The 111,712-nt window shown below is 53.0% G+C and carries 97 protein-coding genes, 2 pseudogenes and 2 riboswitches (1 of these 101 only partly in view); of the genes and pseudogenes, 49 read left to right on the plus strand and 50 right to left on the minus strand.

Going from position 1 to position 111,712, the window contains the following annotated elements; translation table 11 throughout:
• A protein-coding gene (locus F0Q32_RS06345; protein WP_149462407.1) for a mandelate racemase family protein crosses the window boundary here: on the minus strand, positions 1-102 show its 5' end (the start). 1,053 nt of this gene lie to the left of the window's left edge; only the first 102 of its 1,155 coding nucleotides appear in the window; it begins with the start codon at positions 100-102; the stop codon falls past the left edge of the window.
• 284 nt (positions 103-386) lie between these two features.
• Complete coding sequence (gene fbaB / locus F0Q32_RS06350; RefSeq protein WP_149462408.1) at positions 387-1,439, minus strand: class I fructose-bisphosphate aldolase; 1,053 nt, start codon at positions 1,437-1,439, stop codon at positions 387-389.
• Positions 1,440-1,686: 247 nt separating this feature from the next.
• Here fbaB and F0Q32_RS06355 point away from each other — a divergent pair, with 247 nt between their 5' ends.
• Genes F0Q32_RS06355 through F0Q32_RS06365 form a run of 3 tightly spaced genes read left to right on the plus strand, consistent with a single transcriptional unit; the run spans position 1,687 to position 4,924 of the window.
• Positions 1,687-2,970, plus strand: coding sequence for a nucleoside permease (locus F0Q32_RS06355; RefSeq protein ID WP_149462409.1), 1,284 nt, complete (start codon positions 1,687-1,689; stop codon positions 2,968-2,970).
• Complete coding sequence (locus tag F0Q32_RS06360) at positions 2,967-3,971, plus strand: ADP-ribosylglycohydrolase family protein (RefSeq protein WP_149462410.1); 1,005 nt, start codon at positions 2,967-2,969, stop codon at positions 3,969-3,971. Before F0Q32_RS06355 ends, F0Q32_RS06360 begins: the two co-directional genes overlap by 4 nt.
• Positions 3,968-4,924 carry a PfkB family carbohydrate kinase gene (locus F0Q32_RS06365; RefSeq protein WP_149462411.1) on the plus strand — a complete coding sequence of 319 codons (957 nt, stop codon included), beginning with the start codon at positions 3,968-3,970 and terminating at the stop codon, positions 4,922-4,924. Before F0Q32_RS06360 ends, F0Q32_RS06365 begins: the two co-directional genes overlap by 4 nt.
• Here F0Q32_RS06365 and F0Q32_RS06370 read toward each other — a convergent pair.
• Both F0Q32_RS06370 and F0Q32_RS06375 read right to left on the minus strand, forming a co-directional pair.
• Positions 4,898-5,644, minus strand: a complete 747-nt coding sequence (locus F0Q32_RS06370; RefSeq protein ID WP_149462412.1) for a GntR family transcriptional regulator — start codon at positions 5,642-5,644, stop codon at positions 4,898-4,900. The genes F0Q32_RS06365 and F0Q32_RS06370 overlap by 27 nt on opposite strands.
• 79 nt (positions 5,645-5,723) lie before the next feature.
• Positions 5,724-6,641 carry a LysR family transcriptional regulator gene (locus tag F0Q32_RS06375; protein WP_149462413.1) on the minus strand — a complete coding sequence of 306 codons (918 nt, stop codon included), beginning with the start codon at positions 6,639-6,641 and terminating at the stop codon, positions 5,724-5,726.
• Between the two features lie 138 nt (positions 6,642-6,779).
• On the opposite strand from F0Q32_RS06375, the gene F0Q32_RS06380 reads away from it, so the two are divergent.
• Together F0Q32_RS06380 and F0Q32_RS06385 are read left to right on the plus strand one after the other, a co-directional pair.
• On the plus strand, positions 6,780-8,564 hold the full coding sequence (locus tag F0Q32_RS06380; protein ID WP_149462414.1) for an adenine deaminase: 1,785 nt from the start codon (positions 6,780-6,782) through the stop codon (positions 8,562-8,564).
• On the plus strand, positions 8,565-9,908 hold the full coding sequence (locus F0Q32_RS06385) for an NCS2 family permease (RefSeq protein WP_149462415.1): 1,344 nt from the start codon (positions 8,565-8,567) through the stop codon (positions 9,906-9,908).
• A 191-nt stretch (positions 9,909-10,099) separates the two neighbouring features.
• On the opposite strand, the gene thiD is transcribed toward F0Q32_RS06385, so the two are convergent.
• Complete coding sequence (gene thiD / locus F0Q32_RS06390; RefSeq protein ID WP_149462416.1) at positions 10,100-10,900, minus strand: bifunctional hydroxymethylpyrimidine kinase/phosphomethylpyrimidine kinase; 801 nt, start codon at positions 10,898-10,900, stop codon at positions 10,100-10,102.
• The gene (gene thiM / locus F0Q32_RS06395) at positions 10,897-11,682 is read right to left on the minus strand and encodes a hydroxyethylthiazole kinase (protein ID WP_149462417.1); all 786 of its coding nucleotides are present in this window, start codon (positions 11,680-11,682) and stop codon (positions 10,897-10,899) included. The genes thiD and thiM overlap by 4 nt, the downstream gene beginning before the upstream one ends.
• Positions 11,683-11,716: 34 nt before the next feature.
• A riboswitch (TPP riboswitch) is annotated at positions 11,717-11,814 on the minus strand.
• A 96-nt stretch (positions 11,815-11,910) separates the two neighbouring features.
• Positions 11,911-11,978, plus strand: a riboswitch (Fluoride riboswitch).
• A 77-nt stretch (positions 11,979-12,055) separates the two neighbouring features.
• Here thiM and F0Q32_RS06400 point away from each other — a divergent pair.
• The gene (locus F0Q32_RS06400; RefSeq protein WP_149462418.1) at positions 12,056-12,478 is read left to right on the plus strand and encodes a universal stress protein; all 423 of its coding nucleotides are present in this window, start codon (positions 12,056-12,058) and stop codon (positions 12,476-12,478) included.
• A 15-nt stretch (positions 12,479-12,493) separates the two neighbouring features.
• Positions 12,494-12,868, plus strand: coding sequence for a fluoride efflux transporter CrcB (crcB, locus tag F0Q32_RS06405; RefSeq protein ID WP_149462419.1), 375 nt, complete (start codon positions 12,494-12,496; stop codon positions 12,866-12,868).
• Here the strand turns inward: crcB and F0Q32_RS06410 are convergent.
• Positions 12,865-13,773 carry a LysR family transcriptional regulator gene (locus F0Q32_RS06410; RefSeq protein WP_149462420.1) on the minus strand — a complete coding sequence of 303 codons (909 nt, stop codon included), beginning with the start codon at positions 13,771-13,773 and terminating at the stop codon, positions 12,865-12,867. The genes crcB and F0Q32_RS06410 overlap by 4 nt on opposite strands.
• Positions 13,774-13,877: 104 nt before the next feature.
• On the opposite strand from F0Q32_RS06410, the gene F0Q32_RS06415 reads away from it, so the two are divergent.
• Together F0Q32_RS06415 and F0Q32_RS06420 are read left to right on the plus strand one after the other, a co-directional pair.
• Positions 13,878-14,885 carry a zinc-binding alcohol dehydrogenase family protein gene (locus F0Q32_RS06415; RefSeq protein WP_149462421.1) on the plus strand — a complete coding sequence of 336 codons (1,008 nt, stop codon included), beginning with the start codon at positions 13,878-13,880 and terminating at the stop codon, positions 14,883-14,885.
• Positions 14,886-15,015: 130 nt separating this feature from the next.
• Positions 15,016-15,330: an RcnB family protein gene (locus F0Q32_RS06420; protein ID WP_149462422.1), complete on the plus strand. Its 315-nt coding sequence runs from the start codon at positions 15,016-15,018 to the stop codon at positions 15,328-15,330.
• 42 nt (positions 15,331-15,372) lie between these two features.
• Here the strand turns inward: F0Q32_RS06420 and apbC are convergent, their stop codons facing one another.
• Positions 15,373-16,482, minus strand: a complete 1,110-nt coding sequence (gene apbC / locus F0Q32_RS06425) for an iron-sulfur cluster carrier protein ApbC (RefSeq protein WP_149462423.1) — start codon at positions 16,480-16,482, stop codon at positions 15,373-15,375.
• A gap of 135 nt (positions 16,483-16,617) precedes the next feature.
• On the opposite strand from apbC, the gene metG reads away from it, so the two are divergent.
• Positions 16,618-18,651 (plus strand): methionine--tRNA ligase, encoded by a 2,034-nt coding sequence (gene metG / locus F0Q32_RS06430; protein ID WP_149462424.1) that lies wholly within the window; start codon positions 16,618-16,620, stop codon positions 18,649-18,651.
• A 262-nt stretch (positions 18,652-18,913) separates the two neighbouring features.
• Positions 18,914-19,426 carry a YehR family lipoprotein gene (locus tag F0Q32_RS06435; protein ID WP_188016839.1) on the plus strand — a complete coding sequence of 171 codons (513 nt, stop codon included), beginning with the start codon at positions 18,914-18,916 and terminating at the stop codon, positions 19,424-19,426.
• Positions 19,427-19,511: 85 nt separating this feature from the next.
• Here F0Q32_RS06435 and F0Q32_RS06440 read toward each other — a convergent pair whose 3' ends face one another.
• From F0Q32_RS06440 to F0Q32_RS06450, 3 genes are read right to left on the minus strand one after another with little or no spacing between them, the layout of a single operon-like run.
• The gene (locus F0Q32_RS06440; protein WP_149462426.1) at positions 19,512-19,982 is read right to left on the minus strand and encodes a DUF1456 family protein; all 471 of its coding nucleotides are present in this window, start codon (positions 19,980-19,982) and stop codon (positions 19,512-19,514) included.
• A 45-nt stretch (positions 19,983-20,027) separates the two neighbouring features.
• Positions 20,028-20,747, minus strand: a complete 720-nt coding sequence (gene btsR / locus F0Q32_RS06445; RefSeq protein ID WP_149462427.1) for a two-component system response regulator BtsR — start codon at positions 20,745-20,747, stop codon at positions 20,028-20,030.
• A complete protein-coding gene (locus F0Q32_RS06450) occupies positions 20,744-22,429 on the minus strand; it encodes a sensor histidine kinase (protein ID WP_149462428.1) in 1,686 nt (561 codons plus the stop codon). Before F0Q32_RS06450 ends, btsR begins: the two co-directional genes overlap by 4 nt.
• 210 nt (positions 22,430-22,639) lie before the next feature.
• On the opposite strand from F0Q32_RS06450, the gene F0Q32_RS06455 reads away from it, so the two are divergent.
• Both F0Q32_RS06455 and F0Q32_RS06460 read left to right on the plus strand, forming a co-directional pair.
• Entirely contained in the window at positions 22,640-23,371 is a 732-nt protein-coding gene (locus F0Q32_RS06455) for a MerR family transcriptional regulator (protein WP_149462429.1), read from the plus strand.
• A 59-nt stretch (positions 23,372-23,430) separates the two neighbouring features.
• Complete coding sequence (locus F0Q32_RS06460) at positions 23,431-23,544, plus strand: protein YohO (RefSeq protein ID WP_015963773.1); 114 nt, start codon at positions 23,431-23,433, stop codon at positions 23,542-23,544.
• Here F0Q32_RS06460 and F0Q32_RS06465 read toward each other — a convergent pair.
• The 3 genes from F0Q32_RS06465 to F0Q32_RS06475 are packed head-to-tail and all read right to left on the minus strand — an operon-like array spanning position 23,519 to position 26,340.
• Positions 23,519-24,256, minus strand: a complete 738-nt coding sequence (locus F0Q32_RS06465; protein WP_149462430.1) for an ABC transporter permease — start codon at positions 24,254-24,256, stop codon at positions 23,519-23,521. The genes F0Q32_RS06460 and F0Q32_RS06465 overlap by 26 nt on opposite strands.
• Complete coding sequence (locus tag F0Q32_RS06470) at positions 24,240-25,187, minus strand: ABC transporter ATP-binding protein (protein ID WP_149462431.1); 948 nt, start codon at positions 25,185-25,187, stop codon at positions 24,240-24,242. The genes F0Q32_RS06465 and F0Q32_RS06470 overlap by 17 nt, the downstream gene beginning before the upstream one ends.
• Complete coding sequence (locus F0Q32_RS06475) at positions 25,180-26,340, minus strand: ABC transporter permease (protein WP_149462432.1); 1,161 nt, start codon at positions 26,338-26,340, stop codon at positions 25,180-25,182. Before F0Q32_RS06475 ends, F0Q32_RS06470 begins: the two co-directional genes overlap by 8 nt.
• A 531-nt stretch (positions 26,341-26,871) precedes the next feature.
• On the opposite strand from F0Q32_RS06475, the gene F0Q32_RS06480 reads away from it, so the two are divergent.
• From F0Q32_RS06480 to F0Q32_RS06505, 6 genes are all read left to right on the plus strand, one after another.
• Positions 26,872-27,702: a winged helix-turn-helix domain-containing protein gene (locus F0Q32_RS06480; RefSeq protein WP_149462433.1), complete on the plus strand. Its 831-nt coding sequence runs from the start codon at positions 26,872-26,874 to the stop codon at positions 27,700-27,702.
• A 388-nt stretch (positions 27,703-28,090) separates the two neighbouring features.
• Positions 28,091-28,627 carry a fimbrial protein gene (locus F0Q32_RS06485; protein WP_149462434.1) on the plus strand — a complete coding sequence of 179 codons (537 nt, stop codon included), beginning with the start codon at positions 28,091-28,093 and terminating at the stop codon, positions 28,625-28,627.
• Positions 28,628-28,681: 54 nt separating this feature from the next.
• The gene (locus tag F0Q32_RS06490) at positions 28,682-29,440 is read left to right on the plus strand and encodes a fimbria/pilus periplasmic chaperone (RefSeq protein WP_149462435.1); all 759 of its coding nucleotides are present in this window, start codon (positions 28,682-28,684) and stop codon (positions 29,438-29,440) included.
• On the plus strand, positions 29,424-31,979 hold the full coding sequence (locus F0Q32_RS06495) for a fimbrial outer membrane usher protein (protein WP_149462436.1): 2,556 nt from the start codon (positions 29,424-29,426) through the stop codon (positions 31,977-31,979). The genes F0Q32_RS06490 and F0Q32_RS06495 overlap by 17 nt, the downstream gene beginning before the upstream one ends.
• Before the next feature lie 4 nt (positions 31,980-31,983).
• Entirely contained in the window at positions 31,984-33,309 is a 1,326-nt protein-coding gene (gene stbD / locus F0Q32_RS06500; protein ID WP_149462437.1) for a fimbrial usher protein StbD, read from the plus strand.
• Positions 33,275-33,994, plus strand: coding sequence for a fimbrial assembly chaperone (locus F0Q32_RS06505; protein WP_149462438.1), 720 nt, complete (start codon positions 33,275-33,277; stop codon positions 33,992-33,994). Before stbD ends, F0Q32_RS06505 begins: the two co-directional genes overlap by 35 nt.
• A gap of 34 nt (positions 33,995-34,028) precedes the next feature.
• On the opposite strand, the gene F0Q32_RS06510 is transcribed toward F0Q32_RS06505, so the two are convergent.
• From F0Q32_RS06510 to F0Q32_RS06520, 3 genes are all read right to left on the minus strand, one after another.
• The gene (locus F0Q32_RS06510; protein ID WP_149462439.1) at positions 34,029-34,946 is read right to left on the minus strand and encodes an ABC transporter substrate-binding protein; all 918 of its coding nucleotides are present in this window, start codon (positions 34,944-34,946) and stop codon (positions 34,029-34,031) included.
• 1,034 nt (positions 34,947-35,980) lie between these two features.
• Positions 35,981-36,325: a hypothetical protein gene (locus F0Q32_RS06515; RefSeq protein ID WP_097340018.1), complete on the minus strand. Its 345-nt coding sequence runs from the start codon at positions 36,323-36,325 to the stop codon at positions 35,981-35,983.
• 137 nt (positions 36,326-36,462) lie between these two features.
• Complete coding sequence (locus tag F0Q32_RS06520; protein ID WP_054622808.1) at positions 36,463-36,654, minus strand: toxin-antitoxin system HicB family antitoxin; 192 nt, start codon at positions 36,652-36,654, stop codon at positions 36,463-36,465.
• Positions 36,655-36,792: 138 nt separating this feature from the next.
• Between F0Q32_RS06520 and F0Q32_RS06525 the strand changes: the two genes are divergently transcribed.
• The 6 genes from F0Q32_RS06525 (at position 36,793) to F0Q32_RS06550 (ending at position 42,189) form a co-directional block, all read left to right on the plus strand.
• The gene (locus F0Q32_RS06525) at positions 36,793-37,536 is read left to right on the plus strand and encodes a hypothetical protein (RefSeq protein WP_255475161.1); all 744 of its coding nucleotides are present in this window, start codon (positions 36,793-36,795) and stop codon (positions 37,534-37,536) included.
• Positions 37,533-37,823 carry a hypothetical protein gene (locus tag F0Q32_RS06530; RefSeq protein ID WP_054622810.1) on the plus strand — a complete coding sequence of 97 codons (291 nt, stop codon included), beginning with the start codon at positions 37,533-37,535 and terminating at the stop codon, positions 37,821-37,823. The genes F0Q32_RS06525 and F0Q32_RS06530 overlap by 4 nt, the downstream gene beginning before the upstream one ends.
• Before the next feature lie 239 nt (positions 37,824-38,062).
• Positions 38,063-38,413 carry a Mor transcription activator family protein gene (locus F0Q32_RS06535; protein ID WP_149462440.1) on the plus strand — a complete coding sequence of 117 codons (351 nt, stop codon included), beginning with the start codon at positions 38,063-38,065 and terminating at the stop codon, positions 38,411-38,413.
• A 48-nt stretch (positions 38,414-38,461) separates the two neighbouring features.
• Entirely contained in the window at positions 38,462-39,076 is a 615-nt protein-coding gene (locus F0Q32_RS06540) for a hypothetical protein (protein ID WP_149462441.1), read from the plus strand.
• 1 nt (position 39,077) lies between these two features.
• Complete coding sequence (locus F0Q32_RS06545; protein WP_149462442.1) at positions 39,078-39,671, plus strand: hypothetical protein; 594 nt, start codon at positions 39,078-39,080, stop codon at positions 39,669-39,671.
• Positions 39,672-39,702: 31 nt separating this feature from the next.
• Positions 39,703-42,189: a phage tail tape measure protein gene (locus F0Q32_RS06550; protein ID WP_149462443.1), complete on the plus strand. Its 2,487-nt coding sequence runs from the start codon at positions 39,703-39,705 to the stop codon at positions 42,187-42,189.
• Positions 42,190-42,277: 88 nt separating this feature from the next.
• Here the strand turns inward: F0Q32_RS06550 and F0Q32_RS06555 are convergent, their stop codons facing one another.
• From F0Q32_RS06555 to bglX, 6 genes are all read right to left on the minus strand, one after another.
• Positions 42,278-43,687 (minus strand): hypothetical protein, encoded by a 1,410-nt coding sequence (locus F0Q32_RS06555; protein ID WP_149462444.1) that lies wholly within the window; start codon positions 43,685-43,687, stop codon positions 42,278-42,280.
• Positions 43,688-43,711: 24 nt separating this feature from the next.
• Positions 43,712-44,908 carry a DKNYY domain-containing protein gene (locus F0Q32_RS06560; RefSeq protein ID WP_149462445.1) on the minus strand — a complete coding sequence of 399 codons (1,197 nt, stop codon included), beginning with the start codon at positions 44,906-44,908 and terminating at the stop codon, positions 43,712-43,714.
• A 232-nt stretch (positions 44,909-45,140) separates the two neighbouring features.
• Complete coding sequence (locus F0Q32_RS06565; RefSeq protein WP_149462446.1) at positions 45,141-46,376, minus strand: MFS transporter; 1,236 nt, start codon at positions 46,374-46,376, stop codon at positions 45,141-45,143.
• A 53-nt stretch (positions 46,377-46,429) separates the two neighbouring features.
• Positions 46,430-47,989: an MFS transporter gene (locus F0Q32_RS06570; protein ID WP_149462447.1), complete on the minus strand. Its 1,560-nt coding sequence runs from the start codon at positions 47,987-47,989 to the stop codon at positions 46,430-46,432.
• Between the two features lie 66 nt (positions 47,990-48,055).
• Positions 48,056-49,393 carry a glycoside hydrolase family 28 protein gene (locus tag F0Q32_RS06575; protein ID WP_149462501.1) on the minus strand — a complete coding sequence of 446 codons (1,338 nt, stop codon included), beginning with the start codon at positions 49,391-49,393 and terminating at the stop codon, positions 48,056-48,058.
• Positions 49,394-49,828: 435 nt separating this feature from the next.
• On the minus strand, positions 49,829-52,126 hold the full coding sequence (bglX, locus tag F0Q32_RS06580; protein WP_149462448.1) for a beta-glucosidase BglX: 2,298 nt from the start codon (positions 52,124-52,126) through the stop codon (positions 49,829-49,831).
• Positions 52,127-52,322: 196 nt separating this feature from the next.
• On the opposite strand from bglX, the gene dld reads away from it, so the two are divergent.
• Positions 52,323-54,086, plus strand: coding sequence for a D-lactate dehydrogenase (gene dld / locus F0Q32_RS06585; RefSeq protein ID WP_149462449.1), 1,764 nt, complete (start codon positions 52,323-52,325; stop codon positions 54,084-54,086).
• Between the two features lie 98 nt (positions 54,087-54,184).
• Complete coding sequence (locus F0Q32_RS06590; protein ID WP_149462450.1) at positions 54,185-54,733, plus strand: GNAT family N-acetyltransferase; 549 nt, start codon at positions 54,185-54,187, stop codon at positions 54,731-54,733.
• Positions 54,734-54,860: 127 nt separating this feature from the next.
• Here the strand turns inward: F0Q32_RS06590 and pbpG are convergent, their stop codons facing one another.
• Together pbpG and F0Q32_RS06600 are read right to left on the minus strand one after the other, a co-directional pair.
• The gene (pbpG, locus tag F0Q32_RS06595; protein WP_149462451.1) at positions 54,861-55,805 is read right to left on the minus strand and encodes a D-alanyl-D-alanine endopeptidase; all 945 of its coding nucleotides are present in this window, start codon (positions 55,803-55,805) and stop codon (positions 54,861-54,863) included.
• Positions 55,806-55,984: 179 nt separating this feature from the next.
• Positions 55,985-56,572 carry a Yip1 family protein gene (locus F0Q32_RS06600; protein WP_149462452.1) on the minus strand — a complete coding sequence of 196 codons (588 nt, stop codon included), beginning with the start codon at positions 56,570-56,572 and terminating at the stop codon, positions 55,985-55,987.
• A gap of 151 nt (positions 56,573-56,723) precedes the next feature.
• Between F0Q32_RS06600 and F0Q32_RS06605 the strand changes: the two genes are divergently transcribed.
• The gene (locus tag F0Q32_RS06605) at positions 56,724-57,287 is read left to right on the plus strand and encodes a DedA family protein (protein WP_149462453.1); all 564 of its coding nucleotides are present in this window, start codon (positions 56,724-56,726) and stop codon (positions 57,285-57,287) included.
• Here the strand turns inward: F0Q32_RS06605 and mdtQ are convergent.
• Positions 57,282-58,721 (minus strand): multidrug resistance outer membrane protein MdtQ, encoded by a 1,440-nt coding sequence (gene mdtQ / locus F0Q32_RS06610; RefSeq protein ID WP_149462454.1) that lies wholly within the window; start codon positions 58,719-58,721, stop codon positions 57,282-57,284. The two genes, F0Q32_RS06605 and mdtQ, sit on opposite strands and share 6 nt — an antisense overlap.
• Positions 58,722-58,980: 259 nt before the next feature.
• On the opposite strand from mdtQ, the gene F0Q32_RS06615 reads away from it, so the two are divergent.
• Positions 58,981-59,712, plus strand: a complete 732-nt coding sequence (locus F0Q32_RS06615; protein WP_149462455.1) for a bifunctional 2-polyprenyl-6-hydroxyphenol methylase/3-demethylubiquinol 3-O-methyltransferase UbiG — start codon at positions 58,981-58,983, stop codon at positions 59,710-59,712.
• Here F0Q32_RS06615 and dusC read toward each other — a convergent pair.
• From dusC to F0Q32_RS06645, 6 genes are all read right to left on the minus strand, one after another.
• Positions 59,709-60,644, minus strand: a complete 936-nt coding sequence (gene dusC / locus F0Q32_RS06620) for a tRNA dihydrouridine(16) synthase DusC (RefSeq protein ID WP_149462456.1) — start codon at positions 60,642-60,644, stop codon at positions 59,709-59,711. The genes F0Q32_RS06615 and dusC overlap by 4 nt on opposite strands.
• Positions 60,645-60,706: 62 nt before the next feature.
• Positions 60,707-61,900 (minus strand): 3-hydroxybenzoate 6-monooxygenase, encoded by a 1,194-nt coding sequence (locus tag F0Q32_RS06625; protein WP_149462457.1) that lies wholly within the window; start codon positions 61,898-61,900, stop codon positions 60,707-60,709.
• A gap of 14 nt (positions 61,901-61,914) precedes the next feature.
• The gene (gene maiA / locus F0Q32_RS06630) at positions 61,915-62,559 is read right to left on the minus strand and encodes a maleylacetoacetate isomerase (RefSeq protein ID WP_149462458.1); all 645 of its coding nucleotides are present in this window, start codon (positions 62,557-62,559) and stop codon (positions 61,915-61,917) included.
• 8 nt (positions 62,560-62,567) lie between these two features.
• Positions 62,568-63,269: a fumarylacetoacetate hydrolase family protein gene (locus tag F0Q32_RS06635; RefSeq protein ID WP_149462459.1), complete on the minus strand. Its 702-nt coding sequence runs from the start codon at positions 63,267-63,269 to the stop codon at positions 62,568-62,570.
• Between the two features lie 14 nt (positions 63,270-63,283).
• Complete coding sequence (gene gtdA, locus F0Q32_RS06640; RefSeq protein WP_149462460.1) at positions 63,284-64,321, minus strand: gentisate 1,2-dioxygenase; 1,038 nt, start codon at positions 64,319-64,321, stop codon at positions 63,284-63,286.
• An 11-nt stretch (positions 64,322-64,332) separates the two neighbouring features.
• A complete protein-coding gene (locus F0Q32_RS06645) occupies positions 64,333-65,691 on the minus strand; it encodes an aromatic acid/H+ symport family MFS transporter (protein WP_149462461.1) in 1,359 nt (452 codons plus the stop codon).
• A gap of 125 nt (positions 65,692-65,816) precedes the next feature.
• On the opposite strand from F0Q32_RS06645, the gene F0Q32_RS06650 reads away from it, so the two are divergent.
• From F0Q32_RS06650 to F0Q32_RS06695, 10 genes are all read left to right on the plus strand, one after another.
• Complete coding sequence (locus F0Q32_RS06650) at positions 65,817-66,740, plus strand: LysR substrate-binding domain-containing protein (RefSeq protein WP_149462462.1); 924 nt, start codon at positions 65,817-65,819, stop codon at positions 66,738-66,740.
• A 105-nt stretch (positions 66,741-66,845) separates the two neighbouring features.
• Entirely contained in the window at positions 66,846-67,244 is a 399-nt protein-coding gene (locus tag F0Q32_RS06655) for a CidA/LrgA family protein (RefSeq protein WP_149462463.1), read from the plus strand.
• The gene (locus F0Q32_RS06660) at positions 67,241-67,936 is read left to right on the plus strand and encodes a CidB/LrgB family autolysis modulator (RefSeq protein WP_149462464.1); all 696 of its coding nucleotides are present in this window, start codon (positions 67,241-67,243) and stop codon (positions 67,934-67,936) included. The genes F0Q32_RS06655 and F0Q32_RS06660 overlap by 4 nt, the downstream gene beginning before the upstream one ends.
• Positions 67,937-68,062: 126 nt before the next feature.
• A complete protein-coding gene (gene cdd / locus F0Q32_RS06665; RefSeq protein ID WP_149462465.1) occupies positions 68,063-68,947 on the plus strand; it encodes a cytidine deaminase in 885 nt (294 codons plus the stop codon).
• 122 nt (positions 68,948-69,069) lie between these two features.
• Positions 69,070-69,780, plus strand: coding sequence for an outer membrane permeability protein SanA (gene sanA, locus F0Q32_RS06670; protein WP_015963741.1), 711 nt, complete (start codon positions 69,070-69,072; stop codon positions 69,778-69,780).
• 121 nt (positions 69,781-69,901) lie between these two features.
• The gene (locus tag F0Q32_RS26130; protein ID WP_188016840.1) at positions 69,902-70,114 is read left to right on the plus strand and encodes a hypothetical protein; all 213 of its coding nucleotides are present in this window, start codon (positions 69,902-69,904) and stop codon (positions 70,112-70,114) included.
• A gap of 24 nt (positions 70,115-70,138) precedes the next feature.
• Positions 70,139-70,597: a helix-turn-helix transcriptional regulator gene (locus tag F0Q32_RS06680; RefSeq protein ID WP_149462466.1), complete on the plus strand. Its 459-nt coding sequence runs from the start codon at positions 70,139-70,141 to the stop codon at positions 70,595-70,597.
• 229 nt (positions 70,598-70,826) lie between these two features.
• A complete protein-coding gene (locus tag F0Q32_RS06685) occupies positions 70,827-72,068 on the plus strand; it encodes an NAD(P)-dependent oxidoreductase (protein WP_149462467.1) in 1,242 nt (413 codons plus the stop codon).
• Complete coding sequence (gene preA / locus F0Q32_RS06690; RefSeq protein WP_149462468.1) at positions 72,062-73,297, plus strand: NAD-dependent dihydropyrimidine dehydrogenase subunit PreA; 1,236 nt, start codon at positions 72,062-72,064, stop codon at positions 73,295-73,297. Before F0Q32_RS06685 ends, preA begins: the two co-directional genes overlap by 7 nt.
• Positions 73,298-73,343: 46 nt before the next feature.
• On the plus strand, positions 73,344-73,811 hold the full coding sequence (locus tag F0Q32_RS06695; RefSeq protein WP_149462469.1) for a DUF1097 domain-containing protein: 468 nt from the start codon (positions 73,344-73,346) through the stop codon (positions 73,809-73,811).
• Between the two features lie 192 nt (positions 73,812-74,003).
• On the opposite strand, the gene mglC is transcribed toward F0Q32_RS06695, so the two are convergent.
• The 7 genes from mglC to F0Q32_RS06730 form a co-directional block, all read right to left on the minus strand.
• Positions 74,004-75,014: a galactose/methyl galactoside ABC transporter permease MglC gene (mglC, locus tag F0Q32_RS06700; protein ID WP_149462470.1), complete on the minus strand. Its 1,011-nt coding sequence runs from the start codon at positions 75,012-75,014 to the stop codon at positions 74,004-74,006.
• Between the two features lie 15 nt (positions 75,015-75,029).
• Positions 75,030-76,550 (minus strand): galactose/methyl galactoside ABC transporter ATP-binding protein MglA, encoded by a 1,521-nt coding sequence (gene mglA, locus F0Q32_RS06705; RefSeq protein ID WP_149462471.1) that lies wholly within the window; start codon positions 76,548-76,550, stop codon positions 75,030-75,032.
• Between the two features lie 102 nt (positions 76,551-76,652).
• Positions 76,653-77,651, minus strand: a complete 999-nt coding sequence (mglB, locus tag F0Q32_RS06710) for a galactose/glucose ABC transporter substrate-binding protein MglB (protein WP_149462472.1) — start codon at positions 77,649-77,651, stop codon at positions 76,653-76,655.
• A gap of 293 nt (positions 77,652-77,944) precedes the next feature.
• Positions 77,945-78,967 carry an HTH-type transcriptional regulator GalS gene (galS, locus tag F0Q32_RS06715; RefSeq protein ID WP_149462502.1) on the minus strand — a complete coding sequence of 341 codons (1,023 nt, stop codon included), beginning with the start codon at positions 78,965-78,967 and terminating at the stop codon, positions 77,945-77,947.
• 155 nt (positions 78,968-79,122) lie between these two features.
• Complete coding sequence (gene yeiB, locus F0Q32_RS06720) at positions 79,123-80,280, minus strand: DUF418 domain-containing protein YeiB (protein WP_149462473.1); 1,158 nt, start codon at positions 80,278-80,280, stop codon at positions 79,123-79,125.
• Between the two features lie 14 nt (positions 80,281-80,294).
• On the minus strand, positions 80,295-80,963 hold the full coding sequence (gene folE / locus F0Q32_RS06725) for a GTP cyclohydrolase I FolE (protein WP_041686408.1): 669 nt from the start codon (positions 80,961-80,963) through the stop codon (positions 80,295-80,297).
• Between the two features lie 114 nt (positions 80,964-81,077).
• A complete protein-coding gene (locus F0Q32_RS06730) occupies positions 81,078-82,214 on the minus strand; it encodes a YbfB/YjiJ family MFS transporter (protein ID WP_149462474.1) in 1,137 nt (378 codons plus the stop codon).
• Positions 82,215-82,352: 138 nt separating this feature from the next.
• On the opposite strand from F0Q32_RS06730, the gene fghA reads away from it, so the two are divergent.
• Complete coding sequence (gene fghA / locus F0Q32_RS06735) at positions 82,353-83,189, plus strand: S-formylglutathione hydrolase (RefSeq protein ID WP_149462475.1); 837 nt, start codon at positions 82,353-82,355, stop codon at positions 83,187-83,189.
• A 129-nt stretch (positions 83,190-83,318) separates the two neighbouring features.
• On the opposite strand, the gene cirA is transcribed toward fghA, so the two are convergent.
• From cirA to yieE, 3 genes are all read right to left on the minus strand, one after another.
• On the minus strand, positions 83,319-85,289 hold the full coding sequence (gene cirA / locus F0Q32_RS06740) for a catecholate siderophore receptor CirA (RefSeq protein WP_149462476.1): 1,971 nt from the start codon (positions 85,287-85,289) through the stop codon (positions 83,319-83,321).
• 338 nt (positions 85,290-85,627) lie between these two features.
• Positions 85,628-87,097, minus strand: a complete 1,470-nt coding sequence (locus F0Q32_RS06745) for an amino acid permease (RefSeq protein WP_149462477.1) — start codon at positions 87,095-87,097, stop codon at positions 85,628-85,630.
• A 164-nt stretch (positions 87,098-87,261) separates the two neighbouring features.
• On the minus strand, positions 87,262-88,131 hold the full coding sequence (gene yieE / locus F0Q32_RS06750; protein ID WP_149462478.1) for a DNA-binding transcriptional regulator YeiE: 870 nt from the start codon (positions 88,129-88,131) through the stop codon (positions 87,262-87,264).
• 118 nt (positions 88,132-88,249) lie between these two features.
• On the opposite strand from yieE, the gene F0Q32_RS06755 reads away from it, so the two are divergent.
• Positions 88,250-89,299 carry a YeiH family protein gene (locus F0Q32_RS06755; RefSeq protein WP_149462479.1) on the plus strand — a complete coding sequence of 350 codons (1,050 nt, stop codon included), beginning with the start codon at positions 88,250-88,252 and terminating at the stop codon, positions 89,297-89,299.
• Positions 89,300-89,379: 80 nt separating this feature from the next.
• On the plus strand, positions 89,380-90,237 hold the full coding sequence (nfo, locus tag F0Q32_RS06760) for a deoxyribonuclease IV (protein WP_149462480.1): 858 nt from the start codon (positions 89,380-89,382) through the stop codon (positions 90,235-90,237).
• A gap of 46 nt (positions 90,238-90,283) precedes the next feature.
• Here the strand turns inward: nfo and fruA are convergent, their stop codons facing one another.
• From fruA to fruB, 3 genes are read right to left on the minus strand one after another with little or no spacing between them, the layout of a single operon-like run.
• Entirely contained in the window at positions 90,284-91,969 is a 1,686-nt protein-coding gene (fruA, locus tag F0Q32_RS06765; RefSeq protein ID WP_149462481.1) for a PTS fructose transporter subunit IIBC, read from the minus strand.
• A gap of 16 nt (positions 91,970-91,985) precedes the next feature.
• Positions 91,986-92,924, minus strand: coding sequence for a 1-phosphofructokinase (gene fruK, locus F0Q32_RS06770; RefSeq protein WP_108473649.1), 939 nt, complete (start codon positions 92,922-92,924; stop codon positions 91,986-91,988).
• Positions 92,925-94,055: a fused PTS fructose transporter subunit IIA/HPr protein gene (fruB, locus tag F0Q32_RS06775; RefSeq protein WP_149462482.1), complete on the minus strand. Its 1,131-nt coding sequence runs from the start codon at positions 94,053-94,055 to the stop codon at positions 92,925-92,927.
• Positions 94,056-94,426: 371 nt separating this feature from the next.
• Here fruB and setB point away from each other — a divergent pair, with 371 nt between their 5' ends.
• On the plus strand, positions 94,427-95,608 hold the full coding sequence (gene setB / locus F0Q32_RS06780) for a sugar efflux transporter SetB (protein WP_149462483.1): 1,182 nt from the start codon (positions 94,427-94,429) through the stop codon (positions 95,606-95,608).
• Here setB and F0Q32_RS06785 read toward each other — a convergent pair.
• The 4 genes and pseudogenes from F0Q32_RS06785 to F0Q32_RS06800 form a co-directional block, all read right to left on the minus strand.
• Positions 95,605-96,930, minus strand: coding sequence for an HlyD family type I secretion periplasmic adaptor subunit (locus tag F0Q32_RS06785; RefSeq protein ID WP_149462484.1), 1,326 nt, complete (start codon positions 96,928-96,930; stop codon positions 95,605-95,607). The two genes, setB and F0Q32_RS06785, sit on opposite strands and share 4 nt — an antisense overlap.
• 2 nt (positions 96,931-96,932) lie before the next feature.
• Positions 96,933-98,664 (minus strand): annotated as a pseudogene (locus tag F0Q32_RS06790) (type I secretion system permease/ATPase).
• Positions 98,665-98,713: 49 nt separating this feature from the next.
• Entirely contained in the window at positions 98,714-103,984 is a 5,271-nt protein-coding gene (locus F0Q32_RS06795) for a peroxidase family protein (RefSeq protein WP_149462485.1), read from the minus strand.
• A gap of 572 nt (positions 103,985-104,556) precedes the next feature.
• A pseudogene (locus F0Q32_RS06800) lies at positions 104,557-104,736 on the minus strand (hypothetical protein); the annotation flags it as partial.
• A 95-nt stretch (positions 104,737-104,831) separates the two neighbouring features.
• Here F0Q32_RS06800 and F0Q32_RS06805 point away from each other — a divergent pair.
• The 4 genes from F0Q32_RS06805 to F0Q32_RS06820 all read left to right on the plus strand — a co-directional run bounded on the left by F0Q32_RS06805 (position 104,832) and on the right by F0Q32_RS06820 (position 108,715).
• Positions 104,832-106,751 (plus strand): recombinase family protein, encoded by a 1,920-nt coding sequence (locus tag F0Q32_RS06805; protein ID WP_149462487.1) that lies wholly within the window; start codon positions 104,832-104,834, stop codon positions 106,749-106,751.
• Between the two features lie 261 nt (positions 106,752-107,012).
• Entirely contained in the window at positions 107,013-107,777 is a 765-nt protein-coding gene (locus tag F0Q32_RS06810; protein WP_149462488.1) for a lysozyme inhibitor LprI family protein, read from the plus strand.
• A complete protein-coding gene (locus tag F0Q32_RS06815; RefSeq protein WP_149462489.1) occupies positions 107,767-108,135 on the plus strand; it encodes a hypothetical protein in 369 nt (122 codons plus the stop codon). The genes F0Q32_RS06810 and F0Q32_RS06815 overlap by 11 nt, the downstream gene beginning before the upstream one ends.
• Positions 108,119-108,715, plus strand: coding sequence for a hypothetical protein (locus F0Q32_RS06820; RefSeq protein ID WP_149462490.1), 597 nt, complete (start codon positions 108,119-108,121; stop codon positions 108,713-108,715). Before F0Q32_RS06815 ends, F0Q32_RS06820 begins: the two co-directional genes overlap by 17 nt.
• Positions 108,716-108,854: 139 nt before the next feature.
• Here the strand turns inward: F0Q32_RS06820 and F0Q32_RS06825 are convergent, their stop codons facing one another.
• Complete coding sequence (locus tag F0Q32_RS06825) at positions 108,855-109,499, minus strand: hypothetical protein (protein ID WP_149462491.1); 645 nt, start codon at positions 109,497-109,499, stop codon at positions 108,855-108,857.
• Between the two features lie 450 nt (positions 109,500-109,949).
• Here F0Q32_RS06825 and F0Q32_RS06830 point away from each other — a divergent pair, with 450 nt between their 5' ends.
• Together F0Q32_RS06830 and F0Q32_RS06835 are read left to right on the plus strand one after the other, a co-directional pair.
• Positions 109,950-110,561 (plus strand): recombinase family protein, encoded by a 612-nt coding sequence (locus tag F0Q32_RS06830; RefSeq protein ID WP_149462492.1) that lies wholly within the window; start codon positions 109,950-109,952, stop codon positions 110,559-110,561.
• Between the two features lie 282 nt (positions 110,562-110,843).
• Positions 110,844-111,641, plus strand: a complete 798-nt coding sequence (locus F0Q32_RS06835; protein ID WP_149462493.1) for a (S)-acetoin forming diacetyl reductase — start codon at positions 110,844-110,846, stop codon at positions 111,639-111,641.
• Positions 111,642-111,712: the final 71 nt, after the last annotated feature.

The raw sequence follows: 111,712 nt of genomic DNA on the forward strand, positions 1-111,712 counted from the left end.
TTTTGCCAGGCTTTCCGCACCCGGGTGCGAATGGCCTGCGCTGTCGGAAACTCGACGTGTAGGGTATTGAAAAACAGTGACGTTTACAGATTCAATTTTCATTATGTGTCCTTAGTACAACAAAATAGTGGGCATTGCGGATGCCACAACCCTGTGACTTACACTTCCCGGCAAGCCGGTTTTAAGTAATTGAAAAAGCGTTTCACTGGATAATCTAAGCACAAAATATGAGGCCTGCCTCGGACAAATCCCGCTAACGATTGACTGTTTTTTGGGCATAAGCACGAGAGGACGTGACTGTTTTCACAAAAGGAGGAGGAAATGTGAGGGGGATCGTTACGAGAAAAGATAAACCCGGCGAGGCCAAACCTCACCGGGAAAGGTCATTATGCGATGGTGACTTTACCATCCAGATAGACATCCTGAACCGCGTTAATCAACTGCACGCCATCGGCCATTGATTTCTTGAATGCTTTACGCCCCAGGATCAGGCCCATTCCGCCCGCGCGTTTATTGATAACCGCCGTACGCACCGCGTCGGAAAGGTCGGTTTCACCGCCCGCCGCGCCGCCGGAGTTAATCAACCCGGCACGGCCCATATAGCAGTTCGCCAGTTGGTAGCGCACCAGGTCAATCGGGTTCTCGCTGGTGAGTTTGCTGTAGACGCGCTCGTCCGTATAGCCAAAGTTCACCGCCTTATAGCCGCCGTTATTCTCGGCCATTTTCTGCTTCACAATATCCGCGCCGATGGTCGCAGCCAGATGATTGGCCTGACCGGTCAGGTCTGCGGAAACGTGATAATCCACGCCATCTTTCTTGAACGCCGGGTTACGCAGATAGGCCCACAGAACGGTAACCATACCCAATTCGTGCGCGCGTTCAAAGGCCGCGGAAATCTCTTCAATCTGGCGACGAGACTCTTCGGAGCCGAAATAGATGGTGGCGCCTACGGCAACGGCACCCAGATTGAATGCCTGCTCGACGCTGGCATACAGCGTCTGATCAAAGGTGTTCGGGTAGCTCAGGGTTTCGTTGTGATTCAGCTTAACGAGGAAAGGAATGCGGTGCGCGTAACGACGTGAGACGGAAGCCAGCACGCCATAGGTTGACGCCACGCAGTTACAGCCCGCTTCAATCGCCAGCTCAACGATATTTTTCGGATCAAAATAGAGCGGGTTAGCGGCAAACGACGCCCCCGCAGAGTGCTCCACGCCCTGGTCAACGGGCAAAATCGATAAGTAGCCGGTTCCGGCCAGACGTCCGGTATTATAAAGCGTCTGCATGTTTCGCAGTACGGCTGGCGGACGGTTGTTATCCATCATCACCCGGTCAACGTAATCGTGACCCGGCAGGTAGAGTTGATCGGCTGGAATAGTCATACAACGATGCTGTAAAAGGCTGTCGGCGTCTTTGCCAAGCAATTGCGTAATATCAGTCATAGCGATGCTCCCGTAATGCCAACGTCGTGTCGGCGTGAATTTCCTGCCCGGAATTTTTGGGCAGCAATAAGTCTGGTCGTGGATACGGGAATTTTCCATTCTCTCGCCACTTTTAAGCGCAATCTGCTGGCACGATTCATGGACGGCAAAGTGTTACACCGGTCAAAGTTTCACCTTAAAGGTATTTAAAAGGTATTACATGGTGGTATTGTCTCTACGTACCTTACCTGTCATGAAGGATTTAAAGATGAAAACTACAGTAAAGCTGTCGTTCATGATGTTCATTGAGTGGTTTATCTGGGGCGCGTGGTTTGTTCCCCTGTGGCTATGGCTGAATAAGAGCGGATTCACGGCAGGCGAAATTGGCTGGTCTTACGCCTGTACGGCCATTGCGGCGATCCTCTCGCCGATTCTGGTCGGCTCGCTGACGGACCGTTTTTTCTCGGCACAGAAAGTTCTCGCGGTACTGATGTTTGTTGGCGCGGTGTTGATGTATTTTGCCGCACAGCAAACCACGTTTGCCGGGTTTTTCCCGCTGTTGCTCGCCTACTCGCTCACCTATATGCCGACCATTGCGCTCACCAACAGCATTGCCTTTGCCAACGTGCCGGACGTCGAGCGCGACTTCCCACGCATTCGCGTCATGGGAACCATTGGCTGGATAGCCTCCGGCCTGGTGTGCGGTTTTCTGCCGCAAATGATGGGCTATAACGATATTTCACCGACCAACGTTCCGCTATTGATCACCGCGGGGAGCTCGCTGCTGCTGGGGATTTTCGCCTTCATGCTGCCGGATACCCCACCGAAAAGTACAGGAAAACTGGACCTCAAAGTGATGCTGGGTCTGGATGCGCTGATCCTGCTGCGCGATAAAAACTTCCTCGTCTTTTTCTTCTGTTCATTCCTGTTCGCGATGCCGCTGGCGTTCTACTACATCTTCGCCAACGGGTATCTCACCGAAGTGGGTATGCAAAATGCGACCGGCTGGATGACGCTGGGACAGTTCTCTGAAATCTTCTTTATGCTGGCGTTGCCATTCTTCACCAAACGCTTTGGCATTAAAAAGGTATTATTGCTTGGTCTTATCACCGCAGCAATTCGCTATGGTTTCTTCGTCTACGGCGGTGCAGAGCAATACTTCACTTACGCCCTGCTGTTCCTCGGTATTTTGCTCCACGGCGTAAGTTACGATTTCTATTACGTGACGGCCTACATCTATGTGGATAAAAAAGCGCCGGTACACATGCGAACTGCCGCGCAAGGCCTTATCACTCTCTGCTGCCAGGGCTTCGGTAGCCTGCTCGGCTACCGTCTGGGCGGCGTGATGATGGAAAAAATGTTTGCTTATAAAGAGCCGGTGAATGGGTTGACCTTCAACTGGGCGGGCATGTGGGGCTTCGGCGCCATCATGATCGCCGTTATCGCCGTGCTGTTTATGATTTTCTTTCGCGAGTCGGACAAAGAGATCACCGCCATTAAGGTGCAAAACGACCCACGCGACACTGCACTGACACAAGGGGAAGTGAAATGAAAACAGAACGTATTCTTGGCGCGCTGTACGGCCAGGCATTGGGCGATGCGATGGGAATGCCTTCAGAGCTTTGGCCTCGCTCACGCGTGAAGGCGCATTTTGGCTGGATTGACCGTTTCCTGCCGGGACCCGCCGAGAACAATGCGGCCTGCTACTTTAACCGCGCGGAATTCACGGATGATACGTCGATGGCGCTGTGCCTCGCCGATGCCATTCTTGAGCGTCAGGGGAAGATCGACCCGGATCTTATTGGCCGTAATATTCTGGCCTGGGCGGAGGGCTTCGACGCGTTCAATAAAAACGTGCTGGGCCCAACCTCCAAAATTGCGCTTAACGCGATTCGTGAGGGTAAGCCTGTTAGCGAACTGGAAAACAACGGCGTCACCAACGGCGCGGCAATGCGCGTTTCGCCGCTGGGTTGCTTACTGCCCACGGGCAATCTCGATGAGTTTATTGATGATGTGGCGCTTGCTTCCAGCCCAACGCATAAGTCCGATCTTGCGGTCGCCGGTGCGGTGGTGGTGGCCTGGGCCGTCTCACGCGCCATCGACGGCGATAGCTGGCAGACCATTGTCGATTCGCTGCCTTCAGTGGCTCGCCACGCGCAAGAAAAACGCGTGACCACCTTTAGCGCCTCCCTCGCCGCGCGTCTGGAACTGGCCTTAAATATTGTCCGCACGGCTAAGGGTACGGAATCCGCCAGCGAGCAGCTTTACCAGGTGGTCGGCGCGGGAACCAGCACGATTGAATCCGTTCCGTGCGCCATCGCAATGGTTGAACTGGCACAGGGCTGCCCTAACCGTTGTGCCATTTTATGCGCCAACCTCGGGGGTGATACGGATACGATCGGGGCGATGGCAACCGCGATTTGCGGCGCACTGGGCGGCATTTCCGCTATTGACCCATCACTAAAACAGCAACTTGATGACGTCAACCAACTCGACTTTAACCGCTATGCAACCGCGCTGGCACAGTATCGCGAGCAACGGGAGGCATTATGAAATTTGCGTCACGTTTAGCCACCTTAGGCAACCAACGGCCGATCACGGTTGTCGGCGCGGCGGTGATCGACGTGATTGCCGATGCTTATGCCCTTCCCTGGCGCGGCTGCGATATCGAGCTGCATCAGCAAGGGGTCAATATTGGCGGTTGCGCGCTGAATATTGCGGTGGCGCTGAAACGTCTGGGAATGCAGGCAAATAATGCGTTGCCCGTCGGCCAGGGTGTCTGGGCTGAGATCATCCGCAATAGTCTGGCCCGCGAGGGGCTTGTCAGTTGCATTGACGGTGTTCAGGGCGATAACGGCTGGTGTCTGGCGCTGGTTGAGCCAGATGGCGAGCGCACGTTTATGTCGTTCAGCGGCGTTGAAAATCAGTGGACTCACAACTGGCTGGCGCAGTTGTCAGTCGCTCCACAAAGCCTGGTGTCGCTTTCAGGTTATCAGCTTGCGTCACCTTGCGGGGAGTTGCTTGTCAACTGGCTTGAAAGTCTGCGAGACGTCACGCCATTTATCGATTTTGGCCCACGCATTGCCGATATCCCGGATGCACTGATGGCTCGCACTATGGCCTGCAAGCCGGTTATTTCGCTTAATCGCCAGGAAGCCGAAATCGCCGCCACACGCTTTAATTTACCGACGGAAACCCGGCAGCTCGGTAACGCTTGGCTTGCGACGTTTGGCACGCCGCTTATCGTGCGACATGATAAAGAGGGAGCATGGTACTTCAGCCAGGAGGAACAGGGGCTGGCAGCACCGTTTCCTGTGACGGTTGTTGACACCATCGGCGCGGGCGACAGCCACGCGGGCGGCACGCTGGCGGGTCTTGCTTCTGGCTGGACGCTCGGCGAATCCGTGTTGCTCGGAAACGCGGTAGCGTCCTGGGTGGTGGGTCACCGGGGCGGCGATTGCAGCCCAACGCGCGAAGAACTACTCCTCGCACACAAAAACATATAAATCACTGCGGCAGTGGCTGATGCTGTACTCAATCGGCTGCTGCTGCTGGTCAAGCGCAACCTGTTTGATAACCAACACCGGGATTTTTTCATCCATTTTGATATGCGACTGAAATTCGGCATCCGGCATCCGCGCGCTGACTCTTGAGCGTGTGCGCTGTGGAAAGATATGCTGACTGCGAAAATAGTCGTACAGAGAAACGCCTATCTCATCCACATCATGAATCAACTGGGCGGGAACCCAGGATTCTTCAATAGATACGGCCTCTTCATCCACATACCGAATACGTTTGAGCAAAAAAACGTCACTTTCCGGCGCAACGGCCAGCTGTGAAGCCACCTCTTCCGGGCAAGGAACTATACGCTTATTCACCCACAGGGTATCCGGCTTTTTCCCCCGCAGCACAACCTGTTGCGAAAATCCGCGCGCTTCCTTCAGGGAATACTCAAAAATATTATTAATTTGCGTGCCATAACCCCGCGCGCGCGTGACCACGCCTTCATCTTCCAGCGTTTGCATCGCTTTGCGCACCGTTATACGCGACACGCCCGTTAACTGGCTCAGGTCACGTTCGCCAGGCAGAATATTGCCATGTTCGAGTATTCCGCTGCGTACGGCATTTTTCACTGTTTCAGCGAACTTCAGATACAGCGGCGTGTTATCTGCCGCAGCAATACGCTCAGTAATTTGCGCAATCAGACGTGTATGTGCTTGTTCCATTTATTTTTCCCTGCAATGGGCCCCGAGCCAGTATAGGTGGCGCTACGCCGGAAGACTACTCCCGACGAGGAAATGGTGTTCATTCATTCCGCACAGCTTGCTGTAATAGTATAAAGGCCTGTTCGACCTGCGGCGGCAACGGTGCTGCGTTGCGCAACAACGCGACGGTGCGCGTGAGTTCCGGCTGCTGAAGCTGCAACACTTTTAGCTGTGGATCGCAGAGATGCGCGGTATAAAGCTGCGGCAAAATGGCCGCCGCCAGCCGGGAGCGCACCAGGCCGTACAGGGTTTCAATGTAATCAACGTGATAGCGAATATGTAGCTTGAGACGCTGACTCTCGTCCAGCGCCCCTACCAGCCGCTGAATATTGCCTTTGGAAAAGACGGCCACATCGCGGCCAGCAAGCTGCTGCCACGGAAGATGTGCCGATTGAGCAAGGGGATCGTCGGTATGCAATACAGCGACAAAAGGGTCCTCCAGCACCGGGAAAACCTGTAATGCCGGAGAGACAGAACTGTCCAGCGCGCCAATGCCGAAATCCAGTTGCCCGTTCACTATCTGCGTTGCTAACGCATCGTTAGTGAGATCGTGAAACTCCACCTTCAGCCGGGGAAAAGCTTGCGCCAGCCGTTCAGCCACGGAGGGGAACAACAGCGAACTGACCGACGGCACAAGGCCAATACGCAAAGTGCCGTCGCCCCCGGATTCGACAATTTGCCGCATATCGCTGAACGCCTGCTGGGCGACGTAGAGCACCCGCTCGGCATGAGGAAGAATGGCAACGCCCAACTCCGTCAGCGTCACGGCGGCGGCGGTCCGGTTCACCAGCTTACCGCCCAGCACCGTTTCAATCTGCCGCAGCGCGCTACTCAATGCCGGCTGACTTATCGCGAGCTTACTGGCGGTGTCAGTGAAGTGACGCAACTGAGCCAGGGTAACAAAATACTGAAGCTGCTTTAAAGAGAGTGCGGGAAGCCGTTGCCAGGGTTCAGTCATGATAGGTTTCGCATTGTTCGTTTGTTGCAGAATAACCTTTTCTTATCAGGTGATAAATTTTTTCAGCGAGGCAAACGTTTGCCATCATCTTCCACACTTCGTAAAGTAGCGCCCATATTGAATGACCGGACGATATTTATGTGTACTACTGCCTCCCCTCGCCGCCGGGCGATAGACGCCGCAAAAGGCGACGCGCCTTTCGATCTCCTGCTTACCGATACCCGCATTGTGGATATGGTCACCGGCGAAATTCGCGAAGCGGATGTGGGTATCGTCGGTGACATGATTGCCAGCGTGCATCCGAGCGGTAGCCGAAGCGACGCCGCCGAGACGCACTCGCTGGCAGGCGCTTACCTCTCACCGGGTTTTATCGACACCCATGTACACCTGGAAAGTTCACATCTTCTTCCCGCTCGTTATGCGGAAATCGTGCTGGCGCAGGGCACTACGGCAGTCTTCTGGGACCCTCATGAGCTGGCAAACGTACTGGGCGTGGAAGGCGTGCGTTTTGCCATTGATGCCAGCCGCAATCTTCCTTTGCAGGTGATGATCGCCGCACCGTCCAGCGTCCCTTCCACACCGGGGCTGGAGATGTCAGGTGCCGATTTCGCCGGCGCGGAGATGGAAACCATGCTCAACTGGCCGGAAGTGCGTGGTGTCGCGGAAGTGATGGATATGCATGGCGTGCTGAATGGCAGCACGCGGATGCAGGAGATCCTTAGCTGTGGCTTACAGAGCGGAAAGCTAATTGAAGGCCATGCACGCGGGTTGAACGGGGCCGGGTTACAGGCTTACCTCGCAGCGGGCGTGACGTCGGATCATGAACTCACCTCCGCCGACGATGCGCTGGAAAAACTGCGCGCCGGTCTCACGCTGGAAATCCGGGGTTCGCATCCTTATCTGCTGCCGGATATCGTGGCGGCGCTGAAGACGCTCCCGCATCTCTCCTCGCAGATTACGCTCTGCACCGATGATGTGCCCCCGGATATGCTGCTGGAAAAAGGCGGTATCGTGGCGCTGCTGAATCTGTTGATTGAGCACGGTTTACCCGCCGTCGATGCGCTGCGTTTCGCGACGTTCAACGGTGCTTTGCGGCTTAAGCGCGATGATTTAGGGTTGATTGCCGCTGGTCGCCGTGCGGATTTGGTGGTGCTGGATTCCCTGCAAACGATTCGACCACGCCAGGTCTACGTCGGCGGGAAACTGCTTGCCCGCGATGGTGCAATGATTGAGCCGCTGTCGGCGGCGAGTCACCCCGCATTGCCAGATACCATGCATCTTGCGCCGCTCAGCGCGGACGATTTTGTCCTGCGCATCGCCGACGTTGAACATGGCGACGCGCGGCTGAAACATATTCGCGGCGCGCGTTTTACCGAATGGGGTGAAGTTGATGTGCAAATCCGCGAGGGCCACGTTGTGCTCCCAACCGGGTTCAGCCTGATTTGGGTTCAGCATCGCCATGGACGTCACGAGGCAAAACCGCAAATCGCCCTGCTGGAAGGCTGGGGCGAACTTCAGGGGGCTATCGCCACCAGCTACTCTCACGATTCACATAATCTGGTGGTACTGGGACGCTGCCCGCAAGAAATGGCGCTGGCAGCCAATACCCTGATTGCCAGCGGCGGCGGGATGGCACTGGTGCAGCATGGCGAGTTAGTTGCCCACGTGGCGATGCCGATTGCCGGGATGCTCTCCGATCTACCGGCCCCTGACCTGGCGGCCGCATTCCGAGACCTGCGCGAGCGTAGCGGTGACATTGCCGACTGGCAGCCGCCGTATCGGGTATTTAAGGCCATTGAGGGCACCTGCCTGGCCTGTAACGCCGGGCCACATCTGACGGATTTGGGGCTCACCGATGGCGCAACGCGTCAGATTGTTGACCCCGTTATTCACTCTTCGCATCAGGAAAGGAGCGCCGACTAAATGGCCGACCACTCAATCAATACGCCTGCCTCTGAGAGCTGGCTGGAACGTTGTTTTGCCCTACGCGCTCGCGGAAGCTCTGCACGTACCGAATGTCTGGCGGGTATCACGGGGTTTCTTGCCGCCGCTTATCTGCTGGTGGTGATCCCCGGACTGCTGGCTGCGGGCGGGATGGACAAAGGCGCGGCGACCACTGGCACCATTTTGGTGTTTGTTGTCGGCACGCTGCTGATGGCGTTTTATGCCAATCTGCCGTTTATAGTTGGCCCGGGGATTGGCGGCTCGGTCTTAGTCGGAGTATCGCTGGCCGGGAACGCCGGAATTGGCTGGCCGATTGGGCTGGGAATTGCCTGCTGGTCCGGCGTGCTGTTCTTCCTGCTCACCCGTTTTGGCCTGCGTGAAGTGGTTACCCGCTCGGTGCCGCAATCCATCAAACTGGGGTTGACGGCGTCTATCGGTATTTTTGTTGCCCTGCTCGGTTTTCGTAATGCCGGGTTGGTACTGGCAAGCGCCAAAAACAACGCGTTGATGCTGGGCGATTTTCTTTCGCCGGGTGCGCTGGTGGCGCTGTGCGGGCTGTTTCTGGCGATTGCCCTGCAGGCACGTCGTATTCCTGGTGCTATCCTGTGGGCGATTCTGTGTGCGACGCTGGTGGGTATCCCGGCGGGCGTCACGCACCTGCCATCCAGCTTTATCGCCCTGCCCCATTCATTAACACCGGTGTTTGCGCAGGTGGATATCATTGGCGCGCTGAATATTGCTTTCCTGCCTTATCTGTTTGTCTTCTTCGCCTCGGAGTTTTTCTCAACCATGGGCACCACGCTTGCCGTCGGCGGTGAAGCGGGACTGCTGGATGAAGAAGGCAACATGCCGCACATCAACCGCCCGTTTATAGTTGACTCCATCGCTGCCGCGCTGGGCCCCTGGGTCGGCATTCCGGCCGCGACGGCGCTGATTGAGTCCTCAGCCTCGGCGGAAGCAGGCGGTAAAACCGGCATGACTGCGCTTGCCGCCGCCATCATGTTCTTGCTGATGCTGCTGTTCACCCCCGTTGCGCTGATGATCCCCAAAGAAGCCACTGCCCCGGCGTTGATCCTGATTGGCCTGAATATGTTTAGCGGCCTGCGCAAGGTGGATTTGGCGAATTTCACTGACGGCTTACCGGTACTGATGATGGTGATGATTACGCTTATCGCCAACAGCTTCGGGACAGGTATCGCGGGTGGATTGCTGTTCTATGTGATGATTAAAACCATTGCCGGGAAGTGGCGTGAAATCCCTCTCGGCTTGTGGATTCTGGCGATACCGCTGGTGTATTACTTTGCCACGCTGGTGCGCCATTAATCAGGCATTCATCAAGCGCGTTTTGGTGGTGTCGTGCGGGTATTTGCCTGATGCGGCGCAAACGCCTTATCCGGCCTACAAAACATTGCAAATTCAATGCATTGTGCACACTCTGTAGGCCTGATAAGCATAGCGCCATCAGGCAATTTTGCATTTGCTATCCGTCCAAATGCGGGCTTTTCAATGTGCTATTACCACCAGGCGTGAAAATGGTGCACCGGGCCAATACCACTACCAACTTCCAGCGTATCGGCCTGGGCCAGCGCGGCTGAAAGCCAGGTTTTCGCTTCCTGCACCGTGTCGCCCCAGTTGCTATGGCGTGGGCGCAGTGCCGCCAGCGCGGCTGATAATGTACAACCGGTACCGTGGGTGTTTTTGGTCATGACGCGCGGCGCGGTAAAACGCAGCTCGCCGTCGCGGGTGAACAGCCAGTCGGGGCTTTCCGCATCATCCAGGTGACCGCCCTTCATAAGCACTGCGCCACACCCCATCGCCAGCAGCGCGCGACCCTGTTCCAGCATTTCACGCTCATTACGCGCATGCGGCGCATCCAGCAGTGCCGCCGCTTCCGGCAGATTCGGCGTAATTAACGAGACCTGTGGCAGCAGACGTTGACGCAGGGTTTCAACCGCCGCGGGCGATAACAGCGCATCGCCGCTTTTGGCCAGCATGACCGTATCCAGCACCACATTTTCCACCCGATGGCGCTGTAATCGCTCCGCCACGGCTTCAACGATATCAGTTTCTGCCAGCATACCGATTTTGGTGGTATCGATGCGCACATCGTTAAACACGGAATCCAGCTGTGCGGCGACAAAATCCGGTTCAATACGATAGACGGACTGCACACCATGGGTGTTTTGCGCCACCAGCGCGGTGATCACCGAACAGCCATATGCACCCAATGCTGAGAAGGTTTTCAGATCAGCCTGAATCCCTGCCCCACCACTTGGATCGGTACCCGCGATCGTTAATGCGTTAATCCGTTTCATGCCAGTGCCTCCCCATTCAGTGCATACAGTGCATCAAGAAATGCCGGGACAAAACTGCCCGGTCCGTTATCGACCGCCGCACGACTACCGGCCAGTTTCATCAAGGCGCAGGCAGAGGCAACGTTATCCAGCCTGTCGCCCGGTAGCGCACAGCTTGCCGCGACGACCGCAGACAATGCACAGCCCGTCCCCACTACGCGGGTCATCAACGGGTTGCCGCCCGTTATCGCGATAACGCGTTGTCCATCGGTGATGTAATCCACTTCGCCCGTCACCGCCACAACGGTATTGATCTGACGCGCCAGAGCCTGCGCCGCCGGTAGCGCAGCAGCGGCGGTATCGGTGGTATCCACGCCGCGCCCGCCCGCGCTCATTCCTGCCAGCGCCATAATTTCGGAGGCATTCCCCCGAATGGCGGCAGGTTTTAAGGTCAACAGATCGTGGCAAAATTCCGTGCGCAGCGTTAACGCACCCACGGCGACAGGGTCGAGAGTCCAGGGTTTACCCGCCGCGTTCGCACTCAGCGCAGCGGCTTTCATCGCCTGCGCGCGCGGCTGCGTTAACGTGCCAACGTTTATCAATAACGCATCAGCAATGGCAGAGAATTGCGCAGCTTCCTGCGCATCAATCACCATCGCGGGGGATGCGCCGAGCGCAAGCAGTACGTTGGCGGTGAAGGTCTGCACGACGTCGTTTGTCATACAGTGAACAAGGGGGGCGTGATGACGAAAAAGATGTAACGAATGCGCGATTTGCGCAGGGCTAAGCGGCTCAGCTTGCATGGTTTGCTCCTGCCAGAACGTCCAGAAGCAATGACCTGACGGTCTCTGACTTCCCTACGCTGGCATTATCCAGATCAGGTGGTACGGGTTTTTCTCAGCCTTCACTGTGGAAGGGCACCCCGAGTCATTAATACAACAAATTCGTGTATCGCAGCAGGTTACGGCAAGTGCCGGGCGGAAGCAAGCCGCACAAACTATTTGCATTCCCCCCATCATCGGTCCAAAATTATTCACAAAGGTGATGGCGTTCCACCTTTCCCAACCGCCCTGCTGGGGCTGATGACGCCTGGTATACCCTCTTAACATGGAGGTATGTCAGGCTGTCTTTCGTTCGAAGACCCGCGCATACCTCGCAACCTGACGAGGTTTTTTTATGCCTGTTTACAACCATGCTCTGGTGCTGATCAACAGCAGTCTTGATGGCATTCCCCTGCTTGATCACGCCGCAAAAATGGCGCAGGAGAACGCGATGACGATAACCATCGCGCACATCAGCACCGATTATCGCGCCCTCAATTATGTCTCCGACAGCCTGATGGATGATGTGGTTTCGCAGGAAGTCATTCAGGCCAAAGCCCTGTTGAGCGAGCTGGCGGAATCCGTTTCGCTACCGGTACAAACGCTGGAACTGGTCACGACCCGTCGCTTTGAGGATGTCGAATCCTGTATCCGCGATCGCCGTATCGATCTGGTCATCGCCGGGCATCACAATCGCCTGCTGGGCGTGCTCGCCTCCCACTCCCTTGAGTACATCAACCATCTGACGGTGGATGTGCTGATCAAACATTTAGCATAAGGATTTACGCGCGTGATGTATCGTTCATTACTGGCCGTTATTATTGGTGGCTCTACCGGGTGTGTCATTCGTTGGTGGCTGTCGATGAAGCTCAACAGCCTTTTCCCCAGCCTGCCGCCGGGAACATTGGTGGTTAATCTGGTCGGTGGTTTCATTATTGGCGCGGCGCTGGCGTTCTTTTTGCGCCAGCCGCAACTGGACCCGGCATGGAAGTTACTGATCACTACCGGTCTTTGCGGTGGGATGACGACCTTTTCCACCTTTTCGGCGGAGATCGTCACCCTTTTGCAAAACGGCAACTATCTGTGGGCGATGATTTCGGTGATGACTCACGTGGTGGGATCGCTCCTGATGACCGCTGCCGGATTCTTTTTGATGACGTTGGTTTAGCCCCTGCGCTGCACCAGCGCTTCACAGCGTTCCTTCACCGCCTCATACAACAACCGCACCGCAGGCGAGAGCTGCTTGCGATGCGGGCAAATCATATTCAGCGGCACACCGTCGCCCTCGTAGTCCGGCAGCAGCAATTTCAGTCGCCCCTGAAAGACATCTTCACTGACGTCGAGCCAGGACTTATTGGCAATACCTTCCCCGGCAATTGCCAGTCGGCGAATCACTTCTGCATCATCGCTGATAATTGTGCCGTTTACCTGCACCTCGTGAGTTTCTCCCCCGGCGGTAAGCGTCCAGCGATCAAACAAACGACCTCGCAGCACATACGTCAGCGCATCACACTTTTCTAAATCAGCGGGCGTTGCCGGTTCGCCATTTTTGGCGATCCACTCTGGCGATGCGACCAACACGCGTCGATTATCCGGTGCGATGGGCAGCGCAACGTACGACGCATCCTCATTGGTGCCGTAGCGAAATGCGACATCAACCGGATCTTTAAACACATCCGTCACCTGGTCCGAGAAAAGAATGCGCAGCTTAAGCGCCGGATGACGCAGGCGAAACTGGCGGAAAATACCGAGTAGCAGGTTTCTCCCGAGGTCCGAAGGCACCGCAATTTGCAACGTACCGCGAATTTCATCATCCGGCGTTTGAATCTGCTGGAGCCCGGCCTGCATTGTTTCCAGCATTTGGGTGGCGTAAGGCAGCCAGGTTTCACCCTCTGGCGTCAAGCGCAGGCTACGGGTTGAGCGGGCAAACAGGCGAATATTGAGCGCCGTCTCAAGACGTTTAATGGCGGAACTCACCTGGGCAGGTGGCAGACCCGCCTCGCGCGCCGCGTCGCTGAAACTGCTCAATGCCGCCGCACGCACGAACAGGGTTAAATCTTCCAACCTGAGCATTTTCACTCCTCAACGATAAGTCCTGTCGCCGTGAATGGATTTTTCCGGCAAATATCATTGGATAGTATCATTCTTACTGTTTACCCAACATCACAGAGGTGGTTATGAAGGCAATTGCGATTACTCAGGCGGCTGGCGCGCACGGCAACATTGATGCATTAGAAGAAATTACCCTGCCCGTCCCGGTGGCGGCAGGCCATGATTTGCTGGTAGAAGTGAAAGCCATCTCCGTTAACCCGGTCGATACCAAAGTGCGTGCCGGGTTTAGCGGCGACACGCCGCGTGTGCTGGGCTGGGATGCTGTCGGTGTGGTGAAATCCGTTGGTGAAGCCGTCACTCTGTTTAAAACTGGCGACGAAGTCTGGTATGCGGGGGCGTTAACTCGTCCCGGCAGTAACAGCGAATTCCAGCTGGTCGATGAGCGAATTGTCGCGCTCAAGCCACGTTCGCTGGATAACATTTCTGCTGCCGCCCTGCCGTTGACCTCCATCACTGCGTGGGAACTGTTGTTCGACCGTTTAGGCATTCAGGAAAACGGAAATGAAGGCGACGTACTGCTGATTGTCGGTGCTGCGGGCGGTGTCGGTTCCATCCTGACCCAACTGGCGCGCAAGCTTACTAAAATGACGGTGATCGGCACCGCATCGCGCCCTGAAACGCAGAAATGGGTAGCGGACGCCGGGGCTCATTACGTTATCGACCACAGCAAACCGATCGCCGAAGAACTGATCCGCCTCGGTATCCCCGCAGTGACGCATGTCGCCAGCCTGACGCACACGGATAAGCACTATTTACAGTTGATTGAAGCGCTCGCCCCACAGGGGAAACTGGCTCTAATTGACGATCCTGAAACCCTGGATGCGCGTCCGTTAAAAACCAAAAGCATCTCGCTGCACTGGGAATTTATGTATACCCGTTCGATGTTTGAAACGCCGGATATGATTGCCCAGCATCAGTTACTGACCCGCGTGGCCTCGCTGATTGATGACGGCGTAATCAAAACCACGCTGGGCGAGAAGTTAGGTGCGATTAGCGCCGAGAATATTCGTCAGGCACATCGCCAGCTTGAGACCGGTAAAACGATGGGTAAACTGGTACTGGAAGGCTTTTAAGGCCGAGCTGTTACATTTTTTACGAAAAAACTCATTCTGTGATACAAAAGAACGTCGATCTGCCTGTCAATTTTAAGAGAAAAAGGCAGACTCTACACCCTTGAGCATTCTGGTTATCGTTGGAGAAAGAATGGGTAAATATAAATTATGGCTTCTGGCTGGCCTGATGGCCGCCGGAACCGCCTTCGCCGCTCCAGGTACGGGCATTCAGAAGTATGAACTGAAAGAGTTTGTCGCGGATTTCACCCACTTTAACATCGGGGACGCCGTTCCGGAGATGTACCGTACTGACCAGTACAACATCAAACAGTGGCAGCAGCGTAACCTGCCCGCGCCAGACGCGGGAACGCACTGGACCTACATGGGCGGTAACTACGTGCTGATTTCTGACACGGACGGGAAAATCAGTAAAGTTTACGACGGCGAAATCTTCTATCACCGTTAATGAAAGGGGCGCATAACCCGCCAGGGTTATGCGCCTGATCGCTTATACCGCGCGGAAGGCAATTTCGCCGGGGATCACTTCACCCTGCCAGTAAAGTTGGGCAGCAGTTAAATCCGCCAGTCGACGATAAATCAGGGTAAATTCGCTATCCGGACGATTCACCACCGTTGGTGTGCCTTTATCCAGATCTTCACGCAGGCTGATGTGCAGCGGCATCTGACCCAGCAACTGGGTATGGTATTTCTCCGCCAGTTTCTCTGCGCCGCCGGTACCGAAGATAGGTTCGTGGTGACCACACTGGCTGCAAATATGCATGCTCATGTTTTCAACGATGCCCAGCACCGGCACTTCTACTTTCTCAAACATCACGATGCCTTTTTTGGCGTCAATCAGCGCGATGTCCTGCGGCGTAGTGACCACTACCGCGCCGGTGACCGGAATGTTCTGTGCCAGCGTCAGCTGAATGTCACCGGTACCCGGCGGCATATCCAGCACCAGATAATCGAGATCCGGCCATAAGGTTTCCTGCAACATCTGCATCAGCGCCTTGCTGGCCATGGGGCCACGCCAGACCATCGCGTTATCATCGGTGACCAGATAACCAATAGAGTTCGTTGCCAGACCGTGAGCCATTATCGGCGCCATATGGGTGCCGTCTGGTGAAGTCGGACGCTGATTTTCCGCGCCGAGCATGGTCGGAATTGACGGGCCGTAGATGTCAGCATCGAGAATACCGACTTTCGCCCCTTCGGCTGCCAGCGCCAGCGCCAGGTTAACGGCTGTAGACGATTTCCCGACTCCGCCTTTACCAGAACTGACGGCAATGATGTTTTTCACACCATTCACGCCCGGCTGGTTTTTAACGCGCTTCAGCGTGGCGATATTGTGGGTCAGTTTCCAGTCAATGGCATTCGCACCGGTAATACGAAGCAGGTCAGCACTGCATTGCTCTTTCAGTTCTTCAAACGCGCTGTTCCAGACAAACGGCATTTGCAGCTCAATGTGCACGGTGCCATCCAGCAGCGCCACATGATGTAACGCCTTCAGCGTGGTGAGATTATGCTTCAATGTTGGGTGCTGAAAATTAGCCAGCGTCCCGGCAACCATCGCGCGCAGGCGCTCGGGGGATGTGGCCTGGGATTGAGAACTCATCCCGACTCCTTTGTTCTTGTGAGTAAAACTTCGTTGAACAAGTTTACCTGAAAGACCGCGGTTTGTGCTTACTTAATAATGCCCCTTTTGGTAATATCGAAAACCCTTTTCACTACATAAGAAGTAATGTTCATTATGACTCAAGTCGCGAAGAAAATTCTGGTAACGTGCGCTCTGCCGTACGCCAACGGCTCAATCCACCTCGGCCACATGCTGGAGCATATCCAGGCTGATGTCTGGGTCCGTTACCAGCGAATGCGCGGCCACCAGGTAAACTTCATCTGCGCGGACGATGCACATGGCACGCCGATCATGCTGAAAGCTCAGCAGCTCGGGATTACCCCGGAGCAGATGATTGCCGAAATGAGTCAGGAACATCAGACCGATTTTGCTGGCTTCAACATTAGCTACGACAACTACCACTCGACGCACAGCGACGAAAACCGCGAGCTGTCGGAGCTTATCTATGGTCGCCTGAAAGAGAACGGTTTTATCAAAAACCGCACCATCTCTCAGCTTTACGATCCGGAAAAAGGCATGTTCCTGCCGGACCGTTTTGTGAAAGGCACCTGCCCGAAATGTAAATCACCGGACCAGTACGGCGATAACTGCGAAGTGTGCGGCGCGACCTACAGCCCAACCGAGCTTATCGAGCCGAAATCGGTGGTTTCCGGTACGACGCCGGTGATGCGTGAATCGGAACACTTCTTCTTTGATCTGCCTTCCTTCAGCGAGATGCTGCAGGCATGGACCCGCAGCGGCGCGTTGCAGGAGCAAGTGGCGAACAAAATGCAGGAGTGGTTTGAATCCGGCCTGCAACAGTGGGATATCTCACGTGATGCGCCATACTTCGGCTTCGAAATTCCGAACGCGCCGGGCAAATATTTCTACGTCTGGCTGGATGCGCCAATCGGCTACATGGGTTCTTTCAAAAACCTGTGTGATAAACGCGGTGACACCACAAGCTTTGATGACTACTGGAAGAAAGACTCCGATGCCGAACTGTATCACTTCATCGGTAAAGATATCGTCTACTTCCACAGCCTGTTCTGGCCTGCCATGCTGGAAGGCAGTAACTTCCGTAAACCCACTAACCTGTTCGTGCACGGTTATGTAACGGTGAACGGTGCGAAGATGTCAAAATCGCGCGGCACCTTCATTAAAGCCAGCACCTGGCTGAACCACTTTGATGCCGATAGCCTGCGCTACTATTACACCGCCAAGCTCTCTTCACGCATCGATGATATTGACCTCAACCTGGAAGACTTCATCCAGCGCGTGAACGCCGATATCGTCAACAAGGTGGTTAACCTGGCATCGCGTAACGCCGGCTTTATCAACAAGCGTTTCGATGGCGTGCTGTCTGCTGAACTGGCCGATCCTGAACTGTATAAAACCTTCACCGACGCGGCTGCCGCGATTGGCGAAGCCTGGGATAGCCGCGAGTTTGGTAAAGCGATTCGTGAAATCATGGCACTGGCTGACGTGGCAAACCGCTACGTTGACGAACAGGCACCGTGGGTGGTCGCGAAACAGGAAGGCCGCGATGCCGATCTTCAGGCTATTTGTACCATGGGGCTGAACATGTTCCGTGTACTGATGACCTGGCTGAAACCGGTACTGCCTTCACTGACCGAACGTGCTGAAGCGTTCCTCAACACCACGCTGGAATGGGATGCCATCGCCCAGCCGCTGCTGTCGCACAAGGTGAACACCTTCAAAGCGCTCTACAACCGCATCGAAACCAAACAGGTTGAAGCGCTGGTTGAAGCGTCGAAAGAAGAAGTGAAAGCCGCTGCGGCACCGGTCACCGGCCCGCTGGCGGACGATCCGATTCAGGAAACCATCACCTTTGACGATTTCGCCAAAGTGGATATGCGCGTGGCGCTGATTGAAAACGCCGAGTTCGTTGACGGCTCTGACAAACTGCTGCGCCTGACGCTGGATCTCGGCGGCGAGAAACGCAATGTCTTCTCCGGCATTCGTTCCGCATACCCGGAACCTGAAGCCCTCATTGGCCGCCTGACGGTAATGGTCGCTAACCTGGCACCGCGTAAAATGCGCTTCGGCATCTCTGAAGGAATGGTGATGGCTGCAGGCCCTGGCGGGAAAGATATCTTCCTGTTAAGCCCGGACAACGGTGCAAAACCGGGTCAGCAGGTAAAATAACCTTTCGTATAAAGCGCGGTTTGTTCTTGCCGGATGCGGCGTAAACGCCTTATCCGGCCTACAAAAGGTTGCAAATTCAATATATTGCATAAACCTTGTAGGCCTGATAAGCACAGCGCATCAGGCAATGACGCGTTTATCAATCGTCTCAGCGCTGCTCCGGCAGCGCTTTTTTTTATGAATTCTGAAAAAATGCCATACTGCTATGCTTTTTTCTTTTAGCCTATATGATAATAATTTGCATTTGCTAAAAGGAACTCTCATGCGCAAACTCCGCCCTACTCTTACACTTATCACCCTCTGCCTTGCGGGTAGCCTGTTTGGCTGCGACAACAAAGACACACCCAAAGAGCCGCAGACCTATGTGCAGAGCATTGCCGCCAGTAACACGCCGGAGGAAAAAGCCACGTTTTTTAATGCCGCAAATGGCGTTGAGGTGAAAGTGACCTATTACTACAAAGGGGATGTCGTCCTTCGCCAGGACGTTCACAACAAAATGACTTACGCCAGCGCAGGCGTGAGCAATAAAGAAGAAGCACAGCGGCGATTTGAACAGATCAGTAACGCGTACAAAAACGCGGCAGGTGTCACGGAGACCATTGATTACCAGGACGATTATGTTACAGAGAACATCGTCGTTGATTACACCAAAGCGAATATCGGCGAGCTGTGTAAGCTCCCGGGTACATCAATGACCGATTGCAATGCGCAGTATCTGTCAATGCTGTTGTCCGAGAAGATGGTGTTAAAACAGGGGTTTAAGAAGCAGGAGTAGGCAGGAAACGGTATCCACAATTTTATCGATTATTCGACTCAAAACATGAGTCGAATAATCGCCGTAATCACCTCAGCAAGCGTAATCAGCTTTTCGCCGCGTGCTCACGTACTGCCAGACCGCGCAGGAAATAGCGCAGGAACTGGTCGCCACATTCGCGGAAGTTTTTATGATCCGGCGCGCGCATCATGGCGGTGATTTCCGGCATCGAGACGCGGAATTTCTGCTCGGTCAGAATAGCGAGGATATCATCCGTTTTCAGGGAAAACGCAATACGCAGCTTTTTGAGCATGATGTTGTTGTTTACCCGACGTTCAACCGCCAGTGCGGGCGCAGATTCATCGCGACCGCGTTTTTCGTAAATCAGCCCGTTCAGGAAGCAGGACAGCATAATATCCGGGCAGCGTACAAACCCCTCTTCATCTTCTTTGCGCAACCAGGGTGCCAGCTGCTCGGCGGTGACCACGGTGTCGCCCAGCGCAAAAATACGCAGCAGATCTTGATTGTTCATTTTCAGGATGTAGCGCACGCTACGTAAAATATCGTTACTGACCATAGTGCCTTCGGTAATGAAAAATGCGGTCGGTTAGTTTAACACGATTTACAGTCCCAACGCCTCTTTCAGGCTTTTTAAGTAGCGTCGGCTGACCGGTACGGTTTGCCCGTTGCGCAGCAACAGTTCGGCCTGGCCATTGTCCTCCAGGCGAATCTCCTGCAGATGCGCCATGTTAACAAGATACTGTCGATGGCAGCGCAGTAACGGCGTGCGTTGCTCAAGCGTTCTTAACGTCAGCTCGGTGAACCCTTCTTTCCCTTCGTGATTGGTGACGTAAACACCGCTCATTCGGCTGCTGACAAACGCCACATCATCCATTTGCAACAGCCAGATACGGCTATGCCCGGAGCAGGGAATAAACTTCAACGCTTCCTGATTCTCGGTGAGCGCGGAGACATCCTGCACATTACGTTCCTGCCGCAAACGCGCGAGGGTTTTCTCCAGACGTTTCTCTTCGATCGGTTTAAGCAGGTAATCAAACGCATGCTCTTCAAAAGCCTTGACCGCGTACTCGTCAAACGCGGTCAGAAAAACGATGTATGGACGATGTTCCGGGTCGAGCATACCGACCATCTCCAGCCCGCTGATGCGCGGCATCTGGATATCAAGGAACAGTACGTCGGGATGAAGCTTATGCACCGCGCCAATCGCTTCCACGGCGTTACCGCACTCGCCGACAATCTCGACATCCGGCTGCGCCTGCAACAGCACCCGCAGATTCTCCCGCGCCAACGGTTCATCATCGACAATCAGCACTTTAATCATGCGTTCTCCTCCAGTGGCAGCCTTAGGGTGATACGGGTGAAAATATCGGGTTCGCAGGTTACGTTGATCCCGCAGTCATCACCAAAACGCGTGCGCAGGCGCTTATCCACCAGGCTCATGCCCAGCCCACTGGCCTGCGCATCCGGTTGATACAGCCCGGCGTTATCTTCAATCGCCAGCAAGAGGTGTTGCCCGTCACGGCTGGCGTTGATACGAATTTCACCCATGCTCAACAACTGCGATGTGCCGTGCTTGATAGCATTCTCAACAATCGGTTGCAGCGTGAAGGCCGGAAGCCGGACATGCGCCAGCTCTTCGGGGACATGCAGTTGAACCTGTAAATTTTCCTGGAAACGCGCTTTCTCAATTTGCAGATAGGCATTCACATGCTCAATTTCATCGGCCAGCGTCACAATCTCCGACGGGCGTTTAAGGTTCTTACGGAAAAAGGTCGAGAGATATTGCACCAGCTGGCTTGCCTGTTCGCTGTCGCGGCGAATCACTGCTTTCAGGGTGTTAAGCGCGTTAAACAGGAAGTGCGGGTTCACCTGCGCATGCAGCAGTTTAATTTCCGACTGGGTGAGCAGCGCTTTTTGCCGCTCATACTGCCCTGCCAGAATTTGCGCCGACAGCAGTTGGGCGATCCCCTCGCCCAGGGTGCGGTTGATCGAGCTGAACAGGCGATTTTTGGCTTCATACAGTTTAATGGTGCCAATAATACGCTGGTTTTCGCCGCGCAGTGGGATCACCAGCGTTGAGCCGAGCTTACACTGTGGGTGAATCGAGCAGCGATACGGCACTTCGTTACCGTCGGCATACACCACCTCGCCGGTTTCAATCGCTTTTTGGGTATAACTGGAAGAGATAGGCTTACCGGGAAGATGGTGATCCTCCCCTATCCCGGTAAAGGCCAACAGGCGCTCACGATCGGTAATTGCCACCGCGCCAATATCCAGTTCCTGGATCAACACTTGCGCCACCTTCATGCTGTTCTCTTCGTTAAACCCCTGACGCAAAATCCCTTCCGTCGATGCCGCCACTTTCAGCGCTGTGGCGGAAAATGCCGAGGTGTATTTTTCAAACATCGCACGCTTGTCGAGCAGAATACGCATAAACAGCGCTGCCCCGACGGTGTTGGTCACCATCATCGGCGCGGCAATGCTTTGCACGAGATGAAAGGCGTCCTGGAACGGACGCGCAATCAGTAAAATGATCAGCATCTGCACCAGTTCGGCGAAGAAGGTGATCGCCCCGGCGGTCCACGGGCTAAAGACTTTATCTGGTCGGCCTCGCTTCACCAGCATGCTGTGTACCAGCCCGCCCAGAAGGCCTTCTACGATGGTAGAAATCATACAGCTCAGCGCTGTCATGCCGCCCATGGAGTAGCGATGCAACCCTCCGGTTAGCCCCACTAATCCCCCTACCACCGGCCCGCCAAGCAGGCCGCCCATCACGGCGCCAATGGCGCGTGTGTTAGCGATAGAGTCTTCAATATGCAGGCCAAAATAGGTACCGAGGATGCAGAAAATTGAGAAGGTCACGTAGCACAGCAGTTTATGCGGCAGGCGCACGGTCACCTGCATGAGCGGGATGAACAGGCGCGTTTTGCTCATCAGCCACGCTATGACCAGAAACACACACATCTGCTGAAGCAGCAGCAACACCAGATCAAATTCGTACATACCCGAAAACCACAAGACCCATGAAGCTGCGTAACATACACCGAGTGAACATAACTTTCTTTGAAGCTATGCAAAAAAAGCTGAAATAGCGGCCAGAATCACATTTTTAATCTATCCGTCGGTTAAGTAATGGCTAAAAAACCATCACCACAGGGCAAGGAGGAAAACCCGACCTACAGTTAAAAGGATATATTCATCCAGGGAGTTATCATGGCGTGGTATACGATTGGCGAGGTGGCGCAGCTGTGTGACATCAACCCGGTGACGCTCCGCGCGTGGCAGCGTCGCTATGATCTGCTTAAGCCCCAGCGTACCGACGGCGGGCACCGTTTGTTCACCGAGTCCGATATTGAACGCATCCGCGAAATTAAACGCTGGGTGGATACGGGCGTGCAGGTCAGTAAAGTCAAAAAGCTGTTGATTGATGGCAGTAAGGAGCAGCAACAGGACTGGCGGGAGCGCCAGGAGGAAGTGCTGCGCTATCTGCAAAGCGGACGCATCGATCGGTTACGCCAGTGGCTGAAAGAGAGCACGCGTCACTATCCGGCACGCACGCTGGTGAATCAACTCATCACCCCATTGCGCCAGCGTCTGGCCGGTTCGCAATCGACGTTCTGCGCCATGCTGGGTATTCTCGATGGCGTGCTGATCAATACTATTGCGCTCATACTGGCCGCATCGCGTAAAAAACCAGGGCAGGATGCATTGGTGGTCGGCTGGAACGTTAACGATATTACGCCATTATGGCTTGAGGGGTGGGTCGCCTGCGAACAGGGTTGGCGGGTTGACGTGCTGGCGCATTCTCTGCCGCAGCTGCAACCGGGCCTTTTTCCGGAACAGACGCTGCTGGTGTGGTGCGGCGCCGTTTCCGCGCCGCAGCAGACCTTGCAGATTCAGCGCTGGCAGGAACAGGGCTACGCGATTCGTTTATGTACAAATTAATGGTTCATTAACAAGCATGCTTCGCAGTATAATCCTTTAATTAACATAAGGAGCACACTATGAAGCCAGCTAAACTTGCCGTCGTGGCGCTATTTCTGTTCATGGCCGTCAGCGGAATTGGCGGCGTGATGCTCGCCGGCTACTCATTTATTGTTCGCGGCGGTATCGGCTAAGCCTGCGGCTCAGACGTTCAAACGCGCGGTCAACGATGACTGCCGCCAGCGCCACCAGTACCGCACCCTGCAATACATAGGCGGTGTTAAAACCGCTTAGCCCAATGATAATCGGCGTACCCAACGTGTTAGCGCCGACGGTCGAGGCGATTGTTGCCGTGCCGATGTTAATAATGACCGACGTGCGAATACCCGCCAGCATCACCGGCGCGGCCAACGGGAGTTCAACTTTCAGCAGCCGCTGAATACTGCTCATCCCCATCCCTTGCGCTACGCTGCTTACCCCGGTGGGAACGGATGCCAGCCCGGCAAGCGTGCCCTGAAGAATCGGTAAAACCCCGTAGAGAATTAATGCGATAATCGCTGGCTGCTGGCCAAAACCCATCACTGGAACGGCAATCGCCAGTACCGCAACGGGCGGGAATGTTTGCCCCATTGCGGCAATGGTCTCGACCAGCGGGCGAAACTCTTTGCCCGCGTCACGCGTCACCGCAATGCCTGCGCCGGTGCCCAACACAATCGCTACCAGGCTTGAGACGCCCACCAGCCAGAAGTGCGCCAACGTCAACGAGGCGAAGCTTTCCTGCTGATAGAGGGGGCGTGACTGTTCCGGGAATAGCGCATGAAAAAAGGGCTCGCTGTGCGGCAAACCGAGTAAGAGCGCAAGGAAAAACAGCACCAGCCAGAGCAAAGGGTCACGCAGAAATCTCACCGTCGCCCTCCTCGCGCAGCAGATCTGCGAAGTGCAGCGCACCGCAAATCTCATCGTTTTCATCCATCACAGGAAGCACCAGACGCCGCTGTGCCACAAACTGTGATAACGCTTCTCGCAGCGACATGGATATCCGCAAAGCTTCACCCGGCACCCGTTCGCCGCGACGCTGATAATCCCCGACCTGACGCAGCGAAAGCAGACGTACGCCCAGCTCGCTTTGGCCAAAGAAGGTTCGTACAAACGCATTGGCTGGCTGCGTGAGCATCTCCAGCGGCGTACCCTGCTGTACGACTTCGCCGTTATCCATCAAAATCAGATGGTCCGCCAGGCGCAGGGCTTCATCGATATCGTGGGTCACCAGTACAATCGTGCGCCCCAGTAACTGGTGGATGCGACGCATCTCCTGCTGGAGAGCGCCACGCGTCACCGGGTCCAGCGCGCCGAAGGGTTCATCCATCAGCAACACTTCCGGATCTGCCGCCAGCGCGCGTGCTACGCCGACGCGTTGCTGCTGCCCCCCGGAAAGCTGATGTGGATAGCGATCGCGTAGCCCGGATTCAAGCCCCAGCAACGCCATCAGCTCATCAATACGCGCCTGAGTACGCGCTTTCGGCCACTTCAACAGCTGCGGCACAGTGGCGATGTTCTGCGCCACCGTCCAGTGAGGAAACAGGCCGATAGACTGGATGGCATAGCCCATTCGCCGCCGCAGCGCCAGCAGCGGCTGCTGGCGAATATCTTCACCGGCGAAACGGATGGTGCCGCTATCGTGGGCTTCCAGGCGATTAATCATCTTCAGGGTGGTCGATTTCCCGGAGCCGGACGTACCAATCAGCACGGTGAAGGCGCCCTCTTTGACATGCAGAGTGAGATCTTTTACCGCTGCCCGGTCGCCAAAATATTTACTGACCTGCTGAAACTCAATCACCCTGCTCTCCTTTCACTAACGCGATGCACAAACTAAACAGCGCATCGGTAATAACCGCTAATGCCACCACCGGGATAACGCCCAGTAACACGAGATCCAGCGCACTACTGAGCAGCCCCTGAAAGACCAGCGCGCCGAAACCGCCCGCGCCGATCAACGCTGCCACCACCGCCATGCCGACCGTTTGCACCGCGACCACCCGCAGGCTGCGTAATAAAACCGGCAATGCCAGTGGAAACTGCACCTGCCAGAAACGCTGCCCACGCCCCATGCCCATTGCCCGAGCGCTTTCCAGCACATCCTCTGGCACCTGCTGCATACCCGCTACCACGCCGCGAACCAGCGGCAGCAGCGCGTAGAGCACCAGTGCAATTAATGCAGGCGTCAGCCCGGTTCCCGCAACGCCAAGACGCGCAAGCCACGGAAACTGTTGCGCGAGACCGGCCAGCGGCGCAATAAGCAGACCAAACAGGGCCACAGAGGGAATGGTTTGAATGATATTCAGGATGGCAAAGACTTTGGTCTGGCGCGCCGGGTGACGCCAGCACCACAGCCCTAAAGGAATGCCAATCAGCAGGCCGGGCAGCAGTGTGCCGAATAACAGTACCAGATGCTGCGAAAACGCATTATTAAATACATCCTGGCGATTGGCATACTCTTTTAACAAAGAGAGGTGGTCAAGCTGCCCCATCCACAGTAGCACTATCGGCAGTAGCCAAATCTGTATTTGCAGAATCCAGCGCCAGAGCGTGCTGAGTGTTAACCGGCGTAATGTGTCACTACAAATAAGTAACGTCAGCAACATCCAAAGCCAGAGCCCGCTTCCGGGTGAAGTTCGCGCAAGGGAACTTCCCGTTGACGCAAGAGAGCTTGCCGCTTCTCCAGCGGCCCATACCAGCAGAGTGAATAGCGCCTGCCCCAACACAAAGCTTGAGATAACTGCCCCTCGCCCAGGGATAAAACTCAGGACAAACAGCAGCAGGGGGAAAGCAAACAACCATAGTGGTCGAAACCCGTCAGTCTGCCACAGCGCAAGGGATTCCCCTGAAACAAGACGGTTAGGTGCGTAGTTAACGAAAGGTAGCAGAACAGCCACTGTTATCAGCACAACAAGCAGAAACTGAACGCGGTTGTGGCAAAAAGGTGATGTCATTGAAGAGGTCATATCCTTTTGTGGGTGCCAGGCAACGCCTTTTTGGGCAGCAGTCGCTCCCAATGATACAGATGTTCTCCCTTTGACTTCAAACTTGCCTCCCGATACTCCGCGTATGATGAGTTTTCAGTTTATACGCATTACCAGATTTAGCCTGGTCATTTTGTTTAATCTCTCCAGGGCGTAGTAGAAAAAATATGGCAAATCCACCTGACCCTGCGGTTTAATAATTTACAAAACTAAAAAATTAAACTCTTAATATTTATAGAAAAATCTTATTTACATAACCAATACCATTAAGTTTTCTTTTTTTTCCACACAAAAATGTTAATTTTTTCATGCAAACAGTAAATTTCGCCAACAAATGTTGCAGATATGATATTTTTGTCTATCTAACGAACTTACCGAAACTTAAGATACCAACCAGACACTTTACAATTTAAAATAAACAGCCAGACTTTTCACTGTTTTACTACCAGAAGGAGATGATTCTTCTTTGCATTAAGAGAAAACCTTTAATGAGTTCTGATTATGAGATTTTTATTTAACAAACAAGTTATCTTTGATGCAGATTCTGGAACATTATTTCTTGCAGAGACTCCCGAAGACGCGGTCCAAATATCTAATCCAACTAAGCGATTATTACTATTACTCACATGCCATCAAGGGGAAGTAATTAACCGCGAGATAATATTTAAAAAAGTCTGGGATGACTTTGGGATGGTTTCCAGTAATAACAACCTTAATCATTGCATCAGTAAACTACGTCGAATACTCCGTAACCTTGGTCTGGAAGATGAGGTCATCACGACTGTGCCTAAGATGGGCTTTATGTTCCATCAACAGGTCATGGTTGAACTGCTTCCCGAACCTGAGAAGAATACTCCCATTGAAATTTTCAATGATATTTCAATGAGTAAAAACAATGGCTCTCCGGCAGTACCGCCTGTCGCGGCAAAAACGCCCCTCTCGCCGGGGAAAATCCAAATCCTGTCCATCATTACGCTTTTCTGCGCAATACTTGCGCTTTGTATAACGCTCGCTGTCTGGTATCAGCATCGTCCGGAAGACCGTCGGGAAATTTACATCGGCGAAGCGGGAAACTGTGATGTTATGGTCTCCGTCCCTTTGCCGAATAACACCAATACAGAGAGTTTAAAAAAGGGCATTCTGAGTTATGCACAATCGTTAAACCCGCAATGTCGTAGCGACCAGTATGTATTGGTCATTAAGAGTAATACTTTCCGAGTATACAGTAACGATCTTTCCCGCCTGTATATGATGTTGTGCGGCTCGCTTCGTGAGAATAAAGCGGAAGTATGCTGGAGTCTGAACGAACCAAAACCTTCGCCCAGCCATTAATTTCCCCTAAGGGCAGTACACCTGGCTGCCCTTTTTTGTCTCAGATCAAATTCTCCACTTTTAAATCGAGAGTAGAAAGGCGATCTCTCCCCAAACAGGTCGTTATCACTGCCGATTTTACCTAAGTCACCTTTACTAACCAACAACATGACGCCTGACATTTTCAGCGTAAAAAACCATGCGCACGTACAAATACGCATTATTAACAGAATATTAATCTTAATACTTACCTGTTAATAGTTAATGATTACACAGCATAGGAAATATCTTAACCTTTGCGTACATGTTACTGCTGGTTTGCAACACCTCGTTTACCCGCGTTTAAAGCTACCCGCAGAAGCCATGGAACAAGCAATCAGGTCTACTCAGGATTAACAGGAAACGCATCATGTTGAAAAAATGTTACTTAGCTATGCTGTCAGGCTCTCTGCTGGTATCCGCCAACGCAATGGCTCTTTCAGATAACACCATCACTTTCCAGGGCGAAGTTACGGACGAAACCTGTTCCGTGGCCATTAACGGTAACCAGGCGACGCCCGTTGTCCTGCTGCCCACAGTGAGCAGCAGCGATCTGGCCGCGAGCGGTGATACCGCAGGCCCGGTGACCTTTGATATTGGCCTTACCGGTTGCACCGGCGACACCACAAACGCCACCAAAATTTCCACCGTGTTCGTCGGAAATCAGGTGACCACTAACGGTAATCTGGGCAATACCGGCACCGCCGCCAATGTTGAAGTCCAAATTCTGGACACCAAAGGCACCGAAATTAACCTGACCAACGGATTCACTGGCACCGGAGACCTCACGCTAGCGGCGGGTGAGAAAGAGGCGTCTGCAACCTATACCGCGCAGTACTACGCAAGCGGTAAAGCGACCGCAGGTACCGTTGAATCGACCATGCAATACGCCGTCTCTTATCAATAACTTTCTTTTCAGGGCGCAGCCCGTGCTGTGCCTTTTTTTTGACGGAAGGAATCCATGACTTCAATGCGCGTCTTTCATCGCAATTTGCTGTGGCTATTAGCCATTAGCGTGATCGGTATTGCTACTGCACACGCCAGCGTCACCATGTTAGGTAGTCGCATTATTTACAATGCGAAGGCTTCCTCCGTAGACGTTCAACTGAAAAACAATGACACCTACCCCTACGTTGTACAGACGTGGTTTGATGAAGGTAATGTCGATGCTAACCCGCAGAATAGCCATGCGGTTCCCTTTTTATCGACGCCTCCGGTTTTCCGCATTCAGGCGAAAGCAGGACAAATTGTGCGCATTGTCTACAACGGCGCGAAACCCCTGCCGAAGGACAGAGAATCCGTTTTCTGGTTCAACTTCTTACAGGTTCCTCCGAGTAACGTTGCGGGCGATCAAAAGCAAAACAAAATGCTGATCATGCTACGTACCCGGGTGAAGCTGTTTTATCGCCCGGAAGGTCTCTCCGCGCCGGGAGATATCACCAAAAGCCTGCAAGTTTCGGCCGTACGCGATGGTCATAAAGGCGTAGGAATTCAGGTAAAAAATACATCATCCTGGTTTGCATCACTCTCCAATATGACCGTCGAAGCAGGCGGCAGCAAAATTCCGGTTAACGTGGATATGGTTTCGCCCTTCTCCAGTGAAACCTTTTGGCTGAACGGTAAAAGCGCACCGTTGCCGGGTCGGGGCAACGTCATCCTTACGGCGATTAATGATCAGGGCGCCAGGATCAGTGAGCACTACGATGTCACGTACCCCTGATTTTCCCTTAAAGCGGCTTACCTCGCTGATTGCCTTGATTGTTGCAGGAGCAGCACAAGCTGATGATTACTATTTTGATCCGGCCCTGTTTCAGGGGTCGGCATACGGTCAAAATATCGGCCAGTTTAACCAGCAGCATATTTCCCCAGGGAACTACCTGGCAGATGTTTATGTGAACAACACGCTGGTGAAAACAGGGGTCAAAGTGACCTTTGAAGATAAAGGTACCGACAGTGCACCGGAACCCTGTCTGACGGCTTCATTGATGAAAAGCGCACAGCTTAAGACCGTGTCGGAAGACGACGAGCCCACAACCTGCAAACCCTTTACCGTCTGGGTGCCAGACGGTAGCTGGCAGTTCGAGTCGTCCACTCTACGGTTACAGCTCGCCATTCCCATGACCGAACTGGTGCGCAATCCGCGCGGCTATATCTCGCCAGAAGAGTGGGATAGTGGCGCAACAGCGATATTTTTACGCCACAACACCAGCTATACGGTTAATGAAAATACCGACAGTCACTACCGCTATCAATATTTGTGGAGCGGGGTTAACGCGGGTACCAACCTGGGCCTGTGGCAATTACGCCATCAGGGCAATTTGCGCTATGTCGATAATAACCAAACCGGCAGCGCTTATCGCTATAACAGCGTGCGTACCTGGGTTCAACGCCCGATTGAGCAGCTTGAAAGCATCATGACACTTGGCGATAGCTATACCGACAGCAGCCTCTTCGGCAGTCTGTCATTTAATGGTATCAAGATTGCCACCGACGAAAGAATGTGGCCACAGGGCAAACGTGGCTATGCGCCAGAAGTACGGGGAGTTGCAGGGAGCAGCGCGCGAGTCATCGTCAGCCAGTTGGGCAAAACTATCTATGAAACAAACGTTCCGCCTGGTGCGTTTGTCATTAACGATCTCTATAACACCCGAAACCAGGGGGATCTGCAGGTTGAAGTCGTTGAAGCCAACGGTAAAACATCGACCTTCACGGTGCCCTACTCTGCCGTGCCCGACTCGGTCCGCCCCGGAAACTGGCACTATTCCCTCTCGATGGGACGCGTGCGTCAGTATTACAGCGTTAATAACAACTTTCTTGAAGGCACGCTGCAACACGGCATCAATAACAACTTTACGCTCAACGCCGGGGCGCGTATCGCTAAAGAGTATCAGGCATGGCTGGCTGGTGGCGTGTGGGCAACCGACCTCGGCGCATTTGGCATGAACGCTACGTGGTCAAATGCGCAGGTTGAAAATGGCGACCGTCAGCAAGGCTGGCGTAGCGAGTTGAGCTACAGTAAAACGTTTTCGTCCGGCACGAATCTGGTGCTGGCGGCATACCGCTATTCCACCAGCGGGTTTCGCGATCTCCAGGATGTGCTGGGCGTTCGCCGGGAAAACAAAAGTGGTGAAGATTACTACTCAGATACGTTGCATCAGCGCAACCGACTGTCAGCGACAGTAAGCCAGCCCTTATGGGGTTTTGGCACGCTGAACATGAGCGCCAGCACAGCGGATTATTACAATAATCAGTCGCGCATTACGCAGTTGCAGCTTGGCTACAGTAATCAATGGCAGCGTATCAGCTACGGCTTCAACGTTGCGCGCCAGCGCACATCATGGGACTACGGGCGTTTTTATAGCAGCGTAAACGATCCCGACGATGACAGCAGCCGTCAAAAGTATACCGAAACCACCGTCTCGATGACTGTTTCCATCCCGCTCGATTGGGGGCAAAGCCGTTCGTCTGTCGCCATGAACTATAACCAGACGCGCCAAAGCCGCTCTTCCACCGTCTCGATGACCGGCTCCGCAGGAGAAGGGGGTGATTTCTCCTGGTCCATGTATGGCGGATATGAGCGCTATCGCGATGGCAGCACCGACAGTTCCGCAACGTTCGGTGCCGGTGTTCAGGAAAATACCCGCATCGGTGCGCTGCGGGCCAATTATGACCAGGGAAATAACTACCGTCAGACCGGGCTGGGTGCCTCGGGTACGATCGTTCTGCATCCTGGCGGCGTGACACTCGGGCCGTACACCAGCGATACTTTTGCGCTTATCCATGCGGATGGCGCGCAGGGTGCCCGCGTACAGAACGGCCAGGGCGCAGTGGTCGACAGCTTCGGCTACGCCATTCTGCCTTCACTGGCACCGTATCGTGTTAATAACGTGAGCCTCGATACACAGCAAATGACTGCGGATGCCGAGCTTACCGGCGGTAGCCAGCGCGTAGTGCCCTATTCCGGTGCTATCGCGCGGGTGAATTTCAATACTCTGAAAGGAAAAGCGGTGTTGATAAACCTCAATACAGGCAACGGCGTTCTGCCGCCGATGGGGGCCGACGTACTTGATGGCGAAGGCACATTGATAGGCATGGTAGGCCAGGGCGGGCAAATTTACGCACGAATTCCGGTGGCTTCGGGTTCGCTGCTGGTGCGTTGGGGCGAGAATGCTCATCAGCGGTGCCACGTGACATATCAACTTCCCCCCGATGACGACAAGCAAATCATTACCTTAAATCAACGCTGCGAGAAGGAATAACATCATGCGCGCCTGGCTTCAAATTCTGAGCATCCTCGTTGGTATTCTCTTCAGTTCGTCGCTTTGGGCCACCTGCTACCGTGTGACCACTGCGAGTTCGCTTTCCGCAGCCGCCAAAAGTGCTGGCTATACGGCCGCTGACTGGATAGGGGCGTGCGATACCTGTAGCGGCAACGTGGGCCTTCCGGCAGTCATTAGCCTGAATAGCGGCACCAACTTTCAGCCTTCTGGCACACTGCTGGGTAGCGGTGTGGGGAGTTTCCTGACCGCCGCCACCAATAAGCCCTATACCGCCAATCAGATTCTGTTCCGCTGCGCCGTTGCGGATGCCGACAGTCTGTATGAGTTTTATGCTACCAACGGCGACTCAACTTATGCGGGGGCCTATACCACCTCTGAAGTGAGCGGCGCTTACTATGACTTCGTGAAGAACGTTGCTGTTCGCATGACCAACCTGACTACCGGTGAGTATTACAGCCGATACTGGAAATCGCGCAAATTTACCGCCAGCGACTGGTACAACGACGGAACCTATATATACATCCCGGCCAGCGCGTTCAGTAACGTGCTTTATGAGATGTTTAAAATCACCTCAACCACCTACGGTTACGAAGGCTCAAAGCGCTACGTCGATACGTATACCCAACCACGGGGTTATATCGCCTTTAAAGGGCCAGGCATCTCCCCTGCACTGGCCGACGGCGCGGATAGTCTCTCCAACTATTCAGGATGGTATACCGGTTGGCCGGGCGCATGGGGCAGCTACGGCAGCGTCACCTATATTCGCGGGGCGATTTGCCAGGTCAGTGATTATCCCGCGCGCGTGCCGTTACCGACGATAAGCGTCGCCGAGTTGCAGGCCGGAAACGTCAGTCAGGCGCCGTTCAGCGTTAGCCTGCAGTGTGAATCCGGCGCGATATCAAGTACCAGCGCCTCAACTGCCAGCGCCGCCAACGTAGCCATGGGCTTTCTGGTCAATCAGCCCGCCGCGGTGGCTGCCGCGCGAACGCTGAAGCTGGTGACCTCCGGCGGTGGCCTGACATGGCTACTGGATACGCAGTACGGCAGTAAAGGGGTCGCTTCAGGCGTGGGTATTAAGATTTATAACAGCAACGGCGCGCCGCTGAATCTGTTGCCGGATCAATCCAGTATGGGCACAGGAAATACGCGGGGCTGGTATGCCTATAAAGATCTGACCACGCTGGTTTCCTCGGACACCGTGACAACTTATACGGGCGATTTCACTGCCTCTCTTGAAGCCATTAGCGGTCAAACAGTGACCGCAGGAACAGTCAATGCGCAATTACAGGTGGTGGTCAGTTTTCAGTAAGGTGGCGTTAATGCTGGTATTTTCGGCTCAGGTGAGCGCCGCAGTTAACGTTGATCGCACACGGCTCGTATTTGGCGCTGGCGATGTCGCCCGCTCGTTGAACCTGTCTAATGATGGGGCGATACCGATGGTGATTCAGGTATGGGCGGACGATGGCAATCCTGCCAGCACGCCGGATGTGAACCCTACGCCGGTGGTGATCATTCCTCCGGTCTTTAAGATGCTCCCGGGCGAGCTTCGGTCTTTAAAACTGATGCTCGCCTCTCGCCAGGGACTGGCTGAGGACAGGGAAACACTTTTCTGGCTCAACATATACCAGATTGCCCCCGATAACGTGGCAAGCGGCCGCGAAGGGCAAAAAGTGATTTTGCCGCTACGATTGCGCATGAAGATATTCGTTCGCCCGGCGGGCTTGCAGCCGCCAGAGGAAAAAGATGAACGCGGGCTGCGCTTTAGCGTGAGCCCAGAGACGTTGCGGGTGGCGAACCCTTCCCCCTGGTTTATGAGCTTATCGCTTCATCTTCCAGGCCAGCAGAAACCGACCAGTATGATGATTGCGCCTCACGGCGAAGAACAGATAAGCCGGCCTGCTTCCCTCCATTCAGGAAGTCGTCTGGTTTATGATGTGATTACCGATGACGGCAACTATCGCCGCTATCAGGCAAACCTTACCACAGGCGGGTAAACGTTCAGGGCGTCATCACAGACGCCCTGGAATGTTATTTCACCAGCCCCTTCTCTTTCAGGTAGTCCGCCGCCACTTTTTTAGCATCGACGCCTTCTACCGCAATGCGGGCATTAAGCTGCTGAAGGGTTTTCTCATCCAGGCTGTCGAATACCGGTTTCAACCAGTTTTCCAGCTGCGGATATTCCTTCAGCACCGCTTCGCGCACCACCGGTGCTGGCGCATAAATCGGCTGCACACCTTTCGGATCGCTCAGGGTAACTAATCCCAGCGCAGCGACCGGGCCATCGGTGCCGTAGGCCATCGCCGCATTCACGCCGGAGGTTTGTTGGGCCGCGGCTTTAATCGTTACCGCCGTATCGCCGCCCGCCAGTGACAACAACTGTGGCTGGTTAAGTTTAAACGCGTAGGCTTTCTCAAAGGCCGGAAGCGCATCCGGGCGCTCGATAAACTCAGCGGACGCCGCAAGCTTAAAGCTTCCGCCCGTTTTCAGATAGCGGCTGAGGTCATCCAGTGAGGTGAGTTTGTTTTTATCCGCGAGATCCTGACGCACGGCAATGGTCCAGGTATTGTTGGCAGGCGCAGGCGTCAGCCAGATAAGATGATTTTTCTCAGCGTCGAGCTTTTTGACTTTCTCGTAGCCCTGCCCGGCATTTTTCCATGCCGCATCGTTTTCATCTTTAAAGAAGAAGGCGCCATTGCCGGTATATTCCGGGTAGATATCCAGCTCGCCGGAAGTGATCGCGCCGCGCACAACCGGCGTGGTGCCAAGCTGCACTTTGTTGACCGTTTTAACGTCGTGGCTTTCCAGCACCTGCAAAATGATGTTACCGAGCAGCGCCCCTTCGGTATCAATTTTCGAGCCGACTTTTACCGGAGACGCCGCCTGAAGCGGCAGGCTCACGGCTGCCAGAAATGCCAGTGAACCTGCCCAGAGCTTGACGTGAGACATGATACTTTCCTCATTCTTTTACTGTTGTTTTCAGAGAATTAAGGAAAAAGCATAGTTGATAAAAATCATCTTTACCGAAAGATTCAGAAACGGCTACTTGATTAGACGTGAGATAAATACAGGGTATCTGTGAGATAATTATGGGACGTTAGGGGAACACGAGGGATTTCATGGGAGGGTTTTCTGTAAAAACGTTTCAATATTTGGAACTCGCGCCGAACCGAAAAAAAGTTAGCCGGGCGAGTCTCAAATAATCAGAAATGTTAAAGGCCACCGGGGGTGAGCCGGTGGCCTTACTTACGTTTCCTGACTGCTTACGGTAAGCAGGCCAGAATCAGCTCAATAAAGGCGACAATTGCCTTAAGAGCGATGACAGCGATTTGAAGAAATCCCTTCATCCGTTTGCTCCACTACAGGAGCGCGGCATCACCATTAAAGCCCTTCCACTGCCTGGTTAACGGTGTTGCATTGTTAGTGGATGCGTGACGCGCTCTGGTTGAGGCACTGGAGCGGCACCACCCGTAATCCAGCCAGGGCTTGAACACGTTTCACATGCCTGCGTTATGTCAGAACGGGACACCCACTAACGCTGTGATTATAAAGGCATCAGCAGTGTATTCAAAGGACTGGAGTAAATAACGGACAAAAAAAAGCCCGACTGGTGAGGTCAGGCTTTTTTCTTTGGGTGCTTAAGGTGATGAATCTCTGTTCAAGGTAATGAGCCTCAACCAGAGCGCGTCACGCATCCACTAACAGGGATAAGTGTACTAACTTGGAACAGATGATGCAAACTTCATTAGCTTATTTAAGCCTCAGTAAGCATCTGAAAGCCTCATACCATCCAGTGAAGCGGATTTTAGTTCCGTGCTTCTCAAAGGCGCAGACGTCTGCGCCTTTGGGGATGATTCCCAGCGCTGGGACATTTGTGATTCGATACCATCAATCAAATGCGGTATTGGCAAATCTGCCAACGTTGGCAGATCTAGAGCCACAGAACCGCTCAGCGCTGAGCGGTATACAATCCATTGATTTAATTACTTTCTCAGATAATTTTCCCAATCAGGGAAAATGGTGGTCACATCAAGCTTTTTCTTTTCGTATCTTGGCCCTCTTTTCTCTAGAATTTCATTTAATTCTTTCGGCATAATTATTTCTAAAATGGCATTTTGTATGTGCTGGCTAAGGTTCTTAGATGGGAGTTTTTCTGCGTTATCTTGCACATATTTACGAATCTGAGACTTAGCTTGGTCATACTGCTCTTTAGGTTTTGAGTGCAGTTTGGGTCTTTGTTCAACCAACCATGCACCAAGATAGTCGAAGAGCAAGTCATCTATCGATATGGTTGTTTTTTTGCCATTAAGGGTAACATGTATACGCATAAACTAGCCTCAAAGTGATAACATTTTATCATGTGCCGATGTGCTGTGAATGATAAATATTTATCGCTATGATGTCGAATACAAGTGATAAATATTTATCAAAAATACATTAACTTATTGTTTTTTAGTAACTAAATTTAAGCCTTTGGGTCAATTCCGTTGCGCTTAAGCTCTGCTCTCCCAAGCTCTTTGAGCCAATTCCCTAAGCTAACACCTTCTTTTTTTGCTTGTGATTCAAACTGTTCTTTCAGTTCTGGTGAAATCCTGACATTGAACATCGGGGCTTTACCTGCCCCTTTAGGGCTTTTATCTCGCAAGATAGTTGACATGTATAGACCTATAGCTTAGTGTTTGCTTATTAGGTCTATACCTTAACACAGGGAAAGGTCTAGAGAAACGGCCATAACAAATGTTGCGAGCACTTGCTATGGCCTAACCAGTAAACCGTTATGCGTAGGATAACAGTCATGGCTAATGATAAGTCTAACGATTCATTTGGAACAAACCAAGAAAGTGTTTTATCTGCGGTGGTCAGTGGCGTGATTCACAGTTCTCACGCTAAAACGACATCGGAGGCCGAAGGTTTGGTTTCTTTGGGAAAGAAAATATTTGCCTGTAAAGAGGAACTGCAACATGGTGAGTTTACGAACTTTCTTCACAGATGGCGCATAAACTTGCCCGATGCACGTAAAGCGATGCGTATCGCTCATGTGTTCGGCGGTGACACACCACGAGCCGCAATCGCCAAAACAGATATCGGCAAAACGAAGTTAAACCTGCTTGCCCGGCTGGATGAAGTGACACTGGATCTCCTTGCCAGTGGTGGGGCATATAACGACCACACGCTTGATGATATTCTTCGCATGAGCGCCAGAGAGTTGCAGCGCGTAATTCAATCTGGTGAGGATATTATTTGCGAAAGAACGCTAACCAATAAAGAGGATATCCCATCTTTGCCTGTTGAGGACGAGTTAGATAAAAAGGCAGGAATAAAACAATCAGGCCAAATCGAAGGAAATAAAAAGCAATATTGCCGCGAGTTACTCAAAGTGGCATTGCGTTATTCAGACGAAACCGAACTTAACGCAATAACAAAATTTATTGAACATATGATTGCCTGTGCTCTGGCTGATAAATACAACCCCGGACTGAATGCTGCCAGTTATGAAGTTTATAATAAATTCGCTATTAGCCGGAGGGCTGCACAATGAAACAGGCTGAAACTCAAAATACTTTCCGTGCGATGCCGTCATTTTCGCAAGGTGCCTCTGATGATATTATGTTTTTAAAGACTGATGCTAATCAGGAGTTAATTTACGACTCTGCCACCTACAGACTTGATGCAGTTCGTAAGCTACTTGATTTTGCGTCAACATTAGGTACGGATAAATCATGTGCATCCTCTGATGTTTCTATGGTTACGGATGCTGCTGGCATACTGGTTACTGATGCAATGGCGCTACTTGATGGATTGAGGAAAGACAGACGGCCTCAATAATCTGGCGTAATCCCGCAAAGCCCCTCCTCTGAGGGGCTTCTTCATATCTAAAGTACATTAAAAAACATCCCCGCCCACACCCGATATTATTAACTGACTTTAACAAGGTGCTGTAACGCTTTCTAAGCCGTCAGGCTGGTTTGCTGCGGTCAAGGTTAGCCTTTACCGCCAGTCGCACGCTGTAAAGCTTTATAAAGCCTTTCCTGAGTGAATTACTGACATTGCAACGGGTGATAATCATGACGAACAAAAGAAAAATGCGTCAGTCTGCCGAAGTGCTTAGTGATATGGCAACGCACATTGCCTGCCGTCTTACCATGTACGGCGTCGATAAGGGCCAGTCTGAATCTATTGCTGTAGACATCATGGCTTACCTGTCAGATGTGTATGGCGGGCTTAATATGTATTTCCCAAAAGGAACAAAAGACCTCAATGAAGAAAAGTATGATCTGGTTTTCGCAGACTTTAATGAAGGTATTCCCATCGCTGAAATTGCGAAAAAATACGGATATTCCCTGCAATGGATTTACAACATTATCGCCCAAAAACGCCGTGAATACAGAAACAGCCTGAAATACAGTGCCGCCTGACACTGGGCGACACAACACTGTTTACACATCACAACTGAGTACAGGTAAATGACAAATCTCAACGTAGGCAACTGGAAAACTATCGAGATATTCCGGGCGGGAACGCATACCGCGATGGCGGGACAGGAAATCAGCTTTTCCGACGAGGATATTGACAACATGGCAGCGGCCTATAACGGTTATCATCGCACGGGTTACGGTGCGCCTCTGTGTCTGGGGCATCCGGCCAGTAACAGCCCTGCTTATGGTGAAACCACTGGGCTGATAAGTAAAAACGGCAGGCTATTCGCGCTGGTCAAGCCCGATGATACCTTGCTGGGGCTGGTTCGCTCAGGACGTTACAGGAAAGTGTCAGCGTCATTCTATAAACCCGGCGAGACCAGCAACCCGGCAGGAACCGGAGCCTGGTATCTCCGTCATATCGGTTTTCTCGGCTCACAGCCGCCAGCTATTAAGGGACTGGAGCAGGTGGAGTTTATGGAAAGCTGTTATCCGGTCTGTTTTGGTCACAATGAATCACACGTTTATTTTTCAGAGTTCGACGGCATAGCCGACAGCCAGAGGGCAGCGCAGCACCTTTTAATAAAGGATGTGAGCGAAGCCTGCAACGTCTCCTATTCCGAAGCGCTCACCCTCACCACACCTTTTATCTGGAGTTATTAAAATGAAACCTGTTATTTCCCTCATTGAAGCACTGAACGCCGTTAAAAATAACCTTGCCTCCCTGAATGAGCGGAAAGAAAAGCTCTCTCGTCGCATTGGTGATATTAATGGCGAAATAACCGCATTACAGGATATGCCGTTATCACTTAATGATTACTGTTCCTTTATTCCTGAATATATTGAGCGATTCGGGCAGGAAGAATACCGGTCATTCAAGCATGCTCTTTGCAACGGTTCCGGCAGTGAAGGAAACGCCGAACGCTGGGGTAATCTTGAGAGTGAGAACGGCGATATTTCCGGCCTGTTCCGTCTGGTGGGGCTGGGTGGAAACATCTCCCCGGCTGATACCGGGATGGCGGTTATGCGCAAGCTCTGCTTTTTCTTCCCGGATGTGGTCGCCAACCGACTGACCGAAGCACTTGAGAAGGATAAAAGCGTGGCATGGGGTAATGACAAACTTCCCTCACTGGCAGAGCGCCGTAAGACCGTGGCGGCACTGGTCAGCGAACGCACCGGGCTTGAAAGTGAACTGGCAGCCGTCAGCGAAGAAATTGCCGGGATTACCGGAATCAGCGGCCTGTCCCTGACTGAATGACGCCCACCGAACCACTCAACCGGAGTGAACCATGAACAATAATTTTTCTGTTGGTGTGATGATTGGCGGTATTGTCGGGAGTAGCTTCCGTTCCGCCGTCAGCGGCACACGGCGGGCGCTGGATTCTCTCGGCGACACGTCACGCCGACTGGCGGAGCAGCAAAGCAGCCTGTCACGCGCCATGCAGCGTTACGGTCAGGTGGGTTCTGGCGTGGCTTCGCGCCTGAACAATGACCTGCAACGGGTCGGCAGAACGCTGGAACAACTAAACCGCCAGCAGTCCCGCCTGTCGGCAGCGTCTGCCACAACCGATGCCCTGAGAGCCAACCGGATGGCGCTTTATGGTCAGGGGGTTGAGACGTGGGCGCAGGCCAAAGCCGCTTACAGCCTCGTTTCCCCGGCGATTCAGCAGTCAGCCTCGTTCGACGACAAGATGATTGATATGTCAATCACGGCGAAATATGACGATAAAACCCGCGCCAGTCTGGGGCAGCAAATCCGTGACTGGTCGCTCAAGTACAACCAGTACCAGAGCGACTTACAGGAGGCTGTCGGCTCTCTTATCAGTGACAATATCGACAGCGTGTCCGAAATTGGCAGCTTCATGCCCAATATAGCCCGTGCCGCCACTGCCACCCGTACCACAGGGACGGAATGGGCGAAGGTTGCCGCCGTCTGGAAAAACTCAATGGATGGTAGCGCTAAGGAGTTTGCCAAAGTACAGAACATCATGGCCTTTGCAGGCGACCAGGGGTCTTTTGAAATACCTGACCAGGTGAAATGGATGCCATCTCTTGCCCCGATGATGCGCGGTATTGCCGAAGGTAAAGAGGCGATGGCGGAAATCGGAGCGAGTTTACAGATTGCCCGAATTGGTGCCGGGTCATCTGACGAGGCTGGTAACAACTTCCGTAACTTCCTCACCAAGATTTTTGCCCGCGACACGCAGAAACAGTTTGCCGATATCGGGATTGACCTTCAGGGGTCACTGATGGCTTATAAATCTGCTGGCGTCTCGCCCATTGAGGGCATGATAAGCGTCATGGGCAGGTATCTGGAGGCCAAAAGCCCGGAAGCGCTGGCAGGCTTCAAGAAAGCAATGAAAATCAAGGACGATAACTCCCGCGACCTTGCGTTACAGGAACTGGCAAAGAATTTCGGTCTGGGTGAGATGTTCGCTGATATGCAGGTCATGGCGTTTGTCCGTCCGATGCTCGCCAACATGGACAAATACCGCGAAATCAGGGCTGGCGCACTTAAGGCGGCAGATAAAGACCTGCTGGCCTCCTCCTACACGGAGCGACTGAAATCGCCGCTGGAGGCGACCAAAGCACTGATGGTCAGCACCCGCGAACTGTCCATTACCCTTGGCAGTCAACTGTCTCCCTCGTTCGTGTCAATGACGCAGCAACTGATTCCGCTGATTCATTCCACCGGGCAATGGATAGCGCAACATCCCGGCATTGTTCAGGGTGTGGCAAAAACCGTGGGCGTACTGCTGGGGCTGAAAATCGCCACTGTCGGGCTGAAACTCGGCCTGAATCTGCTGGTATCACCGTTCGCCGGGTTGTGGAAAAACGCCGTACTGCTGCGCACTAACTGGCTGTTGCTCAAAACCGCCCTGAGCGACGGCGGCAAGCTGCGCTGGCTGGCTACCGGATTCAGTACCGTGGCGAAGGGAGCCGGAATGCTGGGTAAAGCGCTGGCGGGAGGTCTGTTCAGGGGTGTAATGGTCGTCGCAAAAGCGTTTCTCTGGTTTGGTCGGGCGCTGTTAATGAACCCCATAGGCATTGCGATAACCATCATCGCCGGGGGCGCGTACCTGATTTACCGCAACTGGGGCGCGATAAGCCGATGGTTCTCGCAGCGATGGGAGGAAGTGAAAACTGCCTTTAATGGCGGCGTTCTCGGCGTGAGTAAGCTAATCCTGAACTGGTCGCCACTGGGGCTGTTCTACAAGGCGTTTGCGGGGGTCATGAAGTGGTTTAACATCGACCTTCCCGGCCAGTTTACAGAGTTTGGCGGTCATCTGATTGATGGACTGGTGAACGGTATCAAAAACAAGTGGGAGTCACTCAAAAGTACCGTCACCGAAATGGGTGACAGCGTCGGCGGCTGGTTCAAGGAAAAGCTGGGGATTCACTCCCCAAGTCGTGTATTTATGGGCTTCGGGTCGAATATCTCACAGGGTGCCGCTATCGGTCTCCAGAGGACTATCCCACTTGCAGCACTCGCAGGGCAGCGACTGGCAGAGGAAATGATACCGGAGGTTCCCCGCCTTCCTCCACCGGAGATTATGAGAGCAGGGTATTCGGGACAAGGAGCGGGAATTACAGCCAGAGGCACTAGAGGGGGAACATCTGGCGGCGGGATTAACGTAGTTAACCATATCTACATTGATGGCAAGAACAAGGCACCAGCGCCGGATGTGGCTAATGCGCTTAAGCTGTCCATTCCTGAACTGGAAAGAGCACTGGAAACTCTCCTTGCCCGTAAGCGCCGGGTTGCTTATGACTGATAATCTGTAATTCCTTTGCCGTATATGAAAAGCCGCACCGGGTCATTTATCTCACGGATTGCGGCTTTTTTATCGCGCGGTGGATCAGCTACTCACTGCTCAAGCCTTCCCCGTCAAGCTCACTGACCGGCGTAAAGTGATTATTCAGCCAATCATAATTACCTTCGACGGTGACTAAATCATGATTACCTTTACTGAGGTAGGCCGCATCCAGGTCACGCGTTTCCATACGCGCCATCTCTCCCATAGAGTCGGAGATAAAATAGAGATAGCGATCATCACGGGCGAAAGTATCGGAAGGTGTTCCGTCGGTTTTTTTCAGCCAGACCAGTGCGCCCACGGTATCAAAAGTCTGCACATCATCGAGTCCGACGAAATAGAGACGTTGGCCATATTGATTTAACCCCCTTTCCAGCTGCAGCTCGGGGTCGATAATTTTGGTCACAACCAGGGTTTTATCCAGCGGAGAGCGATACGTAAATTGATAGAGTGAATCCTTGTATTGCGCCGCGTTATCGTTCAGGCGTGTAAAATGCTCAGGGTCCACGCCCTCTAACGTTTCAATACGGCAGTCGTCGCCGCTGGTTGACGCGTCGCGCGTTATCCAGGTCACTTTATCTTTCTGTATATCAAAGGTATCGAGGCAATTTTTGCCGAAGGCATAACGATGGGTGCCGTTTTTATCGCGATAGATAAGCAGCGTACCCGGCATCCAGCGCACGATAGCGAAAGAATCAGGGTCGGTCGGCAGCGCTTTACCGTTAAGAAAAACCTGCGTTGGGGTGCGGAAAAGCGTATCCCACGGGCCGGGGTTATATCGCGTATCGCAGGTGGTACGGGGCCGTATCGGCCCGTTTTGCTCCCAGCTTTTTACGCCCAGGATGACGTAACCCTTGGCTGAGCTTATCCAGCGGCCTCGATAGTACAGATTATGACTATCTTTCAGCACATCGGCGTCATCCTGAGCCTCAGGGATCCCGCCAACGGACTGAAGTGAAGCAAAGTCCACCTGTTTCTCACCATGATTATCATCCGTGCGCTCACCATCAAAATAGAGGCTATCTTTGTCTGCGGCAAAGCGACCATAGGCACGAAACGTGGCAGCATCCACCTTCGGCGCATCCGGCGGGTTTTGCACAATTTTACCCGCCCATAAAATATGCTGCCCATCAGTTAGCCAGTCAAAACGCCAACCGCCATGCTTCAGCTCACGCGAATAGACCGAGGCCATAATAAAATCGTTATTAATCTTTTTAGGTGAATCAAATCTATGAATAATTACATCAGGTACCCGCCGCAACTGACTGAATGTTACCTGCGGTAAGAGGATATCCGGGAAATGAATATTGTAATCATCCCGACTTTCTCCCACGACATATTTCGTTCCATTACCCGATTTTTGATAGAGGAAAGCTGAATATGAAACACCGGAACAGGCCTGCGCCACACCTGGGATTAGCATCATCAGTGAGGTAAGGTAAAGGCACTTTCTTAACATGACATCATCCTGATTTTACGGGTGTTAACGAGAGCTTTTAATAAGTAACTCAATCTCTTCATTGGTAATATTCCGCAGTGGTATCCATTGACCTGATGTTGGAATGTATTGTTGTAAAAGCCCTTCGCCATCGCGCGCACCAAGGGGTTGACGAAATAACTGCCCATCTGCATTTAGAAAAACACGAAGATCAAAACGTTCCTCCGGAGTAATATACTCATTTTTAATCTCAGCAAACTCTTTCGGGCTAACAATGCTCAGTTTCGCATCCGGTTCCAGTGAACTAAATTTCACCAGATAGACACGATCTTTATAAATTCCCACGCGCTCATTCAGCCGATAAAAATATTCCGGGTCGACGCCCTCCAGCGTCTCGACCACGCAGTCATGGCGAGTACCAACGGTAGAGCGGCGTTTAAGCCAGGTCACGCTATCCGAGCGAATATCAAATACCCGGCAGTTTTTCTCTTCATCGCCGATGGTATATTCATGCTCGCCGTTTTTATCGCGATAAATCAGCAGAGAACCGGGCATCCAGCGCACCACCTGAAAAGTGTCCGCATCCGTATTGATAGGTATACCATTAACGAAAACCTGGGTTGCCGTGCGGGCAAGAGAATCGTTCACGTCGCGATGCCGTGCCGGATCGTACAGTAAAGAGCCCTGTTCAGCATCGTCGCGCCACGCCAGTACTTCGAATCCCGTTGCGTCTGCGAGCCAGCGCCCCATAAAGTAGAGATTATTTTTGTCTTTTAGTAGCCCGTAAATCTCCGTGGCTTCAAGCGTCGCCATATCGACACGCTTATAGCCGAGATTGTTGTCAGTGCGCTCGCCGTTAAAATAGAGCGACTTTCTATCCGCCGCAAACTCACCGAAGGCCTGAAACGTAGCCGCGTCAACCCGTGGCGTATTTTCCGCGTTACGGAGTATCTTTCCGGCCCACAATACATAGTGGCCATCGCTGACATAGGCGTGCTCGCAGCTCTCTTCGCAATACCAGTAATCCGGGTTAATTTTTACCAGAGGAGCTTTGTTTTCCGGGCGGGATAAATCGGCAATACGGCTTAGCCGAACATAATTGACGTCGGGCAAATGAGAGCGCACATCACCGTCATAAAGATAAACGGTTTCGCCATCCTTTAACTGATACTCGTATTCTGCGGCGCTGGCCAAGGTTGCCAGTAAGCACATCCCCGCGAATAACCATCCTTGTCTGAACATAGCTGCCCTTATCCTGTCGTTCCTGATGCGGATATATAGGCGCAACGTTGTATGAAAATCCAGCGCGCTGAGAATTTTTAGGAATTCATCAAACGCGCCGGGTAATAGCTACAAGATTGCCTGATGCGCTACGCTTATCAGGCCTACGCGATTTATATTTTGTAGGCCGGATAAGGCGTTTACGCCGCATCCGGCAAGGGCAAAGCGCACTGTGTCAGCAAGGTGAGTGACTTTATTTTTCCTGAGGCACCTTTAACGGAATCGCCAGCACACTGGCGGCGAAATAAAGTATCGCAATCACCCACAGCGTACCTTCCACGCCGAGCGGGTCGACGCAAAGCGTGACAATCAGCGGCCCGGCGAAGTTGCTTAAGCCCGATCCTAAATTAAGGCAGGAGATCGCCGCACCCTTGTTTTCCGGCAGCAGCGCGGGGATCAGCGCGCTCAGCGGGCCGAATGCGCCCAGGCCGATGGCGTAAATAGCCAGCGCAGCAAACAACGCCACTCCGCTATTGCCGAACAGTACAGGGGCGTAACACACCGCCAGCGACGCTGCGCCGCACAGCGTGCCGGAGAAAAAGACCACGGTTTTACGCCAGCCAATGGTATCGCCCAGCCAACCGAAGAAGTATCCGGCAAAGATATTCAGCACATTGACCAGCCCCCAGATAGTCAGCCACTCCTGAATGCTGAAACCGAAGCGCGGCAGGTAAACCGGCATCAAAATGACCAGTGAAAATTTACCGATATCGTTGATGGTTTTTACCAGCACTGCCAGGCGCATTTTCGGCTCGCGCGCCAGCACCATCAGCCCTTCGCCCAGCGCCGGTAAGATTTTACTATCTGACTCGCGCTCGGGCTGTGCCCGGTTAAGCACCAGCGCGCATCCGCTGCCCGCCAGCACAAAAACGAAGCCAGTCAACAAGGTAGCCGTTTCCCCACTGTGCGGGACCATAAAGCCCGAAAACCACGGTGCGACGATGGTCATGCCCACGCCAAAAGCAATCCAGAACCAGGAAACCGCCCGTCCCAGAATGCGCGTTTCACAGCACTGGTTAATCCACACCAGAAACGAGTAGGCAAAAAGTGGATACGCCACCCCGCGCAGCGCATAACTGGCGACCATCAACGGATAGTGACCGTTGGGCAGCGCCCAGAAGATAAACGGCACCGAGCCGATAAAATAGACCAGCGTCGCCGCCCACATCAGGCGACGAATCCCCAGTACGCCTGCGCCAATCCCGGAGAACCAGGAAACCAGCGCCACGCACAGGCCGAAGACCGACGACATCATGCTGATGTCGCGTGCGTCAAAGCCGCGCTGTTGCAACAGCGATGCGAGCCAGCTCTGCTCGATAGTCGCGCCGGTAATAAACAAAAAGACGCCAATAAAGCCCCACAGCAGCTGGCGAGGAAGGCCAATTCGCGCCCAGATGCCTTGTTGAAGGTACACGCTATGTTCAGTCATAAATATCAGCCAAAAAGTAAGCCCGGCGAACAGTGCGCCGGGCGGGTCAATAATTACGCGTTCTTCAACTGCACCGCGTTTTCTTTCGCTTTCATCAGGCTGCGGTTTACACAGCCGACGGTGTTATCTCCCCAGCACTGCTCGTAAGGCATGCCGGTCAGCGACTCAATAACCTCTTTGGTTTCGGCGGTGACTGTCGCTTTACTGCCCCCCTGTTTCAGGCGCGCCACTTCATCGTTGAGAATCGCATGGGTACGACCATTCACTTTGAACTGGAAGGCAGACCAGATACCCCACGCGGTGAGGATCACCGGCAGAATAATCATAATGGCAAGGATCATGTTGATAGCTGATTGTGGCTGGCTCGCCTGACCGGTAACAAAACCGGACATCTGCAACGCTACGCCCACCAGGAAGATAGACAGCGCCTGAGAAGCTTTACGCAGCAGGCTCATAAAGCCGGCAAAAATCCCTTCACGACGATTACAGGTAAGAATTTCATCCACATCCGCCACGAAGGTGTAGTTGTTCCACGGAATGGAGTAGATACCGCCGCGCGCCAGGCCCGCAATCCCTGCTGCCAGATAAAGCAGCGCCATGCTGGTTGATCCGCTCAGGTAGGTAAAGGTGAACAAAGCAAAGGCAATCAACGCCATGCTGGCCTGGGTGGCAAACGCGCGAGACGGCGAGTAGCGCAGGGTCAGCCAGGTGGCGACGCCGACACCGAAGAATTGCAGGCCGTTAATCGCACTCAACAAGTTTGAAGCCACAATCGACGAGGTAGAGAGCGCAAACACCACGAAGTAGGTGAAGACGGAGTTAAAGATATCCTGCCCCACGGAACCGCCCAGATACATGCCTAGGTGAGAGCGGAATGTTTTGATTTTTAACGTAGAAACAAAGTCGTAGTAGATATTGAAAATACGCGTGGAAAGCGGCAGTTTCTCGGCGGCTTCGATGGTGCGCTCGCTCTGTTCAATCTCTTCGAGTGAGCGTTCCCAGGTACCGAAATAGACAAAGAACAGCACGACCATAAACGACACCGTGAAAATTGCCCCGGCGTAGAAGAAGGAATCCGCCGAATCGGAACCAAAATAGTTAATCAGACGCCCTGGCAGAAACGCAGCGGTAAATCCAGCAAACTGCGCGATATACATACGCGCGCTGGTCAGTTTCGACCGTTTGGTGAAATCGGAGGTCATTTCCGCCGATAGGGTATCGTACGGAATCAAAATCATCGAATAGACGATTTCAAACAGAATGTAGACCAGCAGATACATCCAGTAATTGAAGCCTTCAACCCACAGCAGGCTGTACACCGAGACCAGCGGAATGCTGAGCAGCAGGAAGAAGCGGCGACGGCCAAAGCGGCGGCCCAGCCAGGTTTTGTGGAAGTTATCGGAAATGTAGCCCATTAGCGGGCACATGATCACATCGACAATACGCGCGACCGCAAACAGCGACCCGGCCTCAATTGGCGTCAGGCCGCAGAAGGTGGTTAAGAAGAACAGCAACCAGGCGCTGACCAGCGTAAAGGCTCCCGAGCCAATCACATCCGCCAGGCCGTAACAGACATAGTTATGGAGTTTTATCTCCCTGACTTTTTTTATCATTTTTCCATCCCCTTAAACTGACATCCGGCGATAGCGGCCCCAGAGCCGCGCCGCCGCTCTGAATGCTTATTTTCCGTTCACTATCACGACGTCCTGCGAATGCCAGCCCGCCGGCAGCGGCGTCGGGCGCACAGCGTTTAATTCACGCAGCACCAGCCCGGTAACGCCATCGGCATACAGCGCCGGGAGCCCGCCAGGGTATGGCTCGACGCCCCACGCGCGCCCGGTTTCCGGGTTCACCAGATAGGCATTATCGAGCCCCATCCCGCTCGGTTTCGCCGGGTTACACGGTGGACGAACGTCAAAGCAGCCCTGCTCCTGCGCATCGCCCTGCACCTGCTGTAGCTGAACGCCGTTAAACGTGACGTCATGAATATCGCCTGCGGTTTCACTGTGCAGGTTGATTGCCCCTTCGCTGATACCGGAGAGGTTGCTGAAGGTGATGTGCTGAATCTGACCGGCGGCAACCTGCGGGTCGCGACGGCGGGCGGAGAGATACACCGGGTCAGCCTTTCCCCAATGGCATGGATGACCGTGACGGCAATCAAACAGAATGTTGCTGAAGCTCATCTGACTGAACACGCCGCCATCGCGCGACACCAGGCCGATGCCACGATTGGACTCAAAAATGGTGCAATTGCTGACGACGATATGGCTGATATCCGCCGCCGTTTCAGTACCCACTTTAATGGCGCAGCTTTTCGAGCGAATGATGCAGTTGTTAACCACCACGTGGCGGGTTGGCTGTTGTAATGCAGGCGCTTTACGGGTGGTTTTCAGGCAAATGCCGTCATCGGCAGCGCTGAAGTAACTGTCGCTGATATGCACAAACTGACAGCTATCGAGATCCAGCGCGTCGGTATTAGAGAGCGCCAGGTCGTTATCAATCGTTAAGCGATGAATGAAAATATGTTTGCAGCTCACCAGATGCGCGGTCCACATCGGCGAATCTGCCAGCGTGATATCGCAAAGGCGCACCTGTTCGCAACCTTCCAGCACCAGCAAACGCGGGCGCTGCGCGGCAGGCTGGCGATAACCCTGCGCATCCGCCTGTGGTGCAAACCAGGCCGCCGCATTGCCTTCAACGCGCCCTTCTCCGCTGAGGGTTATTTGTTGCTGATTGCGAGCGTACAACAGCGCCATATGTGACAACTCGGCCATAGACTGCGTCAGATCTGCCGGGTAATCCGCCACGTTCGGACTTGCGCGCAAGCAGGCCCCGGCCTCAAGGTGCAAGGTAAAATGGGAAGGTAGCACCAGCGTGCCGGTCAACCAGATACCGGGCGGGATGGTCAGCGTACCGCCGCCAGCCGCCGCCAGGGTATCAATCATCTGCTGCAACTGTGCCGTAACCGGACGCGTGCCGGTGTTATCGAGCCCGGCCTGTTCAAGGGAGAGTTTCATTGCGCTACCTGTTTGAGTGTCGATAGCCGCATTTAACGAAGTTTTCGCCCTTTGCTCGCGCGCTGTTTCCAGGCTTTTTTGCGTAATAGTGAAAATCATCACGTCCGCCAGACGGGGGATAAATAGCTTTTGATGGCGCGCACAAAATCAACGCGGTCGTGGAAAGAGGAATGCGTTGAACGTCACATTTTCATGTGCGATGAGGAATAAAAGAACGCGCAAAACGGGGGTGACGACGAAATGTTATCGCTGAAGGTGATGATGTTCACGGAAGTGGGAAATTGATGGGAGATGGGGATTGATTTTTGGTTGGTGCGGTGGGTTTAGCCCCTCACCCCGGCCCTCTCCCGCAGGGAGAGGGGGAAAACCAGTGCAGAACAGGCAGATTGGCACAATCGGTTCCCTCTCCCTGCGGGAGAGGGTTAGGGTGAGGGCTTACTTCAGCTCAAACGCCCCCTGCTTCACACGCGCCGAATCCACGCCGATAAAGACGTTGAATTTGCCCGGTTCTGCATCGTATTTCATGCTCTGATTCCAGAACTTCAGTGCCTCTACATCAATCGGGAAGCTGACGGTTTGCGTTTCACCCGGTTTCAGCGTCACTTTCTCAAAGCCTTTCAGTTGTTTCACCGGGCGACTCATTGACGCTGTCACATCCTGCAAATACATCTGAATGACCGTCGCGCCTTCACGCTTACCGCTGTTGGTAACGTCTACGCTGGCGGTGACCTTGCCGTCGCGCGTCATTGACGGTGCTGACATTTTCACGTCAGAAACGGTGAAGGTGGTGTAGCTCAGGCCATAGCCAAACGGATAAAGCGGGCCGTTGGCTTCATCGAAATAGCGAGAGGTGTACTTGTTTGGTTTATCCGCATTGTACGGGCGACCGGTGTTGAGATGGCTGTAGTAAACCGGGATCTGCCCCACTGAACGCGGGAAGGACATCGGCAATTTACCGGACGGGTTGTAATCACCAAACAGCACGTCGGCAATAGCATTGCCGCCTTCGGTCCCGGCAAACCAGGTTTCCAGAATCGCATCTGCCTGCTGATCTTCTTTCACCAGCGCCAGCGGGCGCCCGTTCATCAGCACCAGCACTAACGGTTTGCCTGTCGCTTTCAGCGCGGCAATCAGGTCGCGCTGGCTTTGCGGGATGTCAATATTCGTGCGGCTGGAGGCTTCATGTGCCATCCCTTGCGCCTCGCCCACGACGGCCACCACGACGTCAGATTGTTTCGCTGCCGCTACCGCTTCATCAATCATGGCCTGTGCGGAACGCGGATCGACTTTCACGGCTTCTTCATACTGGTTAAGGAAGTCGACAATACCTTTATCGTTGGTGACGTTCGCGCCTTTGGCGTAAACCACTTTGCCCTTATCACCCAGCGCGTTTTTAATCCCGGTGAGCACGGTGACAGACTGATCTGCCACGCCAGCTGCCGACCAGCTTCCCATCACATCACGTTTGCTGTCTGCCAGCGGCCCCACCACGGCGATAGTGCCCGATTTTTTCAGCGGCAAGGTTTCGAGACGGTTTTTCAGCAGCACCAGACTTTCACGCGCGACATCACGTGCATCTTTGCGGTGCAGACGGCTTTCGGCGTTGGTGTCCTGTGGGTCAGACTCTTTCGGACCAAGATGGCTGTACGGGTCGTTAAACAATCCCATATCATATTTGACGTTCAGCACGTGACGCGCGGCATCGTCCAGTTCCGCCATCGTCACCTTGCCGGATTTCACCAGCCCCGGTAGGTACTTGCTGTAATATTCATCGCTCATACTCATGTTGATGCCGGACTTCAGCGCCACGCGTACCGCATCTTCCGGGTCAGAAGCCGTACCGTGTTTAATCAGTTCTTTAATCGCACCATGATCGGAAACGGTGATGCCCTTGAAACCCCACTTATCACGCAGGATCTCTTTAAGCAGCCACGCATCCGAGGTTGCAGGCGTGCCGTTCAGCGAGTTCAGCGCGACCATCACCGCACCGCTACCCGCATCCAGCCCCGCTTTATACGGCGGCATATAGTCGTTAAACAGGCGCTGCGAGCTCATATCAACGGTGTTGTACTCTTTCCCGCCCTCAACTGCGCCGTAGGCGGCGAAGTGTTTCACGCTGGTCATTACCGAATAGCGATCCGCCGGGCTTTTGCCCTGCATCGCTTCCACCATGGTTTTACCCATGATTGAGGTCAAATAGGTATCTTCGCCAAAGCCTTCTGAAGCACGGCCCCAGCGCGGGTCGCGCGAGACGTCAACCATGGGTGCCCAGGTCATATTCAGGCCATCATCTGCCGCTTCATAAGCAGACACGCGGCCAACGGTGCGCACCGCATCAAGGTTAAAGCTGGACGCCAGCCCGAGGCTTATCGGGAAGACGGTACGCTGGCCATGCAGCACATCGTAGGCGAAGAACAGTGGAATTTTCAGGCGGCTCAGTTCCATCACCTGATCCTGCATTTTGCGAATATCCTGGCGGGTGACGGTGTTAAAGATAGCCCCAACCTGGCCCTCTTTAATCATCTCGCGAATCGCTTCTTTTGGATTATCCGGCCCTACGCTTATCAGACGAAGCTGGCCGATTTTTTCATCAACCGTCATCTTTTTGAGTAAGTCTGTGACAAACGCATCCCGCGCCTCAGGTGTCAGCGGGTGATTGCCGAACAGCTCGTCCGCCAACGCGGGTTGTAGCGCCAGGCTCACAGCGACGCCTACAGAACATAACCATTTCATGTTGTTAGTCTCTTTATTCCATGCCAGTCAATCGGCGAAAGTTGATGAAAAACCGCAGTTTGCCATAAGCCTAAACGGCTGAGGAGCAGAAAGCGAAGGTTATTCTCTGAATTTTCGAAACATTCGTACTCCCAATAAATCCGCAAAGCGCTATTCTTAGGGACGACAAATTAGTCTCACCACAAGGAGTGGAATAATGTCTGCACAAGCCACCACTGATAATAAAGCGCTAATTAACGAACTCACCCGTCTGGTCGGTCATGCTCACCTGCTGACTGATCCGGCGAAAACCGCCCGCTATCGCAAGGGCTTCCGCTCCGGTCACGGTGACGCGCTGGCCGTTGTCTTCCCTGGTTCACTGCTTGAACTGTGGCGCGTACTCAACGCCTGCGTGAACGCGGATAAAATCATTCTGATGCAGGCGGCGAATACCGGCCTGACCGAAGGCTCTACGCCGAGCGGCAATGATTACGATCGTGAGATAGTCATCATCAGCACTCTGCGTCTTGATAAGCTGCACCTGCTCGATAAAGGCGAGCAGGTGCTGGCCTGGCCGGGTACCACACTCTATTCTCTGGAAAAAGCGCTTAAGCCGCTGGGACGCGAGCCACATTCTGTGATTGGATCGTCCTGCATTGGTGCATCGGTTATCGGCGGGATCTGCAATAATTCCGGCGGGTCGCTGGTGCAGCGCGGCCCGGCGTATACCGAAATGTCCCTGTTTGCGCGTATTGACGAGAATGGCAAGCTGATGTTGGTTAACCACCTGGGCATTGATTTGGGTGAAACGCCGGAGCAGATCCTCAGCAAACTCGATGATGAACGCGTGAAAGACAGCGACGTGCGCCACGATGGCCGCCACGCGCACGATCACGATTACGTCACTCGCGTACGTGATGTTGAAGCCGACACCCCAGCCCGCTACAACGCAGACCCGGAACGCCTGTTCGAATCCTCCGGCTGCGCCGGTAAACTGGCCGTTTTCGCCGTGCGTCTGGACACCTTCCCGGCGGAAAAACGTCAGCAGGTTTTCTACATTGGTACGAATCAACCGGACGTGCTGACCGAAATTCGCCGCCACATTCTGGCGGAATTCAAGAACCTGCCGGTGGCGGGCGAATATATGCATCGTGATATTTACGATATCGCCGAGCAGTACGGCAAAGACACCTTCCTGATGATCGACAAACTCGGCACCGACAAAATGCCGTTCTTCTTCACTCTGAAGGGTCGCACCGACGCGATGCTGGAAAAAGTGTCGCTGTTTAAGCCGCACTTTACCGACCGTTTTATGCAGAAAGTCGGCCACGTTTTCCCGGCGCACCTCCCTGCACGCATGAAGCAGTGGCGCGATAAATATGAGCATCACCTGCTGCTAAAAATGGCGGGCGACGGTATTGAAGAAGCGCAGGCCTGGCTGGCGGAGTACTTTAAACAGGCGGAAGGCGGCTATTTTGTCTGTACCGCCGAAGAGGGTAGCAAAGCCTTCCTGCACCGTTTCGCGGCGGCGGGCGCGGCCATTCGCTATCAGGCGGTACACGCCGATGAAGTCGAGGATATCCTTGCGCTGGATATTGCCCTGCGTCGTAATGATACCGAGTGGTTTGAGCATCTGCCGCCGGAAATCGACAGCCAACTGGTGCATAAGCTCTACTACGGCCACTTTATGTGCCACGTGTTCCATCAGGATTACATCGTCAAAAAAGGCGTGGACGCGCATGAGCTAAAAGAAAAAATGCTGGTGCTGCTTCGCGAACGCGGCGCGCAGTATCCGGCGGAGCATAACGTTGGGCATCTGTACGAAGCCGCGGACACGTTAAAACGTTTTTATCGTGAAAACGATCCGACGAACAGCATGAACCCCGGCATCGGTAAAACCAGTAAACAGAAATACTGGGGCGAAGGAAAACCGCAGAACCCTGGCGTTTCGGCCCCAACCGACGAGCCCGCCGTGAAATAAGAGAGACGGATTGTTATTCAGGTTCGCGCCGTATTAGAGTGAGTGAATGACGCCGGGGGAACGTTTCTCCGGCGATTTTTTTCACAAGGAACCTGAGTATGTCCGCGCGCGAAGCCGCTACTGATGTTGAAATTCGTTTAGCCCAGCCTGATGACGTCCACGCAATTTCCGCTATTTACGCCTGGCATGTGCTGAACGGGCGAGCCTCCTTTGAAGAAACCCCGCCATCCATTGATGAAATCTGCGAACGCATGAAGAAGGTCAATGACCACGGTCTGCCGTGGCTGGTTGCGCTTTATCGCGGCGTCGTGGTTGGGTATTGCTATGCGTCACCCTACCGCCCTCGCCCGGCCTATCGTTATACGGTGGAAGAGTCGATTTATCTGGATACCTCCATGACTGGGCTCGGCATTGGCAGCGCACTGCTGGGCCGGTTGATTGAGATTTGCGAACAGGGGCCGTGGCGACAAATGCTGGCGGTGGTCGGCGATGGCCACAACAACCCGGGGTCGTTGAATCTGCATAAGAAACTCGGGTTTGTGATTGCCGGGCAGTTACGTAGTGTGGGTTATAAACTGGGTGACTGGCGGGATACGTTGATCATGCAGCGCCCGCTCAATGATGGTGACTGGACGCTGCCGGAGTAGCAGGTTTGGTGCCGGGTTGTGACGGATGACGCTGCGCTTATCCGGCCTACGGAGGCGGTGCTGGGGTTTGGTAGGCCGGATAAGGCGTAGCCGCCATCCGGCGTTACTGCGCCGAAGCCGACTAAACTTAATCTTCCTGGGTCGTCACTTTACCGTGCGCCAGGTTGCCCGCAATCTGCGACTCTTTCTGCTTTTTATAGCTCAGCGCGGCCGCAGGAACCGGCATCACTTTACCGGTTTCGACCCAGGTGCGCAGACGGCTGGCGTCGGCGAAATGGGTATATTTGCCAAACGCATCCATCACCACCATCGCCACCGGACGTTTGTTCATCACCGTACGCATCACCAGACAGTGACCCGCCGCATTGGTGAAGCCGGTTTTGGTCAACTGGATATTCCAGTTATCGCGGTACACCAGATGGTTGGTGTTGCGGAACGGCAGGGTGTACGCCGGGTTAGCAAAGGTCGCCATATCCTCACGCGTGGTGCTCAACTGACCAATCAGCGGATACTGTTTGGTGGCAATCAGCATTTTGATCAGATCGCGCGCCGTTGACACGTTGTGAATCGACAGCCCGGTCGGTTCCACATAGCGCGTGTGCGTCATTCCCAACGATTTAGCCTTCGCGTTCATGGCGCGAATAAAGGCATCGTAACCGCCAGGATAGTGATGTGCCAGACTTGCCGCCGCACGGTTCTCCGACGACATCAACGCCAGCAACAGCATATTTTTACGGCTGATTTTACTGTTCAGACGCACGCGGGAGTAAATTCCTTTCATCTCCGGCGTGTGGCTGATATCAACACTCAGCATCTCATCAAGCGGCAGGCGCGCATCCAGCACCACCATCGCGGTCATCACTTTGGTGATGGACGCAATCGGGCGCACCAGATCCGGTTCGCTGGCGTAGATCACTTTATTGGTTTCAAGATCGACAATCATCGCGCTCCCGGAAGCAATTTCCGGGCGCGAGGCTGCGGCCGTCGCCGCCGTTTTAGCACTCGCCTGAGGCGCAAAAGGCACAGCCAGCATTAACGCCAGGCTGAGCAGGGAAACGCGAAATTTCTGCATGATGTGTTTTCTGGTGGTTATTTACGCACTGTATGGAATATGGACGCCGCGCGTACTAAGACAATGCAGCGAGGGCGTCATCATAGCGCGGAGCGCAAGGCACCTACCAGAAAAGAATAGTGAATAAATGCTGCATTGCTGGCGCGAAATAATTCACACCAGCAATGCATAAGAGCGGTTCAGAACAATCGGTAACCATAACCCCACAGAATGACGGTGATCGCCAGCAGCACTTCCAGTACCAGCACGCCAATCGCCAGGGTTGAACTGGCGAAGCTCAGCCCCTCTTCCCGTTCAATGTTGAGGAACGTCGGGATACCGACATAAAGCAAATAACCGGTATAAAACAGCGCAACGGTACCTATCAGCGCGCAGAGCCAGACCAACGGATAGAGCGCCACGATACCGCTCAGGAACATCGGCGTCGCCACATAACCGGCAAACACCATACAGCGCTTGAGCGACGGACGCTCCGGATAGTTACGCGCCATCCACCAGATTACACGTCCCATCACTGCGACGCCACCGAGCATTACCCCATAGAAAAGTACGGCCAGGATTAAACCGGTCACAGGTGACAGTTTAACCACATTGCCATCGCCGAAATTCCAGCCCAACTGTGTTGTTCCTATAAATGCACAGATAACAGGAATCGCGGCCATCAACAGAACATGGTGCGTGTAATGGTGTGAAACAGTTTCGTTTTCACTCCGAATGACATGCATTTCTCGATCGGGATGGGAAAACAGACCCCAGACATGGTTCATAACGCCTCCTCGACACGGCTTCGTACCACGTAACGTAAGTATAATTCACACTAATAGATTATTTATTGAGCAGGCAAAAAATAACGTCGCCCCCGGCTTCGGCTCAGAGGTGTATGCTTAAAGGAGATGTTCAAAGGAAACGAAGATAACGATGGATATACCGGCTCTGATTTCACAATATGGTTATGCCGTGCTGGTACTGGGCAGTATGGCGGAAGGCGAAACGGTGACGCTACTGGGTGGCGTGGCGGCACATCAGGGGTTACTGCGCTTCCCGCTGGTGGTGATTTCGGTCGCGCTTGGCGGGATGATTGGCGATCAGGTGCTCTATTTGCTGGGTCGCCACTTTGGCGGGCGCATGCTGAAGCGCTACTCGCGTCAGCACACCAAAATCCGCAAAGCGCAACGGCTGATTCAGCGTCATCCTTATCTCTTCGTCATTGGCAGCCGTTTTATGTACGGTTTTCGGATTATCGGGCCGCTGTTGATTGGCGCCAGTCGTATACCACCGAAACTCTTTCTGCCGCTCAATATTGTTGGCGCACTGTTGTGGGCGCTTATCTTCACCACCCTCGGTTATGTGGGCGGTGAAGTGATTGCGCCGTGGCTGCATGACCTCGATGCCCATTTAAAACACTGGATTTGGGTTATCCTGGCCGTCGCTGTCGTGCTGGCGTTGCGCTGGTGGTTTAAACGCCGCGCGGATAAATCATAACGCCTGATACCCGCCGCCGAGCGCAGAAGTCAGCTGGATGGAGGCATCCAGCCATTCACCCTGCAACTTCAAAGCTGTAATCTGCTCGTGCAGCGCCGGCAGCTTCGCGTGGCTGTACTGCGCACTGGAAATAATCCCCACCCTTAGCCGCGCCTGCGCGAGTGCTGCCACGCGCCCGGCATCACGTTGCACGTGAGTTTGCTGCTGATTTTTTGCGGCCAGCGTTTCCATCTGGCTGGCGCACTTCGCTACCTGGTTAACGGCATCAACCACCGCTTTGTTGTAACGGGCAATGGCGTAATTATTCTCCGTGCTGGCGATATCCAGATTCGCATTTAATCTGCCGCTGTCAAAGATGGGCAGCGTTAGCCCTGCTGTGACGCCCATCTGCTGTGCGGAGTGGCGGAACAGATCGCTCAGGTGCAGAGCGTCCTGTTGCAGGAACGCCATAATGTTGATATCCGGGTAAAAGGCCGCTTTCGCCGCATCAACATCGCTCAGGGTGGATTCCACCAACCATCGCGCTTCCTGTAAATCTGGGCGACGCGCAAGCAGCTCAAAACCCAGTTGCGATGGCAATTGTGACGTCACCGCCGGTAGCGGCACCGTCTTCAACGACAACGACGTGGATTGCGCGTTGGTGAGCGCCATCAATCGTGCTTCTATCTCTTTCAGATTACCGTCGATATCCGCCAGTTGCTGCGCGGTTTTGCCAACATTAATATCGTTTTCAACGCCTTCCACCGAGTCGTTAATACCAGCCAGATAAAGTTTTTTATCCACCGACACAATCAGGTTTTGTTCTTTCTGGATCTGTTCAAGCTGCTGGCGAATCGCCGATTCCGTTTGCCACTGCCAGTATAGCCGCGCCACACTGCTTGCCAGCAGCTGGCGGGTTTGCGCCATCCCGGCAATATCCGCTTTCACTTTGCCAATTCGCGCGCTCACCTGTGCAGCATCTTTTCCCCACAAATCGATATTCCAGCCCGCCGTTAAGCCGAAGGTGCCGTTGGTATACCACGGCCCCGTGGTGCCCGCCGCCGGATCATCAAAAGCAAATGGCCCCATCAGCCCTTCCGCTGACATTTTTTGGCGTTCCAGATCTGCGGAGAAATTCACCTCCAGCCCACCTTTCGCTTCGGCCAGCTTAGCCTGTGCCTCCGCAAGTTTTATACGCTGCTGCGCAACGGCCATATCCGGTGCATCGCGCAGCGCGCGTTCAATCAGCGCGTTAAGCTGCGGATCGTGATAGTCGTGCCACCAGGTGGACTGCGGCCAGCCGTTTTTCAACGCCACGGGTAGCGACGAATCAATATGCGAAACGGGCAGCGCTTTGGCCAGACGCGCATCGGTTTCATGCGATGGCGCGCAGGCGCATAGCGTAAATATAATCGGTAAGCTTAATACAGCGAACGTTCTGACAGAATGTTTCATGGAATTTGCGTGCGTCTGAAAAGAGGCGCAAATAATAGAGAAAAGCAAACCATTTTCTTTAGTAACCCGTGTGGAAGAATAACCAGGATAAAGTGATCACATCACGTTATTTATGCGCCCAGTAAATACGTCATCTACATTTCGAAATACTTTTGTGCTTAATTTTTGATTGAGATCGAATTACAACGCGCGACCTCATTTAATTTAAGCTTAAATATGGGCATAATTATTTATTGCATGAATGAGTTAGGGATTATCAATGACGCAAAATATTTATGACGATCCGCACTTTTTTGCCGGTTACGCCACGCTGGATCGCTCAGTGAAAGGCTTAGACGGCGCGCCGGAGTGGCCGAAAATTCAAACGCTACTGCCTGAAATCCAGGGTAAAACCATTGTTGATTTAGGCTGCGGCTACGGCTGGTTCTGCCGCTGGGCGCGCGATAACGGCGCGGCGAAGGTGTTGGGTCTGGACGTTTCGCAGAAAATGCTCGCGAAAGCGCTGGAGATGACCTCCGGTCAACACATTACCTATCAGCGTGCTGACCTGGAAACGCTTGTTCTGCCAGCCAGCACCTTCGACCTGGCTTACAGTTCGCTGGCTCTGCACTATCTAAAAGACATCGACCGTTTATTCCGCACCCTGCATCAGGCACTCAAGCCCGGCGGCAAACTGGTTTTCTCCGCAGAGCACCCGGTCTATACCGCCCCGGCGAATCAACAATGGGTAGTGGATAATCAGGGAAATAAACACTGGCCGGTGAGCCAGTATCAACAGGAAGGTGAGCGCATCAGCAACTGGTTTGCCGATGGCGTTAAGAAGCAACACCGTAAGCTCGCGACCTGGATTAATGCAGTGATTGCGGCTGGATTTATCATTGAAGCGCTGGACGAATGGGGACCGACGTCTGAGCAAATCGCCGCTAACCCGGCGCTGGATGAAGAGAAAGAGCGCCCGATGATTTTTATTCTGAGCGCCCGAAAAGCTTAACGCCAGCGCAGGATTTCGCGCGCCACTGACGCGGAGTCCTGCAGCGCCCGTACCGCCATAAACAGTTCCGTGGCTTCCTCGTACTCTTTGCGCAGGTAGCCCAGCCACTGTTTGATGCGCGCCAGATGATACAGCCCGGTGTCGTCCTGTTTTTCCAGCAGACAATATTTTTGCAGCAAACGCACCACTTCGGGCCACGGCATACGCGGTTCGTTATACTTAATCACCCGGCTCAGGTTCGGCACGTTCAGCGCACCGCGCCCAATCATCACCGCGTCACACCCGGTCACCGCCATACACTGTTGCGCGCTTTCCCAGTCCCAGATTTCGCCGTTGGCGATTACCGGAATAGTCAGGCGCTGGCGAATGTCAGCAATGGCCTGCCAGTTAATACGCTCGGCTTTGTAGCCATCTTCTTTAGTGCGACCGTGCACCACAAGCTCGGTTGCGCCCGCCTGCTGCACCGCATCGGCGATTTCGAACTGGCGCGCGCCGCTGTCCCAGCCCAGCCGCACTTTGACGGTTACGGGAAGATCCGCTGGCACCGCTTCACGCATCGCTTTCGCGCCGCGATAGATAAGCTCGGGATCTTTCAGCAACGTCGCCCCGCCGCCGCTGCCGTTAACCATTTTGGACGGACAACCGCAGTTGAGATCAACGCCCCATGAACCGAGCTCCACCGCGCGGGCGGCGTTTTCAGCCAGCCATTCGGGATACTGGCCCAGTAGCTGGATGCGCACCAGCGTGCCGCTCGGCGTGCGGCTGTGGTTGTTCAGTTCCGGGCACAGTTTATGGAATGATTTTACCGGCAGCAGTTTATCCACCACGCGCAAAAATTCGGTGACGCAGAGGTCGTAATCATTCACGTCGGTCAGCAGCTCCCGCACCAGCGAATCGAGCACGCCTTCCATTGGCGCCAGTAAAACACGCATATTGATACCCGGTAAAAAAAGAGGCGCTATGTTAGCGCCTCTTTTCATCGGTTAAAAGCCTGTTAGCGGGGTTGCAGGCAGTTATCTTCCTTCCAGCCGTAGAGCCACTCCATCGCGCGATAGAACTCGGCCTGGGTTTTGCCCTTCCACAGCAGGTTACGCACGTGACGCTCAACGCCCGCAGCGTGATAAATACGCCCCATTTCACGCGTCGACCAGACAATACGGGCGGTACGCGGAATGCGCACAGACTCATACAGCGCGAAGGCTTCTGCCGCATCGCCGTCACATTGCGCCAGCGCTTTGCCGATGGTGACCGCATCTTCCAGCGCCATACACGCTCCCTGCGCCATATACTGCGCCACCGGGTGCGCCGCATCGCCCACTAAGGTAATGCGATCGTTGCCCCATTTTTCCACGGGCTCACGGTCAGCGGTAGACCAGCGACGCCAGGAGGTCGGTTTGTCGAGCATCTGGCGCGGACGCGGGTGAATACCTTTAAAGTAAGAGAGCACCTCTTCTTTGCTGCCGTCCTTCACGCCCCACTCTTCCGTTTCACGGCTGTGGAAGGTCACCACCAGGTTGTATTGCTTGCCGCCACGCAGCGGATAGTGCACCAGGTGACAGTGCGGGCCTGCCCACAGTACCGGGGCGTTGATGCGCAGATCGTCCGGCATATCGTCGCAGTCAATCACTGCACGATAGACCACGTGTCCGGTAACGCGCGGGGTATCGTGCAGCAGGCTCTGACGCACCACCGATTTCACGCCGTCGCAGCCAATCAGAATATCTGCCGTCCAGCTATTGCCTTTATCATCAAACACGGTGACGTCATGGTCGGTCTGGCGGATATCCACCACGTGCGTTGAAGTGCGGTATTCGACACACGGATGCACCATCGCCGCTTCCCATACGGTAGCGTGAATATCGACACGGTGAATCACCGCATACGGGCCACCGAAGTGGTCGCAGAACGCCTGCCCGGTTTCGATATGCACCACTTCTTCGCCGTTCACCGCATCCATCATGGTGATATGATCGGTAAATACCGCACGCTGGCGAGCAACCTCGCCGACGCCCAGGCTATCCAGCGCCGAAAACGCGTTCGGGCCAAGCTGAATGCCCGCGCCAATTTCACCAATTTCATGCGCTCTTTCCAGCAGCATCACTTTGATGCCCTGACGCGCCAGAGACAACGCGGTCGCCGCGCCGCCAATCCCGCCACCGACAATGATTGCACTTGTCACTTTTGCCATGATAACTCTCCTTATTATGCCGGGATTTTGTCCTGTTGGTTCTCGGGTGCGGCAGCGACGAACGCTGGCAGCGCGGAACAGGCTTCATACACGGCTTTACAGCGGGGATACCCGCTAAGATCGCAACCCATACGTAACGCATTCGCCCACTGCGGCACTAAGCAGCAATCGGCCAGCGTCGGCGTGTCGCCCACGCAGAATTGCCCCGACTGGCTGTGGCGCAGCAGTTGCTCCACCGCGCTCAGCCCCTGCTGGACCCAGTGCGCATACCAGCGTTTTTTATCCTCTTCGCTCACCTTCAGCTCATCGCTCAGGTAGCGCAGGACGCGCATGTTGTTAATGGGGTGGATATCGCAACAAATGGCGTAGACGATTTCCAGAATCCGCATCCGCGCCGGATCGTTACCCGGCAGCAGCGGGGTTTGCGGAAAATGGCGGTCCAGCCAGTCAATAATCGCCAGTGATTGCCCCAGCGATTCGCCATCGTCCGTTACCAGCGCGGGCACCAACCCAACCGGGTTCAGCCTGCGGTACTCCAGCGCGTTCTGCTGGCCGATACGAATATTGACGCCGACGGTGTCATAATCGATTCCCTTGAGCGCCATCGCGATACGCACCCGATAGGAGGCCGAGCTATTGAAAAAACTGTACAGCTTCATCCGTCACCTCAAACAATCTTCACGGCGATAGGTGTTAAACCGTCCACGTTGCCGGTAATCGTGTCGCCCTTCACTACGGCCCCAACGCCTTCCGGCGTGCCGGTGAAAATCAGATCGCCCGGTTGCAGCTCGAAGAAGCCCGACAGATAGCTGATGGTTTCATTCACTGACCAGATAAGATGTTTAATGTCGCTGCGCTGGTGATCTTCCCCGTTGACCTGCAACCAGATGGGCGCGTTATCGACGCCGGAAACGTCAGCGGCTTTATGCAGCGGCGAAATGGGCGCGGAGTTATCGAACGCTTTACCGATTTCCCACGGGCGGCCCATCTGGCGCATCTCCATCTGACGATCGCGGCGCGTCATATCCAGGCCGGTCGCATAACCCCAGACGTATTCATGGGCTTTTTCCAGCGGAATATCACTGCCTTTTTTGCCAATCGCCACTACCAGCTCAATCTCATAGTGATAGTTATCGGTCTGCGCCGGGTAGGCCAGATTCAACGTTTCGCCTGCGGCAACCGGAACAACCGCATCAGCGGGTTTGCAGAAGAAGAATGGCGGTTCGCGATCCGGATCGAAGCCCATTTCGCGGGCATGGGCGGCGTAGTTACGGCCTACGCAATAGACGCGGCGTACCGGGAACTGTTCCTCGCTACCAACAACCGGGATCGCAACGGGGGCCTGGGGTTCAAAAACATATTTGCTCATTATTCTTCTCCTGATTAGTAGCGTGCTTCACGGAACAGGCCCAGCGCTTCCTGAACGGGGCGGTCCGAGAAACTAAATAACACGGTCTCGTCCTGCGCATCGAACGACACGCTGTGCCAGGTCGGCACGACAAAGACATCTTTCTCTTTAAAGCTGAACACCTGATCGCCGACGGTGACCTGGCCACTGCCTTCCACCACGTGATAAATCGTGCTGTCAGTGGTGCGCGCCTGACGGGAGCGGAAGCCCTTCGGCAGCAGTTGCAGGAATGCGCCCATCGATGGCATCGGGTAGCCGCCCGTTACCGGGTTCACGTAGCGCATTTTGTAACCATCCCACTCATCGGCATCGCCCAGGCGAGTCAGGTCGTGCAGCGCTTCGCGGCTGCGGTCATAGCGATAGTTGAAAATCGGTGATGAGTTACCGGTTTGATGGCGCAACGGCAGCATGTTGGCGGCGTAGCGCGGCAGATAATCCCCTTCTTTACGGGTGACGGGCTGCTGATCTTCCGGGTAATCTTCTGCAAAGCCGCAGCCAAGATAGTTCACCAGCGGCAAGTCCAGACCATCCAGCCAAATTACGGGCTCATCGCCGGGGTTGCCGTGGTCGTGCCAGCGCCATTGCGGGGTGAGGATAAAGTCGCCCGGATGCATCTGAGTGCGCTCGCCATCGACGGCGGTAAACGCGCCTTTACCCTCAACAATGAAACGTAATGCTGACTGGTTGTGGCGATGGCTCGGGGCAACTTCACCCGGCATAATTAACTGCAAACCGGCGTACAGCGATGAGGTAATGGAAGACTGTCCACGCAGCGCCGGGTTTTCCAGCACCAGTACGCGGCGAACCGCCTCTTTTGCACCAATCAGGCTGCCGCTTTCCAGCAGCAGCGGGCGAATTTCCTGGTAACTCCAGTGTGCTGGCGCGCAGGTCGGGTTCGGCGTTTGTGGCACCAGGTGATGCAGTGATTCCCACAGCGGCGTCAGGTTCTGCCCGGAAATATGCTGGTAATATTGTTGGCGTTCGTTTTTGACGTCCGGATTTAACTGGCTCATTGTTATTCTCCTTATTTATTCGCCACGCCCGCGGCAGGCAGCGTGTTGGGTACCGTTGTCGTCCGGCGAACAGCTAACGTCAGTAGCGTCAACATCAAGGCGCTAATGGCTGCCGGGACGGCAATCACGTAAAAAAGAGTGTCGAAAGAGAAGTTCATCGCCATCATCACCCCGCCGGAAAGCGAGCCGACAATCGCACCGCAGCGCCCTACCGCGTTAGACCAGCTCACGCCTGTTGCGCGGCTTTGGGTCGGGTAGAGCATGGCGGTTAAGGCGTTCAGCCCGACCTGCGAGCCGCTGATGCCAATCCCAGTGCCGAAAATCGCCAGCGCCATCAGCCACAGGCCGTTTTCGCTCAGGCCAATCATCACAATGCACACCGCGCCCAGCGCATAGCTCACCGCCAGCACCCGGAAAGGATTGAATTTGTCCATTAATACGCCGAGCAGAATTGCGCCCATCGTGCCGCCAATCTGGAACGCCGCCGTCACCCATGACGCATGTTGCAGGTCGATACCACGATGGTTTAGCAGCGTCGGCATCCAGCTTGAGAGTAAATAGATAATCAGCAGGCTCATAAAGAACACCACCCACAGCATCAGCGTGATGGCAAGCTGACGTCCGGCAAAAAGCTGACCAATGCTGCCCTTGTGGAGCGAGGTCGGCTCATCGAGCCAGAAAGTAGTGTCGTCATAGCGCTCTTTAGTCATCTCACTGACCAACTGCGCGATGTGCGGCTGAGGGCGCTGACGGCGTACCATCCAGCGGGGCGATTCCGGCAACGCAACCAGCAAATAGAAGAACAGGATCATCGGCAGCACGCCGCCGAGCACCAGTATGCCCGCCCAGCCAATCATGCCCACCAGTTGCGCACTGACGATCCCGCCAAAAGCGGAGCCGAGCGTGAAGCCGCAGAACATCAGGGTTACCAACGCGCCGCGACGGCGAGTTGGCAGGTATTCTGAGGTCATGGTGATGGTATTGGGCATCGCCCCACCCAGCCCAAGGCCGGTTAAGAAGCGCAGGATAACCAGCGTTTCAAGGTCTGGTGAAAAGGCGGATAGCAGACTGAGGATGCCAAAAAACGCTACGCACCACTCTATGACGCGTTTGCGACCAAAGCGATCGGAGAGCGGTCCACACAGCAGCGCCCCGGCGGTGAGCCCAACCAGGCCTGCACCAAATAACGGGGCCAGTTCTGCCGCCGTTAACTGCCAGTGTCCACGTATATCGGGGGCGATAAAGCCAATTGCCGCCGTATCGAATCCATCCATCATCACCACCAGAAAACAGCAGATAATGACACGCCACTGGAGCGCGCCGATGGGGGCTGCATCAATCAGAGCTTGTAGTTCACGTCGTTGAGTCATGGTAAATGCCTCAGGTGTGTAGGGTAGATGTTGTATTTGTTGTTTGTATGTAGCAAGTTTGTGGTAATTGAAATGCGTTGTACAATGGCTTTCCATGCAGAGTCATAACCTGGAGGTTATTGCTGATGGCAAACTGGACGCAAAAACTGAAGCTTCATCACCTGCAAATGCTGGTCGCGCTGGGCGAGCAGTGCAATCTGACCCAGGTGGCGAAACAGATGCATATCACCCAACCCGCCCTTTCCAAGTGGCTGACACAGTTCGAGGAAGAGGTCGGGATCACACTTTTCGAGCGTCACAGCAAAGGCTTACGCCCTTCTGAAGGCGGAAAACTACTGCTCCAGCATGCTCAACGGTTAATCAACGATCTCGAACGTTCCCAGTTTGAGGTGGAGCGTTTCAAACAGGGCGGCCTGGTCGGCAGCCTGAAAATTGGTTGCTCTCCGGTGGCGACAGATTGCGTATCACAGGCGATTTTCCCTCTTCTAAAAGAAATGCCTTCTTTGCACCTGAATATCGAAGAGAAAGTGATGACGCCACTGCTGCATGATTTGCAATCAGGCGTGGTGGATGTGGTGGTCGGACGTATCGGCGGACGGGCGCTGGAGCTGCCGTTGAATTATCAGGTGTTATATACGGAACCCGTTTGTTTCGTTGCCCGCACCGATCATCCGCTTGCCACGTACGAGCGATTAAGCTGGAAGGATCTGGAACCCTGGCGCTGGATAGTCTGGCCCACCGGCACGCCCATCCGCCAGAGCATTGATAACGCGCTGGTTGATAACGGCGTGATGCTGCCGGAGAACACCATTGAATCAGCGTCAATGAACGTCAGCGTCAACCTGCTGCAAAGCAGCGAGATGATTTCTATTCTCTCCCTGCGTCTGGCAGAACGCTACGCTCAACAGAGACAGCTCACGATTCTGGCGTTGCCGAAGATTGAGCAGAAAGGCAGCGTCGGCGTATTCTGGAGAAAAAACGATCAGCCCTCGCAGGCCCTGAGTCGCTTTCTTTATCATTTATCACATCCGCTTCAGTCAGATGCCTGATGTTCCGCTTGTCTATGTCAGGTATGCTCACAATTCATGATGTGATCAGTAGCACATTTCCGGCTTTAATTGTATGATGAATGCGTTCCATCAAGGGTAACCAACATGAGCAAATCGCTGAATATTATCTGGCAATACCTGCGTGCTTTCGTCCTGATATACGCCTGTTTGTATGCGGGAATTTTTATCGCCTCGCTGCTACCGATCACCATCCCCGGCAGTATTATCGGGATGCTGATTATGTTCGTCTTACTGGCTCTGCAAATCCTGCCGTCGAAGTGGGTTTTGCCGGGCTGTTACATTCTCATCCGCTATATGGCGCTGCTGTTCGTGCCTATCGGCGTTGGCGTGATGCAATATTACGACCTGCTCAGCGCCCAGTTTGGCCCTATTGTCGTCTCCTGCGCGGTCAGTACGCTCGTTGTTTTCCTGGTGGTGAGCTGGAGTTCGCACATTATTCATGGCGAACGCAAAGTCGTCGGTCAAAAAGGAACGGATGAATGATGCATTATATCTGGTGGTCGTTGCCGCTGACGCTGGTGGTCTTTTTTGCCGCGCGCTGGCTGGCTGCACGGGTAAAATTTCCGCTGCTCAATCCCCTGTTAGTGGCGATGGTAGTGATTATTCCCATCCTCCTGCTGACCGGCACGCCTTACGATCACTATTTCCAGGGCAGTAAAGTGCTTAACGATCTGCTGCAACCGGCGGTCGTGGCCCTCGCCTTTCCACTGTATGAACAGCTGCATCAAATCCGCGCGCGCTGGAAATCCATTATCACCATCTGCTTTTTCGGCAGCGTAGTGGCAATGGTGACCGGTACCTCGGTGGCGCTGCTGATGGGCGCATCGCCCGAAATTGCCGCCTCTATTTTACCGAAATCGGTCACGACGCCTATCGCGATGGCCGTCGGCGGCAGTATTGGCGGTATTCCAGCCATTAGCGCCGTCTGCGTGATTTTCGTCGGTATTCTGGGTGCGGTCTTTGGCCATACCCTGCTGAACCTGATGCGCATTAATACCAAAGCCGCGCGTGGTCTGGCGATGGGAACCGCGTCGCACGCCCTGGGGACCGCTCGCTGTGCGGAAGTGGATTATCAGGAAGGCGCATTCAGTTCGCTGGCGCTGGTGCTGTGCGGGATTATTACCTCGCTCGTCGCCCCGTTCCTGTTCCCGATTATTCTCTCTGTCGTCGGCTAAAATGCGACAAGTCACACATTTTGCAAAACGATTGCATGTGTTGCATAAATAATGAGATTTAGATCACTCATTTAAGCGTAATCGGCACGTACACTGTTCACCCTTACACTGTTACGAGGCAACGCCATGCACCCACGTTTTCAATCTGCTTTTTCGCAACTGCCTGCGGACCTGCAAACAGCCATTGCTCCTGTGCTGGCTGATGCGCATTTCTCCGCGATGCTGAGCGCCGGGCAGGTCTCATCGCTGCGTAGCGCGACAGGACTGGACGAAGACGCGCTGGCCTTCGCGCTTCTGCCGCTGGCTGCTGCCTGCGCGCGCGCCGACCTTTCCCACTTCAACGTTGGCGCCATTGCGCGCGGCATCAGCGGAACCTGGTACTTCGGCGGCAATATGGAATTTTTGGGCGCGACCATGCAGCAAACCGTCCACGCCGAACAAAGCGCGATCAGCCACGCCTGGCTGCGCGGTGAAAAAGCTCTCGCTGCGATCACCGTCAACTACACCCCTTGCGGCCACTGCCGTCAGTTTATGAATGAACTGAACAGCGGGCTGGCGCTGCGTATCAACCTGCCGGGCCGTGCGCCCCATACGCTGAAAGATTATTTACCCGATGCGTTTGGGCCGAAAGATCTCGACATCAAAACGTTACTGATGGATGAGCAGAATCACGGGTACCCACTGGAAGGTGATGCGTTAACTCAGGCGGCCATTAAAGCCGCGAATAGAAGTCATACGCCATACAGCAAATCGCCTTCCGGCGTGGCGCTGGAACTGGCCGATGGCACAATTTTTAGCGGAAGCTACGCTGAAAACGCGGCCTTCAACCCAACGCTACCGCCATTGCAGGGCGCACTGAATCTGTTAAGCCTGCATGGTTATGATTATCCTGCCATTACCCGCGCGATGCTTGCCGAACGCGCCGATGCGCCACTCATCCAGTGGGATGCGACGGTGGCGACGCTGAAAGCGTTAGGCTGCCAGAACATCGACCGCGTTCTTCTCGGTTAATCTTTCAGTGCGGGCGAAAGCCCGCAACTGGTGAATTTCCCTGCAATTAACACGCTGATTCTTGCTCTTAAGCGGCGGGTAAAGTAGCCTGAAGACTCCTTTTCACCATCATTGAGCCTTTTATGTTGAAGCGCGTGTTTTACAGCCTGTTAGTCCTGCTCGGCCTGCTGCTGTTGACCGTGTTAGGTCTCGATCGCTGGATGAGCTGGAAAACGGCGCCGTATATCTATGACGATCTGCAGGATCTCCCTTACCGCCAGGTGGGTGTCGTATTAGGCACCGCCAAGTATTACCGCAAAGGCGTGATTAACCAGTATTACCGTTATCGTATTCAGGGCGCGCTGAATGCATATAACAGCGGCAAAGTGAATTATCTGCTACTGAGCGGCGATAACGCGCTACAAAGCTATAACGAGCCGATGACCATGCGCAAAGATTTCATTGCCGCCGGCGTCGACCCGGCGGATATTGTGCTCGATTACGCCGGTTTCCGTACGCTTGATTCCATCGTCCGTACGCGTAAAGTCTTCGATACCAACGATTTTATTATTATCACCCAACGTTTCCACTGCGAACGTGCGCTGTTTATCGCGCTACATATGGGTATTCAGGCCCAGTGCTACGCTGTTCCCTCACCGAAAGATATGTGGAACGTTCGCCTGCGCGAATTCGGCGCGCGGTTTGGCGCACTGGCTGACCTGTATGTCTTCAAACGCGAACCCCGCTTTTTAGGTCCACTCATTCCGATTCCGACACAGCATGAAGTGCCGGAAGATGCGCAGGGGTATCCGGCTGTCACGCCAGAGCAATTGTTGAAATTGCAGAAGCCGTAATGTGTGGAATGTTACGCATTAAATCGCTAAATGGCTGTTAATGAGTAAAAATTTACTCATTAATTGCGAAATATGGCATTAATGCGTAAAATATCACTCATTATGTCACTCGGGAGTCATCATGGAGAATTTAACGATACAGGCGTTTTTGCAACGCGAGTGGGTCGACATTGCCCAGATCTCATTCCCCCGCAGTGATGAAAACAACTGGCGCATAACCGAGTTACACTATCAGTCAGACTATGCCATTGAGTATCTGGAGTGTACTCAGAGAACGCGGCGTGCCGGAACAAATCATGTCCATGCCATCGATTGGATTCAAATTTATTGCTGATAAATTACATCGCTGGGGTTTGCTATGACAGATAAAGACAGAGATGGCGATATCAAAAAAAACATTGCCCGATTACGTGAGCAAAACCGACAACCCTATTCAACGTCAGGCGTAGCAGCACCGCTCCTACATGCTCCGGAGGAAAAATTGCTACGCGCTCGCGTAACGGAGAATATTGAAAAAATCGATACCGCAGAGAGAAACGCACTGATGAATGCAATCAGTTTGCAACTTCTCATGGGGAATATCACGCAGGGAGAAGCCCTGAAGCGCATGCGTATCAACCTGGTGGGAATGAAACAGGATGCTTATGCCCAGCTTGTTGGCGTATCACGTAAAACCATTTCCGATATTGAAAACAATAAAATAAATAATTCGATTGAAACACTCAATAAAGTATTCAAGCCCTTCGGCCTGCAATTAGGGCTAATCCCCACCTCGCCACAACGACTAATAAGCTTGTTGAATTCCGCAGAAAAATAAAAGCGAATATATTATTGCAAACAATAACCAGTTATCATTTTGATAATGGTTATTGTTTGCAAGTTAGTATTTACTGCTATCGTTTGCAAATCATCCCGTTATTTAACCTATGTGTGAATAGATTCACAGAATACGCTCATCCCCAGGCATAGCCTTGCTAACAGGTTATTTTTATTATTTATAACGTTATGCGTTCGATTTAATTTACCTAATCATTAAGGAAGATTATATGTCGCAACAAGATTATCTGGATGAGCTAATTCCGGCCTTTACGCCATTGCTGGCGATAAAGGAGGCCTCGCGTTGTTTGTTATGCCACGATGCGCCTTGCAGCCGGGGGTGTCCAGCCCAAACGGACCCGGGTAAATTTATCCGCTCCATCTATTTCCGTAATTTTAAAGGCGCAGCCGAAACCATACGCGAAAATAACGCGCTGGGTGCCGTATGTGCGCGTGTTTGCCCAACCGAAAAATTATGCCAGGCAGAATGTTCGCGATCGGGGATCGATAAACCAATCGACATCGCCCGCCTGCAACGCTTTGTGACTGACTTTGAGCAGCAAACGGGTATGCAGGTTTATCAACCGGGCAGTAAAACGCTCGGTAAAGTGGCGATTGTCGGGGCCGGCCCGGCGGGCTTACAGGCGAGCGTCACGCTTACTCATCTGGGCTATGACGTTACGCTCTTCGAAAAAGAGGCGCAGGCCGGTGGCTGGTTGCGCCACGGTATTCCGGAATTCCGTTTACCGCAGGCCGTGCTGGATAACGAAATTCAGCGCATCATCGATATGGGCGTAACCATCAAATGCAACAGTGAAGTGGGTAAAGACCTGACGCTGGAAGAGCTGAAAGCTCGCCACCGCGCGGTACTGTTGACCGTTGGTTTATCGCAGGGTTCTTCCCTCTCACTCTTTGATGATGCTGAAGACGTTGAAATCGCCGTCGACTTTTTACAACGCGCCAGCCGCGCCAACGGTGAAATTGCCATTCCTCAAAGTGCGTTGATTATCGGCGGCGGCGACGTGGCGATGGATGTCGCCACCACGCTGAAAATGCTGGGCTGCCCTTCTGTCACCTGCGTCGCGCGTGAAACGCTGGATGCATTCCCGGCAAGCGATAAAGAGTTTACCAGCGCTCAGGCACTGGGTGTTTCCATTATTGACGGCTTCACACCGATTGACGTCGCAGGCCATTCGGTCACCTTCCAGCACGTTAGCTTACCGGGCGAACTGAAACTGCACGCCGAGAAAATCATTCTCGCCGTCGGCCAGCATGCGCAGTTTACCGCCTTTAATCATCTGAACGTGCAGCGTAATACAGTGGAAACAACAGATTATCAGACATCTGACCCGACGCTATTTGCTGCGGGCGATATTGTTCAGGGAGATAAAACGGTGGTTTATGCGGTGAAAACCGGGAAGGAAGCCGCACAGTCCATTCACCATTATTTAGAGGGAGCGTGCTCATGTTAACGAAAGATCTTTCTGTTACCTTTTGCGGCGTTAAATTTCCTAACCCGTTCTGCCTCTCTTCTTCACCGGTCGGCAACTGCTATGAAATGTGCGCCAAGGCGTATGATACCGGCTGGGGTGGTGTGGTGTTCAAAACCATCGGCTTCTTTATTGCCAATGAAGTTTCGCCACGTTTCGATCATTTAACCAAAGAGGATACCGGCTTTATCGGCTTCAAAAATATGGAGCAGATTGCTGAGCATCCGCTGGCGGAAAACCTCGAAGCCATTCGTCGGCTGAAAGAAGATTACCCCGATAAAGTGTTGATCGCCTCGATCATGGGAGAAAACGAGCAGCAGTGGCAGGATCTGGCGCATCTGGTTGAGAAAGCCGGTGCCGATATGATCGAGTGTAACTTCTCCTGCCCGCAGATGACCTCTCATGCGATGGGTAGCGATGTCGGTCAAAGCCCGGAACTGGTGGAAAAATATTGCCGCGCGGTGAAACGCGGTTCCTCCCTGCCGATGCTGGCAAAAATGACGCCGAATATTGGTGATATGTGCGACGTGGCGCTGGCGGCAAAACGCGGCGGTGCTGACGGTATTGCGGCAATCAACACCGTGAAATCGATCACTAACATCGACCTGAATCGCAAAATCGGGATGCCGGTGGTCAACGGCAAATCGAGCATTTCCGGTTATTCCGGCAAAGCGGTGAAACCGATCGCTCTGCGCTTTATACAGCAAATGCGTATGCATCCTGAACTGCGTGATTTCCCGATCAGCGGTATCGGCGGGATAGAAACCTGGGAAGACGCAGCTGAGTTTTTACTCCTCGGTGCGGCCACGCTTCAGGTCACAACCGGCATCATGCAGTATGGCTATCGCATCGTAGAAGATATGAGCAGCGGTCTATCGCACTACCTGGCCGATCAGGGCTTTGATTCGATCGATGAGATGTTAGGTCTGGCGAACGCCAATATTGTTCCGGCGGAAGAACTGGATCGCAGCTATATCGTTTATCCGCATATTGCGGAAGATAAATGTGTTGGCTGCGGGCGCTGTTATATTTCCTGCTACGACGGCGGCCACCAGGCAATGGAATGGAATGAAGATACCCGTACGCCGCACTGTGACACCGAGAAGTGCGTTGGCTGCCTGCTCTGCGGTCATGTTTGTCCGGTAGCGTGTATCAGCCCTGGACGCGTAGAGTTCAAGCCTGGCGAGAAAGAGCACGCCGTTTCACTTTAACCTCTAAGGACGAGGACCGGCCTGTTCATGCAGGCCGGGATTAACCATGAGTACACTTGTCGCTATTGCCCTCACTACCGGTATTTTGTCGGGAATTTGGGGCTGGGTCGCCGTGACATGGAGCCTGCTCAGTTGGGCAGGGTTTCTGGGTTGTACTGCCTATTTCGCCTGCCCGCAGGGTGGAGTGAAAGGTCTGGGAATATCTCTGTGTACTGTAATGAGTGGTGTGTTTTGGGCAGAAGTGATTATCTACGGCAGTCAGCTATCCCCTGAGTGGGCCATGCTGGGGTATTTACTTACAGGTGTCGTGGCTTTCGTGATGTGTATTCAGGCAAAAAGCCAGTGGCTCTCTTTTGTTCCAGGCACGTTTATTGGCGCATGTTCTACCTTTGCCGGTCAGGGAGACTGGCAGGCGGTATCCCCGTCACTTTTAGTGGGGCTGCTATTTGGTTACGCGATGAAAAATAGCGGTTTATTACTCGCCGAACGTTGGCCCCAGCCGAAAAAGTCATAAAAAAAGCCCGACATGTTTTTGCACCGGCCTTGCGGCTGATGACAACTGCAACATTGCCTGATGCGCTACGCTTATCAGGCCTACAGGACTTCTGCAATCTTCTGAATTTGCGGGATTTTGTAGGCCGGATAAGGCGTTTTCGCCGCATCCGGCAATGACAATGCGCGCTTTGTCAGCAATATGAAACCCGAATCATTTCTTACGCGCGTATTTCAGTGAATCCAGCGCCACGGCGAAGATGATAATTGCCCCTTTAATAATGTACTGCCAGTACGGGTTAACGCCGATATAGGTCAGGCCGTAGTTAATAACCGTAAAGATAATCACACCGGTCACCACGCCAAGCACGGTACCCACGCCGCCGCTGAAGGAAACGCCACCCACCACGCAGGCTGCAATGGCATCCAGCTCATACATAAAGCCAAGGTTGTTGGTTGCCGACCCGATACGCCCCGCTTCCAGCAGGCCGCCAAAAGCATAGAACACACCTGACAGCGCATAAATCACCAGCAGGTTTACCGCCACGTTTACGCCGGAAACTTTAGCGGCTTCAGGGTTGCCGCCGATTGCGAAAATGTTCTTCCCGAAGCGGGTTTTGTTCCACAGCACCCAGACAAACGCCACGGCAATCAACGCGTAGAAGGTGATATACGACAGGCGGAAACTGCCAAGCGCAATAAAGCCCTGCGCAAAGGTAGAGAAGCCGCTATCAAAGCCAGAAATCGGCGACGCTCCCACAAAGTCGTAATACAGTGAGTTAATCCCGTACACAATAATCATGGTGCCAAGGGTGGTAATAAACGGCGTCACGTTCAGATAAGCAATGATAATGCCGTTGATCAGACCAATAATCGCGCCAATCGCACAAACAATCAGGATAACCAGCGCAATTGGCATGGTCGCCATTTCCGGGAAGACCTTGTTGGCGTTTTCGACGGATTGCAGCAACGTCGCGGCAATCACCGCCGCCAGCCCCACCTGGCGACCAGCGGACAGGTCAGTCCCCTGAGTGACAATCAACCCCGCCACGCCAAGCGCGATGATAATACGCACCGAGGACTGAGTCAGAATATTACTTAAGTTCAGCAGACTTAAGAAGGTGGGGTCCTGGAAAATAATAATCGCCAGCAGAACCAAAAGAACGACGTAAATACCGCCCTCTTTCAGATAAGTGAGAAAGCTTTTTTTATTTAACGCACTCATGTCGAGCCCCTGATCTTAAAGGTGCAATGACGCAAGACGGAGAATTTCGTTTTGCGTTGTTGTTTTTGTTTCAACAATTCCGGCAACCAGACCGTTGCTCATTACCAGAATACGATCGGTAATACCCAGCAGTTCCGGCATTTCGGATGAAATAATAATGATCCCTTTATCTTTCTTCGCCAGCTCAGCAATCAGCTGATAAATTTCAAATTTCGCGCCGACGTCAATTCCGCGGGTCGGTTCATCAAGCATTAAAATCTCAGGCTGCGTTAACAGCCAACGGCCAATGATCACCTTTTGCTGGTTACCGCCGGAGAGAGAGCCAATTTGTGTATGATGCCCCGGCGTTTTCACGCGCATGGAATCAATAACCCATTGGGTATCGCTCTTCATGCGGGAATTATCGAGAAGCCCGACTTTGTTTTTATAATTTTTGATATTGGAGATCAGCGAGTTAAAGCCGATATCCAGATAAGCATAAATACCGGTTGAGCGACGCTCTTCGGTCACCAACGCAAAGCCGTTATTGATGGCTTCATTGGCGTTGTGGTTATTAATTTTTTTGCCATGCAGCGTGATGGTACCGGACGATTTTTCGCGCACACCAAACAGCGTTTCAACGATGTCGGTACGTTTTGCCCCCACCAGCCCGGCGATACCCAGAATTTCACCTTTACGCAGTTGGAAAGATACATCACGAATCGACGGCTGACGCAACGAGGTCAGGTTCTGCACGTCCAGGATAACCTCACCCGGCGTATTGGAACGATCCGGGAAGCGCTGATTCAATGAGCGGCCCACCATCATGGCGATGATTTTGTCCATATCCAGCCCTTCCAGCGGCTGGGTGGCGATCCACTGGCCATCGCGCAAAACGGTAATTTCATCACACAGCTGAAAGATCTCTTCCATTTTGTGAGAGATATAGACAATGCCGCAGCCACGATCTTTCAGCTTGCGAATGATCGTAAACAGGTGATTAACTTCTTTCTCGGTCAGAGACGAAGTCGGCTCATCCATGATGACGATTTTGGCGTTATAGGAAAACGCTTTAGCGATTTCAATCATCTGCATTTGTGAAACGGACAACGTGCCGACACGCGCGCGCGGGTCAATATCGATATCCAGTTCATCAAAAATCGCTTTGGTATCGCGGTACATTTTTTCCTGATCGACAAACACGCCTTTTGCCGGATAACGACCCAGCCACATGTTGTCCATCACGGAGCGTTGCAGCACCAGGTTCAATTCCTGGTGAACCATTGATATACCATTTTCCAGCGCTTCTTTCGCCGAATGGAAATCAATCTCCTGGCCCTGAAAAATAATGCTACCGGAATCTTTTTGATAGATCCCAAACAGGCATTTTAATAACGTCGATTTACCGGCGCCGTTTTCCCCCATAAGCGCATGGATAGAATGCGGGCGGACCTTTAAATTGACATTATCGAGTGCTTTAACGCCTGGAAACGACTTGTTGATATGACTCATTTCCAACAAGAATTCGCCCGACGACTCTCTATTATCGCTGACCATAGTTTTACCTGGCTGCTGGTTTTTAATGGCTATTTACGCGAAATAGCCATGGTCTTTATCGGTAATAAAGGGCGCACTCACGTGCGCCCAAAGATAATAAAATTACTTGTTGGTAAATTCGCTGAGATTTTCTTTATCTACGCCAACATACGGCACGCGAACCACTTTATTTTCGATTTTCCAGTTCGTGCCTTCCGCCGCGGCTTTACCATCGGCCAGGTTTTTTGCCAGATCGAAAGTGGCTTTCGCCTGGTTATTCGCATCGTTCAGAACCGTACCGGCCATTGCGCCGGATTTAACCAGCGCCAGCGCTTCTGGCAATGCATCGACGCCGAATACCGGAATGCTGCTCTTGTTGTGCGCTTTCAGTGCTTCAACCGCACCCATTGCCATCGCATCGTTGTTGGCGATAACCACTTCGATTTTGTTGGCGTTCGGGCCAGAGAGCCAGGCGTCCATTTTATCTTTAGCCTGTGCGGTATCCCACATGGCGGTATCTAACTGCAATTGCTGAGTTTTCAGCCCCTTCTCATTCAGCTCTTTGATAACGTAGGTGGTACGTGCTTCTGCATCCGGGTGCCCCGGCTCGCCTTTCAGCAGTACAAACTGTACCTGACCATCTTTGTTCAGATCCCAGTTCGGGTTAGCCGCCCAGTGCTTGGCGATCAGATCGCCCTGAATAATGCCGGACTCTTTGGAGTCGGTCCCGACGTAAAACGCTTTGTCGTAGCTGTCCAGCGCCTTACGGGAAGGTTCTTTGTTGAAGAAAACAATAGGCACATTCTGGCCGCGTGCTTTCTCAATCACGGTGCCTGCCGCTGCCGGGTCAACCAGGTTGATCGCCAGTGCTTTAACGCCCTTCGCCAGCAGCACGTCAATCTGATCGTTCTGTTTGGACTGGTCGTTCTGAGAGTCGTTCATCAGCAGTTGCACATCCGGCGCTGCTTTGGCGTCTTTCTCGATAGCTTTGCGGACCACGGACATAAAGTTATCGTCATACTTATAAATCGTCACACCAATGCGGGTATCAGCAGCGTGCGCCGCGGCACCGAATAACATGCTTGCCATCACAGCAGACAGGGTTAACACCTTCTTATTCATGGTATCTCCGGTTTTATTATGCAGGGTAGTTCGTATGGGAAAAGTCGACGGTCAGTGTTAAATAAACGTTACTGCACGACGAAATTTATTCTTAAGTAAAATGACTCTTCCGTAGTCGATAACGCGCCATAGTGCGTTTTATTGCTTGCTTTCGGCTTTACTGCTATAGAAAAAGTGATTAATCACCGTGACGTAACGTTTGGCCTTTACAAACGCTGACATCATAGTCAGCACAATGTTAATATACTGTGAAATCACTCACAGATTGAAAACGGTTACATCGAGTGATGAAATCAGTTAGTGACGGGCAGCACAGATTGCCGCTGAGCAACCGAATGACGTCGCACCAGCGTAGGCATAAAACAATGCGTTGCCGACGCATCAAGCTTGCCTGCCGCGCCCAGTAAAGCCAGTTCAGTCGCCAGTTTTGCCATGGAAACAATCGGGTAGCGAATGGTGGTGAGTTGCGGATCGGTGTAGCGCGCCAGCGGAATATCATCAAACCCAATAACTGAAACCTGCTGTGGCACCGCAATGCCGTTATCTTTTAGCGCAGTGAGTGCGCCAGCAGCCATATTATCGTTATAGGAAAACACCGCCGTCAGGCCCGGATTGCGCCCCAGCAGTTCAACCATTGCGGCTTCCCCACCCTGCATATCCGGCGACCCGGTACCTATCCAGCTTTCAGGTGCCGTGATGCCCTGCTCGCGTAATGCGCGTTGCCAGCCTTCACGACGCAGGTCTTCATCTTCAATCTGATGGCTGGAGGCAAGATAACCAATGCGCTGGTGCCCGTGATTCAACAATGTGCGCGTTGCCATTACCGCGCCACTCACGTTGTCCAATCCCACGCAACGATGCGCATATCCCGGCACGATGCGGTTAATCAGCACCATTCCCGGAATGTGATCCATAAAATCACCCAGCTCGCGATCGCTAAGGGCTTTTGAGTGCACAATAAGCGCGCTGCACCGCTGGCGGATCAATACCTCAATAGCATTACGCTCTTTTTCCGCTTCATGGTAGCTGTTACCGATAAGGACATATTTTTGCTGCAACTGGGCAATGGTATCGACGGCTTTTACCAGCGCGCCAAAAAAGGGATCGGAGACGTCCATTACCACCACCCCGATGGTATCGCTCACCTGCGTCGCCAGCGCCTGCGCATTGGCGTTAGGCCGATAGCCCAGCGCCGCAACCGCTTTCATTACCGTCTCGCGCGTTTCCGGGCTGACCAACGCGCTGTTATTCAGAACGCGAGAAACCGTTGCCACCGATACGCCCGCCTGACGCGCCACATCACGAATGGTGATCATCGCCACCGCCCTGCTGTGCATTGCTGCCATTCATAGCCAAACCCTCTTTCTGGGAAGAGCGCTATTCTGGCAACGAATGCACCGGCGCTACGTGAAGGAGGTCACACGGCTGGAAACGGTTACATCCGTTTTGTTAATGATTGTGATCCAGATCGTTATCTGAATGTTTTACGCAAGGAAATACCGGAGGCGCGTGCGGTGAGCTGTCGCCACAGCCATTCGAGCGGCCCCTGACGAAAATAACGCAACCACAGTAATGAGAAGACGATATTGACCAGCCAGACCGGCACGACAAATGCCAGCAGCGTCAGGCGGTCAAATTTCATAAACAGATCAAACCGATAGAACAGCGTGGTGCAGATAAGCGTTTGCAGAATGTAGTTTGACAGCGCCATCCGCCCGACGCAGGCGATAGCGATGACCAGCCTGGAGTGACAGATTTGCGGCCAGTAGCCCCACGCCAGCGCCGCATAGCCCAGCGTTTGCAGCGGCGCGCTCAGTTCGCGTGGTGCCTGTAACAGAAAAGCGCACCAGCGATAATCCCAGCCCAGCTGCCACTGCGCGACAATCGCCGGCAGGTTAATCAACATGCCGATAGCAATCAGCGATGCACCGGTGCGTCGGTAATGTCGCAGGCTAAACTGCCCTTTCAACCAGCCACTACGCATCAGCGCCGCGCCCATCAGCATCATCCCCGCCAGCTGCCAGCCATACTGTGCGCCAAGCGCCAGCAGATTCGCGGACAACATGTCTACACGGTTGCTAATGGCTTCCCTGCCGCCGTTCACCTTCCAGAAGTGTTCGTAAAGCAGCGTAGAAGCATCCGGCACCCAGGATCGGCTCTGCCCCGAGTCGGCAATCAGCCCCAGCAGCACCAGCAGGCCGACGCCCACCAGGTACAGCATCGCCCCGGTCTTAAACAGTGATTTCACATCGCGCGCTTCACGGATTAAACGCCAGCTGATTAATCCAACCAGCGCGTAGGCCAGCAGAATATCGCCATCCCAAAGGAGCAAACCGTGAATAAAACCGAGTAAAGCGAGCAGCGTTAACCGCGACTGGATCCAGCGTTTACCGCGGGGCAGAAGCAGTTGCAACCCGGCACCAAACAGCAGCGCAAACAGCGTGAGGAATTTGACCTGCGCAAAGAGGTCGAGCACCGCCCAGGTCCAGGCATCGCTTGAGGTGATATCGCCATACCAGGCGGGATTAAGATAGGCGGCTTTGGGCAAGCCAAAGCCGTTAATATTCAGCAGCAGGATACCGAGGATAGCCACGCCCCGCACGAAATCCAGGGTGACATTTCGTTCCATGTATCCTGCCCCGCTTAGTTATGGTGGCGTACGGCGCGCAAGAATTCCTGACGGGTATTCTGGCTGGATTTAAACAGGCCGCCAAGCGACGTCGTGGTGGTCGCGCTGGTAGCATCGCGTATACCGCGCGCTTTCACACAATAATGCACCGCATCAATGGAAACCGCCACGTTGTTGGTCCCCAGCAGGGTTTGCAGCGCAGTAAGAATTTGCTGCGTCAGGCGCTCCTGCACCTGAGGGCGCTGAGCGAAGAACTGCACGATGCGGTTGATTTTGGACAAGCCAATCACCGACTCTTTCGGGATGTACGCCACCGTTGCTTTACCATCGATGGTCACAAAGTGGTGTTCACAGGTACTGGTCAGCGTGATATCACGCACTGTCACCATCTCATCCACTTTCATTTTGTTTTCAATGACGGTGATTTTCGGGAAATTGGCGTAATCGAGGCCAGAGAAAATCTCATCCACATACATTTTGGCAATGCGATGCGGGGTTTCCATCAGACTGTCATCACTCAAATCGAGATTCAGCAACTGCATAATCTCGGTCATATGCCCTGAAATCAGACGCTTACGGGTTTCATTATCCATTTCGCGCACCGGCGGGCGCAACGGCGTTTCCAGTCCACGGGCCACGAGGGCTTCATGAACCAGTGCAGCTTCTTTACTCAGTGATGACATCTTTTCTTTCTCCAGCAGGTGGGGCGCTTCGCCCTTCATGGGGCAAAGTTTGCACTTATTGTGCGTGAGGCCGCGCACATAATCCAGTATTCGTAACGATAATTATTGCAATTGCTACTGCCTTGCATGCTCCGGTCGCCATACCAGCATGCCGCCGATAAACAGCGCCAGCGCCGCGCCCCCTAGCGCAGGGTCCAGGCGATGCGTAAGCCAGGTCGACAGCGCCGAGGTCATTGGACCAACCAATTGACCTACTGCATAACCGGTAGTCAGCAATCCGGCCATATAGCGGGCGTGACGCGGCGCCAGCTCCCGCCCGTATAGCAGCGAAAGCTGCACCGCGCACAGGAAACCGCCGCCCACCAGCGCTGCGCCCATGGCCAGGCCCGGTAAGCCAGGTATCAGCCATGCAAACAACACGCCAATACCCTGTAACCACAGGACCACCGCCAGCCGGTGGTGGCTCTGCCCCACATGACGCATCGCAATACTCAGGGCGATACCGATAACCGACGCGAGGCCAAATATCGGCCAGACAAACTGCGCAAACAGGCTACCGGGAAAGCGCTGCGCGGCCATTTGCGAGAGAAAGGTCGCGGGCAAAATATAGCCGAATCCTGCCAGGCTGTAGCTCCAGACCAGACGTTTAAGGTCGGCGGTAAGATGCAGCGGCTCTGGCTTTATGCCCGACGGATGCAGCGCGCCGGGCCGCGGCAACCAGCGCGCGACCAGGATAATCAGTACTAACGCCAGCAGGCCGTAAAGCAGCCAGCCCTGCGACGCGGCAAGCGACTGAGAATGGATCCACACCGCCAGCAGGCCGCTCAGGGCAATCCCCGCGCCCGGCCCGGCGAAGACTGCAGCACTCAGCCCGGCATGGCCCAACTGCGCAAGACGTTCGTTGGTCCAGGCGGCGGTTAGCACAAGCGCCCAACCGCTCATACATCCCAGAATCAGGCGCAGCACACCGTGCAGCCAGGCATTATCGGCCCACGCGGAAAGCAACGTGAATACCACCGCCCCGGCAATGCCCAGATACAGGCGCGTCTCGACGTGTCGCTGCGCGCACATGGCATCCCACGCACCAATCAGATAGCCCAGATAGTTCATCGCCGCCACCAGCCCGACACTGGTCAGTGTGAGCTGGTTATCGGCAATCATTAATGGCACCTGGGGCGTAAAGGCAAACCGCCCTATCCCCATGATAACCACTAAGACTATAAAGCCGCTGAATGCGATTCGTAAGGCCATACCGCCCCAATTGTTAACAATAAGTAATATGTATGATGCGGCATATCAAGATAATGCGGAAGTGAAAGTTACTCAACGGCAATGAATTATCTGTATGATGATCCCAGTATTTCTGATTGTGAATATAAGGAGCCTTGCATGGAATTGCTTGAAGAACATCGTTGTTTTGAAGGCTGGCAACAACGCTGGCGGCACGACTCCACTGCGCTGAACTGTGTCATGACGTTCAGCATTTTTTTACCGCCAACGCACGGGACAACGCCGCCGCCGGTACTTTACTGGCTGTCGGGGTTGACCTGTACAGACGAGAACTTCACCACTAAAGCCAACGCGCAGCGCGTTGCCTCTGAATTGGGTATTGTGCTGGTGATGCCCGATACCAGCCCGCGCGGAACGGATGTCGCCAATGATGACGGCTATGACCTGGGCCAGGGCGCGGGTTTTTATCTGAATGCCACGCAGCAGCCGTGGGCTGCGCATTTCCGGATGTATGACTATGTTCGCGATGAACTGCCGGCACTGATTCAGGATAAATTTAATGTCAGCGATCGCTGTGCTATCAGCGGACACTCAATGGGCGGGCACGGCGCGCTACTGCTGGCGCTGAAAAATCCGGGTAAATATGTCAGCGCATCAGCGTTTGCGCCCATTGTGAACCCAGGCAATGTGCCGTGGGGAAAGAAAGCGTTTACAGCGTATCTGGGCGAGGATCAATCGGCCTGGTCGCAATGGGACAGTTGTGCGTTGTTACATGCCAGCCAGGCTGACGCGGCCACACCGATGCTCATCGATCAGGGCGACAACGACCAGTTCCTGGCCGATCAACTGCAGCCTGCAGTGTTCGCGGAAATAGCGCGGCAAAAAGACTGGCCGCTCACTCTGCGCATTCAGCCGGGTTACGATCACAGCTACTTCTTTATTGCATCGTTTATTGAGGATCATCTGCGCTTCCATGCGCAGTATTTGTTGAAGTAAGCGTGGGTTGCCGGATGCGCTAGCGCTTATCCGGCCTACGAGTGCGTGCGGTCAGTGGATTTCCCGAAGACACATCACGCGTAGGTCGGATAAGGCGTAGCCGCATCCGACATTACCGCTATCGCACCATCAGAACCGGTAATCCACCGCCATAAAGTAGCGACGACCATCTTCGTTATAGCTGTAGTCATCACGACTCAGGTCTTTATCCCCCAGGTTCAGCACACCCGCACGCAGCTTAACGTTTTGCGTAGCCTGCCATGCGCCGCCCATGTCCCACGTCGTGTAGCCGCCCGGAGTTTTCGAGGTTGCGCTCACCGCACGCTGTTCTCCGTTGTAACGCGCCGCCAGATAGAACGACCAGTCCTGTACCGGCGTCCAGTCTACGCGACCGTTAGCCGTATGGAACGGCAGTTCCTGCAACGGTTTATTCCCGCCATTACTGAGATCGCGACCATCGTTATAGGTGTAGTTCAGCGTCACTTTCCATTGTTCGCCAAACGGCACTTTCAGCTCGGTTTCTACACCCTGAATTCGTGCTTTGTTCACGTTGTAATACGCGAAAATTGGCTTGCCGCTGGAATCAAAACCAACGAAGTTGGAATAGCCTGGCGCCGCGCTGACATCAGAAGTACGCGCGATGTTGATCATATCTTCCACATCGTTGCGGAAGGTGGTCACACTACCCTGTACCCCTTCCAGCCAGCCCTCTTCACCCTGATAGTAGAGGCCGATTTCCCAGCTTTCGCTGGTTTCAGGTTTCAGATCAGGGCTCCCGACGATACGACAACCACCACGGCAGGAGTTGGTCGTCCAGTCCGGGCTCAATTGCAGCAATGATGGGGCTTTAAAGGCCGTCGCCCAGCCGCCTTTCACCGTGACGGTATCCGTTGCGCTATAAACGAGGTAAGCACGCGGGCTCCAGTGGTCGCCATAGGTTTCGTGATCGTCCATACGAATACCGGTGGTCAGCGCCAGCGGTTCAAAAATACGCCATTCGTCTTCAATAAACAGCGCGTACTGGCTGGCGGAGGTTTCGCTACTGGTACCGCCGGTCAGGTTAACCGGATCTTTCAGTTTATCGTGTCGCCATTCGCCGCCGAACGTAATCAACTGGTTGATAGCCCCCACCGGCAGCACATATTTACCGTCAACGGTTTTGCTTTCGGAGGTGATTGGGCTGCTATTGCCAGGATTCTTGTTATCGACTTTTTCACCGTAGAACTTCAGTTCGCTGTTACCGACATCCCAACGACCGTTATGGCTCAGGGAATAGTTTTGACGCTCAAGACGGTTCTTATCCAGCGAATCTGAATTTCTGTCCTGACGGTCAAAACCGTAACCAGCGGTGATGTCCTGATTATCCGTAGGTGTCCAGGCAAATTCGACGTTGGCATCGCGGCTGGTGAAGCCTTCGATACGCGGCGTTTCACCGGTCGCACTGGTGGTGGACGATTCCTGTTTATCTTTCTCACGTTTGGAGAGGCTACCAAAGGCTTTCACCCCCAATACGCCATCTACCAATGGGCCGCTGGTAAAGAACTGGCCGTTGTAAGTATCGCCGCGATCGCGGTTTTCCTGGATGGTGGTATCAGCTGTGATGCTGCCCGTCCATTTCTGACCAATCTTTTTGGTGATGATGTTTACCACGCCGCCCAATGCATCGGAACCGTAGAGCGAAGACATCGGCCCGCGCACCACTTCGATACGCTCGATGGAATCTGCCGGGATCCAGTTCAGGTCGAAGTCGTTATGACGGAAAACGGCATTGCGCGAATTCACGCGTTTGCCATCGATAAGAATCAGGGTGTAGCTGCTGTCGAGGCCGCGAATACTCACGCCCTGGCGGTTATCGCCTTCGTTGGTGAGCTGTACGCCCGGCACTTCCTTGAGGATATCTTTCAGGTTTTGCACCGGCTTGCGTTGCAGATCTTCCTGAGTGATCACGCTGATACTGGCGGGGGCATCTTTGACGCTCTGCTCAGTTGCAGCAGCGGTGACGACCATTTGTTCGCCTTCAGTGGCGGCGGTAACCGGCAGCGCCAGTGACAAAGCGGACACGCAGAGCCCGCCCCGGACGAAGGGGTTTAACCTGAACATTCCAAATCTCCATGAGGTGAATACGTAATTATTTCAAAAGGGTACTGCTCACACTGACTGCTTCACGCTGCTGACCTTCAGCGCTTATTTTTTTTATGCAGATGTGGCTGTCGCCTCATGTCGGTCACGATTTACCGTAAGAGAGGGAGTGGCTTCATCCAGTATTAACGCGGGTGATGATAAAGAGAATGATAACAATTATCAATTAAGTTATTTAAAGTTATGTCAATATGTAATCGTTTAATTCTATCAATACAGGAATAATCTTAGGTGAGGAGTAATTTTGAGTAAAAAAAAGCCCTCTTTGCGTGAAGAGGGCTTCTTAGGATGAGCGTTAATTATTTCTTAAAGCGCTCCGGGAAGTGCATTTCGCTGTAGCGAACGAAGCGTGTTCCACGGCTCAGCTTATAGCCGAACCAGATAATCAGGAACAGCGGGATGCCGATATAGGTGGCAGCAACGCCGCCCCAGTCAATGGTATCGGCAAGGAACGCTTCATAGTTCTGACCCAGGGTGATAATCAGGCACAGAACGAACGCGAAGATCGGCCCCAGTGGGAAGAATCCGGAACGGTAAGGCAGATTGTTAATATCATTGCCCTGCATTACGTAACCGCGACGGAAGCGATAGTGACTGATGGCAATCCCCAGCCAGGCGATGAAGCCCGTCATCCCGGAAGTATTCAGCAGCCACAGGTAAACGGTCTGGTTACCGAACATAGAGGTCAGGAAGCACAGCCCCGCAATCACCGTCGTCGCGTACAGCGCATTGCGCGGTACACCGCCTTTCGACAGCTTAGAGAAGATGCGCGGCGCTTTACCGTCACACGCCAGGGTGTAAAGCATACGCGTGGATGCGTACATCCCGGAGTTACCCGCAGACAGTACCGCCGTCAGGATAACGGCGTTCATCACCGCTGCCGCAGAGAGCAGACCCGCATGCTGGAATACCAGGGTGAACGGACTCACGCTGATGTCTTTAACATCGTTACGCAGCAGGCTCGGATCGGTATACGGAATAATCAGGCTGATAATCAGGATGGCGAATACATAGAACAGCAGGATTCGCCAGAACACCTGACGCACCGCACGCGGAATGTTTTTCTCCGGATCCTCAGATTCACCTGCCGCGATGCCAATCAGCTCGGTACCCTGGAAGGAGAAGCCGACAATCATCGCCACGCCAATCATCGCCGACAAGCCGCCAGCAAACGGTGCATCGCCGGTCGTCCAGTTGCTCCAGCCCACTGGCTGTGCGCCTTTGAAGATGCCGATAATCATCATCACACCTACAATAATGAAGATGATAACGGTGGCGACTTTAATCAGTGAGAACCAGTATTCCGCTTCGCCGAAGCCTTTTACGGAAATATAGTTGAGCAAGAAAATGACGCACAGGAACACGGCGCTCCAGATCCAGCCCGGCGTATCCGGGAACCACCAGCTCATCACCAGTTGTGCGGCCACCAGGTCAACGGCGATAGTCACCGCCCAGTTGTACCAGTAGTTCCAGCCCAGCGCGAAGCCGAAGCCTTCTTCGACATAGTTCTGGCCGTAGGTGGCGAACGAACCGGAAACCGGCATGTAGGCCGCCAGTTCGCCCAGACTGGTCATCAGGAAGTACACCATCAGGCCAATCAGAATGTATGAGAATAACGCCCCACCGGGGCCTGCTGCGGAAATGGTTGCGCCTGATGCGACAAAAAGACCTGTACCGATTGAACCGCCAATGGCGATCATCGTCAGGTGACGCGCCTTGAGTTCGCGGCGGAGCGCGGGCGCTTGTGTGGTTTTAGTTTCGGAAACCATTTGAAAATACTGTCCATCCAAAAATTGAGGCGCGATTGTAGCAGACGATAAGCGCGTCTTCTGGCAGAAATGCGCAGTTATAAGAGACCTTCATGATTAGCGGCCAATTATAAGTAAAGCAGTACATGCTGTGACTGGCGAGTTTCTCGCCAGCTGGCAACAGCCTATGAGATGGTGCAGTACGAGAGAAAACGTTGTAACGCATTAGAAAGATGTTTCTGCCGATGATGAATGCGCCACAGCGTGCGATTCAGCCCCGGCAACGGCACCTTTACTTCCACAAGTTTTCCGCTTTCCAGTTGTTCGGCAATCACCCGGCGTGACAGACAGCTGATGCCCAGCCCGTGGCGCACCGCATGTTTAATGGCTTCGGAGTTGCCAAGCTCCATGCCCAGGCGGAACTGCGGCAAATGGGAAAGCAGAAGATAATCAACTATTTCGCGAGTACCGGAGCCCTTCTCACGCAAAATCCACGGCTGTGCCGACAGACGTGCGAGCGACACCTCCCCTTCCAGCAGTGGCGAATCCGGTGCGGCAAACACCACCAGCTCATCTTCCAGCCAGGGCTCCGCCACGATATCCGCTGAATGACACGGCCCCTCAATAAAACCAATATCGACGCGAAAATCGGCCACGGCATTAATGGCATCCTGGCTGTTGCCTACGCTGAGTTCGATCGGTAAATCGGGGAAATCCCGGCGATAGCGACCAATCATCTCCGGCAAAAGATAGTTACCGATCGTGCTACTGGCGTAGACGCGGATAGCACCGTTATCTTCCCGGAACAGTTGCTCAATCTCGGTTGCCTGCTCCAGCAATGCCAGCGCGCGCGGGTAAAGCAAACGCCCGTGCTCGTTTACCACCAACCGTTTACCGACGCGGTCGAAAAGCTGCACGCTGAGTTGCCCTTCGAGATCGGTCAACGCCGCGCTGACCGCAGACTGCGACAATGCCAGCATCTGTGAGGCCTGGGTAGTGGAGCCGCTTTTAAGTACTTCCGCGAACACTTCAAGCTGTCGCAGCGTGATATGCATATCTTTCCTGCCTGTTCAATCAATGCTTACCAGTTATTACGATTAATTATAAATATATAATCAATTTTATTTTTAAACCAGCGCGGCGTAATCTTTTGCCCAGACAAAGGAGAAGGTTATGGCAGAAATCACATTACGCGAACCTCATCGTTCTGTAAGACATTATCTCCCTGGGCTGGCGCTTAGCGCGATTATCACCGGGGCAGCACTGTGGGCCGGGAGCATTCCCGCTATTTCAGGGGCAGGCTTCAGTGCATTAACGCTGGCAATCCTGCTGGGGATGGTCATCGGTAACACGGTTTACCCTAAAATCTGGCAGCCCTGCGATGGTGGTGTACTGTTCGCTAAACAACACCTGCTGCGGCTCGGTATCATTCTTTATGGCTTCCGACTGACGTTTTCGCAAATTGCTGAAGTGGGCGTCAGCGGGATTGCCACCGATGCCCTTACGCTGACCAGTACCTTTTTACTGGCCTGCTGGTTGGGACAAAAAGTGTTTGGCCTGGATAAACAAACCAGTTGGCTGATTGGCGCGGGTAGCAGTATCTGTGGCGCGGCGGCCGTACTGGCGACGGAACCGGTAGTAAAAGCAGAGGCGAGTAAAGTGACCGTGGCAGTGGCAACCGTCGTTATCTTCGGTACGCTGGCAATCTTCCTTTACCCGGCAATGTATCCGCTGCTGGCGCACTGGTTCAGCCCGGAAACGTACGGCATCTATATTGGTTCAACTATGCACGAAGTGGCGCAGGTGGTTGCGGCAGGTCATGCGATTAACCCGGAAGCTGAAAACGCGGCGGTGATTTCGAAAATGCTGCGCGTGATGATGCTGGCTCCGTTCCTGCTGATTCTGGCAGCTCGCGTAAAACAACTGGCTCCGGCAGGCAGTGGTCAGAAAAGCAAAATCACCATTCCGTGGTTTGCGGTACTGTTCATTGTGGTTGCGATTTTCAACTCCTTCCACCTGTTGCCGAAAGCGCTTGTTGATGTACTGGTGACACTGGATACGGTACTACTGGCGATGGCGATGGCGGCACTGGGCTTAACCACCCACGTAAGCGCACTGAAAAAAGCGGGCGCAAAACCGATGCTGATGGCGCTGGTGCTGTTCATCTGGTTAATCGTCGGCGGTGGCGCTATCAACCTTGCGGTACACGCCCTGATGGCATAATCCATCACGACTTCTCCCTGTTAACCCGCTATGATTACGGTTTGATTTCCCCTCCTCTGGCGGGTTTAACAGGAGTCGTTATGAAATACATTGGAGCGCATGTGAGCGCCTCCGGCGGCGTAGCCAACGCCGCCATTCGTGCAGCAGAATTAGAAGCGACCGCTTTCGCCCTGTTCACCAAAAATCAGCGCCAGTGGCGCGCCGCCCCCCTCACCACAGAAGTGATTGATGATTTCAAAGCGGCCTGCGAAAAATACCACTACACCGCCGCGCAGATCCTTCCCCACGACAGCTATTTGATTAACCTCGGCCATCCTGTGGAAGAGGCGCTGGAAAAATCCCGCGAAGCTTTTATCGATGAGCTCAGCCGTTGTCAGCAGCTTGGCCTGACACTGCTGAACTTCCACCCCGGTAGCCATCTGATGCAAATTGATGAAGATAAGTGTCTGGCACGTATCGCTGAATCCATCAACATCGCGCTGGCGCAAACCGAAGGCGTGACCGCCGTGATTGAAAACACCGCCGGCCAGGGCAGTAATCTCGGTTTTAAATTCGAACATCTCGCGGCCATCATCGACGGCGTAGAAGATAAATCCCGCGTCGGCGTCTGCATTGATACCTGCCACGCCTTTGCCGCCGGATACGATCTGCGTACCACTGACGAATGTGCAAAAACCTTTGCCGAATTTGAACGTATCGTAGGCTTTAACTACCTGCGCGGTATGCACCTCAACGATGCAAAAAGCGCCTTTGGCAGCCGCGTTGACCGCCATAACAGCCTCGGCGAAGGCAATATTGGGCACGATGCCTTCCGCTGGATAATGCAGGACAGCCGTTTTGACGGTATTCCGCTGATTCTGGAAACCACAAACCCGGATATCTGGGCGGAAGAGATTGCGTGGCTGAAAGCGCAGCAGACTGAAACGGCTGAAGCCTAATGTAAAAAAAGGCCGAATCTTCGGCCCTTTTATCTTTGAAGCGTGTTTACGCCGCTTTCGCTACCCCTTCCGCGTCAGCACGTTTCAGCACCGCGTAGGACAAGCCCGCCACCAGCGTACCCGCCACAATCGCCAGCAGGTAACCCAGAACCGGGGTGATTGCGCCAGGGATCAGCAGAACAAACAGACCACCGTGCGGCGCCATCAGTTTTGCACCCACCGCCATGGAGATAGCGCCGGTGATGGCCCCGCCGACGATACAGCATGGCAGAACACGCATCGGGTCACGCGCTGCGAAAGGAATTGCCCCTTCGGAGATGAAGCACAGACCCAGCACCAGCGCCGCTTTACCACCTTCACGCTGACCTTTATCGAACTTATTGCGCGCAACCAGCGTGGCTACGCCCATCGCCAGCGGAGGCACCATGCCTGCGGCCATAATTGCCGCCATCGGCGCGTAGGTTTGCGTACTGAGCAGACCCACACCGAACGCATAAGCCGCTTTGTTCACCGGGCCGCCCATGTCGGTACACATCATACCGCCGAGGATTGCGCCCAACAGGACGGCATTCGCCGTACCCATGGTTTGCAGCCAGTGCGTCAGGCCTGCCAGAATGCCGGCAACCGGTTTACCAATCAGGTAGATCATTGCCAGGCCGACGAGCAGGCTGGACACCAACGGAATGATCAGAATCGGTTTCAACGCTTCCATGCTCGGCGGCAGTTTCAGCTTCGTGCTGATGGCTTTCGCCACATAACCGGCCAGGAAGCCCGCGATAATACCGCCGATGAAGCCGGAACCGGTGCTCACGGCTAACATACCGCCGATCAGACCCGGCGTCAGGCCAGGACGGTCAGCAATTGAGAAGGCAATGAAGCCCGCCAGCACTGGAACCATCAGGGCAAAGGCTGAACCGCCGCCGATTTGCATCAGCGCAGCCGCCAGCGTGTCTGGTACTTCGAACGCTTTGATACCAAAGGCAAAGGAGAGCGCGATACACAGGCCGCCCGCCACCACCATCGGCAGCATGTAAGAAACGCCGGTCAGCAGATGGCGATAAGCGCCGCCGCCCTCTTTCTTCGCGCTGGCCGCAGCCTGAGTTTGACCGGTCGGTTGATACGGCTTCGCTTCGGCAACGGCTTTATCAAACTCCTGCGCCGTTTTCTTCAGCGCCAGGCCGGTCGAGGTACGGTACATCGGTTTACCCGCGAACTTCGCCAGGTCCACTTCGATATCCGCCGCTACGATAACCAAATCGGCCTGCTCAACTTCTTCCGGGGTGATAGCATTGCCTGCGCCCACGGAACCACGGGTTTCAACCTTCACCCACATACCGCGTTTTTTAGCTTCAGTTTCAATTGCTTCTGCCGCCATAAAGGTGTGCGCAACACCGGTCGGGCACGCGGTTACCGCCACGATGCGTTTTACCGCGCCGGAGGTTGTCGGTGCCGCAATGGCAGGCGCTTCGTAAGGCAGCGCATGGCCTTTCGCTTCCCCAAGGAACAGTTCCGGGTGCGCGACTGCGCGATTAATATCGCCCAGATACACTTTCTTCCCGACCAGCGCGCTGTCCGCCGGAAGGGTTGAACCCAGCACAATCACCAGTTCCGCATCGTTCGGGTTATCAATCAGTTCGAGCTTTGCTTTTTGCGCCGCCGCGCCCAGCAGGGTTTTCGCCATGTAGGCGCGAGCCTGTCCGAGTCCGGCATCAATAATCAGCAGCGTTCTCATGATTTATCTCCTGCTGTTAATTAAACGGTTGTAAGTCAACGCGCGCCATCATGGCCGCCAGTTGGGTACGGTCGGTAATGCCGACGTTGCTCTGGCTGACAGCCAGTGCCGCCACCGCCGTCGCCAGACGCAGCGTGTGCTCGCTGGATTCACGCATCAACAGGCCGTAAATCAGGCCGCCGACCATGGAATCGCCTGCGCCGACGGTGCTGACCACTTCCATTGACGGCGGTTTCGCGATCCACTCACCGGACGCATTCACCCACAGCGCGCCTTCTGCGCCGAGTGAAATCACCACATGAGCGATACCCTGTTCACGCAGAGCGTGAGCTGCGTCGATCACGTCTTTCATTTCCGGCAGCTTGCGGCCTGCCCAAATTTCCAGCTCGCGACGGTTCGGTTTTACCAGCCACGGCGCAGCTTTCAGGCCTGCCACCAGCGCTTCACGACTGCTGTCGAAAATGATGCACGGGCACTGACTGCGCAGACGCGTCATCCAGTCGGTAAACGCTTCCGGGCTGACGCCCGCTGGCAGACTGCCGCTTACGCACACCATGTCGAACTGCCCCAGCCAGCTCAGGGAATCGTTCACAAAACGTTCCCAGTCTGCGGCAGTCACGTCGAAACCGGAGAAGTTGAAGTCGGTGACTTCGCCGTCTTTTTCCGTCAACTTAACGTTAATACGGGTACGGCCCTGCACCACCTGAAAGCGGTTAGCGATACCGAGTTCGCTGAACAGTTGCTGAAAACCGTCCTGATTGTCTTTCCCGAGGAAACCGCCGACGGTGACATCAATGCCCAGATCCTTCAGCACTTTTGCAACGTTAATCCCTTTACCTGCAGCATGCAGGCCGGTGGTACGTACCAGGTTAACTTCACCACGTTCAATTTCTGGCGTGAAGCCAACCAGATCGTAGGCCGGATTCAGTGTGATTGTTGCAACGCGTCTGCTCATTTATGCGCCCTCCCCGAGGCCAGAGGCAATCGCCTCTCCAATTGCGTCCAGTGCCTGACGAGCATCGTCCCCCTGAGCGGTGAAGCGCAGGCGATGGCCTTTCTTCACGCCGAGTGCGACGACTTTCATCAAACTACGACCGTTCGCCGGTTTACCGCTGCCATCAAGGTTGGTGACGGTGATATCACTGCTGAACTGTTTGATTGTATTGACTAACATAGTGCCCGGGCGGGCATGTAAACCATGCTCGTTGCGCACCACAAATTCTTCGCTTAATACGTCTTCCGCTGCCGCGTCGTCGCTGGTCAGCAGCGCCAGCACGGTGGCGGCATCAGCTTTCAGCAGACGTTCAGCTTTATTTTCCAGCAGCAGATTGCTCAGTCGACTGAGCACAGCTGTCGGTTGATCGTCAGCCATGGCCACGGTAATTAACATCGCGGCCTGAGATTCGCCAACGCTGACCGGGCTTGCCGCGCGGCTAACCGCCACAGCGCTACGCAGGTTGCCGTTCACGCCATCGCTCAGCCAGATACCCTGACCGAGATTCAGCGGTTGTTCATTAATTGCGTGTGCAACAAATGCACTATCCACCGCTCCGGCCTCTTTCAGACGCGCGGCGTTCAACGCCTGTAACGTCACCAGATCGTTGGCTGCAACATCCAGCGACAGCGTGTCGTTATCAAGCTTCAGCGATTCGCTCTGCTTTTCACCCATCAGCAACGCACGCAGCTCTTCAGCTGTGGTGGCGCTTTTGAGCTGTTCAGCCACGGAATCATCGCTCAGCACGTGCGTCAGCTGACGCAGCAGACCCAGGTGTTCATCAGAGCTCGCCGCGATACCGATAGCCACATATGCCGTTTGCCCTTCTCCCCAGGTCACGCCCTGCGGAAACTGATAAACCTGGACGCCGGTTTTCAGCACCTGGTCGCGCGTGTCGGTGGTGCCGTGCGGAATGGCGATGCCATTACCTAAAAACGTGGACGTTTGTTGCTCACGCGCCAGCATCCCGGCGACATAACCTTCCGCCACGTTGCCCGCACTGACCAGTGCTGAAGCAACCTGCCGAATAGCCTCTTCTTTATCCGCGGCCTGCTGACCGGGATGAATATCCTGAACAGATAACTGGAACATGGTTCTCCTCTCCTGCTGAATTGAATCGTTTCAGCTAACATGAGAAAAAAGGCGTCACCTTATGCCAGAATTAAGGTCAGATGACGCTGAAACGTTTCAATGGAGTCTGTGCCTTTCTTAACCAGCCTGCAAGATAAGTTGAATTTCTGATGTTTAAAGTTAGATCTACAGCACATTTTATTAGCATTAATACCACAACTGCTGACACCTTAATCGCCAGGATTTCAGGCGTCAGCAAAACGTCAGCTTGAGTGAGAATTATTTTGAAATGGCTTTTTAATTTTTATGTGCAGAATTTGATATAGATGGCTGTTCATTTTCTGAGTGGCGACGTAAACTCCCGCCTCCTGTCACGCTAGCGATTAAGAGATATGCAAAACAGTTCTGCCGCCGCCCCCCGACGTTCGTTTGATCTCACCTCATCGTCGTTTCTGATTGTTGCGTTTTTAACCGGTATCGCCGGAGCGTTGCAAACGCCGACCCTGAGCCTGTTTCTGACTAATGAAGTTCATGCGCGCCCGGCGATGGTGGGCTTCTTCTTTACCGGTAGCGCGGTCATTGGCATCCTGGTAAGCCAGTTTCTGGCCGGGCGATCCGATCGCAAAGGCGATCGCAAAAGCCTGATCGTGTTTTGCTGCCTGCTGGGTGTGCTCGCCTGCGTGCTCTTTGCCTGGAATCGTAACTACTTTATTTTACTGTTTGTCGGGGTTTTTCTGAGCAGCTTTGGCTCTACCGCCAACCCGCAAATGTTCGCTCTTGCGCGCGAGCATGCAGATAAAACAGGGCGTGAAGCGGTCATGTTCAGCTCTATTCTACGTGCGCAGGTGTCACTCGCCTGGGTTATTGGCCCGCCGCTGGCCTATGCGCTGGCGATGGGCTTTGGCTTTACGGTGATGTATCTCAGCGCGGCGATGGCGTTTATTGTCTGCGGTATCATTGTCTGGTTTTTACTGCCCAGCATGCATAAAGGTAAAGGCACCACCGCCGGACACATAGAAGCGCCGCGCACTAACCGCCGCGATGCCCTGCTGCTGTTTACCATCTGCACGCTGATGTGGGGCACCAACAGTCTGTACATCATTAATATGCCGCTGTTTATTATTGAAGAGTTACATCTGCCTGAAAAACTGGCGGGCGTGATGATGGGCACGGCGGCGGGCCTCGAAATCCCAACCATGTTGATTGCCGGATATTATGCTAAACGCTTCGGCAAACGCTTTTTAATGCGTATCGCGGCCGTCAGCGGATTACTGTTCTACGTCGGGATGCTGACGGTCCACACACCCGTTTTACTGCTCGGTTTACAGCTACTTAACGCAATCTACATTGGTATTCTCGCCGGTATTGGTATGCTCTATTTTCAGGATCTGATGCCAGGCCAGGCCGGTTCAGCGACCACGCTGTACACCAATACGACCCGCGTCGGCTGGATCATCGCCGGGTCGCTGGCGGGCGTTGTCGCGGAAATCTGGAGTTATCACGCGGTGTTCTGGATAGCGCTGGTGATGTGTGTCATCACCAGCGGCTGTCTGATGCGCGTGAAAGATGTTTAATACTCTTTAAAAGCCAGCTCAAGGCGGGCCAGCAGCGGTTTAAAGAGGTAACTCAGGAAGGTCCTTTCGCCGGTTTTAATCGTGACGCTTGCCGGCATACCGGCTTTAATTTTGTAGTCCCCCAGTAGTTTTACGCCTTCTCGTGAGACCTGAACTTCCGCCAGGTAATACGGCTGCTGGGTGGCTTCATCAATTAAACGATCCGCCGAAACGGTCAGCACCCGAGCAGGCACTGACGGTAATAACGCGTGGTTTAGCGCCGGGAAAAGAACATCCACCATTAATCCGGGCGCCATTTTATCAATCGCGTGCACCGGTATACGCGCGTCAATTTGCAGCGGTTGCCCGGCCGCAACAATATCCATCAGATGTTCCCCAGGCTGTATCACCCCGCCTATAGTACTCACCTTCACATCCAGCACCGTGCCGTTTATTGGTGAACGAATTTCCGTATTATCCAGCTCGTGACGGGTTGAAATGCGTTCATCCTCAAGCATTGAAAGCTCTTTTTGCTTCGAAGTTAATTCAGACTCCACCTCCTGCACGTATTCATGCCGCACCTGATAGAGTTTGATTTTGATTTCGTTTTGCTGCGACTTCAGTTTGGCGATATTTAAAATATCCTCGGATATGCTGCCGGAGATTTCCGCCGCCTCCCGCTCCAGCACCAGCATCTGGGCTTTGGGATAATAGTTTTTCTCACTCAGAGAACGAATTGCGCCGAGTTCGCGGCTGATAAGGCTAAACTGATGGTCGCGGAATCCTTTGACTTTGTTCAGGTTATTTATCTGCCCGATCAGACCTTCTAAATTTTCCTCAAGCATTGCCACTTCGTCCTGTACGGTTTTGCGCCGGGTTTCGAACAAGCGCGCCTGAAGCTGGCGGGCCTCCACCAGCCGTTTGCTTCCCGAAAACTGTTGTGTCAGCGATGCATCAAGAACGATGGCTTCTAGCCCATCACGTTCCGCAAGCAGGCGTTCTTCAATGGTTTTGGCTGACAAGTACTGCGCGCCCAGCGCGCTGTAGCGCATCTCCAGCGGCGTTTTATCCAGCCGTACCAGCACCTGATCTTTCTTAACCGTATCGCCTTCCTTTACGTCGATAGCCGTCACGCGGCCACCGCTCAGGTGCTGGAGCGTTTTCCGGTTGCTGGATACGGTGACTGTGCCATCAGCCACCACCCCTGCATCGAGTGGCGCTTTTGCCGACCACAGCAAAAAACCGCCGACACCGAACAGTATGACCACAAACCCTCGCAGCAACGGCGGCCAGATCCGGGTATCAACGCAGTCATCATCGTTTACGGAATTCTGCTTTTTCATTTTCAGGCCTCGCGTTGGTCGTTATTAGCAGACGGTTCAGCCATTTCAGCCACCGGTTTTAGAACGTTAGCCTGACGGAGGCTGGCAAACACCTGGTCACGGGTACCGAACTGCTGCATCGCCCCGTCGTTGAGTAACAGCACTTTGTTGACCACCCCAAGCAGCGTCGGGCGATGAGAAATAATGACCGTGGTTTGCCCCTGATTGCGTAAGGTATTAATGGCTTTAATCAGCGCGAACTCGCCAGCATCGTCGAGATTGGCATTGGGTTCGTCGAGCACGATAAACGCGGGATTGTTATACACCGCTCTCGCCAGCCCGATACGCTGACGCTGGCCGCCGGAGAGCTGATACCCGCCGACGCCAAGCGGGGTATCATAGCCCTGAGGAAAGCGGAGGATCATTTCGTGAACGCCCGCCAGTTGCGCTGCCGCGACGATCTTTTCACTGTCCATCAGCGCAAAACGCGAGATGTTTTCCATCAAACAGTTCGACGTCCTGCGGCAGGTAGCCTATGGCCGGGCCGAGCAGTGCTTTATCCCACTGGCAGATATCCGCGCCATCAAGGCGCACTTTGCCCGATAGCGTACCCCAGACGCCCACCAGCAGTTTTGCGAGCGACGTTTTACCCGAGGCCGACGGGCCGATGATCCCCAGCACCTCCCCGGCATCAAGCTGGAAGGAGATATTGCGCAGCGTCGGTGAACTCAGCCCCGGAGGCGCGGCGAACACATTCTCCACGCTGATTTTGCCCGTCGGGCGCGGCAGCGTGAGCACCGCTTTCGCCGCGGGATAGCTTTTCAGTAAGGTGGTCAACTGCTGCCACGCGCCGCGAAACTGCACAAACTGTTTCCAGCTACCGATCACCTGTTCAACCGGGTTCAACACGCGCCCGAGAATGATCGACGCGGCGATCATCAGGCCGGGTGTGATTTCCCCTTTAATGACCAGTAAGGCCCCGGCCCCCAGCGCGACGGATTGCAGCAGGATACGCACAAACCGGCTCAGGCCGCTTAAGTGCGCGGTTTTATCCGCAATCTGCGTTTGCAGCACCAGCACTTTATTGTGTTGCTCCAGCCAATCATTTTTCAGCGTTGGGAGCATCCCCATGGCTTCAATTGCATCCGCATTTTGCAGCTGCTTATTGAGTTTGCTGCCGTTATTTATCGTCAGCGCATGCGCCTGCTGAATCACACGTTTGGTTGATATTTCGGAAAACAGCGTCAGTGCGAACAGAATAATAATGCCCCCGGCAGAGAGGTAGCCAAGCAACGGATGCACAAGGAAGGCGATTAATAGATAGAATGGTGTCCAGGGAATATCCAGCAACGCGAAGAGACTGTTTCCGGATAAAAACTGGCGCACCTGATCTAACTCCGCCAGCGCCTGGGCCGGGTTATTATCTCCGGCAATTATCTTGCGCTTAAAGGCGGCGTTAAAAACCAACTGGTTTAATTTTACATCCAGCCGATTGCCGAGGCGCACCATCACGCTGGCGCGCGCCGACTCAATCAGGCCAATGACGATATATAGCCCAAATATCAGCAAGGTAAGCATTAACAGCGTGGTGGTGTTTTTGCTGACCAGCACGCGGTCGTACACCTGCAACATATAAATTGCCGGAGCCAGCATAAGCATATTAATGACACAACTAAAAAACAGCAGCAGAGTAAAAGTGGAGCGAGTTCCTTTCAGCGCCCTGTTCAGTTCTGATTGCGTATGCTGGCCCGACATAATCTTCTCCTTATAACCGGTTAATATCGGATGCGTGCCTTAAGCGTTATCAGAGAATAAAATCGCCGACGCTCATGGTATTGGCATTCACCCCATCCAGTGTGATGACATCGTTCCCAATAGTGATGGTGGCATCACCGGCAACGGTCGTGACACACACCTGAGCCGCAAAGTTGGTGATGTTCAACAACCGCAGGTCGATGAAATCCTGTCCACCAGCCGCATTGCTGTCGAAACCGGAGATCAAGTCGCGACCAAAGCTTGCAGAGAACGCAAAGGTGTCATTGCCGGCATCCCCGTTCATGGTGTCGTTTCCGGCCCCACCGTTAAGAATGTCGTTGCCTGCACCGCCCGTGAGAATGTCGTTACCTGCGCCCCCCAGCAGCGTATCGGTACCGCCGTCGCCCTGAAGGGTATCGTTACCGTCGCCGCCATCCAGGCGATCGGTGCCGTTCCCCCCTCGCAGCAGATCGTTACCGCCAAGCCCGGAGAGCGAATCGTTGCCATTTCCGCCGGTAATAGTGTTGGCCAGTGCGTTACCGGTACCGGTGTAGTTACCGTTGCCGGTGAAGACCAGTTGCTCAACGTTATCGGCCAGGACATAACTGGCGAGGCTGGTTTCTACTACGTCAGTTCCCGCATTGACGCCTTCGCTGACTACATCGCCCAGGTTATCCACGATGTAGGTATCATTACCGGTTCCACCGGACATCGTGTCGGCATCCAGCCCCCCGTTCAGCGTGTCGTCTCCGGCTTCACCTTCCAGGATATCCCGGCCCGCGCCGCCATCGAGCGTGTCGCTCCCCGTTCCGCCAATCAACGTGTCATCGCCCCCCAACCCTGACAGCACATCACTACCGCCCTCGCCGCGCAGAATGTCGCTTCCTGCGGTACCTGTGAGGTTGTTAGATTGATTGTTGCCAACGTTGAGATCGCCGACCACCTGCGTTGCCGCAGACGTCAGCACGACCGGCGGGTTGCCTTCGTCGTCACGGACGGTGACCACCACCTGTAGCGTCCGACCAACAACCGTCTGGGTCGGCGTATAGGTCGCGGCGGTTGCGCCATTAATGTTGACGAAGCCGTTGCCATTGCTCATTCGCCACTGGTAGCTGAAGTTACCACCGCTTAGGCCGTCAGCGTCCGCAATCCCGGAGACAATGGCGGTCAGCGTCAGGCTCTCAGTTGGAGTCAGGTCGTTAATGACCGGCAGCCCCGTGGTGGGTTGGTTGCGCGGCGTAACGGCCTGAGTGGGCGACGAGATAATCCGCTCGGCATCGCCCATCCGGTCGGTGAAGCTGGCGACGACGCGTAACTGCGCGCCCTGTAACCCGTTAGGTACACGGAATTCAGGGCCAGTCGCCTGATCTAGCCATTGCCCACCGCTCAGTGCCTGCCACGTCAGGGTGACCACGGTCGCTGCGGCAATCCCGTTACCATCACGTAAATTCGTGAGGTCGGCGCGCAGTAAATCGCCCTGCGAAGGCGTGGTGTCGCTGATGGCCAGACTCCCGGTCGCTGCCTGCGCGGTGACCCACAGTTGCTCGCCATCACCAAACTCCACTTTTTCGATGTTGAGCAGGCGGTCCACACCATCATCGTTGACTATCCCGGCTGCCGGTGTGGCATGGTCCACTCTCAGGCTGCCATCCGCCATGCGGGTAAAGAGGTAATTACTGCTCAGGTCTCGATAAACCGCAATGTCCGTTTCCGTGCCTGCGCCTTCACGCAGAATTTCGCGCACCATCGTAATCTGGTTCGGTTTCAGGGTGCCCGCCAGCATGTAGGATTTCAGCTCATTCAGGCTATCGGCGCTGGTGACGCCCGCCAGGCCGCTTACCGCCAGACGGACATTCAGCCAGGCATCGCCATCGATAATGTCATCGCCAGCCTTACCCATCATCCGGTCGCTGCCGCCGCCACCGAGCAGAATATCGCCGCCATTATCCGGGTTAAACACTACTGCATTTGGATTGTTGCTCCGTGTCCCCCCGATAATGCTCTGCAACCCGCTGATGCGGTCTACCCCTTCCTGAGTCAGGTTGTTTGACAACGGCACACCCTGAACAGGTGCAGTACCAATAGGCTGCTCAGTCCCGATCAGCACGTCGTTGAACTTCCAGCCTGACAGCCCTTCAACGAGGTCGAAGCGGTCTCGCAGGATAAACTCCTGCTGGTTTACGAAGATAGGAATGCCGAGATCCGAGTTCGCCCCATTAGGATCGCCCTTATGGATAGCCCAGTCGAACCCGGCCATGCCGTTGTTACGCTGGATACCGGCACCCTGCACCATGATGTCGTCACCCGCTTCGCCATCGTAGTCGGTGTCGTTGCCCTGACCGTTGAGAATGTCGTGGCCGATGATGGTGCTGTTGAAGAAGAGCTCAGAGTTCTCCCCGGTAAGGCTGTCAAAGCCATCACCGCCCTCCAGCCAGTCATCGCCTTCATTACCCAGCAGGGCATCGCCGCCAGAGCCGCCAAGCACGAAGTCGTTATCGCGTCCGGCGAAGACTTCTTGTGCATCTTCGCCCACCGACAGGAAATCGCTGCCGCTGCCGCCGAAGATCAGATCGTTTCCGTTACCGGAGAAGATAACGTCGTGGCCTGCGTCTCCATGCAGGAAATCTGCCCCGCCGATGGGCGTATTGGTGTCGGTAATGATGTCGTTTCCGTCGCCCCCGTGCACCACGTCAGCTTCATCGCCGCCGTCCAGACGGTCGTCGCCGCCATCCCCCCACAGGCTGTCGATACCTTTACCGCCGATGAGGGTATCGTTCCCGGCGGAACCACCGAGCACCACGTGTCCGTCACCGGAGTATTTCAGATAAGCACCGTCGGATGCTCCATCACCGTTCACATCGCCGGTAGCGGCACGACGTACCAGTAACGGCGTCAGCAAATCTTTCAGCGGATTGCCCCAGGTCGGGTCCGCATCCGTTTGCAGCGCGCGGTTCACTTCGAAGATGTAGTCCGGCGTCTGGAACAGGTGAGCCGGAAGATGTGACGACCCGGCAGCGCCCAGGTCACTGTTACGCATCACCAGCGCCGAGAAGGAGTTCGCTTCCAGCTCGTTGAGCATGTTCAGCCCCTGAGTGCGGCTGAGGTAGTAGAAACGGTCGCCGTCCTGCAACATCTCCATCTGGGTTTCAAAGACAAAGTTGAAGGTTGAGCCGAGCATGCCGCCAAACTCATTTTTCCGCTCTGCCAGGCCGCCAATCCAGAAATCAACATTATTCAGGCCTGATTCGCGATTCGCCCAGTTGCCGGTACTGTTGAAGAAATCCATGGCATCGGCGGGTGGCGAAGTCGTGTCATTGCCAAAGAGCAGGAAATTCACCGCCGCGCGTTTGCCCTCAATGGTTGACGCGGCAAGGATCGACGCATGTTGACCGTAGGCCGCCATAAAGTTGATGATTGACGCCGGATTTTTCAGGAACGAGGCAAAATCTGCCCAACTGATATAAGGCCGCAGCTGACTGTTTCCGCTCAGTTCATAGAACTGCTCACGCGCCTGATTCAGGGTTGGCATCCCGGTTTCACGCCCACGGGCGATGTTCAGCGCGCCTAAATCCAACGGCAGGCCGACCAGGTTGTTACGTAGCGCATCGGTAATAAATTCATCGATTTCGTTACCAACCTGCCGTGACATTCCACGCACAATGGCGCCAATCGCCTGGTCGTCAGAAATGATTTGCCCATTAAATTCATTAAACGCTACCGGGTTCAGGAAAGCCTGAATAAGACCAACATCATCCCCCTGCATCGCCATATTGGTACGATCAACGGTTTCCGTGAGCATCGAGTGACCAAAGCGGTAGACCACGTGGGCAAACTCGGCAAAAATCGCCGGGTTAATATCCGCGCTGTTCGAGAAGACAAACGGGTCGATGGCAGGCTGCACGGTACGGCCAAACTCTTCGAACACAAGGTGCTGATACTGCATTTCCGTGGCGAAGCGCGCGGCCTGGAACAGGTATTCACCGTTCCATTGCAGTGAAGTAAGATTCGCCGGAATCGCGGTTATCTGATGTTCCGGCATCAGCCATTGATTGATGAGATCGACATCGTTGGTTGCCAGCAGCGTGTTTTTGTACTCTTCCACCAAACGGTTGTGTTCGCTATGGAATACCGAATGCACCGCCGTTAAGCCGATGTTTTCATTCCCGCGCCCGTCACCAGTGATAAAGTGGCGGGCAAGGAGTTCGTCATCATATGTGCCTGCGACCGGCGCACCGCCAATAGCGGTATCGGCATCAGCCGTAAGCCCTGCGGTGGGTACCGCACTGTGGGCAATATCATCAAGGAAAGCGTGCCCGGTGCGCAATGTTCCCGCCGGAAGTGGTCCACCGTTGGCCTCGAACAGCCCGCCAGTAGTCACAATTTGTACCTTCCCATTTTCACTGAGGATCAAATTACCGTAGCGATCTGTTGCCAGTAGCGGAACATTAAATACATCCTGATCGGTTAATTTAATGCCCAGCAACATTTCCGCCTGCTGCTTAACGTCCGCCCAGGTCGCCAAACCACCGTTGGCACCTTCTAATAAATGACCTGTTGGAACCGGTTTCCCATCTACCATGACATATTCACGAATAAATATTTGGTGGGAAGGATGAGAGGTATAGGTTTGGTTCTGGTCGATAAAAGGCGTGGTCAGGTTAACGGTATTATGATTTTCATCCACCTGCGAGCGTGTCAGGACCATAAAGTTAGTTCTGGAACCTGGAACAAATAATGGATCATCTTCCTGAAGAGGAATAAATACAATGCCATTTCCCGCTTTGGGAATTAAATCCAGACCATGGTCAAAGAACTGGCCAAAGAACGTCATCCAGCCATTAAATGCCGGGGATAAACCGATATCAGGCGAGAGGTTAGGAATGGATAAACTGCCATTATCTGATACCGTTCCGCCGCCAGGAGAACCCGAAAGTTCTTCATGCGCCTCAATTGCCGCCGGGTTTGAGTCGGTCTGGTCTGAAATCAGATTACTGATAATACGTGGGTCTGCGTCAATAACCGTTGCACCATTCAACTGGGTGTAGCTGGTCAATGCGTCGGCATCCGCCCAGTTGATAGCCGTCAGCCTCGGCATGGTTTGATCGGCAGAACCATACAGTTCCTGCCCCGGTAACAGGTTGTTCCAGGAACCATCGACGGTGCGGATCCCATACGGTAACAGAGGGCTGGAGACGAGGTCGCGCAGGAGATCGCCATTGATACTGCCATCAGCATTGGTTGCTGCTTCGGAGATCTTGATTTGCTTCAAAATAAATTCAAGATCGTGCAGTGTGACGGTAAAATCATATTGTGAGGCCATAACCATTACCTCTTTATTAATTAACATGTTTTGCGCTTTCCCTGCACTGTGTAATGACAGGCGGAAAAAGAGCGAGCGGGAGCAGATAAGATCAATTATCTGTTACTATTGCAATTTCCCTTTTGTCATTAATGAATATCTTGTTAACTCAAGATAATAATTGAGAGGTAAGCGTTATCTCCTGACAAAATGCTTAAGTAAGACCGTCATATTTAATCACAAACGGCGATGAAAATTAAATATACAGGCAGACTGAGGCCTCAACAGAAGTGAGTGCGTAAAAAAACAGTCATTACGTTAATTTATAAAAAAGTATCGCTCATATTGATTACCAGACTAATATAGTTGCCATGCGTTATTATTGTAATATTAAATATGAAGGCTCCCTACTTTCTTAGTATCATACTTTTTCATTAAAAAAGGGCGATGAATACTCATTTTGTCATATATCTTTCAGAACGCTAACTTAATGAGATTGAATCATTTTTTTGGTGAATATATTTATTGATGTTGTCGAGAAATATTCTCAATTAACGAGCGGGATACACACGCATTGCTCCATAACAATCTAGTTACGGCAGCGTATCTTCTTCCAGTTTGAGCAGATAAACCATCGCCTCATCACGATGCGTTTTACACATCTCACGCGTGGGTTGCAGGCCCCCGCAAACTAGAGGACGTTCCGGCATGCCAAAAATCTTACACAGATTATTATCCGCAAGCTGGATGCATCGGGTATTAGCAGGCTTTCCTAACATACAATTATTCATGGTTTAAAATTAACATGCTTACTGTTAGCATCAAGTAATGCCCCCTCAATCGAGCTATCCAAAGGTAACCTTCCGCCATGAAGCCAAAGTTGTATTCGTATGTTCGTTTTTCCTCCGCAAAACAGAGCGAAGGTAACTCGCTTGAACGTCAGCAAGATACCGCCAGGCGAATAGCCGATCGCTATGACCTTGAGCTGGATACAACGGCATACCATGACCTTGGCATGTCTGCTTTCAAAGGAAAAAATGCTCTTGAGGGAAAGCTCTCAGAATTCATTAAGCAGATAGGGGAAAAGGTTCCTGTTGGCTCATGGCTCGTAGTAGAAAACCTTGATCGTATAAGCCGTGATGACGCCTGGAGTGCGCTGGATATCTTCAAGAGCATTCTCAGTAAAGGAGTCATTATCGTCACTGGTATGGACGAAAAAGTGTATAAGTATGCAGATGTTAAGAATAATCCATCGGACCTGATTATTTCTTTGTTGATGTTTACAAGAGCACATGACGAATCTCTCGCGAAAAAAAATCGTGTTGAAGCGCAAGCCCGCTCATTGATTCGACAGAACCTCACGAGAAAACCGGGAACCCCGGCTAAAGCGATAGAATCAGTTGGTCAAAATGTTTGGTGGGTTGATACATCATCAGGAAACGTTGACCCTCATCCTATTTTTTTCCCTGTAGCCCAAAAGATTATCGAGCTGAAACAGGCTGGTGAGACTCTACTCGGTATTCAGCGATACCTAAACGAACATCACCCTGCCCCTAAGAAAAGGATCTATAAAGATCGAACTGGTGAAAAACTCCCCCCTAAAACTGAACAATGGGGAAAGCATTTAATTAGAACCTTTTTGAATCCTACAGTTCACGGGCAAAAGGTATTCACGTTAGATAAACGCGATGAGACTGATTCTGTTGTGTACGATCCAGAATCCGATGAGCCTTTGAAAGAATCATTCATCATCCCCGATTATTATCCAGCATTGATGTCAGAAGTTGATTATTTGACCCTCTCACGTCTTGACAAACATCGGGCTGTTACACGTAGCAGCTTTAAGCATCCCGAAGGTAATCCAACTCCAGAAATTCCTTTGCTTTCTGGAATCGGTATCCTTTTTTGCGGGAAATGCGGTTCATACATGTTTAAGTCAGGCTCAGGCAAAAACAAATATCGATACATATGTGGCTCAAAGATCGTGCAAGGTAAGCCATGTGGTAAGAGAGGTCTCACTGCATACCAACTTGAACATACTATTTTGCAATTGATCTCTGATCATGTCTGGAACAACCATCAGGAGGATAGAACTGCATGGTTCGAATCTGAGATAGGGAAAGCATCCGAATCCATCACAAAGCTACAAAAGTTAGGGGCGTTAACAGATGATGTAGAAGCACTAGCGGAGCAAATTAATGATTACAAGCAGAAAAAATCAACGCTTGAGTATGAATTTAAGAATTACAAATCCGCAAGATCTGAAATTCAAATTTCGGGTTGGGAACAGTTTAGTCAGTTTGACGTTAATGACACAAAGAATCCAGATCGCAAACGTATCCGGTTAAGAATCAAACAAGCGATTAAGCGTATTGATTGTTATGATATAGATGAACGTCATGGTCATTTCAATGTGATATTTGTTGATGAAACAAAACAAAGAATAGCGATTAAATTCAATCGCAACCGCTCTCCTGGCGCTTCATACGTTGAAACACAGACAATCAATGATCATGACTTAATGAAGATGCAAGGATTAGTTCTTCACTCGTTCATTGATGAACTCATCGATCCTGAAAAATTTGCTGCTGTTGTGAAAAGCAGGCAAGAAATTAGCAAGCTCAATCCAACGTTGATAACTGAATTAGAAGATGGCATGCATCAAAGCGGGTCTGAAGTAAAAACTATTCAAATTGCTAATAGTTCGGCTAGTAAAAGCTATGCAACTATAAATGGCGTTCAACATGAAATTAATTCGTTAGAAGAGCTCGAAAAACTTCTTAAGTAACTCCTGCCCCCTACTAGAACTAACGTAGGGGCTAGAACCATCACGTCCCCCTTCCTTATAGAATCCAGCACGAACAGGTTGTCAAACCCATCTGGCAACATCTCCCATACCAATCGATCGTTTTTACAGATCAATATTGAAATATTGATAGATTTAATAGATCGATGTAACATTATGATTCTTCGACAGGTATCCCTCACACATGGGCTCACGGACCTGAACTCTGCCTCCGATTGAATGTGAAAGGAAAAGGTATCCAGCATGGCAATCCTTACAAAAACCTTAAAAATCATTGCATTAAGTACTTCTATGATTTTATGCGTAGCCGCTGCTTCTAGTACTGTATATTTCTTGCCAGAGGCGAAATCAGCAGGCGTCGCCAGCAGCGACCAAAACGCCTTGATGTTTCTTGGAATGGATAGGGACGTGAATCTAAAGGGGATATGCTTCGCGATGGCAAAGCAATCACCATCAATAATACCTCTGGTAGACATCACTGCTACGACTAATATCCGTAGATTCACAATGCACGGGCTACGCCCCAATAATGATGATGAGACGAAGGAATTAGTGTGTTCACTTGGTTCAGAAGCCGAGGATTTCGTGGTTGGCATTTCGAAGTCCTCAGTCGTCAACGTAAAGCTGGATTTTAATGGCGAGATCCGCAGCTACAGATTCGACACAACAGAATTCAGTAAAATGCTGACTTCCAATGGCAAAAGCGTGTGGGAAAGAGTAGCAAAAGAGTACGCTCAGGGAGTGCGTGCCCCGATTTTCTACGGAAAAAATGGCGGAGTACCCGACAACAATGCAACTAGCTTAGATACCGATACACAAAGTTATAAAACAAGTGATGAGAAACTTAATTCAGTCTGGAAGCAACTTAGCCCTGAGACACGAAAGCGCTTACTTCCTTCCCAAAGAGAATGGATCAAGCAAAAATCTAATTGTAATAATGAACCGAAATGCCTTACCGACATGACTAACAATCGTATTCGTAAGCTGGAATCGGAAAATGAAAAATAATGCGCTAACTTTAGTTTTAAAAAATGATTGGATGACTTCACCTTCAGATCATACCTACAAGGGGAAATATACAATTGGACGATTTCATCTGACTACTACGTTCATCATAAAATATATGAGGCTGATGCATAAAGTTGAAATTTCTGATTCATGGCTAAGTAACAGCTTCGATAGCATGTCTGATACTGATTACCGTAAGGTTTTGTATATGGAGTGCTGCGATATTTTATCGAAAGACACTATAAATGAGATCCGTGACGCGGTGAAATCACCACCTGACAACGTGAAAATATACCGTGATGGCATGCACATTACTAACATAGAGATCAGAGAAGAGCGAAATGAAATCACCTTATGAAGGTTATATTAAAAAATCAGTTGTCGCTGTTGCTATAGCCTATGGCATCTATCTTCTCTACGGGCTGGCAACCACCCCATATCAGCCCAGAGCGACTGAAGTAAAGTCCGCAGAAAATACGGATATTGTACCTGTACCACAACCAGAAAAACCCTCTAAACCGTCAATAATTGACATACTTCCAAGGCTGTATACTACCGGGGAAGTTTATGCGAGATTTAAGAAACATGAGTTTCGCGCAACTAATGATTTCAAAAAATGTCGATTAATGGTCGTAGGGAAAATAGAAAACATTAGTACTCTGACATTCAGTAAAAATCCGTTAGTTACATTAGTTATCCCCGGTTCAAATGAAGGGTTAAAATTCATATTCAAAGACACTGACTATGATAATAATAAGGTTGCGGCCTTAAATGTGGGGGATACTATCATCATTGCTGGATGGAGAGCCAGTCCTGGAACATTTAGTGGGATTTTTCTTGATGATTCTGAAATAATGTCCGATATGCTCTCTAAGAAGAAAAGGCAAATGCTGGCTGTAAATGGGGGAGTTTATGACCGGGAGATTTGCCAGAAATGACCTCTTACTTGTATTTCAAATGCAGGGCATTTCCCTGCATACTTATTAACAAGATTATTGCACAATACATTAAATTTCGGCCTGAGGTTAGGATTCAATAAAAGCATCCTCCATAAGCTATGGTGATACAATCGTCAAATCAATTGGGAATCGGGCAAAGTATTTCCGTCAAAAACGGGAATTGGTGAACACATATGGCCTCGATTTGCTGTCGTAGTTCCGCTTCGTCATCGGTATGCTTTCCAAGACTCAGATAGAAGTTTTTGCCTTCATGGATAGCGTAAATGATCCAATGCCCTGTAATTTTTTGTTCATTGGCTCGACGTTCCCAATTTCCAGAGACAGCATCAAATGCAACCATGGCTACATCTTCTGCTGTAAAATATCGTTCTTCACCAGAATTAATTGCCTCTTCAACTTTGGCTTCCAATTGCGGCAATCCATAGTTATTCAAAGCAACAAGTAGATTTCGAGCCATCACATCTATACCAGAACCGTAGTAGTGCTTATGCCACAATCCCCGAAGGAAAGGTTTACGATTAAACATCGTCGGTGACTTAGTCCTACTTTCGCCTCGTAAGGAAGTACCTTCAAGGTTAGAGATCTCGTCAGCTATAATGAACGGGTTTTCGCTCCTGGAAATGAATGATGCATATAGCTGCATAATCATTAGCCCACTCATCCTTTTGAGTGTTTCTTCTCTCAGCCCAATCTGTAACATTATGCTCATAATTTCATCAGTTTTATTTTCTTCACCGCACATAAAGCGATAGGGAATGTTCATCAATTTTGTACCTCATTTCAGAGTGAAACGATTCATATTATCATACAAATTAAGAGAGGAAACGTTGGTATATAAAGCCAATAGTCCGAGGCTCCCTCACTGAGGTCTAATGAGGAATTGTACTAAATATCAACGATTTTTTATATTCGTGGATAATATTAATTAAATTTGATGGATTGATGTTATCTGACAGAAAGTTTTGATGACCATGGCTCAATCTGTAACTCATAAACCAACAACCGAAAGCATGCTTACAGTCAGTTTTGTGCAAACATCAAATATCGCTAACATCAATCCATCAACCAAACAGCCTAAGTCATATATCGTTTAGGTATACCCATCCACTACCGCTTTTCGCTGTCCCGAAATGACTTGAAAGAATCATTGCTACTACCTATATGATACCGATATAATTGCTACCATATAAACGCTACTACAAAGGCAAATGGTATGACAAAACGTGTTTATGCCTACTTAAGAGCATCAACAAAAGAACAAGACGCGAATCGTGCAAAAATTGAGCTACAATCTTTTGCTGATAGGATGTCGATTTCTATTGCTGCGTGGTTCGTCGAAAATGAATCTGGGGCTTCTCTTTCTCGCCCTGAGCTATTCAAGCTAATTGATATTGCTCAACCCGGTGATGTATTACTTGTCGAACAAGTTGATCGTCTTAGCCGACTAAATGGTGAAGACTGGGAGAAACTATCCATGTTTATCAAATCCAAAGGAATCCGTGTTGTTGCCTTAGATTTGCCGACCTCGCACATGATGATTCAGAATGCAGATGATTTTACAAACCGTATGATGGATGCCCTGAATGGGATGATGTTAGATATGCTAGCGGCTATCGCCCGAAAGGACTACACAGACAGGAGACGCAGACAGGCACAGGGAATAGCCAAAGCCAAATCGGAGGGAAAATTTCGTGGGCGTCAGGCTGATTTAGAGCTTCATCAACGTATAATCAAACTCAGAGCAGCAGGTATGTCCTACACTGAGATCCAGCAGACAACAGGCGTTGCCCGTAGCACAATAAGCCGAGTAATCAAATCTCAGTAATTGACATGAGTTCATATGTATTAGCTCAGACCTGATCTGACAGTTACCTGTATAAATAACCGGTAACTGTCAGATCAGGTCTGAGCTAATACATATTAATGCTATCGCCTATATTGATAAGGTTGAAATGATATGAATAGTTGTTCTAGATCAATTTAGGTCACTTGCGGGTGGGTGCATCATAATTGATATAAATCATTAATGACGTATAGTACAGACTTTGATTTAATACGATACTTTTCTATTAAAGGTCGTTAGATGTAATATAAAGAGGACATAAAGATGAGTTTAGAAAAGAAAGTTGCGGTAGTAACTGGTGCTGGACAAGGGATTGGCCGGGCTGTTGCTCTGCGTTTAGCTAAAGATGGCTTCAGCATTGGTAGTCTGGATTTCAATGGTGAAGCGGCAAAAGAAACCGTTAAACTAATCGAAGAAGCCGGTGGAGAAGCGTTAGCTGTTGTGGTGGATGTAGCAGATCGGGAACAAATGTTCACCGCAGTTGATCAGGTTGCTGCTAAGTTTGGACGTATCGATGTAATGGTTAACAATGCGGGTCTTGGTCCAGCTACACCCATTGAAGACATTACTCCCGAAATCTACCATAAAGTTTTTGACGTTAACGTAGGTGGTGTTTATTGGGGGATTCAGGCCGCAATAAAACACTTCAAGAAAAGAACCCCGGCAAAAGCTGGTGATGTTGTTGGTAAAATCATCAATGCATCATCTCAGGCTGGTCAGGTTGGTAACCCTGACCTTGCTGTATATGGTGCTACTAAGTTTGCTGTTCGTGGTATTACCCAAACTGCGGCAAAGGATCTCGCTAAATATGGGATTACAGTGAATGCTTATTGTCCGGGAATTGTGCGTACACCGATGATGGAAGGCATCGCCCAAAAAGTTGCTGATGAAAACGGTCAGTCACTGGAATGGGGTCTCCAGCAGTGGGCTAAGAGCGTAACGCTTGGTCGTATTTCAGAACCGGAAGATGTTGCCGCCTGTGTTTCTTACCTTGCAGGTACTGATTCTGATTACATGACTGGGCAGGCTTTAATCATTGATGGTGGTATGGTGTTTAATTGATCTTTAGTTTTCTAAGGGATTCCATGTATCGGAATCCCTTACAGATTTATCTGTATTAGTCGCGACTTGAT

The organism is Pseudocitrobacter sp. 73, from assembly GCF_008369545.1.
Taxonomy (GTDB): domain Bacteria; phylum Pseudomonadota; class Gammaproteobacteria; order Enterobacterales; family Enterobacteriaceae; genus Pseudocitrobacter; species Pseudocitrobacter vendiensis.

Coding starts and splice junctions, on each gene's coding strand:
- bglX (WP_149462448.1), bottom strand. CDS start 52,126: ATGAAATGGTTATGTTCTGTAGGCGTCGCTGTGAGCCTGGCGCTACAA.
- fruK (WP_108473649.1), bottom strand. CDS start 92,924: ATGAGCAGACGCGTTGCAACAATCACACTGAATCCGGCCTACGATCTG.
- F0Q32_RS06590 (WP_149462450.1), top strand. CDS start 54,185: ATGTCCGCGCGCGAAGCCGCTACTGATGTTGAAATTCGTTTAGCCCAG.
- F0Q32_RS06495 (WP_149462436.1), top strand. CDS start 29,424: ATGTCACGTACCCCTGATTTTCCCTTAAAGCGGCTTACCTCGCTGATT.
- F0Q32_RS06415 (WP_149462421.1), top strand. CDS start 13,878: ATGAAGGCAATTGCGATTACTCAGGCGGCTGGCGCGCACGGCAACATT.
- F0Q32_RS06730 (WP_149462474.1), bottom strand. CDS start 82,214: ATGGCCTTACGAATCGCATTCAGCGGCTTTATAGTCTTAGTGGTTATC.
- F0Q32_RS06450 (WP_149462428.1), bottom strand. CDS start 22,429: ATGTACGAATTTGATCTGGTGTTGCTGCTGCTTCAGCAGATGTGTGTG.
- F0Q32_RS06805 (WP_149462487.1), top strand. CDS start 104,832: ATGAAGCCAAAGTTGTATTCGTATGTTCGTTTTTCCTCCGCAAAACAG.
- F0Q32_RS06795 (WP_149462485.1), bottom strand. CDS start 103,984: ATGGCCTCACAATATGATTTTACCGTCACACTGCACGATCTTGAATTT.
- mdtQ (WP_149462454.1), bottom strand. CDS start 58,721: ATGAAACATTCTGTCAGAACGTTCGCTGTATTAAGCTTACCGATTATA.
- F0Q32_RS06400 (WP_149462418.1), top strand. CDS start 12,056: ATGCCTGTTTACAACCATGCTCTGGTGCTGATCAACAGCAGTCTTGAT.
- F0Q32_RS06600 (WP_149462452.1), bottom strand. CDS start 56,572: ATGAACCATGTCTGGGGTCTGTTTTCCCATCCCGATCGAGAAATGCAT.
- F0Q32_RS06475 (WP_149462432.1), bottom strand. CDS start 26,340: ATGACATCACCTTTTTGCCACAACCGCGTTCAGTTTCTGCTTGTTGTG.
- F0Q32_RS06835 (WP_149462493.1), top strand. CDS start 110,844: ATGAGTTTAGAAAAGAAAGTTGCGGTAGTAACTGGTGCTGGACAAGGG.
- F0Q32_RS06680 (WP_149462466.1), top strand. CDS start 70,139: ATGACAGATAAAGACAGAGATGGCGATATCAAAAAAAACATTGCCCGA.
- F0Q32_RS06530 (WP_054622810.1), top strand. CDS start 37,533: ATGAAACAGGCTGAAACTCAAAATACTTTCCGTGCGATGCCGTCATTT.
- F0Q32_RS06625 (WP_149462457.1), bottom strand. CDS start 61,900: ATGGCAAAAGTGACAAGTGCAATCATTGTCGGTGGCGGGATTGGCGGC.
- F0Q32_RS06360 (WP_149462410.1), top strand. CDS start 2,967: ATGAAAACAGAACGTATTCTTGGCGCGCTGTACGGCCAGGCATTGGGC.
- galS (WP_149462502.1), bottom strand. CDS start 78,967: ATGATCACCATTCGTGATGTGGCGCGTCAGGCGGGCGTATCGGTGGCA.
- F0Q32_RS06645 (WP_149462461.1), bottom strand. CDS start 65,691: ATGACTCAACGACGTGAACTACAAGCTCTGATTGATGCAGCCCCCATC.
- mglB (WP_149462472.1), bottom strand. CDS start 77,651: ATGAATAAGAAGGTGTTAACCCTGTCTGCTGTGATGGCAAGCATGTTA.
- yieE (WP_149462478.1), bottom strand. CDS start 88,131: ATGCATATCACGCTGCGACAGCTTGAAGTGTTCGCGGAAGTACTTAAA.
- setB (WP_149462483.1), top strand. CDS start 94,427: ATGCAAAACAGTTCTGCCGCCGCCCCCCGACGTTCGTTTGATCTCACC.
- F0Q32_RS06490 (WP_149462435.1), top strand. CDS start 28,682: ATGACTTCAATGCGCGTCTTTCATCGCAATTTGCTGTGGCTATTAGCC.
- F0Q32_RS06635 (WP_149462459.1), bottom strand. CDS start 63,269: ATGAGCAAATATGTTTTTGAACCCCAGGCCCCCGTTGCGATCCCGGTT.
- metG (WP_149462424.1), top strand. CDS start 16,618: ATGACTCAAGTCGCGAAGAAAATTCTGGTAACGTGCGCTCTGCCGTAC.
- preA (WP_149462468.1), top strand. CDS start 72,062: ATGTTAACGAAAGATCTTTCTGTTACCTTTTGCGGCGTTAAATTTCCT.
- F0Q32_RS06485 (WP_149462434.1), top strand. CDS start 28,091: ATGTTGAAAAAATGTTACTTAGCTATGCTGTCAGGCTCTCTGCTGGTA.
- F0Q32_RS06525 (WP_255475161.1), top strand. CDS start 36,793: ATGGCTAATGATAAGTCTAACGATTCATTTGGAACAAACCAAGAAAGT.
- btsR (WP_149462427.1), bottom strand. CDS start 20,747: ATGATTAAAGTGCTGATTGTCGATGATGAACCGTTGGCGCGGGAGAAT.
- F0Q32_RS06535 (WP_149462440.1), top strand. CDS start 38,063: ATGACGAACAAAAGAAAAATGCGTCAGTCTGCCGAAGTGCTTAGTGAT.
- cdd (WP_149462465.1), top strand. CDS start 68,063: ATGCACCCACGTTTTCAATCTGCTTTTTCGCAACTGCCTGCGGACCTG.
- F0Q32_RS06520 (WP_054622808.1), bottom strand. CDS start 36,654: ATGTCAACTATCTTGCGAGATAAAAGCCCTAAAGGGGCAGGTAAAGCC.
- F0Q32_RS06510 (WP_149462439.1), bottom strand. CDS start 34,946: ATGTCTCACGTCAAGCTCTGGGCAGGTTCACTGGCATTTCTGGCAGCC.
- F0Q32_RS06545 (WP_149462442.1), top strand. CDS start 39,078: ATGAAACCTGTTATTTCCCTCATTGAAGCACTGAACGCCGTTAAAAAT.
- F0Q32_RS06540 (WP_149462441.1), top strand. CDS start 38,462: ATGACAAATCTCAACGTAGGCAACTGGAAAACTATCGAGATATTCCGG.
- F0Q32_RS06365 (WP_149462411.1), top strand. CDS start 3,968: ATGAAATTTGCGTCACGTTTAGCCACCTTAGGCAACCAACGGCCGATC.
- F0Q32_RS06550 (WP_149462443.1), top strand. CDS start 39,703: ATGAACAATAATTTTTCTGTTGGTGTGATGATTGGCGGTATTGTCGGG.
- fbaB (WP_149462408.1), bottom strand. CDS start 1,439: ATGACTGATATTACGCAATTGCTTGGCAAAGACGCCGACAGCCTTTTA.
- F0Q32_RS06660 (WP_149462464.1), top strand. CDS start 67,241: ATGATGCATTATATCTGGTGGTCGTTGCCGCTGACGCTGGTGGTCTTT.
- thiM (WP_149462417.1), bottom strand. CDS start 11,682: ATGCAAGCTGAGCCGCTTAGCCCTGCGCAAATCGCGCATTCGTTACAT.
- F0Q32_RS06815 (WP_149462489.1), top strand. CDS start 107,767: ATGAAAAATAATGCGCTAACTTTAGTTTTAAAAAATGATTGGATGACT.
- F0Q32_RS06375 (WP_149462413.1), bottom strand. CDS start 6,641: ATGACTGAACCCTGGCAACGGCTTCCCGCACTCTCTTTAAAGCAGCTT.
- F0Q32_RS06370 (WP_149462412.1), bottom strand. CDS start 5,644: ATGGAACAAGCACATACACGTCTGATTGCGCAAATTACTGAGCGTATT.
- F0Q32_RS06435 (WP_188016839.1), top strand. CDS start 18,914: ATGCGCAAACTCCGCCCTACTCTTACACTTATCACCCTCTGCCTTGCG.
- crcB (WP_149462419.1), top strand. CDS start 12,494: ATGTATCGTTCATTACTGGCCGTTATTATTGGTGGCTCTACCGGGTGT.
- thiD (WP_149462416.1), bottom strand. CDS start 10,900: ATGAAACGGATTAACGCATTAACGATCGCGGGTACCGATCCAAGTGGT.
- F0Q32_RS06560 (WP_149462445.1), bottom strand. CDS start 44,908: ATGTTCAGACAAGGATGGTTATTCGCGGGGATGTGCTTACTGGCAACC.
- F0Q32_RS06615 (WP_149462455.1), top strand. CDS start 58,981: ATGACGCAAAATATTTATGACGATCCGCACTTTTTTGCCGGTTACGCC.
- stbD (WP_149462437.1), top strand. CDS start 31,984: ATGCGCGCCTGGCTTCAAATTCTGAGCATCCTCGTTGGTATTCTCTTC.
- F0Q32_RS06785 (WP_149462484.1), bottom strand. CDS start 96,930: ATGAAAAAGCAGAATTCCGTAAACGATGATGACTGCGTTGATACCCGG.
- sanA (WP_015963741.1), top strand. CDS start 69,070: ATGTTGAAGCGCGTGTTTTACAGCCTGTTAGTCCTGCTCGGCCTGCTG.
- yeiB (WP_149462473.1), bottom strand. CDS start 80,280: ATGGAACGAAATGTCACCCTGGATTTCGTGCGGGGCGTGGCTATCCTC.
- F0Q32_RS06565 (WP_149462446.1), bottom strand. CDS start 46,376: ATGACTGAACATAGCGTGTACCTTCAACAAGGCATCTGGGCGCGAATT.
- maiA (WP_149462458.1), bottom strand. CDS start 62,559: ATGAAGCTGTACAGTTTTTTCAATAGCTCGGCCTCCTATCGGGTGCGT.
- folE (WP_041686408.1), bottom strand. CDS start 80,963: ATGTCATCACTGAGTAAAGAAGCTGCACTGGTTCATGAAGCCCTCGTG.
- F0Q32_RS06655 (WP_149462463.1), top strand. CDS start 66,846: ATGAGCAAATCGCTGAATATTATCTGGCAATACCTGCGTGCTTTCGTC.
- nfo (WP_149462480.1), top strand. CDS start 89,380: ATGAAATACATTGGAGCGCATGTGAGCGCCTCCGGCGGCGTAGCCAAC.
- F0Q32_RS26130 (WP_188016840.1), top strand. CDS start 69,902: ATGGAGAATTTAACGATACAGGCGTTTTTGCAACGCGAGTGGGTCGAC.
- F0Q32_RS06355 (WP_149462409.1), top strand. CDS start 1,687: ATGAAAACTACAGTAAAGCTGTCGTTCATGATGTTCATTGAGTGGTTT.
- F0Q32_RS06695 (WP_149462469.1), top strand. CDS start 73,344: ATGAGTACACTTGTCGCTATTGCCCTCACTACCGGTATTTTGTCGGGA.
- F0Q32_RS06515 (WP_097340018.1), bottom strand. CDS start 36,325: ATGCGTATACATGTTACCCTTAATGGCAAAAAAACAACCATATCGATA.
- F0Q32_RS06385 (WP_149462415.1), top strand. CDS start 8,565: ATGGCCGACCACTCAATCAATACGCCTGCCTCTGAGAGCTGGCTGGAA.
- fghA (WP_149462475.1), top strand. CDS start 82,353: ATGGAATTGCTTGAAGAACATCGTTGTTTTGAAGGCTGGCAACAACGC.
- F0Q32_RS06420 (WP_149462422.1), top strand. CDS start 15,016: ATGGGTAAATATAAATTATGGCTTCTGGCTGGCCTGATGGCCGCCGGA.
- F0Q32_RS06685 (WP_149462467.1), top strand. CDS start 70,827: ATGTCGCAACAAGATTATCTGGATGAGCTAATTCCGGCCTTTACGCCA.
- F0Q32_RS06505 (WP_149462438.1), top strand. CDS start 33,275: ATGCGCAATTACAGGTGGTGGTCAGTTTTCAGTAAGGTGGCGTTAATG.
- cirA (WP_149462476.1), bottom strand. CDS start 85,289: ATGTTCAGGTTAAACCCCTTCGTCCGGGGCGGGCTCTGCGTGTCCGCT.
- F0Q32_RS06830 (WP_149462492.1), top strand. CDS start 109,950: ATGACAAAACGTGTTTATGCCTACTTAAGAGCATCAACAAAAGAACAA.
- F0Q32_RS06480 (WP_149462433.1), top strand. CDS start 26,872: ATGAGATTTTTATTTAACAAACAAGTTATCTTTGATGCAGATTCTGGA.
- mglC (WP_149462470.1), bottom strand. CDS start 75,014: ATGAGTGCGTTAAATAAAAAAAGCTTTCTCACTTATCTGAAAGAGGGC.
- F0Q32_RS06410 (WP_149462420.1), bottom strand. CDS start 13,773: ATGCTCAGGTTGGAAGATTTAACCCTGTTCGTGCGTGCGGCGGCATTG.
- dusC (WP_149462456.1), bottom strand. CDS start 60,644: ATGCGTGTTTTACTGGCGCCAATGGAAGGCGTGCTCGATTCGCTGGTG.
- pbpG (WP_149462451.1), bottom strand. CDS start 55,805: ATGCAGAAATTTCGCGTTTCCCTGCTCAGCCTGGCGTTAATGCTGGCT.
- F0Q32_RS06810 (WP_149462488.1), top strand. CDS start 107,013: ATGGCAATCCTTACAAAAACCTTAAAAATCATTGCATTAAGTACTTCT.
- F0Q32_RS06570 (WP_149462447.1), bottom strand. CDS start 47,989: ATGATAAAAAAAGTCAGGGAGATAAAACTCCATAACTATGTCTGTTAC.
- fruA (WP_149462481.1), bottom strand. CDS start 91,969: ATGAGAACGCTGCTGATTATTGATGCCGGACTCGGACAGGCTCGCGCC.
- apbC (WP_149462423.1), bottom strand. CDS start 16,482: ATGAGTTCTCAATCCCAGGCCACATCCCCCGAGCGCCTGCGCGCGATG.
- F0Q32_RS06555 (WP_149462444.1), bottom strand. CDS start 43,687: ATGTTAAGAAAGTGCCTTTACCTTACCTCACTGATGATGCTAATCCCA.
- F0Q32_RS06820 (WP_149462490.1), top strand. CDS start 108,119: ATGAAATCACCTTATGAAGGTTATATTAAAAAATCAGTTGTCGCTGTT.
- F0Q32_RS06755 (WP_149462479.1), top strand. CDS start 88,250: ATGGCAGAAATCACATTACGCGAACCTCATCGTTCTGTAAGACATTAT.
- F0Q32_RS06650 (WP_149462462.1), top strand. CDS start 65,817: ATGGCAAACTGGACGCAAAAACTGAAGCTTCATCACCTGCAAATGCTG.
- F0Q32_RS06460 (WP_015963773.1), top strand. CDS start 23,431: ATGAAGCCAGCTAAACTTGCCGTCGTGGCGCTATTTCTGTTCATGGCC.
- mglA (WP_149462471.1), bottom strand. CDS start 76,550: ATGGTCAGCGATAATAGAGAGTCGTCGGGCGAATTCTTGTTGGAAATG.
- dld (WP_149462449.1), top strand. CDS start 52,323: ATGTCTGCACAAGCCACCACTGATAATAAAGCGCTAATTAACGAACTC.
- fruB (WP_149462482.1), bottom strand. CDS start 94,055: ATGTTCCAGTTATCTGTTCAGGATATTCATCCCGGTCAGCAGGCCGCG.
- F0Q32_RS06455 (WP_149462429.1), top strand. CDS start 22,640: ATGGCGTGGTATACGATTGGCGAGGTGGCGCAGCTGTGTGACATCAAC.
- F0Q32_RS06605 (WP_149462453.1), top strand. CDS start 56,724: ATGGATATACCGGCTCTGATTTCACAATATGGTTATGCCGTGCTGGTA.
- F0Q32_RS06440 (WP_149462426.1), bottom strand. CDS start 19,982: ATGGTCAGTAACGATATTTTACGTAGCGTGCGCTACATCCTGAAAATG.
- F0Q32_RS06745 (WP_149462477.1), bottom strand. CDS start 87,097: ATGGTTTCCGAAACTAAAACCACACAAGCGCCCGCGCTCCGCCGCGAA.
- F0Q32_RS06380 (WP_149462414.1), top strand. CDS start 6,780: ATGTGTACTACTGCCTCCCCTCGCCGCCGGGCGATAGACGCCGCAAAA.
- F0Q32_RS06575 (WP_149462501.1), bottom strand. CDS start 49,393: ATGAAACTCTCCCTTGAACAGGCCGGGCTCGATAACACCGGCACGCGT.
- F0Q32_RS06825 (WP_149462491.1), bottom strand. CDS start 109,499: ATGAACATTCCCTATCGCTTTATGTGCGGTGAAGAAAATAAAACTGAT.
- gtdA (WP_149462460.1), bottom strand. CDS start 64,321: ATGAGCCAGTTAAATCCGGACGTCAAAAACGAACGCCAACAATATTAC.